Origin of the sequence: Halioxenophilus sp. WMMB6 (genome assembly GCF_033283405.1) — a bacterium.
Classification (GTDB): domain Bacteria; phylum Pseudomonadota; class Gammaproteobacteria; order Pseudomonadales; family Cellvibrionaceae; genus Halioxenophilus.
Genome location: NZ_JAWMQR010000001.1, coordinates 1,211,100 through 1,326,442, shown reverse-complemented (window position 1 = coordinate 1,326,442; position 115,343 = coordinate 1,211,100). Strand labels below are relative to the sequence as shown.

The following is a 115,343-nucleotide window of genomic DNA, read 5'->3' as shown; positions in this document are numbered from 1 at the left end:
CTATTGGAGGAGGGGCGTGAGGACGCGGCCGGAGAGTTAGCGCCGCTGCTGGCGGTGCCGGGGGTGGCGGGTAGCTGGCAGGCTGGCGCCGTTGCTACCGCTTTTTCCACCGCGCCCACCAGTCAAACCATCAGCCTGCTGTTTTTGGATGCAGACCCGGTGGCGGTGGCCGAACGTCTGCAACCGGTGCTGGCTGAGCGCTGGCGCGGGGGCGATGTGACGGCGCAACTGGCCGCGCCATTTTATACCCTGGTGCCTTATGAGTGGCACCTGCACCTGCCCTAGCGAAGCGCCGGCGGCTGGGAGCCGCCGGTGTTGGCGAGTGAGAATCCGCTAAAGCTGTTACTCTTTTTTCATCGGCATATCATCGCGCTTCATTTGCGCGTCATGCTGATGCATCTGTTCCATCATCATGTCCATCATGCCCATGTTGTCGTGCATCATGCCCATACGCTGATTCATCATCTCCTGCATCTGCTCGGTGGTCATCATACCCGGGCCCTCAGCATTGCCGGCATCCATGTGCATCATCTGCATCGCTTTCTGCATCTGGTTCAGGTGCTCCTGCATGAGCTGTTGTCGTTTTTTAGGATCCTTCTCCTGTTGAATCTGATTCATGGTGGTACGCATGGTCTGCATCTGTTCGTGCATTGCGTTCATCTGTTCGTGGTCCATCATGTTCATCATCATGCCGCCGCCTTTCGCATGCATGGGCATTCGTTCGCTGGCTTGTGAATTGTTCCCCGGGCCTTTGTTGGGCATGGTGTTGGGGCCGTTGCCGGCCAAGGCCACGGTCGCCAGGAACGGGGAGATAACCAATAGGGGAAGGAGTTTTTTCATGGGAATACCCTCAACAGAGTGTTGTTGGCCACCTGCTCACGCCTGAGGCACAGGCAGGCGACAACCGGTGAGCGACGCGCTGCGCCGCGATTCTGCCAGTGGCAATGCATCCTCGATTTGCCGTTTGGCATAAAGTTAACCAATGCCCAACGGCAGTGGCGTCAATTTTATTGGCCCGGGTCGATTCAAGTGGCCATTTGCCGGGCTCTGTAACCTACTGCGCGCGCAGCAGACATTTGTCTGACCAGCGCGCTTAATCAGCTGTTCTTACTGTCGACGTGCTGCTTGAAATTATTAAGAATATTTTGCCAACCTTGTTTCTGTTGCTGAGCAGAATTTTCATCCTCTGCGTCAAAGGTTTCGACCACCCTAACGCCATTGGCTGTTGCCGTGAACGCAACCGTCACCACTCGGTTATCGGCCAGTTCGAAGCGAAGGCATTGGTTGGGCGTAATGTGAGTAAAGGTGCCTTCAAAATCGAAACCCATGGAGCCATCCTTCGCTTCCATCCGGTAAATGAATTTTCCCCCCACCTGGAGATCTATCTCGGCTCTCGGGCAGCACCACTCAGCAAGGGCAAAATTCCAATTGACGATCTCTTCCGGCGTTACCCATGCCTGCCAAACCGCGGCCAATGGTGCGTTTATCTCCGATGCGATTGAAATTTCCATTTTCGCTCCGCTATTGCTGGGGTTTGGCCACTAACAGACCATTTTGTGCCACGATAAATCCCACACAGGTGCTTTTGATCAATAAACCAGGCGATGGTGGCCCAGCCTCAGGCCGGCGGCGCCATGGCCTCGTTCTGCATGTAAACGGCAATACTGGTGATCTGGCCGCGCTCGTTGAAGCGGTACAGGGAGAGCGAATAGAAGGGGAAAACTGTGTCGCCCTGGGTGATCATCTCCTCGCACTGCATATAGACCACCCCGGGCGCTTCGGTAATGCTTTTCACCACCGGTAGCCAGCCCTCGGAGTGGTTCACCCAATCGGTAAGCATGGCGCTGTAACCGGCCCAGTCGAGGCGGTCGTGGAAGGGGCCGATGCGCTCGAAGCCGTCAGTGGCGCAGAGTTCGGCCAGAGGTTGCCAATCGGCCAGGGTCACCGCACCGGTGGTTTTACCCTGCTCGACCAGCGCCTGCATGATGCGCGTGAGTTGTTGTACGGTTTCGGTCAGGCGCCCGGCGCCAATCACGGTGGGCTCACTGCTCATCGCTGTTGCACTCCTGTTATTCATTATTATGGTTGTCGCTAGCGGGTTATTAAGCGTTAGGCCCGACAGCTTAAAAGCTTAGCCCCGCCATCTCAATGGGCGTGGGTTTGTCCTGATCAACATCAAGCCCCAATCTGTCAGCTTGCACATACTAGAGCCCCTGCTAATTCTCACACCCCTGGCGCCACCGGCGGCCTGCAACGAGCCACGACTATGCACGATATCTCGATTTTGGCGATTATCTGGGCCAGTGTTTTTGCCGCTTCGTTTCTCGCCCACCGCACCCGTTTAACACCGGTGCTCTGGTATCTCTTCTGCGGTGCGGTGCTGGTTAATATTGGTGTGCTGCCCACGGAGATGCCGGTTTTTATCGAGGATTTCTCGGAGCTCGGCATTATCATCATTATGTTTGCTCTGGGCTTTGAGGAGGATGCCGATAACTTCCTGGGCAGCATCAAACGCAGCTGGGGTATTGCCCTGTTTGGTGCGGTGGCGCCGTTTCTGGTGGCTTACGTCACCACGCTGATGCTCTGGAACTCGCACAATATGGCGCTGCTCTGTGGCCTGGCGATGACCGCCACAGCGGTGTCGCTGACCATGGTGTCGCTCAAATCCGAGGGGTTGAATCACACCCCCGCGGCCACCGGCATTATGACTTCGGCGGTGCTGGATGATATCGGCTCCCTGGCGCTGGTGGCGATACTGGTGCCCATCGCCGCCGGCGAAGCGGTGGCCAGCCCCTTAGGGATACTGCTGATAATCGGCAAGGCGCTGCTCTTTTTTGTGCTGGTGACCATTATCGGTGGCTGGCTGTTTCCCGCGCGGGTGGGCTTTCTCTCCCGCATTCCCATCATTGGCAACTTTGGCCTGCGCCAGCTGCTCGCCATGGGGCGCGGGGAGTACACGGTGCTGGCGCTGTTGTTGATTGCGGTACTGGTAGGGCTGCTTGCCCACCAGTTTGGTTTCCACCCGGCCATTGGTGCCTACATGGCGGGGTTGATCATCAAGCAGGAGTATTTCGACTACCACAAGGATCGTGAAATCGACTTCTACAAACAGTCGCGGGCGATTATCGACAACGTCGCCTTCTCCTGGATTGGGCCGGTCTTTTTTGTTGCCCTGGGTACCGAGCTGGTGTTTGATAAAGCGATTTTTATCGCCGTGGTGCCGGCGGCGCTGCTGCTGTTTGTGGGCTTGTTTATCGGCCAGGTGCTCTCCGCCACCCTGGCGGCGCGCTACACCGGCGACTTTGATTGGCCGGCCAGCTGGATGATCGGCTTTGGCATGTTGGGGCGGGCGGAGCTCGCCTTTGTGGTGATGGATATCGCTTACGTGCAGTTGCAGATTATGTCGACCGAGGCCTTCTACGCCCTGATGCTCACCACCTTTCTACTGAACTGCTCGGTGCCACTGACTATCCGCTGGTGGAAGGGGCGTTTTAGCGGGGCCGGCGTCGTTGCTGGTTAGCGAGTCCATCTCCTGCGCGCGAAAATACTCCTCGGCGTAGCTGTCCAGGTGGATGCAGTCCATGGCTTCGCGCAGGGCCTGCAGATTCTGCTCCTGCTGGCTGGTGCGCGACAGGTAGAGGCTCATGCTGCCGATGCCCCGGCGGAAACTGGCGCGAAAGCGGGCTGGGTCGAGCCCCATGGATTGGATGGCCAGGGGCACGGAGAAGGGTGAGCCGGTCATGGCATCGAGCCGATCGCGAATCATCAGCGCCAACCCCTGATTGGTGGTATTGACCTCCACCCCCTCAATATTGTGTTCGCGGTAGAAGGTAAAAGCCGACTCCCAGCCGCGCAGAAAGCCCACCCGTTTGCCAGCCAGGTCGTCGAGTGAGGTTACCGGTGGCGCATCGGCGCGGGTGACAATCAATATCTCTAAATTAACCAACTTGGCGACGGCATCGACGTTGTGGTAGCTCTGGTCGTCCATCAGCACGGCGCTGTCGATGGAGCCATTTTGCAGGCTGTGCACAATGCGGGAGTAGGGCATTAACACACTTTTGTAGGTGAGGCCGGTCTTCTCCCGCAGGTGGTTGAGCAGGCCGGGCAGCAGGCCGGCGATCTCGCCATCGGCCGAGAGGTAGCCCCAGGGGTAGACATCCGGTATGGCAAATTGGGGTTGCGGCAGATCCGCAAAGGAGAGCGTCTGGGCGCAGCTCTCCTGCTCTGGAGCCGAACTGCCATAGGCGGCCACGGCGGGTAGCAGCAGTAACACAAGCGCGAAAAAGGACTTCATAGCATCGAACTGTTGTTATTTATAAGAATTATCGCTCTGTTCGCATGGGGCGAATCAGCCGCAGCCCGTTAGTAAAAATGGCATCCGCCTGGGATGCAAACTGTAACTATAGGCAGTATAGCGGCGCAAATACTCTCTTCGCTGCCGCTGGCTGCCGGTTAGTAGAGGTTGGTCACGCTTCCCGCCAGGTCAACAGAGTCACTACCGCCAGTAGCAGAAAACCGATGGGGTTAAGGCCGGGCAGCAGATGCAGCAGGGTTAATCTCATTAGCTGCCAGGGGTCACCCTCTACGGTCGCGCGAAAGGCGAAGGTGAGCAGCAGGCCGAATATTACGCAAAAGAGCAGGTTGATGAGCAGTGGGATAAAACCAAGCTCTGGACCGACGATGACGGCAAAAATGATGCCCCAGGCCAGGTAGTAGGCGAGATCGACAACGGCCAAGGCTACCAACAAAATTTTGCTGGTCACGTTGAGGGTGGCGAAACTTCTTTCGATGACGGGGCTGGCGTCGTCCAGCGCCCCTTCCGGTGGTGTGTAGATACTCAACGGTTACTCCTCAGTGTTGGGGTGTTCGGTAGTCTCGGCGGCGGGTTCGATCAGCCCCGCTTGCCGCGCCGCCTGTTCTGCGTACTTTAACTTGGCCTGGGCGCGGGCGTGGCGGCGAAACAGCTTCTGTTGCAGTTCGGTGAGCCGCTCGATGCTTTTAGCCAGTTTCTCCTGCTCGCTGGACGGAGGCGGCTCTGCGCTCACCCATTCGGCTTCGTTGTCTGTGTCAGCTTCTGCTTTGTCCTCGGCAGGCATTGCCAGCCTGGCCAGTGCCGCCCGCTGGTCGGCCAGCTTCTCTTCGGTTTCGGCCAGCTCCCGGGCGGTCATATCGACAAAGCGCTTGTGATCTTCGTAAGTGTCGAGCAGCAGGGCCAGCTCGCCGGCGCGCCCCTCTTCCGGGTCGGCGTAGAGTTTAAACTCGCCGGCGGTACAGACCCAGGCGGTGAGTGGCAGCTGGCCGGCCAGCGTGGTGATATCGGCGGCAAAAGGCGAGACCGGCCGCTGCTTTTGGATCTTAAAGGGCATGAACACCAGGGCTGCGCTTTGCGAAAGCGCCACCACCTGTTGCTCGCTGGCGGCGGTCACCACCATGGGTTCGGCCGCAATGCGGGCTTCATCGAGCAGAGCCGCCAACTGCGCCGCCACCGGCTCGCGCTCCGTCTCACTGGCAACGCCCAACAGGCGAATGGTGGCGTGCTCCCAGCGCTCCACCCGGGTCACCAGGTAGGCGAGCAGCAGCTCCAGGCGGCTGCTGTCATCCCCCCACCACCAGACATCAATGGTCTGGCCGCGGCCGTTAGCGGCCGGGGGTCTGCTTGTGCCCGGGCTCTGGCTGAGCAGCACTATGTTGCAGCCGAGGTGCATGGCGGTATGCAGGTCGAGCGCCGTCAGGGTGGGGTGGTCTGGCTCGGCCGGCGTTACCGGTGGCCAGTCGAGCAGCAGGGTATTGGCGGTCAGCGGCCCGATGCCAAACGCCTGCACAATCGAGGCGATGCTATTGCTCCCCTCCGGGGTAAACACCAGCCGGTGAAAGATCTCCTGCTCCTGGCAGGCCAAAGCCTCGACAAAGGGCTCCTCGATCGCTTCGTGGGGCAGGCTGGGGTGAAAACTGCTGCGGCTGTGGGTGAGCTGAATGGCGGTGGCAAAGCCGCTGTTTTCGATAATCCAGCCGGCAAACTGCAACAGCCAGGGTGGTGGCCGGGTGCTGGAAGGGAAGATCAGCAGGTTGGGGCGCCAGTCGCGCGGGTGGGGCTCCGAGTCCTCGGCGGCAAACAGGTGCTCGCGCAGCTGCTGCAGGTGGTAGGAGCGGCGGCCGTCGGCCCAGCGGGCAAGGTGGGCGGTGTGCTTCAGATATTGGTGCACCGCCAGCAGCAGGCTGATGGCCAGGACGCCGGCGACCCAATCGATAGCGAGCATGGCCCCCAGGCAGGCGAGGCCACCGGCCAGGCTCAGCCAGCGGTTAAAGTAGCGAAAGCCGGGCCGGAAGGAGGGGCTGCCGGCGGACGATTCAAAGTAGGTGGCGAAGTTGATCAGACCGTAGGAGACCAGAAAACACATGGAGACCACCGGCGCGATCAGGTCGAGTTGGCCGGCGGCGATTGTTAACAGGGCGATGGTCGCCGACAACAACACCCCCGCCCGCGGGTTGCCACTTTTGCGGGTGGTGCGGGCAAAGGGCTGCAGCAAGCGGAACAGTCGGTCGCTGGCCAGGGATTGCAAAATTCTGGGCGCCCCCAGAAACGAGGCCATGGCCGAGGAGAGGGTGGCGGCAAAGACCCCGGCGACAATCAACTCACCAGAGAGGGCGATGCTCTGCATGGCGTTGTGGTCGCTGGCCAGCAGTCGGCTGGGGGCGGCACCGGCAAAGGCGAGGGCGGCCAGAAAATAGATCACAATCGAGACCGCCACCGCCAGAAAGGTGCCCAATGGCAGGCTGCGCTGGGCATCCTTCAACTCGCCAGACATCGACACCCCCTGGGTAAAGCCGGTAACCGCCGGGAAGAAGAGGGCAAACATCAGCCAAAAGCTGAACCCCTCGCCGGGCAGACGCCAGTTTTCGGCCAGAGTCTCCGCCCGCCAGTGGCTGACGCTGCCGATAAAAAAGGCGAGCAGGGCGAGGCTGAGTATGGCCATCACCCCATACTGGAAACGGGTGGCCCAATCGGTGCCAAGCCAGGCAAAAACAGACAGCACCAGCAGCGCGATGGCGGCGATTGCCTGCGGATCCAACCAGGCATGCTGGGGGATAAAACCGGCCGCCACTTCGCCGAAGCCAAGGCAGTAGAAGGCGATGGAGACCGACTGCGCCAGAAACATGACAATGCCAATGGCACCGCCCCAGGCCGGCCCCAGGGTGCGCGAAATCAGATAGTAGTCGCCGCCGCGTTTGACCTTTAGATTGGTGGCGATGGCGGAGAGGGAGATGGAGGTTAACACCGAGATGGTGTTGGCCAACAGCAGGATCAGCAGCGCCACCGGCAGGCCGGATTCGCCCACCACAAAACCCAGCCGCAAAAAGAGAATCAGGCCGATAATGGTCAGCACACTGGGGGTAAACACCCCGGCAAAGGTGCCAAGCCTGCCCGCCGTCTCGCCGTTGCCGTTCATGGTTGTTTCACTGTCCTTTGCCAAGTGTTCGCTTCAGCCGTCGCGCTGTTCATTAAAAAGCTTGACGATTAGCCATTGGCTCAGACCGTCGGTCACCGTGTAGCGACAGCGCCTTTCGCTACTGCTTTTGCCGTACACGCGGCGGCTCAGCCGTTGAGGAAGGTATGGGTATCCTTGTGCTTATCGATGTCGAGTGACTGCGCAACAACTGCTTTCACACTCATCTTGGTCGACGCCAGTCCGTGCCCGGGGCGTAGTTTATTGCCGTTGGCGCATGTTATGCGCAAAAGGTGTGAGCTGATAGAGCTGCCCGGGTCGCTTTGGATAATTTTTATCACAACAGCGGTTTGTCGTTATAGTCGTGATATAGGACGGGTTTGGTTGTCACGCCGGTGAGACCTTGATAGCAAGAGGTGGCGCGCGAGACCTTGTTCAAGGGACTTTGATGATGAGGCTTTGATGATGAGGCTTTGATAATAAAAGTTCTGCTGAACGGCATCGCCGACTCGGCTACACTGCCGGTTTTTTGTGGCACTCTGCGCTGCTCAACGATTGGTGAAACCCTGTGGATCAACTCTGGCTCTTCTTTACGGTAACACTCTTTTTATCGGCCAGCCCCGGCCCGTTAATGCTCGGCTGTATGGCCGATGGCGCCCGCTTTGGCTACGGCGCCACGCTCTTTACCATGGCCGGTGCCAGCCTCGGCAACCTACTGCTGATGCTGCTCTCGGCCATTGGCTTGGGGCTGTTGGTGGCCGAGGCGGCCTGGGTCTTTAACGCCATTAAATGGCTCGGTGCCGGTTATCTGATCTACCTAGGGGTGCGCCTCTTTATCGCCCCGGTGGGCGAGCAGCAGGCGGCCGTCGCCCGCGACCTGCCCGGCCACCATCTGCTGTTAAAAGGCTTTTTAATTGCCGTGACCAACCCTAAGGGGCTGATCTTTTTCGGCGCGCTCTTTCCCCAATTTATTAATGTCGAGCAGCCGGTGGTGCCGCAGTTTGCGTTGATGACCCTGATCTTTCTGGTGTTGGATTTTATCTGGATGTCGATCTATGCCCTGGCCGGCAAACAGATTATGCGCTGGCTCTCGTCACCGGTGCACCAGCGCTGGTTTAATCGCGCCTCGGGCAGCCTGTTGATGGGTGCCGGCGGCGCCCTGTCGCTGGCCAAGTTGTAGGCCGCGCTCCCGCCCGATAAAAAGCGCAGCCAAGGCTGCGTTATTTGGTTTGGCGGCTCGCCCAATTTAATTTGGCAGCCACTGGTAGTAGTTATCGAACGCCTCCCGGTGCGTCTCAATAAAACCGTGGGCCAGATAAAAGTGGTTGGCGCGGCTGCCTGTTAACGCCCCCAGGCGGATGGCTTTGCCGGCGCTACGCGCTTGTGCTTTCACGAATTCGAGCAGCCGGCTGCCCAGTTGTTGGGCTTGAAAATCCGGGTGCACATAAAGATGGTCCAGATAGAAATGGTCGCCCTTATCCAGCACCACCAGGAATGCGGCCAGGCGATGGTCGATCAGCAGCTTGCGGGTATTGGCCGGATTAAAACTGGCCAGAAAGCGCTGCCGCGCCCGGCTGGGCTCGAAGCGGCCAACGGCCTCCAGGCTGTCGCGCATGGCCAGCAGCCTAAGCTCGGCCAGGTCATTGGCATCGGCGCGGGTGGTGGCGGTGAGTTGCAGAGTCATAGGCGTTTAAAAACTTGGCAGGGTTTATTCGTTAACCGCTGAATTGGCAACTGGGGATAAAACAGACCAGCGCCATCGCCAGGCGATAATAGCGGCAGGCGAGTAAGCCAAACAGCGCCGCGCCCAGTATTGCCCAGGGCAGGGTCTGCCAGGCCAGGGCGGCGAGGGAGTCGAAATGGAGGGGGTAGGCAAAGAGCCGCCCGAGCAGGCCGGCGATAAAACCGAGTACGCCATAGATAAGCGTGGCGAGGATTTTGTCGAGGGTATCACCGGTACGGACGCTAAGCGGCTCGGCCGGCTCCGGGGCGGGTGGTTGCTCGTTGGCCCTGCTCATGGTGGCTGCTCCTTAGCGCTTTGTCCTTTGTGCTTGTGTTGCGCCTTCGCTGGGCGCTCTATTGAGCCTGATAATTTCTGATTTGGCGAGTCTGTTTGTGGCCGTTTGCCAGCGCTGCGGATGGCGGGGTATGGGCTTTGGTGCTCGCTGAACCGGGCTGGCTTCGCCAATGGCTGTGTACAGTAGCTCGGCACCTGTGCATAGATGCCCGGCGGCCGAGCTTTTTGCAAGCCGCGCCGGGCAATTATCCCCATGGTTGGGGTTCGGAGCGAGGAGGTTGGAGTTCCGAGCACCAACACCTGTCGTGAAATTCTACGGTGGCCCTGCTCCGAGCGCCGAGTTTGGAGCTTTTTGCTCGGTTGCTGCAGCTCGGAGCGCCAAGGTTGACGCCCGCCGCACAGAACTCCTCCCGTTATGCACCGGTGGCCTCACTCTGTACACCGATGGGCTCCTGCTATGCACCGAGTTGCGGGCTATTTGCTCGGAGATTCTCCCTTATAGCGCCAATCATTCTGCTGTTTGTTCCGAGTTTGGCGCAATTTGGGCCAGGTTTCTCCCTATTTGCAAGGACTCTCGCCTGTTGGGTTTAGTCCAGTTGAGCGCGGATGTTGGTGCCGATTGTTGCTCCTGGCTTTGTGGGGTGCCGGCTGTCGTTTAACTCGGTGGCGTGATGCTACGGCTTTGGTTGGTTTGATAGCCAATGAGGGGCGGAAAATAAAGCAGCATGTTGCTCTCTGATTCGCCTTGCAGGTGGTGGAATAATTGAGCTTTTGTTTGTCGATTGCCATTGAGGTATTTGCAGGGAGTAACCCAGCAAGCTGTTTGCCCATTCGGGCATGGTCTCCGCTTCGCTCTGGCTCGCCCTGCCTGCTCACCCGAAGGGTGAGCCAGCTGCGCCAGCAGGTATAACCGGTAATCGACTAATCCCAAGCGAGTGGGACCCCGCACCCCCGATGGCAATCGACCCAACCCACGCGGGAGTACCACCACCGCAGTAAACCGCAAACCAGCGCAGAGCCCACACCCCAACCACCGACAAAAGAATCTAGATCGGCGACCCCGGCGGTACCACCACCTTCCCAGGAATCATCCCGGCGCTGGGCGCCGCCAAAAACCGCTTGATCTCGGCGGCCAGCATCTGCGCCTGATCGCCTCGCTTGAGCTGCTTCTGCAGGCGGGTCAGCTCGGCCAGGGTGGCGGCTTTGGCGCTGTCGCTGGCGGCGGGGTCGACGGCCAGGCGCTGCAGTTCGCGCAGGGTGACCCAGGCCACCGCCAGGGTGATCTGATCGCTGCCGCTGTCGGCGCCGTTGGCCGGCAGCACCAGGCCGAGTCCGATCTCGTGCAGGGCCTCGAACAATCCCAGCTGGTTGCTGTTGAGCTGGGTCTGTTGCAGCAGCCGTTCAGCCCGGCGGCTGTCGAGCAGCATGCCCACCACCAGCTGCGCGGCGGCGCGGGCCGGGGCGGCGCTATCAAAGGCGTTGGCGGTGAGGTGCTGGAACGCCTCGCGGGTGCGGCTGTAGCCGTAGGCGGGCGGGTGCAGCAGTGGCAGCAGCTCACTGCGCAGGGTCAGTTCGCTTGGCCTAAGCGACGCAATCAATGCCGCCAGCGCCGCCTTCTGCTGGGCCACCGGCACCTGGCGCACCGCTGTCTGCTCGGCGTCGTGCAGGGCGTAGTCGTAGTCGACGCCGCCAATCAACTTGGCCACCGCTTCGGCCTGGTAGCGGTGCAACAGGTAGAGCGGCACCAGGGTCAGCTCCAGGTCGCCCATGGCCTGGCCCGGGCGCAGGGCGTTGTCGGAGAAGTGTGCCAGCGCCGCGCGGCGCACCTGCATCAGGTTGTCAAACTCGGCCAGCACATCCGGGCCGTTGTCCCACAGGTGGGCGCCGGCGTGGGCGGTGGCCGGGCCGCGTACGTCCGGGTCGGAGATAAAGCGCAGGCCTTGGGCGTCGGCCTTATTGATGATGGCGGCCAGGGCCTCGGCTTCATCGGTGCCGCTGGCAAAGTCGCTGTAGCCGTAGGCGATGGCGAGCTTATCCCAGGCGCCGATACCTGTGGCGTAGGCGTTGGCCAGGCTTACCTGGCCGCTGCTGTCCAGGCTCAGCTTGGGGTGCGGGTAGTCCATCACCGAGGCGTCGTTGTTGGCGCTGGCAAAGAAGTTGTGGGCAAGCCCCAGGGTGTGACCCACTTCGTGGGCGGAGAGTTGGCGCAGGCGGGCGAGGGCCATGGCCTGCACCGCTTGGCCTTGGTCGCCGTCGGCGCCAAAGGGGCTGGTGAGCGCCTCGGCGATGAGCATATCCTGGCGTACGCGCAACGAGCCGAGGCTGACGTGGCCTTTAAGAATCTCGCCGCTGCGCGGGTCGACGATGCTGCTGCCGTAGCTCCAGCCGCGGGTGGAGCGGTGCACCCACTGGATGGTGTTGTAGCGCAGGTCGAGGGGGTCGGCATCCGCTGGCAGCACCTTCACCTGGAAGGCGTTTTTATAGCCGGCGGCGGCGAAGGCCTGGTTCCACCAGCTGGCGCCTTCCACCAGGGCGCTGCGAATCGGCTCCGGCGCGCCGGCATCGACGTAGTAGACGATGGGCGCCACCGGTTCACTGACGGCGGCGCTGGGCTCTTTTTTCTGCAGGCGATGGCGCACCAGCAGCCGCTGTTCGATGGCTTGGTCTAGGGCCACGGCGTAGTCGCGATAGGCCACCGAGAAGTAGCCCGCCTGGGGGTGGTAGGCGCGCGCGGCCAGGGGTTCTTCCGGCAGGGCGACAAAGTGGTGGCGGGTTTTGACGGTGACGTGGGTGGGGTCGGGCACCACCGACTCCAGCTCGCTGCCGGGCTGCTCGCCCACGTAGGTGAGCCAGGCCTCGGCCAGGCTGTTGCGCTCGAAGCTCTTCAGGGTGGTTGGGTCGGGGCTGGAGAGGCTGGCGTTCAGGCTGAAGCGGCCCTCGTTCACCGACTGCAGGCGCGCACTGATCTGGTAGGCGTCGCTCACCAGCAGCGGTGTAATGTCGACGATCACACCGCGGTTGCGTTCGCCTTCAACGGTAAAGCTTGCCAGCACACTCTGGGCAAAGGCCTGCTCCACGGCGCGCTGCTCGGCGGGGTTGCGGGTGTTGGCGCGATACTCCAGATTGCGGGCGATCATCAGCACCTTGGGGCCGGCGCGCAGAAAGTAGACCACCCGCTCGGTGCCCAGCTGACCGCGGTCGAGGCCGATATCGTTGGAGCCGATGCCGTTGGGCAGGGTCACCAGGTAGAGAAAATCCTTATCGAAGTTGTCTACCTCCATCAGTACCCGGCCCTTGTCGGCGTCCCACCAGAGGTCGAACAGGCCGGGGTAGTGGGGCATCTTATCGAGGCCGGCCACCGCTTTGGCGGCGGCCAGGCCTGGCAGCAGCAGGCTAAAACAGATCAGAAAAGCAAAAACGGGGCGCATGGGCTGGTCTCTGGTTGCGGTCAGTGATGGTGGAGAGTTTACGGTAAGACGAACCAGGGCGTCTGTTCGGTAATAGTTGCGGTACGCTTGGAATTGTTTACCAAGCAATCCGGGCAGGGTTTTATTGGTGCCGGGCAAAGCGTTGTCCACGGCACGGTAATGGCCATCTAATGGGTGGATAATGGCGCCGCTGTTCACGGCCAGGGTCCACTTGGGTATCAGCCGGGTGAAGCGTTTCACTCGGGTTAATCACAACAGGAGATCACCATGAGTCATATCGGTAGCTGCCACTGCGGCAAAATCAGTTTTGAGGTCGATGGCGATTTTGAATCGGTTATGGAGTGCAACTGCTCCCACTGCAGTCGCAAGGGGTATCTGCTCTGGTTTGTACCGCGCTCGGCCCTACACGAACGGATTGAGGGGGATGTGCTGTCGACCTATACCTTTAATAAACACGAGATCAAACACCACTTCTGTGCCAATTGCGGCTGTGCCCCGTTTGGTTTTGGCAGCCACGGTGGCCAAGAGATGGCGGCCATCAATGTCCGTTGCCTGGAGGATGTGGACCTGACCACCATCCCCCGCCAGGCGGTGGATGGCCGATCCCTGTAAGCCGTTACCGGCCGCCGGGCCTGATAGTACGGCGGCCACTTATTAAATATTTTTCACCCCTGTTCGTTCACTTTTATCTGTTCACTACTCTCTGTTTACTTTTAAGGTTGCTGGATGATGACCACTCTCTTTTCGATCTCCCGCTGGGCGCTGTTGGGCCTGGTATTCACACTGGCCGCTCTGACCGGCTGCGCTAACCTGCCACAAAATTTGGAACAACCCAAAGTCCATTTAAGTTCGGTCGCCTTGGGTACCCCCAAGGGCTTTAGCCAAACCCTCGATATCGAGCTGCTTATCACCAACCCCAACAGCGTGGCGTTGCCGGTAACCGGCATGAACTACCACCTCACCCTCAACGGCGAAAAACTGATGACCGGGGTGAGTAACCAGATTCCGGTGCTGGAGGCCTACTCCGAGACACCGGTGCAGGTGACCGCCACACTGGATCTCTTCTCGGTGGGTAAGTTTATAAAAGCCTTGATGCAGACTCAGTCGGCCATCGACTACGAGCTGGGTGGCAAGCTCGACCTGACCAGCTTCCGTCTGCCGCTTAATTTCAGTGAGGCAGGCAAGATCGACCTCGGCCAATAACTCCGTGCTTATTTATCTGCCCCTGTCCGGTTAAACCGTAGCAGGCGTTACCACAAAAAAGGCCGCCATTATTGGCGGCCGTCAGCAGCGTGATTGCCAGTGCCCGATTACAACAGGCGATGGACGATCGGGCAGTTGATAATTATGCCGGTGGAGCCGTAGGCACTGCCGCCGGGGCCGGTGATAAAGCCCCGCTCGGCCATCCCCAAAATGGCGAACTCTTCGGTCATGCGTGAGCGGTAACCCAAATCGACCGCCGCTTGCGTCCATTCACCCAGGTTCAAATCCCAGAGCGGGCTGTAGTCGGTGGCGATGGTGGGAATGCCGCCCAGCACATTGAGCGGGCCACCCTCGCCGCGAATGGCGCTGTTAAAGCCCTGGCGCTGGGGGTTGACCTCGTCGAAGTCGTTGGTGGGGCCGTTGGTAAAACCAAAAATGCGCTCGACCCCGCTGAACAGCGAGTCATCCCGGCCCACCGGAATCGCAGCCAGCGCCGGGGTGTAGATGGCCCCCTCCAGGCTGGCGGCAATTTCGGCGGAGGCATCGGTGGAGATATACAACACCGGCCGGCCAAAGCTGAAGCCGTTGGTGAGTGCCAGGGTTACGCTGCCAGGTTCCCCCGCCGCCCCCGGACAGATGGCAACCACCTTGTCGTGCAACAGCGCGCGGGCGCTGGCCTCCTCCTCGGCGGAGATACCGTCGCAGTAGGGCGCCAGCTGCTCGGCGCTGGTGTTGAACGAGACCATGGGCGCGTTGTAGATGTGGCCACCGGCGTTGCTGATCTGCACCAGGGGCGAGTAGAGGCCATCGTCACTATCGCCGGCGGAGCCGACTGCGCCCGGGGCGAAGGTGAGGCTGGCCAGCAGATTGTTGGTGCCGCTGCTGTCGCTGGAGCCGGGCGATACCACCCGCTCGGGAGTAAAGTCCACGGCGCCACTGGCAAACACCAGCAGGCCATCGGCGTCGTAGTAACCACGGCGCACCGTCTGCGAGAGCATGCCATCGGGCAGATCGGTAAAGCGCAGCTTGGCGCTGAAGTTCAGGCCCAGGGCGGCGGCGTTCTCCTTGTCGGAGGTATCGGTCACCACGTACCAGAGGCTGGCGCCATCGTTAGTGCCACCGCTTTCCAGGCGGCCTTCATACAACGGCAGGGTGATGGTGGTGTTGGGGCTGGCTGCCAGATCCAGGTTGCCTGCCTTTAACAGCTGATAGGGGCCGATCAGATTGGGATTGACCGACGACGGCGCCGGACCAAAGTAGGTGACCGGCACATCGGCACCCACCGAGGGTGGCGCGGTGGCAAAGTCGCTGCCGGCGGTGGGTATGTTCAACGGTGTGCCACTGGCCACACCAGTGAGGGCGTTGCTGTTGGCCAGGGTGGCGACAGCGATATCCTCGGCGGTGCGGCCACCGGCCAAGGGGGCGAGGCCCGCCGCTTCGGCGGCGCTGCCATCGTAGCCGGAGCCGGTGTCCATCATGACCGGTGCATCCATGCCATCCGCGCCGTCGACGCCATCGCGGCCATCTTTACCGTCACAGGCGGTGACCAGCACCCCAAGCAGGGCCATGCTCACGGTTTTTGTGGTTATGATTTTCATAGTGGTTTCCTTAATTCAGTAAATGCCGGCGTTAGAGGAAGCGGTGCACGATCGGGCAGTTGACGATAAAGCCACTGGAGCCGTAGGTGCCGCCGCCGGGGGCGGTAATAAAGCCGCGTTGCACCAGCCCCAGAATCTGGAACTCTTCGGTGAGGCGCGAACGGTAGTTCCGGTCAATGGCCAGTTGCGTCCACTCGCCCACGTTCAGATCCCATAGGGGGCTGTAGTCGGTGGCGATGGTGGGAATGCCGCCCAGCACATTGAGTGGTGAGCCTTCGCCCAGCACCGCGCTGCCTAAACCCTGGCGCTGGGGGTTGACCTGGTCGGCGGCGACATTGCTCGGGCCATTAACAAAAGTGAACAGCCGCTCGACGGCGCTGAACAGAGAGTCGTCGTTGCCAACATTGATGTCGCGCAGGCCAGGCGCAAAGGTGGCACCCTCCAGGGCGGCCGGCAGTGGGTCGTTGGCGTCGGTGGAGAGGTAGAGCACCGGCCGGGCAAAGCTGAAGCCTGAGGTTAACGACAGGGTGACGGTACCCTCGGCGGGACAGATGCTGACCACCTTGTCGTGCACCAGGCTGTAGTCGACATCGCCCTCACAAAAGTCGAGTGCGTCTGCCTCCACGCCAAAGGCGACGATAGGGGCGTTGTAGATATGGCCACCGGCGTCGAGGATTTTTACCAGCGGCGAGTAGAGCTCATCGCCCACCGAACCCGGCTGAAATTCCGCCGGCGGAAAGGGGGCGGCCGAGGGGTTATCGGCATTGCCGGCCACCACCACCCGCTCGGGGGAGAAGTCGACCGAACCCGCCATAAAGCGCAGGGTGCCATCCTGTTCGGTGACGGCGCTGCGCACGGCGCGGTCGTTATCGGCGTAGGAGAGTTTACTGGCGTGATTCAAACCCAGCGCTTTGGCCGCTTCCGGGTCGGTGGTGTCGGTGACTATGTACCAGACCGCCTCGCCGGTTTCAAAGAGTTCGCCGCGGTAGAGTGGCAGGGTAATGGTGCCGGCCTCGTCATCCAACTGGCCGGCGGTTAACAGCTGCAGGTCGCCAATCAGTTCCGGCGCCACGGTGGAGGGCGGCGGGCCAAAATAGGTAACGGGAATGTCGGTGCCGATGGAAGCCGGCGCCGGCTGGATATCATCATCGGCGATGACAATGGTGCTGGCGCCCAGGCAGAACAATGCGCAGGCGAGCACCCCTTTGGAAACGTGTGACATGGTTTTTCTCCGGGTTAATGGGAGCCCTGACAGTAACCCGAAGAAAATGGCCAAGACCTCACAGGGCGTTAACGTGTTGCTAACGTTCGAGTAACAAAAATGTTGCGAGATTATCACCGGGCCGGGGGATGATTTTTTGCGCAGACCACTACTATGAAGAGAGCAGTGACTATCTCGACCCAGGTGTGAAGATGGTCAATGGCAAAGATAATAGCCGCCAAAAGGTGGTAGACTGCGCCTCCTTTGTCGCTGCGGATTAATGAGTGTTGTATGACTAAAGCGCCTCTCTGGACACGCGATTTTATTATTGTCTCCCTGCTCAATTTTTTATTGGTGTTGGTGTTTTATCTGCTGGTGGTGGTGATGGGGCTCTATGCCACGCAAGTCCTGCACGCCACGCCCAGTCAAGCCGGCTTGGCGGTGGGTATGTTTGTGGTGGGAATATTGGCCGGGCGCCTGATTGTTGGCCAATACATCGATCGCATCGGCCGCAAGCGCAGTATGCTGCTGGGGCTCTTCTTCTCGATCATTGGCTGCCTCGGTTACTTTATTGAGGGCGGTATTCTGTTCCTCATTATCAACCGCTTTATCCACGGCTTGGCGGTGGGCTTTGCCGCCACCGCCGCCAGCACGGCGGTGGCCCATATTATTCCAATCTCACGCAAGGGCGAGGGTATCGGCTTCTACAGCATGAGCACCTCGCTATCCACGGCCATTGGCCCCTTTATTGGATTAATGATGACCCAGCAGGTGGGTTTTAAACCGGTGCTGGCCTTGTGTGCTCTGGTGAGTGTGACGAGTTTGGTGGTGGGCTGGCTGCTGCGGGTGCCAGAGGCGGAGGAGCTGCCGGAGGCGGCGCCGCGTCAGTTCAGTATTAAACGGCTGCTGCACCCGACGGTGGTGCCCCTGTGCAGCCTGATGTTTGTACTCGGCGCCTGCTACTCCGGCGTGCTCTCCTACCTCAACGCCTTTGCCGTGGAGCGACAACTGGTGCAGGCGGCCAGTTTCTTTTTTATTGTCTACGCGGTAACCATTTTGCTTTCCCGGCCGATTACCGGGCGCCTGCTCGATGCCCGTGGTGCCAACTTAATTATGTATCCGGCTCTCGTGTTAATGGCGCTCGGCTTCCTGGTGTTGGCCAAGGCTCAGGTGGGCTGGGCACTGCTTGTGGCCGGCGCCCTGATTGGCCTTGGCTTTGGTAATATTCAATCCTGTATCCAGGCGCAGGCCTTGAAAATGGTGGCGCCCAACCAGATGGGGTTGGCCACCGCCACCTTTTTTATTCTGATGGATGCCGGCCTTGGCTTTGGCCCCTATCTGTTGGGTTTTGTGATCCCCTGGACGGGCTACGCCGGCCTCTATCTGGCGATTGCCGCGCTTACGTTTTTAACGATAGGGGTCTACTACGCTGTGCATGGCCGGCGGCCAATACCGGTCGTGGGGAATTAATTGCCGGTCGCGGGGAATTAGTTGCCGGTCGTGGGGAATTAATCGCCGGTCGTGGGGAATTAGTCGCTGACGGAGGCAAGACTGCCCGCCTTTAGCCACCGCTTGCCCCGGCTGTTTTGGATGGAGTGGTCAGGTTGTCGCTGGCCACATCAATCGGTTTAAAACTGACTGAAATAGTCACTTTCCTCCAGCACCGGGTCTTCGGTGCTAGTCTGCATCTCTAACAGTTTTTCCGCCAGCTGCTGGCGCACCTCGGCGTAGTCTGGATCATCAATCAGGTTATTAAGATTGGCTGGGTCCTCGACGATATCGTACAGCTCTTCGGCGGGTCGCTTTTCGGTATTCAGGGAAAAGTAGGGCTCAATGGGCTGGCCATTTTGATCGCGCAACAACCAGGGGTAGGCCTCGGTAAAATTGGGTGGGTCGCCGTTGGGCCAGCGGTCAATAAAGTAGTTGCGCACATAGAGATACCGCTCACTGTGTACCGCCCGCCGCGGGTAGGTGGCGTTGTTCGCGCGGGCACTGGGGCCGTGGCGCTCGTAAGCCGAGTAGGCGACACGATTGGCATCGGGTTCGGCTTGGCTGGGTGCAGTTAGCAGTGCCAGCAGACTACTGCCCACCAGCCCCTCTGGTGGTGTGACTTGGGCCGCTGCGTAGAGGGTGGCGGTGATGTCGACCAGGCTGACCACCTCGTCGATGCGCTGCTGCTGGCTTGAGTAGTCTGCTGGCAGACGGATGATCAGCGGCACGTGGACACCGTACTCATAATTTTGTGGCTTGGCACCACTGAACGGCATGCCGTTATCCGAGGTGAACACCACCAGAGTGTTGCTCTCCAGCCCGTAATCTTTTAACAACTGCAGGATTTTGCCCAGGTCGTTATCGAACCACTCAATCTCCTGCAGGTAGGCGGAGAATTCCCGGCGCACGGCTGGTGTGTCGGGCAGTGTTGGTGGTAGAAAATCCTGTGGTGCGATACCCGCAAACCGGCTGCTGTCGCCAGGTCCATAGGGGCGGTGGGGCTCTGTGGAGCCGACCCAAAAGGAGAAGGGTTGGTTGGCCGGGCGGCTGTCGAGAAACTGTCTGAAATTGGCGGCCAGATCACGGGCGTCTATCCCCTCGGGTACCGAGCTATATTGCAGCTGATTGAATTCTCTGCCCGCGGGGTTATTGTTGCGTGCCGGTTTGTAGGCGCCCGGGCCCCACCCTTTACCGGTGAAACCGACGTAATAACCCGCTGCGGCCAGATTATCCTGATAGGAGTTAAACCCTGCCGGCCATGCACCTTCCAAGAGCGCTGCGGATTCTGTCTGCCATACATGTTTACCGAGCAGAATGGCGGCCCGCGATGGGGTGCAGGAGGGGGCGCTGACATAGGCTTTGCTAAAGTAGGTTCCCGCTTCGGCCAGCTGTTCGATATTGGGGGTGTTAATGTAGGGGTAGTCGAGGGAGGTGTGCTGCCAGGATTGATCGTCGGTGACGATAAACAGAATATTGGCTTGAGCTGGTGGTTGTACAACCGGATTATCGGAAGATGAGTCGGGTTTGTCGCTGCCACAGGCGCTTACGACCAGGGCCAGTCCGATCAGAAATATCGCACGCATTTATTGATTGTATCCCTACAAAATAGCCAGTTTGCAAACGGGCGATAGCACAAGAGTGGCGTCGTCTATGCCCGGTAGCTTGAACCGGGCGGCGGCAATTATAGGCGGAAAAATTCTGCGCCTGCCAGTCAATTTTTCAGACTGGCAGTGGCTGTGGTTTGTGGCAATAAAGCGAACAGTTATTGCCCAGGCATGGCGGCTTTGGTGGCCACAGTTGAGTCGCTCGGCCGATTGGCTATTATTAATGCGACCGGCGCAAACTCGACAGTGGCGCAAAGGTGATGTCAACCGATTTGATTGCGAGGCTGTCTAAAAATTTAATTGATAAACACGAGGATGAAAACGTGGACGATTACAAACCTTGGGGTATGGTGACAAACACCTTTTTAATGCTGATGCATTTAAGCCAGCTGGCCGGCTTTGTGGTGCCGGGTGCCGGTTTGGTGCTGCCGATTGTGATGTGGGCCACCAATAAGGATCAGTCACCGGAAGTGGATCGCCACGGCAAAAATATTTTGAACTGGATGATCAGCCTGACTATCTACTCCATCGTCTCCTGTATTTTAATTATTATCTTTGTCGGTTTCCTGGCGCTGTTGGCGCTGATGATTCTGGATCTGATCTTTGTCATTCTGGCCGCGGTGAAGGCCAACGAGGGTGAGCTCTGGCCCTATCCGCTCAGTATTAAATTTTTTAAGGTGGAGTAAACCGTTGTTGACGCTTCCCGAAATAAAAAACCACCGCTAAGCGGTGGTTTTTTTTGCCTTAACCTGGGCTGGATTAGGGTTAGCCTTTGTCGATGGCAACGTTACCCAACATCATATCGCCGGTGGGCTGGTCGATCATATTGTGCGGGAAGCAGCGCTCAATGGTGCTCACCTCGGCCAGTTGCTTGAGTTGCTCGCTGCTGAATTCGATGGCCAGTGCGCCCAGGTTGTCCTGCAGTTGGGCGAAGGTGCGGGCACCGATAATGGGGGAGGTGACCGCCGGGTTTTGTAAGGTCCAGGCGAGTGCCACCTGAGCCGGAGTCGCGCCTAACTGTTGCGCGATAGCGACCACCACCTCGGCAATGGCCAGGCTCTTTTCGGTAAGCCGGCCGGTGGCCAGGTTAATGGTTTTACGGTCGCCCATATTGGGCTTGGCCTGGGGAATAAGATCATCTCGGCTGTATTTGCCGGAGAGCACACCGCCGGCCAACGGCGACCAGGGCAGTACACCCAGGCCCATCGCCTGCGCCATGGGCATAAACTCCCGCTCCACCGTGCGCTCGGTGAGGTTGTAGGGTACCTGCAGGGCAATCAGTGGTGCCCAGCCGCGCAGTTCGGCCATGGCCTGCAGGCGCGACACCTGCCAGGCGGGAGTATCGGAAATACCGACGTACAAAATTTTGCCGGCGCGCACCAGGTCATCGAAGGCGCGCAGTATCTCCTCTACCGGGGTGAGGTTGTCCCACAGGTGCAGGTAGAGCAGGTCGATATAGTCACTGTTTAATCGCTTCAGGCTCGCCTCCACCGCCTGCACCATATTTTTGCGGTGATTGCCCGAGGCGTTGGCCTTGCCCGGGTTCATGGTCAGGCTGTATTTGGTAGCCACCACCATCTCCTCGCGCACCCCCTGCACCAGGCGGCCGACCATCCGTTCCGACTCCCCCTGGGCGTAGAAATTGGCGGTGTCGATAAAGTTGCCACCGAGCTCGGTGTAGTGGCTGAACATCTTTTCTGCTTCGCTGAAGTCGGTGCCCCAGCCGGGCATGCCAAAGGTCATGGTGCCAAGCGACAGCGGCGAGACGCGCAGTCCGGAGCGGCCAAGTAGCCGATAGTGATTAAGTGCTGGGGCCATGGGAATCCCTCGTGATACGTGCTGGATGGGCGGCTTGGTGGTGGGCCATTATTGCCCAATAGGGTTTAAAGCGCAGCGTGTGGTTTGGCTGGGTGGGTGGTTTAGGCGCCGGCCGATGGGGTTCGGCCGGCGCTGATACTACGCTGGCTAATTAACGGCCCAAGGCTTCGGCGCAGACAAATTTGGTTGACGACCAGCCGCCATCAAGCGCGATGGTTTGGCCGTTGATGTAACTCCCCTCCGGTGAGGCGAGGAAGTAGATCAGGTTGGCCACGTCGTCGGCGGTACCTTCGCGATCAAAGGGGGTGATCTCGTGGTTGGTGCGTTGGAAGTAGTCGCTCTCCCAATAGGCGTCGGTCATTTCGGTTTTAATCACACCCGGCGCCACCAGGTTGGTGCGAATACCTTGCGGGCCGTAGTCGCAGGCGAGGCTGCGGGTCATGCCCACCAGGCCGGCTTTGACCGTGGAGTAGGCGCCGCCGGCCATGCCGCTGGTGATACCAAACACCGAGCCGATATTAATAATGGCCGCACCTTTACCCATCACGTTGAGGGCTTCGCGGGCGAAGCGGAAGGGGGCCTTGAGGCTGATGTCGATCACTTCATTGAGGGTGTCGTCGTCGGTATCTTTCACGGGCGCCCACTTGCCGGCACCGGCGTTATTCACCAGGCAGTCGAGGCGGCCAAAATTGTTGATGGCGGCCTCCACGGCGCGTTTGGGAATATCGGCTTCACGCACGTCACCCGCCACCACCACCACCTGGGCTTTCTCAGCCAGCTGCGCGGCCAGCTCTTGCAGGCGCTCTTTGCGGCGGGCAACGGCGACAATATTAAAGCCGCCCTCGGCAAAGCGACGGGCGGTGGTTTCGCCAATACCGGAGCTGGCACCAGTGATAATTACAACGGGTTTTTCTGAAGAGCCTGTCATTGTTTCCTCTCATCCACGCAGGTGGGCGGCAGTCGCCGGCAGGAGAGCCGCCGCTAAGTTTATTGTTCATTTATTTATCTGCGGCACACGTGGCCGGGAGTGAATCTGGCCACAGCCGCTGGCCAGGTAGCCAAGCCGACTCACTAATGGCGTGATCATACACCTTATCCAAATTTGAATCGGGCCGCCGGCGAGGGCGAAGAGGAGCGACTGCTGGTACAGGTATTTCGCTGATCCGATTCAGACAATTTTGGCGACGGCTGATGTGCATTTAGCGGCTCTTTTTTGGGGATGCCTCACACGCCCGGCAGGCACCTTCCCGGTGAGGGCGAAGTTCACAGTTTTATTAGATTGATCTGTTGTAGATTGCGCGCGGTGGTGCGGAGGTGGTTGGCCGGCAACCCGCCACTAGCTTCGAAGTGATTAATTTGCCAGCCTGTTGGCCTGGAAAGTCTGACAGTTTATTACTCCTGCTATTCATGAGTAATTTTGCGTCGGCTTTTGGGCCTGGTTCGATGGTTGATAGGAGAAGACCTTCGAAAATCAGGCGTCTGTTGACTGTCTCTTTTCGCTATTGTGGCTTTATTTAAAACCCGGATTTGCATTTTTTAAGCGCTATCGGGCGATGGCAAAAGTCTTTGGTCGGTCATGTTTTCGGCGTCTCACGCAGTTGCACGGAGCGGTAATTTTCTGCATTGGATTGACCGACTATTTTTTCGTTTGCGCCACTCATTGGAAATGCAATTGGTTGGCACTCCTGCAGAAAAATACCCGGTGGTAGTTGTGGGGTTTAATGTTTTTGTTGCCGGGTTACAGCAGGAATTGGTCAGCTTTATTTTTCTGCTATTGCCGCTGTTTGTGTAAATACCTTAACTAAACAAAAAATTTAAAAACGAAAGGTACTACATGAAAAATATAAATCGTCGTAATTTTATCAAGGGAAGTGCTTATTTGGGGGCGGCTTCGGCCGCGGCCGGCAGTGTTGCCGCCAATGCCACCATGGGTTCGCTGGTGCCCACCTACTTTAGTTACCGCAAATGCGCCGTAATTGGCTCCGGTTTTGGTGGTTCGGTGGCGGCTCTGCGTTTGGGGCTGGCCGGTAAGAGCACGGCGCTAATTGAGCGTGGAAAGTATTGGCAGTACCAGGGCGAAGATACCTTTCCCGTGGTGGCCGATGCCGCGCTCAACGGCGATGGCCGCACCACCTGGCTGGGCGATGTTGATGGCGCCACGGGCAACTACCCGGTTTCTCGTTATACCGGTTTGCTGGAGCGCATTAACGGCGACACCACTCATTCGGTGGTGGGTGCCGGTTTGGGCGGTGGCTCCCTGGTTTATGGTGGTGTCCTGCTGCAACCGCGCCGGGATCTGTTTGAGCAGGTGTTCCCGTTTATCAACTACGACCAGATGGACAGCCAGTACTACCCACGGGTGTTGTCGTTGGTGAGTGGCGGTACCATTCCGGAAGATATCCTCAACACCAACCAATACAGCGCCATTAAAACCTTTATCGATAACGCCACCGCCGCTGGTTTGACGGTGACCCGTTCGCACGTCGGTTTTAACTGGAATGTGATTCGCAAAGAGGTGACCGGTGAGATCAACCCGTTTGCCTCGGTGGGTGAATACGTTTACGGCTGTAACAGCAATGCCAAAAACACCCTCGATAAAAACTACATCAACCAGGCCGCCGCCACCGGCAAAGTATCGATTTTCACCCTGCACAATGTGACCACGGTTAAACAGACCTGGGGTGACAGTTACGAAGTGCACTGTGAGGTGCTCAATGAATTGGGCGATCTGCTCTATCGCCATGTGATCTACTGCCAATACCTGTTTATGGCGGCGGGCGCGGTCAATACTCCCAAGCTGCTTTTGAAAGCCAAGGCGTTGGGTGATCTGACCGGCCTTAATGATCAGGTTGGTCAAAATTGGGGTGGCAATGGCGATGAGCTGATGGGCCGGCTGATCTACAACCCGGCGGTTAACCCCATTCAGGGTGGGCCCCCGTGTGTGGCGGCGCACGATACTAATAACCCAATCAAAACCGTGGGCTTTATGCATTCGCCTTCGTCAGGTGGCGCCCAGGGGCTACCTGACGGGGTGCGCCTGCAGCTGCACATGGCGATGAGTGTGCCCGACGCTTTGGGCAGTGTCAGTTACAACCCGGCCACCAACGCGGCGTTTGTCTCCTATCCGGAAGCTGCCAATCAGCTGGACCGCCAGGCGCACTACATCAGTTTGGCAAAAATGCAGCATCTCGATAACGGTGTTATTCCGGGCTCGGCGATTGGTTCCTCCTCTGCCATTTGGCACCCACTGGGTGGCGCGGTGATGGGGGCGGCCACCAGCGAGCTGGGCGAGGTCTATGGCCAGAGCAATCTGTTTGTGGTGGATGGCAGCCTGATGCCGGGCTCAACCGCCGCCGCCAATCCCTCGCTCACCATTGCCGCCAATGCGGAGCGTATTATGGAGTCGCTTATTCCACAGCTGTATTAAAAAGCTGCTGCTGATTAGCCTAGGGAAGGGCTAATCGGCATTTCCTGCAGTGCTGCGTAAACTGTCGATAAGCTTACGTGTTCAGTCGGGAAATATCCTCTTGCGGGGCTTTAACATGCGCACACAGATTAGGCGCCGTCCACCAGCCACAGCCAATTACAACAACAAGTGTGTGCTGGGCAGAAGAGGATCAGATACATGTCTTTTGAGCTCAATAGAAAACTGGCCGCCCCGCGCGCGCCACTGCCAACCTCCGCCAGCGTCGACACCGTCACCGCCAGCATTATTCGCGGGGCACTTGAAACCATCTGCTTTGAGGCGGCCACCCACCTGGGCCGGGCGGCTTCATCCCCCATCATCAACCAATCCAACGAACGCAACTGTAGCGTGATTGATGCCCATGGCCGCCTGGCGGTGGGCTCCATTGGTACGCCGCACCTTACCTTCGTGACCCAGCTCACCGTGCGCTACGGACTGATGAACTTTGAAGAGTACGACTGGGGCCCGGGTGATGTCTTCCTGGGTAACGACCCGGACCACGGCGGCGGTCACCTGCCGGATTACAACGTCTACGCCCCCGTCTTCGATGACAACGGCGAGCTGATTCTGGTGCAGGCGCTGCAGGCGCACCAAGGCGACACCGGTGGTAAAGACCCAGGTGGTTTTACCCTGGAGGCGACCGATATCTTCACCGAAGGTTTGGCTATTCCCTGTTTGAAGCTGGTTCACCGCGGTGAAAAACGGCGCGATGTGATCAAGCTGGTGGAGCGCAACAACCGCTTCGCCACCTTTGCCGGCGACCTGGCGGCCATGATCAGTGGTGTGCAGAAGGCGGTAAAAGCCTATGAAGATCTGATTCGCAAGTGGGGCGCCGACAAGGTGAAGTCGGCGGTCAACTACATGATCGACCACTCCGAAGCCCGTTTCCGGGAAGAGGTGAGTGCTTGGCCGGACGGCACCTACGAGGCCGATGTGTGGGTGGATGCCGATACCCAGGGCACACCGGATGTAAAAGTACACGTCGCCTGTAAGGTCGATGGTGACAAGCTCAGCGTTGACCTCACCGGTACCGACGACCGCCAGGAGCTGGTCGGTGTGTGGAACACCTTCGGCAACAGCCGTGGCTACATCATGACCCAGCTGGTGGCGATGGTAGACCCCACCATTCCCAAAAACGAAGGGCTGTTCAACGCCGTGGAGATGATCATCCCGGAAGGTTGTATCGCCCACCCGCCACCGAACAAACCTGCTGCCCTGGGCTCCTTCCACCCCGCTTGTGAGATCACCGAGGCGGTGTGTGTGGCGCTGTCGGAGGTGGTGCCCGGTCGCGCCCAGCCCCAGGTCTACAAGATTGGTATGCCCAACGCGGTGATCGGTTTTTACGACAACGGCATGATGTGGATGGACCAGGGGGTGGACACCCGCTCGATGGACTCCTCCGCCGTGCAGGGCATCGATGGCTGGGGTTCCTGCCCGTCGGCACTGGGTAACCTGCTGCTGTCAGAGGCGGAAGACGCCGAGGTGCGCTTCCCGGTGATTAATATGAGCCGGGAGATGGTCACCGACGGCGGTGGCGCCGGCCAGTGGCGCGGTGCCCCGGGCAGCCTCAATGTGAAAAAGGTGTTGGAGCCAACCTCGGCCATGGCCTGGATGGTCTCTGCCAAGCACCCGTTGCGCGGTATGTGTGGTGGCGACGACGCCATCCCCTACAGCAACCACTTTGAGGTGGGCACCGAGAATGAATACAAAATTGAGCTGACCGCCCAGGCCATGCTGCCCAAGGGTGCGGTCATCGCTTATCAACACGGCGGCGGCGCCGGCTTCGGTGCGGCTCTCAAACGTGACCCAGAGTCGGTAAAGGAGGATGTGCTCGACGAGTACGTCAGCCTGCAAGCCGCCCGTGAAAAATATGGCGTGGTGCTCACCGGTAGCCTTGAGGAGTACGACCTGGAGGTGGATGTCGATGCCACCGCCGCATTGCGCCAAGAGATGAGCGCCGCCCAAGGAGCAAGATCATGAGTTATCGCGTAGGTATCGATATCGGCGGTACGTTTACTGACTTCGCCATGCTCAAGGGCGACGAAGTGATACTGCACAAAAATTTAAGTACTCCGGAAGATCGCTCTTTGGGGGTGATGCACGGCCTGGAAGTATTGGCCAAAAAAGAGGGGCTGACGCTCTCGGATTTCCTCGGCCAATGCGATGCCATCGTGCACGGCACCACCATCGCCGACAACACTCTGATTGAGATGAACGGCGCAGTGACCGGCCTGATCACCACCGAGGGTTTTCGCGATGAGGTGGAGTACCGACGTGGTTTTAAAGAGGACATTTGGGATGTGCGCCTGACGCCGCCGCAACAGATTACTCCCCGCCGTCGTCGCCTGACGGTGCCCGAGCGCATCCTGGCCGACGGCAGCATTTACAAAGAGCTCGATGAGAACGCTGTCCGCGATGCTTGTCGCCGGCTGACAAAACAGAATGTCGAGTCGGTGGCTATTTCGCTGCTGTTCTCGTTTGTGAATGCCGAGCATGAACAGCGGGTGGCGGCCATTGTGCGCGAGGAGATGCCCGAGGTGAATATTTCGGTATCGCACATGGTGCTGCCGCGCAGCCCGGAGTTTGACCGCACCAGCACCACCGTGGTGAACGCCTACGTGGCGCCGCGGGTCACCTCCTACCTGGAGAAGCTGGTCTCCCGCCTGCAAGAGGGCGGTTACCAAAACCAGCTGATGGTGATGCAGGCCAGCGGCGGGGTGATGACCAAAGAGTATATCGATGGCTCGCCCATCCGCGTACTGGCCTCCGGCCCCGCCGGCGGGGTGATCGGCTCGGCCCACGCCGGTACCGCCAAGGGGGCGCGCAACCTGTTGTGCGTCGATATGGGCGGTACCTCCTACGATATGTCGATGGTGGTTAACGGCCAGGCGCCAGCGGTGGCCGGCTGGAACATTCACCACCGCAACCTGGTCGGTGTGCCCATGGTGCAGGTCGAGACTCTGGGTGCCGGTGGTGGCTCCATTTGCCACGTTAAAGGTGGCGAGATTCAGGTCGGCCCGGCTTCTGCCGGCTCCGAGCCCGGCCCCATCTGTTACGGCCGTGGCGGTACCCAGCCGACTGTGACCGACGCTCTGCTGATGCTGGGGATTCTCTCCGATGAGACCGACTTTGCCGGCGGCAGCTTTTCACTGAGTCGCGCTGGGGTGGAAGAGGCATTCCAGGCCATCGGCGATGAGATGGGATACAGCGCCGAAGAGGCCGCCTTCGACAGCTGGCGGGTGGTTAACGCCAATATGATTCAAGGGGTACGCCGCACCACTGCCGGCAAAGGGGTCGACCCGCAGGATATGGCCATGCTTGCCTACGGCGGTAACGGCCCGGCCTTCGCCGCGGTACACGCCGATGCCTTGGGTATCGACCGGGTATTGGTGCCGAAAGCGTCACCCACCTTCTCGGCTCTGGGTACCCTGGTGGCCAAGCCCACCATCGACGAAGAGCGCTCCTGTATCTGTGGTGTGGAAGCGCCGGACCTGGAGAAACTGAAAGCGCTCTGGCAGGAGCTCGAACTCCGGGCGGTGAAATACTTCCAGGACGCCAAGTTCAGCCGCGATCAGATCACCGCTCACTACCAGCTCAATATGCGCTATCGCGGCCAGAACTGGGCGATCAGCTTCGATATGTTCTCCGCCACCGGCGCGGGGGATCTCTCCTTCGTGTACGAGGGGCTGGGCGACAAGGCACTGGCGGCCTTTAACGAGCGCCACCTGCAGGAGTTTGGCCATATTCGCGATGCCGAGCTGCCGGAGATTATCGGTGTGCGCCTGGTGAGCAGTGTGAACACGCCATCACCGGTGGTGGGCGAGGGCTTTAACGCCAAGAGCGTCGCGGCCAGCCCCTATCGCACCCGTCGTGCCAATCTGGGTGAGGGCTTTAAAGAGACCAATATCTACCGCGGTAGCGATCTGCCACCCGGCAGCGAGGTGATGGGCCCGGCCATTATCGAAGAGACTTTCACCACCATTGTCGTCTACCCACACTGGAAGGCGTTGGTCGATGACGCCGGCGACTACGAGCTGCGCCGGGTGTATCAGGTGAATTGAGCCGTAACCGGCTTAACCAGCGCGGCAGGGAGGCTGCGCTGAATAGTGGTTAGTAAGAAATGCGTGAATAGATTGACCGGTATTAGTCGCTGACGGAGTCGGCACTGGCGCCCAGTACCACACGGCGAAACTGTTTTGGGGTCTGCCCGGTCCAGCGTTTAAAGGCGCGGCCAAAGCTGGACTGCTCGGCATAGCCCAGGTTGGCGGCAACATCGTCCAGGGAGAGCTGCTCCTGTTGCAGGTAGTCCTTGGCGAGTTCGGTGCGCTGGTGCTCCAGAATGTCGGAGAATTTCTGGTCGGCGTCGCTTAGGTGGGACTGCAGCGTGCGTACCGACATACCGAGCTTATCGGCGCAGCGCTCGATGGTGCAGCTGCGTGAAGCGAGGGCGCCGCGCACGTAGTCCTGCACGCGTTCGACAGTGGTTTTGCGGGCGGCGGCTTTTACCTTATCCAGGTAACCGCCCAGCAGTTTGTAGATAAGCCGGTTGGCGCTGGCGACTGGATGGCTGAGGAAATCGGTGTCAAAGGCGATAGCGTCGCCTTCGATATCCTGGCGCAGCGGGCAGCCGAGATAGCGCTCGAGTTCGGCGATATCGCGCTCGCGCACCTCGTTGGAGAGCGAGACATAGAGCGGCCGGAAATCGGGGCCACCGATTTGTTGCAGCAGTTTGAGTTTGAGTACCACGGCCTGGAAGTTGGCCTGGTCATTACGGCCCAGGGTCTGTGGTACATACCAATGCAGCTCGGTGATTTCCGAGCCGATTGCCAGGCGTAACTCGGCGCTGGGCGAGTGCACAACCGGAATAAAATCGATAAATCGGTTGAGTGATTCATGCAGATTGGTGGCGGAGCGGCAGAGGGCGGTAACGCAACCAAATACATCCGGTTCCTGCAGCCGGGCAAGGCGGGCACCAAACAGGGGTTCGTCGAATGCCTTGCTGCAGTACTCGAGTAGGTCGACGAGAGACTTAACAGGAATAAAGTGGTCCGGGTCCCGGGCCAACCAGGGGTCGATATCGAACTTCTCGAGAATGGCTCTGGGTTCGCCGCCAATGCGCTGGATTAAGGTGTTGAAGCCACTGAGGTTGGCACTGCGCATCTGGCCTTCGGCAGGCATAGAGTCCAGGGGGCCGTCCAGGCTGAAAAACGAAGCGGCGCTACTCATTCTGTTATCTCTCTTATGGGCTGGCAGTGGGCATGCGAAGAATCATTGTGAGTGGAGCGCGCGCCGGCTGGCAAGATTGTTTTAGCGAGTGGTCTTTTATACTATTGAACAGTAGTGTTGAATAATAGTGTAGCGACTGTTAAGAGTGACTGTAAAGGTGGTATCCGTAATGAGAGATTTTCAAGAATTAAAAGAAGAAGCGAAACAGTGGATCCGTTACGAGAAAGATAAAGCAACGCGCATCGCCACCATAACCTTTACCCGGCCGGAGGCGCACAACGCCGCCACCACCGGCATGCGCCAGCTCTACGCTGAACTGGTGCACAAGGCCAATATCGATGACGACGTTAAAGTGTTGGTGATTCGCGGCGAGGGTGACAACTTCGGCACCGGTGGCGATCTGCCGGAACAGGCCGATTTCTACAAGGGCGACGGCGAAGATATCTCCCTGCTGCACGAATTTGGCATCAACGACCCAGATGTAAAATACCCACCCCGCGACTCCTTCCGCTTCCTGCACGGCATGACCGATCACTACGCCAAAGCGGCGGCCGGTAACCGGCCCCTGCAGGAGTTTAAAAAGATCAGCATTGTGGAGGCCAAGGGCTACTGCTACGGCTGGCATTTTTATCAATGTGCCGATGCCGATCTTCTGGTCAGTGCCGACGATGCCCTGTTTGGCCACCCCTCATTTCGCTACGTGGGTTGGGGCCCACGCCTGTGGACCTGGATAGAGACCATCGGCCTGCGCAAGTTTTCGGAAATGTTATTCACTGGTCGCCCCTTCACCGCTGAAGAGATGGATAAGTGCAATTTCATCAACAGTGTGGTTGAGCGCGAGCAGCTGGAGCAGGAGACCAAAAAGTACGCCGAGGCCTGCGCCCGCACCCGGCCCATGGATGTGGTACAGGTACAGAAAACCTTTATGGAGATGTACAAGCAGTACAACGGCGAGTACATGGGCAGCCTGCTCACCGGTTTTGTCGAAGGCATGTTGCCGATGATGAAAAACGATCGTGCTTCTGATGTGGCGTTTGGTGAAGAGACCTTCAATAAGGGCTTGAACAATGTGGTTAAGGATATCGATATGCAGTACCCACCGGAGTGGCGCCTGCAGCGTTCCAACCGTAAAAAACCATAACCACACAGCAAAACCGCGTTAACACAGGAGCCCGACGGGTGTCTGCACTAACCAATATCAAAGTACTGGAGATCGCCACCACCGTCAGTGCCGAATACTGCGGCAAGCTGTTGGCGGATTTCGGTGCGGAAGTCATTAAATGCGAAGCGCCCGACGGTGGCAGCCCCACCCGGTCACTGCCACCGTTTGCCGCGGGCGAAAGCGGCCTGTTTGCCTATCTGAATACCAACAAACATTCGATCGGTGTGGCGCTCGATGCAGATGCCGGCCGCGCAATTTTAGTATCACTGCTGGCCAAGGTGGATGTGCTGGTGTGCGATCAAGCGGCCGCCTGGTTTGAGGCTTTGGCGTTAACGCCCGAGCAGATGCTGGCCGCCAACCCCAAACTCTCGGTGTGTGTGATTACCCCCATGGGCTTTGAGCAGTCCAATGAGTATGCCCAGTTGGAGGATCTCAATGTGTTGCACGCCAGCGGTTGGGGTTACCACACGCCCAGTGCCGCCGACCCTGCCAAACCACCCTTGAAAGGGCCGGGGCCGCATCTGGTCAGTTACGAATCCGGCCTGGATGCCGCGCTCTGTATTACGGCGGCGCTGTTCGAACGGGAAGCGAGCGGCTTGGGGCGTTTTATCGATATCTCCAAACAGGCGGTGATGGCTTCGCGCACCGACTATGTTCTGGGGCAGATGATCGCCGGCGATATGAATGTTAGTAATGATCGCCGCGCCTACGACCTGGCCGGTCCGGCCGATATCTACCCCTGTGCCGATGGTTTTATCTATATCTGGATGTCCGCCCCCACACACTGGCAGGCATTGGCCACCATGCTCGGTGCGCCGGCCTGGATGGCCGATTTCCCTGAGAATTGGCTGGAGCGTGAATGTACGCCCGAGCGGGTGGCTGTCTGCCGACAGCATATTGGTGAATGGTTGCTGAGCCAGAAGAAAGAGTCCGTGGCGGAGACCGCGCAAAAGCTGGGTTTGATAGTGGTGCCGGTGAACAACACCGGCGATCTGCTGCACTGCCCTCAGTATCAATTCAGGGAATATTTTAAAACGGTCGACCACCCACACTTGGGTGCCGTGAGCTACCCCACTGTGCCCTATAAAATGAGCCTTACCCCGGCGGCGTTGAACACGCCGGCACCGGCGCTGGGCCAGGATAATTCACGCTATCTGGCACAAGTGGAGGCAGAGGCATGAGCATGAAAATGCGCGGTGGACCCTTGGCCGGTGTGCGTGTGGTCGAATTAACCAAGGTGTGGGCCGGCCCCTACACCGGTAAGCAGCTGGCCTTTCTCGGCGCTGAGGTGATGCGCGTTGAGAGCTTGGGTTCTCTGGATGTCACCCGTTTTTACGGTGTCGACGACATCAACAAGGCACCCGGTTTTCGCGCGGTAAACCCGCAAAAAATGAGCGTGCAAATCGACTCCAAAACCGAACGCGGTGTAGAGCTGTTGATCGACCTGATTAAAGCGGCCGATATTTTTATCGAGAATTTACGCCCCGGTGCGGTTGACCGTATGGGCATTGGCTACGAACAGATCAAAGCCATCAATCCCAATATTATCTATGTCTCCATGGGTATGTACGGCGCCGAAGGACCACTGGCCTATCAGACCGGTTACGCCCCCTGTTTTGCCGCACTCAGCGGTTTGAGCGCCATGGTTGGCTACGAAGGGGAGGCGCCCACGGGTATGAATATTCGCTACGCCGACTCCACCTTCGGTACCGCCGCCGCCTTTGCCGCCAGTGTGGCGCTGCTGCATCGTCGGCGCACAGGCCAAGGCCAATTTATCGACGTCTCCGCGGTAGAGGCCATGACCAGCATGATTGGCGATACGGTAATGGACTACACCCTCAACCAACGGGTGGGCGTTTGTGATGGCAATAAACACCCGGGCATGGCACCGCATGGGGTCTACCCCTGTCGCGATGACGAGTGGGTCAGTATTGCCGTGGCCAGCGATGAAAAATGGCAGGCGTTTGTGGCCGCTACCGGCTTAACCGCCCTGGCCAACAACGCTGAACTGGCCACCCTGGCCGGGCGCAAAGCCCAGGAAGAGGCACTCAACAGTGCCATCGCCGACTGGTCACAGAGCCAAAGCGCCGAAGAGATAGTCGGCTGCCTGATGGCGGCCGGTATTGGCGTACACAAAAGTTTGAGTTCATTGGATTTGATTGCCGATGCCAATCTGTGGGGTCGGGGGTTTTATCAGGAGGTTGAGGATGCCGAGGGTAATGCCCGCTCTATTCTTGGCCCGGCCTGGAAAATGACTCGCCCGGCGGCGGTGGTGGACGATGCGCCAGCACTGGGGCAGCACAATCAATATGTATTGGGTGAAATCCTGGGGTTATCAGAGGCGGAACAAGCGCAACTGGTGGCCGATGGTGTTATCCGATAAACCGTGGTGGTAGTGGGGAAGCACCGAAACTTATGCACAGCAAAACGCTGTGCCTTGTATGCAGATAGCTGGTAACAACAATAACAAACTGGTAGCTGTAAATCGGAGGTAAGAAGTGGCTGAGACATTATTTGCTTTTGATAAAAATAATTATCAGACCTGCCAAGAGCGTTATCGCGGCGATAACAATCAGGAGTATTACTTAGGTGACTACTCCATTGAAGCGGGTTCGGTAATTGATGTGCGCGCGGACAAAAAATCGGTGGGTGCCTGTTCGGTCATCAACCTATACTCGAGAACGCGCCTGAACTTTAAGCGCTCCTGGTATCACATTCGCCAGGATGCCACCGATGTGATTGTGCTCTGGTTTGTTAAACGTGGCAGCCTGCGCATTACCCACGCCAACGGCGCCAGTGTTGCCGACGCCGGCGATTTCGCCATTACCCGCTCCATGACACCCTTTTCAATTGAGTGTCTGCCCAACGAGGAGCCTGCCCATGAGGTGCTGCATGTGCTGGTGCCGGCGCACCTGTTCCGCACCTACATTCCCAACGATGTGGTATCCGGGTTTACGGCGCAGGCCAGTGGCAAACTGTTTACCATTGTTGAGCAGCTGCTCGGCGAAATATTGGTGGATGGTGGCGAGCTCTCCAGCAACGCCCAGCAGGTACTGCTCAACAGCGCATTAGCGGTTTTATCGGATGCTCTTAAAGGCAGTGAAAACCTCACCCGCGAGCGGCAGAGCATCGCCGATCAGCGTTTGGAAGAGGTGCTGCGCTATATCGAGATTCACCTCTCCGATACCAAATTGAGTACCGCGATGGTGGCCGATGCCTGTGGCATTTCACCGCGTTATCTCTCCTCGCTGTTAAAGCAGAAGGGCACCTCCTTCTCGGAACACATTTGGGATCAACGCCTGAAAATTGCCAGTCGTTGGCTGGCCTCCACCAAGCCCAATGAGATATCCATTGCCGAGGTGGCATTTCGTGTGGGCTTTAAAAGCCCGGCCCATTTCAGCCGCATGTTTAAACGGGTCTACAACAAAGGGCCGCGGGAATATCGTGCCGAGTGCCTGGAGACCATCACCGACCAGCATCCAAAACTGTTTGCCGGTAATGGCGCCAGCACTTTGCAATAGAATTTGAATACAGCATCACAGCCCAGCGCAATTTTCCCTGGGCTTGTTTTAATTTAAGTAGGAGGAAATGGTGAGCCAAGAGCTATCTGGAAAAGTGGCAGTAATAACCGGTGGCGCCAGTGGTATCGGCCGGGCGACCGTTGAGCTCTTTGTGGAAGAGGGAGCCAAAGTAGTATTCGCCGATGTTAACGACGATGCGGGTAAGTCGCTGGAGGCTACACTCGGCGGCAACGCCATTTATAAACACACCGATGTGTCCAAACCGGAAGAGCTGCAGGCGTTGGTCGATTGTGCCATCACCACGTTTGGTGGCCTGCATATTATGTTTAACAACGCCGGTATTTCCGGTGCTCAGTACGATCGCTTTCTGGATGATCCCTTCGACGACTTTGACAAGGTGGTGGGTATTAACTGGTTGGGAGTGATTAAAGGCAGCCAGTTTGCCGGCCGCCATATGGCCAAAAATGGTGGCGGTGTCATTCTCAATAATGCCTCTATCGCCGGTGTCTTGCCGGGCCACGCCTTGATGACTTATCGCTCGACCAAGGCAGCTGTTATTTTGGCCAGTAAATCGATGGCCATCGACCTGGCCGAATACGGCATTCGGGTGAACTGCCTGATCCCCGGCCATATACGCACACCGCTCAATGCCTACACCGAACCCGGTATGAGCGAAGCGCAGAGCCAAAAAGTGCGTGATGCATTGGCGCCGGTGTGGGACTCCAACCAACCGCTAAAACGTCACGGTGCGCCGCGCGATGTGGCCCAGGCTGCGCTCTTTTTATGCAGTGACCGCGCCGCTCAAATTACCGGTATCACAATGCCGATAGATGGTGGTATTACCGCCGGCGACCCGGTCAATCACCTGCGCGAAATTTGGGATGCCCGGGCACAGGCGCTGGCCGAATTTTCCTAACCGCGTGTGAGTCAAATTTAACGAGCGAAATTTAAGCAAAGGGGTTTAAGACGAGGGTTTAAAGGAGAGAGCTGAAGGAGAGATTTGTAAGGAGAGCGAGCATTACCTAGCGCCGGCCTAAGCCGTGCAAACAATAAAAAACAATAACAATTGGCCACGCTACACGCCTGTGGTGTGGCCCTTTAGGAGGTAAACATGGCTGAGACTACACAGAAAAAAATAACAATGGTTGTCAGACCTTTGGTGTTGGCAGTAGCTGCGGCGGGTTTCACTACCGCGGGCTACGCGCAAAGCAGTGACAACGAACGGGCAAGCGTTATGGAGGAGGTGGTTGTCACCGCTCGCCGCCGTGATGAGAGTTTATCAAAAGTCCCCATTGCAGTTACAGCAATGAACGATGAGGCCTTGGATGCTCGGCAAGTATTAACTGACTCCGATCTTCAGTTTGCCGTTCCAGGTTTAACCATTCGACAAACGCAGGGCAATAATTCATTAACCTATTCTATCCGCGGTCAATCTGCCGATACTTTCAGTGGTTCCCCCTCAGCGGTTGTAGCTTACATGAACGAAGTGCCGTTAACCGTTAGTGGCGCATCGACTTTTTACGATTTGGAATCTGTTCAGGTTTTAAAAGGACCACAGGGAACGCTGTTTGGTCGCAATACCACCGGGGGCGCGGTGTTGTACACCTCGGCTAAGCCAACTAACGAATTAGAAGGCGAGCTCACTATTCGCGGTGGCAATTTTGATATGACCGAAGTGCAAGGTGTTATTAATACACCGATTGTCGATGATACGGTGCTGTTTCGCTTGGCCTTTAACAGCCTAGAGAAAGATGGCTACATTGATAACATTACCACCGGTGCCACCCACGGGGATGTTAGCCGTGACAGTGTGCGCATGTCGTTAACTGTGCGCCCAAGTGATAGCTTTGAAAATACCTCGGTTTACGCCTACTCCCGCATTGAAGGCACTAATACCGGCGCTACCTATGTGTATAGCGTATACAGTTTTGGTGATACCAATAACGGTTTCAATTTGAATGGGTTCTCCTCGTTTTTATTTCCCGATTTAGTCGCTTATGCTGATGAGCAGAAATCGTTAGGGCTCTATAAAACATCTCATCCCTTTGGGGCCGAGCACGTAGGCGAAGATCAGGTATTTACCAATACCACCACGGTTGATATCAGTGAAAATCTGCAGCTCAAAAATATTTTGGGTTACACCAAAGGTGATACCGACTCAGAGCAACCAGCGCTTGGTGCACCATGGGTCTCCTTTGCTACACGCAATGTTGTTACTGGTAAGGTGGGTAACGAATTTGAGCTGGAGTCTTTCTCTAATGAGTTGCAACTAAGTGGCGAAGCGGCGGAGGGTAAATTAAATTACATCGTTGGCTTTTATTACCAGGATAGTGATAGCGAAACTCTGTGGCCACAAACTTATTTCCTGGATACTGCCTTTTTCCAGGTGGCAACCAGCCATTTTGGTATCTCAACCGAGACCGCCGCGCTTTATTCGCAAGGTACTTATAGTCTCACCGATAGCGTGAAATTAACGGCTGGCTATCGTTACACAGAGGAAGATGTCTCTATTGAGCAGCTTCCCGGGGCCGACTTTTATAATTTTCCCGGCTTTTCCAATAATCAGGATGAGACCTTTACCGGTGATTCCTGGGAACTTGGTATTGAGTATGACGTGAGTGATAGCTTGTTCGCCTACGCAAAGGCTCGTGCCAGTTTCCGCAGTGGTGGCTTCAACGGTTCTGCACCACCGTTTAATGCTAACGCTACCGGTGGCGGTAATAAATTTGATGAGGAAACCGTTCAAGATTTTGAGATTGGTGTGAAGTACGAGGGCGAGTTGCTGGATCTGCCAACGCGTATGAGTTTGGCGGTTTATCAGCAGACGGTAGACGATGTGCAGCGCATTGAGTTTCCCGACCCGGATCCTTACCCCAACGGATTGGATTTAGCCTCAATTGCTGTAACCGCCAATGTTCCTGAGATGGAAGTCAAAGGTTTTGAGCTGGAGATGTCGATGTTGTTGTCGGAGTCTTTGGAGATGGGTCTGATGGCTGCCATTACCGATGCGGAATTTACCGATGGTGATACCACTCTCTTTGGTGTGGATTACAGTTACAGCCCAGTGGCAAATACTCCCGAAACGACTTGGTCAGTATGGGCTAAATGGTCGCTGCCTATCTCAAGCGAAATGGGTGAGTTGGATCTCTTTGCTGAATACTATTCGCAAGATGATATGTATTTCTCTAATACCGCAGATTCTATTGCTCCGGATACCGAGCTTCCCAGTTATGAACTGGTCAATGCTCGTTTCAACTGGAGCCATATTATGGGCAGTGATTTTTCCGGTGCGTTGTTTGGTAAAAACCTAACCGATGAGGAGTATTTTGTTGGTGGCATGGCTCTCGGTGCTTCTCTCGGCCACAACGCCGCCGCGGTGGGCGAGCCACGTACCTACGGTGTGGAGCTCTCCTATCAGTTTTAAGTAGTAGCCCTGCGGCCGTTTCGGTCGCAGGGTTTTTTGTTTAAAGCATGGGCCGGAATCGGCTGAATTAAGAGGTTAATCAATGAGCACAGTGACAGTAACTTTTGTGCAACAAAATGGCGAAGAGAAAACCTTCAGCGATTGCAGCGTAGGTGAGTCGTTGATGAATATCGGTCGCGACAACGAAGTGGAGGGCATTCTTGGTGACTGCGGTGGCAGCTGTTCCTGCGGAACCTGTCATGTTTATGTCGCCGACGAGTGGCAGGCCGCCGTGGGTGCTGCGGACGAAATCGAAGAGATGACTATCGAAGGGGTGGCGCCAGAGACCATGCAGCCCAGCAGTCGTCTCGGCTGCCAGATTATTCTGACCGAAGCGATGGATGGCCTGAAAGTGACCGTGGCCCCGGCGGAAGAGTAAGCCCGCCAATTTATTGAGACCGATGATTCGGCGGCTGCTTGGGCAATTAACCCCTACGCCCTGGACAACGCCAGATAGGAAGCGACACGCGGAGAAAACACATGAGTACTACAGAAATCTATGACCTGGTCGTCGTCGGCTCCGGCTCGGCGGGTGGCATGGCAGCCCTGCGGGCGGCCGATCTTGGTCTTTCGGTGTTGATCATTGAAAAGGCCCATAAATACGGTGGTACCTCCGCCACCTCCGGCGGTGTGATGTGGCTGCCCAACCATCAGCTGGTGCCCAGTGACGACAGCCGGGAACAGACCATGGAGTACCTCAGTCACCTGTTGCGCAGCGAGATCCAAAAAGATCGGCTGGATGCCTTTGTCGATGCCGCCCCGGCCATGGCCGGCTACATGAAAAAGGTCGGCATTCCGGTGATGCCCTCCGCCTGGCCGGACTACTTCGCCGGCACTCCGGGTTCCCGTGCCGACCGCTCGGTGATTGTTGATACCTTCGATGGCCGCGAGCTGGGCGATCAATTCCTGTTAATGCGCGAGCAGTACTCCCGCTTTAAACCCTTTAAGCGCTACGCCATGGACGTGATGGAGTTCTTCTCGCTCTCCACCTTCGCCCCGGGTTATGTCAAAACCTTCCTGAAGATGGCCTGGCGCTACTGGACCGATTTCAGCACCCGTATGTTGGGCGGTCGCGATCGCCGCTTTACCATGGGCGGCGCACTGATGGGCCACCTCTTCAAGCAGGTGTTTGATCGCGGTGTGGAGGTGCGTTTGGAGACCAAACTGGATGAGCTGATTCTCACCGATGGTGAGGTGACCGGGGTCAAGGTGAGCAACTTCGGCCGCCAGTATGAGATTCATGCCCGCCACGGGGTGGTACTCTCGGCCGGTGGTTTCGAATGGAACCAGGAGCTGCGCGATCGCTATCTGAAGGTGCCGGGCTTAACCCGCTACAGCAGCTCACCGGAAGATGCCAACCGCGGCGAGGCGATTATCGCAGGGCTCGATATCGGCGCCGAGGTGGAGCATGCCGAGGCCTGCTGGTGGATTCCCACCATGCACTGGCCCATGCCCAAGGCCTCCAACTTTGATGAGATTCACCAGGCGGCGTTTGACGTTGGCCGGCCGCACAGCGTTTGTGTGAACCGCAATGGCGACCGTTTCGTGGATGAGGCCTGCAGCTACGACGAGTTCGGCGAGGCGATGGTCAAAAACCAGCTCGAGACCGGCGCCAACTGCCCCTGCTGGCTGGTGTTCGATGCCAACTTCCGGGAGAAATTTACCGCCGGTGGCTTCCTGCCCAAAATTCTGATGCCGGACTGGTCGGTACCGAAAGATTACTGGGATCACTACGTCTTTAAGGCGGAGAGCATTGAGCTGTTGGCCGCCAAAATTCATGTGCCGACCGATAAGCTCAAGTCGGTGGTGGCTAATATGAACCAGTACGCCCGCAGCGGTGAGGACCCCGAGTTCGGCCGGGGCAGCAACGACTACGACCGCATGTTTGGCCACTTCAGTGTGACCCCCAACCCCTGCTTGGGCCCCATTAATCGCGCCCCATACTACGCGGTGCCGATCAACATGGGTGACCTGGGCACCAAGGGTGGCTTGAAGGCCGATGCCAAGGGCCGCGTGCTGGACGCCAAGGGCGAACCCATTGCCAACCTCTACGCCGCCGGCAACAACTCCGGCAGCCCGTTCGGCAACCTCTACCCGGGTGCCGGCGGTACCATTGGCCCGGCCATGGTGTTTGGTTATGTCGCGGCTAACGACATCGCGGCGCGAGCTGGTAAACTGCCGGCGGAAGAAACCAAAGAAGCAATGGAAACCGCCTAGATTATGACCACTACTATCCCCACCTACGAAACGCTGTTACTCACTCGCAGCGGCCGTGTTCTGACCATCACCATGAACCGGCCGGAGCTGCTCAATGCCGTTAACCTGAAGTTGCACGAGGAGCTGGCCGAGGTGTTCACCTTTGCCGCCGCCGATGTCGAGTGTGATGTGGTGGTGTTTACCGGTGCCGGCCGGGCCTTCTCCGCCGGTGGGGATCTGGAGCATATCCAGCGCAACGCCAACAACGCCGATCTGTTCGATGAAGAGGTGCGCCTGGCCAAGCGCATCGTCTTCTCCATGCTCGATCTCGACAAGCCGTTGGTGTGCCGATTGAATGGTCACGCGGTGGGCCTGGGCGCCACCCTGGCACTTTTTTGCGACATTATCATCGCCTCAGAGAAGGCCAAAATTGGCGACCCGCACGTGGCCGTGGGGCTGGTGGCGGGCGATGGCGGCGCTATCATCTGGCCGCAGTTGATCGGCTTGTGCCGCGCCAAAGAGTATCTGCTGACCGGTGAACTGCTCACCGCCAGTAAGGCGGCGGAGATTGGCCTGATCAACCACTGTGTCGCCCCCGAGGCACTGGATACCACCGTCGATGCCCTCTGTGAGCGACTGCTGGCGGGCTCCAGAAATGCCGTACGCTGGACCAAAATCCTGCTTAACCAGGAGCTCAAGCGCGTCACCCACAGCCTGCTTGATACCGGCTTGGCCTACGAGGCGGTGAGTATGCGTCAGGCCGACCACCGCAACGCGGTGCAAGCCATGCTCGATAAATCCAAATAGATAAAGTTGCTTGGCCAGTGGTGCGTTACCCGGGCGGTAGCGCACACCGGCCAGGTTCATTCAGAAGCGCCGCCAACAACCGTCACCAAACCGGTGACAACACCTAAACATAAGAGTTAAAGGCCGAGAGCCAGCCTATGCCACACTACAAAATGGTGGTATTGAGCAACCCCTTTCCCGGACGGGAAGCGGAGTGCGATGAGTGGTACCGCCACCAGCATCTGCAGGATGTGGTCGCGTTGCCGGGTTTTATCGCCGCCCAACGCTTCCACCTGCAACACCCAATCCAAGAGCCCAACCCCTACCGCTTTATGGCCATCTACGACATTGAGTCCGACGATATCCGCCAAACCCTCGGCGGTTTGGTAACGGCGGCGGAGCAGGGCACCCTGGTGGTCTCCGATGCGCTCGATACCGAAAACGCCTACGCCGTAGTCTATGAAGCCAGCGGCGAGCCAGTGCTGACGCTCACCGCCAAAAAGTGCCAGCCCCAAAAATCATCGCCCTGATTAAGCCTCAAAAACCTCGAATAAATAATAAGGAGTGGCAATGGCCAGACGAGTCAGTGAAATAGCCGAAGAGATGGCGGACCGGGAGGCGATACGCGACACCTTAATGCGCTATTGCCGCGGCACCGACCGCTGCGACGAAACACTGTTGCGCAGCGCCTACTGGCCGGATAGCCACGATGATCATCTGGAGTTCTCCGGCGATATCGAGCAGTTCATCGCCTACTCCAAACCCATTCTGCAGGCCATGCGCTACTCCATGCACATGCTGGCTAATTGCCTGATCTGCATTGCGGGCGACCAGGCCGATGTGGAGAGCTACTTCCAGGGTTACCACTCCATACCCGATGAGCAGGGCCACCGTCGCGACGCCTTTGCCGCCGGCCGCTATCTCGATACCTTCGAGAAGCGCAACGACGAATGGCGTATCTTAAAACGGTTTGTGATGGTCGATTGGTTTCGGGAGTTGCCCGACAGCGCCGATTGGCAGGCGGGCCCGTTTGGCATGGGCGACAAGGTCAAGCGGGGCGATCTGCAGCCGGACGACTTCAGCTATCACCTTCTCAGCCGGTTGCGTTAGTTAACGCAGAGTAACTGCATCCAACCTGCTCTGGCGCTATTCCCGGGCGCGGTTGCTTCGCGGGCTGATCCAGGCCAGTGAGCGTTGCAGCCTCCGCTTTAATGACCCCAAGCCATGGCTGTCGCTAAAGCTTGCGGCATAGGCGGCGGGCATTCGCCTGGCCGGCTCGGTTCGCTCAACAATGGCAAAGCTGCCAACCTCTTTGTCGGCCACTTGCCCATGGTGGGTTCCCTCAGCCAGGTCGGCGAGTGACCGCGCGTAGCCCATCATCAACTCGGCACCGGCAACGATCAGCGACCCGTTTTGCTCTGCCGTTGGCGCGTCGTTGGCGGCCACCCCGTTTGCCGTACTGCCCCACAGACCGGGTGAGCCCCGGTCGTTCTGCCCGGCCATGACAAAAAACCGCTTGTTGGCCCTGCCTGCCCACTGCGCATAACGGTTGCTTGCCTCCGGCTCAAGGCCGCCACCAGCCAAGGTAAGGTAGCGCAGCGAGGGGAGGGGGTGCTCGCGGAATTGGTGTGCTTCCAGCTGTTCGATATCGTCTGCGGCGCAGGTCAGTGAGGTTATGCCCGCCTGCTGGATAAATTTGATAGCCGCATCACCGGCCAGCGGCTCACTACCGAGGTGAACGGTGGCGCCACTCGCCAGATGACTATTGAGCACCGTTAAACCGTAACAACTGTGCAGTGGCAGGGTGAGCAGGGTTTTGTCGCCGCCGCCTATCTGCAGGTGCTTGCCGATGGCCGCGCTATTGGCGGCTAGATGTTGGTAGGAGAAGCGGGCGTAACGGTCACTGTCGCCAGCTTGGTTAACCACCAGCGCCAGGTCGGGGTGTAGCGATGCGACCTCTGCCTCTTTGTTGGCGTTCAGCTGCCAAACATGGCTCTCGCTGCGATCGCAAATCCACTGGGGCTGAAACTGTTGGCGAATGGCGCTGCTCTGTGCGCCGTTGTGACGGGGGCATAGGATGGCGGTGTGGCCGCCGTAGAGGGCGCCGTAGAGGGCAACAACCGTTTCCAGGGAGTTGTCGGCGGCGATCATCACCAGCGATTTGGTGCTACCCATCGATTCGGCAACGCCGGCGATGCGCTGGTGCAGCTCGGCATAGGTTAACGTGCGGTCATCATCGACGAGAGCCACAGTGCTCCCGAAGGACGAAAGAGATCGCCAAAACATGAGTTCGCTCCCTGAGTCTTGCAGTGGTGGCATTTCCGTGAACACCGTCACATATTTAATCCTAATTCAAAATGGCGCGCAATTACGCATCTTACCCAACTATCCGTGATAAGAACCGGTTATCAATTGAGAAACCCTGGGTGATTACTTTGTGAACGGGTGGGGAAGTGGCTAAGCGGTTCAGGGAGCCGTGCACGGGGATAGCGACCAGCGCAGAAGCGAGCGTTGGCTCCAGCTGGATTGTGGACGGCTTGGCCAGGGCCATTATTTCTGTTGATTTTTTATGCGGTTAAGGCAGAATCTGCGGCCCCTGGGTCCTTGATTGCACTGTATGCGGTTCATCTCTTTCAACCTGTTTCGAACACTCGGCCTGCCCGACGTCAGCTATATCAAACCGGAAGAGTATCAAAAACATCCGCACCGCTTTCAGGGCCAAATTGATGAGGCCGACTGGCTGCTTTTTCCCGAATATTGGCAGCTCAATGGCCTGGAGTACGGCTCTTCAGCCCGTATCTTTCCAAGCCCCGCCAGTTATCGTATCGGCCACGACAAGATCGAAATCACCCGCGCCTGCCAGCTGCTGGTGCCCAACAATCTACCTACCACCTGGATTACCAAAAACAGCCCGGAAGAGGCGGAGCGCCTGTGGCAGCTGCTGGATACCCCGTTTGTTGCCAAGGAGGCTAAATCGAGCCAGGGGGTGGGTGTCTGGCTGATCGAAAACCGCCAGGATTGGCAGCACTACCTCACGCAGGTGGATCGCCTCTATGTGCAGGAGTATCTGCCCATCGACCGGGATCTGCGCATTGTGGTGGTGGGGGAAGAGGTGATTGCCGCCTATTGGCGCCTGCAATCGGATCGCAGCTTCCACACCAACGTCTCCCGCGGTGGCGAAGTGAGTTACGACGCAGTGCCGGCGGTGGCTATTGAGTTTGTGCTCTCGCTGGCCAAGCGCCTGGGGGTTAACCACGCCGGCTTTGATGTCGCCATGGTGGGCGATCACCCCTACCTGCTGGAGTTCAACCGGCTGTTTGGCAACCAGGGTATCCCCGGTGGTGGCAAGGCCATTACCGAAGCCATTCTGCGTTACCTGAGCCAGCAGGGCGACGACGACAAGCCTAACAGTCCCAACAGTCCCAACAACCCCAACCGCCCACGGCGGCTGCCGATCGCGGTTTAGGCCGTTCTTCCAGGGGCGACCTTTGCGCGCCCAATTGCGACTGCATATCCCGCTTCCGACAGGGCTCCGCCCAGCCTGGCCTGCCGCGTGGTTATTGTCTTATTCCGGCCGTCCAGCTCCGCCATGCGGCCCGCTTTGGCTTACCGGGCACTGTGATTTGACTACCCACTTCCTTTACCCTGCCTCTGGTTGCGGGGGAGGGGCTGCAGTGCTAATCTTCGCCGATTAATTTAGTGTCAATCATGTGACACTAATATTGGGCAGGCTGCCATCCTTAAGCCAGCACAGAGCTAACTCGGCATCGCGCCAACACCAACAATAACGAGCTGCACTAGAAGGAGCAGAGCTTATGCAAATGACCGGCGAACAGTTGATCGCGGCCCCCTGTCAACGGGTTTGGGAGGCGCTCAACGATCCCGAAATCCTTCGAGCCAGTATCCCCGGCTGCCAAAGCTTGGCGAAAGAGGCAGACGACCGCTTCACCGCCACCGTCGAGGTGAAGGTGGGCCCCATCGGCGCCCGCTTCAAAGGTACGGTCACGCTTACCGATCTCAACCCGCCCCACAGCTATACTCTCAACCTGGAGGGCAACGGCGGTATTGCCGGCTCCGCCAAGGGTGCCGCCAAGGTGCGCCTGGAGGAGAGTGGCAGCGGCACCAAAGTCATTTACGAGGTCGATGCCCAGGTGGGTGGGCGTATGGCCCAGTTGGGCGGGCCATTGATTGACGCCACCGCCAAACAGTTGGCCGGTAAGTTCTTTGCCCGTTTCGGCGAGGTGGTAACCGGCGTTGCCCCGGCGGCCGCCGCCATACCCGGTGCACCGGTTGCCGCCGCGCCAGCGGTTGCCCGGCCGGCCGCCACGGGTGGTAATGTCTGGATGGGTATCGCCCTGGGGCTGTTATTGCTTCTGGTGGCGCTGGTCTCCTTTGAATATGGTCGCCATACGGCGGCACCGACCGTGGTCCTCGATGGCAAACTGCTGCAGCAACTTGGCGAGCTGTTGGAGGAGCACAACTCGGCGGGGGATCAACCATGAAGCCGGCACCCTTTGACTACTACGCGCCCACCACGGTCGCCGAGGCCTGCGCACTGTTAGCGGAAGCCGGTGGCGGGGCGACGCTACTGGCCGGCGGCCAGACCTTAATGCCGCTGTTGAACCTGCGCATGAGCCAGCCTTTTATTCTGGTCGATATCAACCACATCGAAGCCCTGCACGGTATCAAACAGCAGGACGATGCCATACACATTGGTCCGGCCACCCGTCAGCATCAGGTGATTGAGAGCCCGTTGCTGCAGGCCGAACTGCCGGTGATTACCCAGGCGGTACGCCATGTGGGCCATCACCAGACCCGCAATCGCGGCACCGTTGGTGGCTCCATCGCCCTGGGTGAACCAGCCGCTGAACTACCCGCCACCGCCGTGGCACTGGGCGCCACTCTCACCGTGCAGTCGGTGCGCGGCAGCCGCAGGTTAACCGCCCAGGAGTTCTACCTGGGGCCCTACATGAATGCCCTTGAGCCCGACGAACTGGTCATCGATATCGCCTTTCCCAAGTGGCCCACAGGCCATATCACCCTGTTTGAGGAGTTGGCTCAGCGCCCGGGTGATTTCGCCCTGGCCGGTGTTGTCGGTGCTTTGGCTCTGGACAACGGGGTGATCAGCCGCGCCGGTATTGCCTGGTTTGCCATGGGGCCCACACCACTGCGCGCCACTACCGTCGAGTCGATGTTACTGGGCAAAGTGCCCACCGAAGTGGATGTAGCGGCGGTGGTGGCGGCTGCCATTGCCGAAACGGCCCCCTTCGATGACCAACAGACCAGCGCCGAGTATCGGCGGGTGGTGGGTGCCAAATTATTGCAACGCACGCTAACCGAGGCGTTGGCCCGCGAGGAGGTCGCATGAGCTCACATAAAATTGAGGTGACCATCAACGGTCGCCACTACAGCGCCGAGGTCGAGGCGCGCACTTCTCTCTCCGATTTTCTGCGCGACGATGCCGGTTACACCGGCGTGCACTTGGGCTGCGAGCATGGTGTCTGTGGTGCCTGTACGGTGACCGTGGATGGCCGCGCGGTGCGCAGCTGTCTGATGCTGGCGGTGCAGGCCGATGGCAGCACCATTGTTACCGCTGAGGGGCTGGCTGCCGCCGATGGTACTCTGCACCCGGTGCAGCAGGTGATGGCCGAGGAGTTCGCCCTGCAGTGTGGCTTCTGCACCCCTGGGGTGGTGATGACCCTGGCTTCGCTCACCGAAGGTGAGCAACAGCGGAGTTGTGCTGAGTTGGTGGGCGCGCTCTCCGGCCATATCTGCCGCTGTACCGGCTACCAGGGCATTCGCCGTACCGCCGAGCGACTGGCCGGTGAACAGGAGCCAAACCACGAGGGAGAGCAGCCATGAATGCACCCGGCAAGTTTCCGCAAACGGGCACCGGCCGTTACATTGGCGAACGGGTGGCGCGCAAGGAGGATCCACGTCTGCTGACCGGCCATGGCCAGTTTGTTGATGACATCACCGTGCCCGGCATGCTGCACGTGGCTTTTGCCCGCAGCCCCATCGCTCGCGGCGATATTTTGGCCATCAACTGCGACAGCGCCCGCGAGGTGCCCGGTGTACACGCCATCTATACGCAGGCAGATATCGCCGACTACGGCGTCGATATGATCTCCTTCTTCCTGGCGCCGCCAACGGTGAAAACCACCCCTCTGGCCGATGGCCGGGTGGCCTATGTCGGTGAGCCGGTGGCGCTGGTAATCGCCAACAGTCGTGCCGTGGCCGAGGATGCCGCCTCGCTGATTGAGGTCAGCTACGACGAACAGACACCGGTGGTGACCATTGCCGATGCCCGCGTTGGACCCCTGGTACACCCGGAGGTCGACAGCAACATCTCCGCTGAGATGGGCGAAGAGGAGATCGACGAAGATCTGGCCGAGGTGTTGGCCGCCGCGCCCCACTGCATCAGCCACAAGGTGGTGCACCAGCGTATCTCCCAGTCTCCCATGGAGACCCGCGGTGTGGTGGTGAATGCCACCGGCCCCGGCGAGCTGACGCTTTACATCACCTGCCAGAGCCCCCACCTGGTAGCGCGCTGGGTCTCTATGGCCTTTAAGCTGCCCGAGACCGCCGTACGGGTGATCGCCAAGGATGTCGGCGGTGGCTTTGGCCTGAAAAACCACCCCTGGAAGGAGGAGGTGGCGGTAATTCTGGCCGCGCTTAAATTTGGCCGGCCACTGAAGTGGATAGAGGACCGCTACGAGAACCTGGTTGGTGCCAATCAGGCCCGGGAACAGGAGATGGTGCTGCAACTGGCCATGGACGAAGAGGGCAGGCTGTTGGCCTCCCACGGTGACTACAGCTGCAACAACGGCGCCTTCCCCCAGTTGAGCGAGTGCAATATTGCCGTTCATATGTTTGTTTGGGCGGCCTACAAGATGCCCATGTACGGGTTTTTAACCCGCGGCTGGTACAGCAATACGGTCGGTTACGCCGCCTATCGCGGCCCTTGGGCCATGGAGTCGCTGGTGCGCGAAACCGCTCTGGATGTGGCCGCCCGCAAAGCCGGGCTCGACCCCATCGAAGTGCGTCGTAAAAACCTGGTGCGCCTGGCCGATCAGCCCACCGAATCCTGTATGCAGATTCCCCTGGAGGACATCACCCCAGCCGAGTGCCTGGAGAAGCTGCTACTCAAGTTTGATGTTGCTGAGTTCCGCCAACAGCAGGCGGCCGCTCGCGCTGAGGGCCGTTACCTGGGGTTGGGAATCGCCACCTACATCGAACCCACCGGCTCCGCCGGCGCCATCGCCACCATGACCGGCGAGCTGGCCCAGGTGCGCATCGAGCCCACCGGCCAGGTGACGGCCACCATGAGCACCCACTCACAGGGCCACGGCACCGCCACCACCATGGCGCAGATCTTTGCCGACCGCCTGGGGGTAGCCTACGAGCAGGTGACTGTGTTTGAAGGCGACAGCTCCCGAGGTGGCTTTTCTCCCGGTGCCGCCGGTAGCCGCCAGGGGGTGATTGCCGGTGGTGCCGCCATGCAGGCGGCGGACCTGCTGGCCGCCAAGGTGCGGCTTGTGGCCGGCCACCTGCTGGAGGCCGAACCGGACAAGGTGCGTATCGACCAGGGCATTATCACTGTTGAGGGCGAGCCCGACAAAAGCCGAACACTGGCCGAGATCGCCAATATCGCCTACGGCGAGCCGGACCGCTTGCCACCCGGGTTGGAGTCGGGCCTGGAGGCGCAATACCGCTATCAACCGCCACCCATGACCTTTGCCAGCGCCGCCAACGCCTGTGTGGTGGAGGTGGATGCCGACACCGGCTTTGTCAAGATTCTGCGTTGGATCTCCGCCGAGGATTGCGGCAACGCCATCAACCCGGCCATTGTTGAAGGCCAGGTGGCCGGTGGCTTGGCTCAGGCCATTGGTATGGTGCTGCTGGAGAAGGTGAGCTTCGATGAGCGCGGCAATCCGCTCACCGCCACCTACAAGGATTACCACCTGCCGGCCATCAGTGATATTCCCCAATTTGAGTTTGTGCACGCCAATACCCCCTCACAATCGGTGGGCGGCATGCGCGGCTGTGGCGAGGGTGGTGCCATTATTGGTGCGCCTACTCTGGTAAACGCCATTGCCGATGCGCTCTCGCCTTTTGGCGAGATTGCCGTGGATCTGCCGCTGACGTCGGTAAAAGTGTTGAGCCATATCGAAGGCCGGGATCTCTCCGCCAAGAGCACTCCGCCGCCAATGGCGGCCGAACCTATCGCTACCCCAGAGCCTCCAGCAGAGCCGAGTATCGCTGAAGCCAGTGCCGCCCCGGCGCCGGTGGGCGAGGTGGCTATCGACGGCAACTGGAAAATGGTGTTGGCCACCCCAGTTGGCCCGCAGGGGATGGTGGGCCATTTCGACACCAATGGCAGCGACTTAAGCGGTACGCTGTCGAGCCCGGAAGGGGAGATGGCGTTCACCGGCGTGGTGGAGGGCAATAATCTGAAGTTTGATCTGAAGGTGCAAAAGCCGATGAAGATCACCCTCAAATACAATCTGTTTATTGAGGGTGACCGCATTCACGGCAAAGTGAAGATGGGGATTTTTGGCTCCGCCAAATTGACCGGCGAGCGGCAGTAATCACTGCCGCCCACCGGTGCCGATTGGCTTGGGGCTAATCCTCAAAAATACCGGTGGCGAAGCCGTTTAGGCTCTCGACATTGTTCTGTTGCCAATACTCCTCAATGCCCGCCTGGCCCTTTTTCTCGGCCCAGTCACTGAGGGTTTGCCGCTCGCCGGTGAACTCATAAAAGGGCACAGCATAACCGCAGGAGGTGAGTACCAGTTCGATATCCATAACAAAAAATTGGCGGGCACCGGCGCTGTTATCAAAATTTGCCAACAGAGCTGGCCACTCAGCGTCGCGGGGGTGCACCGCCCGAGCCTGGCCATAGAGGCGCAGAATCAGCGGTTTTTTATCGAACGAACAGAACATAATGGTCATGCGGTTAGTGTCGAGCAGGTGGGCGGCGGTCTCGTTGCCACTGCCGGTGAGGTTTAACCACACCACCTGGGTGGGGCTTAACACACGCAGGCTGTCCATCCCCTTGGGTGAAACATTCACATAACCCTCCTTGGCGGCGGTGCCGACAAAAAAGAGATGCTGCTTACCAATAAAATTGATCAAGCCTTCTGATAACTGCTCAAATTTTTCTGCCATGGTGTTTGCGTCCTTGGGTGGTTGTCGCGTTTACCGGTATTTCTGGGTTAAAGCCTAGCGACTTAACTGTGTAGCCCCTGTTGCTTACGGCAATGACTAACCCACGTTAGTCACCAATATTGGTAGCCGGTTTCCGCACAGGGATTCATTTATTGTGATTGATTCGTCAGCCTTGCCAGCGTCCGTCTGGGCCTTAGTGGAGCCAGTAGCGCCGAAATCAAGCAGCTGGGTTACAGACGTTAACCTTAGTGGTTATTAGCAGGCCATTAGCCAACCCTGCTCAACGGCATGCTCAAGATTTACCAGAAACCAACCGTAAATTTCCGGGCTCTCATTTTCAATAAATTGGTGCATTGTTAATACCTGCTGCTTGTGTATGCTGTGGTCCTTCCAGGCACGGCCTTCACTTTTCATGTTATGAATAAATGGCAGTAGCCGGTCGATCACTTTTAACAGCTTGGCCTCTTTGCTGTTGCCGGCTTCCTGCTCTTCCCAGAGCTCGACAATGCTACTAAGCGGGTTGCCGGGGTGCGCGGCTAGCTCTTTGACACTCTCACGCTCTTTAATGTGGGCTTTGTCTCTATCGCTGCTGTAGAGAAAAGTATCGCCTGCGCCGATTTCGCCCAGATCATGCAGCAGTGCCAGTTTAATGAGTTTCTGAACGTCATAACTGTCCGCTAACAACTCTGCGAAAGCCCAGCAGGCCATGGCCAGATGCCAGGAGTGTTCGGCTGAGTTTTCAAGCCTTTCGCCGCCATTGATGTAAGTTCGCCGATTGACAGACTTCAATGCATCGAGCTGAAACAGAAAATCGGATACTTCTGAGATTCTATGAGACAAGTTTTTCCTCCAGCGTCTATGGTTTGACCTGTTCGCGCATTGCCATCGCCAGCGCCGTATTGCCGGCTTCTGACAGCTTATCTGCCACCAGGGTCCTATCTGCCAGCGAACGATTCTGGCTCAGTTTAAATTTGCACTGCCATTCGGTGATTTTAATTTCAATACCAACGATGGCGCGCAACATGGCCGGGTTGTAGTCGGCCTGCCAGGGCTCGGGTAGTGCGCTCTCGTATTGCTGGCTGAGTTTAGCCACCACACGTTGCAGGCGAGCGGCATCGTTAAAGGTTTGGCAGCGGCCGTAGATATGCACGGTTTGGTAGTTCCAGGTGGGTACGCCGGGTGTCGTGTACCAGGTGGGCGAGATATACGCGTGGGGGCCGGAGAGGGTAACCAATACCTCCTGCTCGCTCTCTGCCAACTGTTCGGCCTGTGGGTTTTGAATGGCCAGATGGCCAAGCAGGGTCTGTTGGTCGTCGCTCAACAGAAAGGGCATGGGGGTGGCAAAGGGACGGCCATCCACCTGGCTGATCAGTTCGCCAAAACCGTTGGCGGCAATAAAATCGACAATGGTCTCTTGTTCGCCGATGTGAAAGTGGCTGGGAATATACAAGGGTTTGCTCTCTACAGTTCAGGGGCGGTAGAAGTTTTTAATGCCTGTTACCGTTGGTAGTCGCGCTCCACCCTGGCGATGCGGGTGGTGTAGGCCGAGTACCAGCGCGCTTTGCCCTGGGCTTGTGCCTGCAGGTGTTCCGCCTGCTGGCGCCAGGCACTAATCGACCCCAGGTCGCGCCAGTAGGAGACGGTAATCCCCAGCCCCTCACGGGCACTCTCCACGCCCAGAAAACCCTCCTGTTGCTGGGCCAGCTCAACCATGCGGGCGGCTGTTTCGGCGTAGCCGGTCAGGTCATCGCGGGTGAGCGAGGTAAAAATTACCGCGTAGTAGGGCGGTGTGGGCGTCTGGGCGATGCTCATTGGTTGCTGGTCACTCATGGTATGTCCGATGTTACCTGTTGTCTCGTGGCAGCCGGCTATCTTTTCCGGGCTTTTTTAGTGGGCCAGCCGTTGGCTTTGACGATAGAGCAGATAACTCCCCCAACCGATGGCCAAAATCATCACCAGGCTGCCCAGCGTAAAACTGAAGCGTGCCAGGCTGTGAGCGCTTTCCAGGCGGTTGGTTAGGGTTAACAGGTTACCCCAGTCGTGGGCGCTCTCGCTCATACCGCCAATCAGCGGAATGGCGCGGTAGGGGGCGTCGTTAATGTAGGGCGAGATATCGATAAAATTCTGGCCGCACCACCACAGCATAATGGCGCCAGCAAAGGGATCCCGACGTTGCACCACAAAGGCAAACATCAACCCCAGTGGCAGCAGCACCTGAAACAGGCTGCCACCTAAAATAGCCATAAAACGGCCAAAAAATGCAAACAATAGATGGCCAAATTCATGAAAGGGCAGATTGATGTTGTGCATAAACGAGCCGCCAATATCCGTCCAACTGATACCGTGCATAATGAAAAAGCCACTCCAAATGGTGAAGATCACCAGCAGAAAAATCCGGCCAGTGAAGCGTGCCGGGTCGACTTTATCGGGCGTTGTGAAAAATGCAGAGCGCCAGGAGTGGCCGGCTTCTTCAGGAGTGACATTGCTGTCACCGGGTTGAGGTTGGTCGACTGCGGGTGCGCGCGCCTGCCACTTGTTATAGGCAATGCCACAACCTGGGCAAATTTCCGGGTGTAGGTGGCGGTCACTCGCCTGCCGTTGGTAGTGGCACTTGGGGCACTCTGTAACCATGTGGGTTAACCGCTATTTTGGGGTGGTTTCGCCATCCCAGTAATCACAGTTCGACTCCTGCCGGCCTATAAAACGAAAGCTGTTGAGCCGCCCCAGCGAGCGGCGGCTGGCCACCAGAAATTTACCGGAATCGGGGTACTCGCACACTTCGGTCTCGGAGCGGCTGGAGATGGCCATATATTTGAGGGGTTCGCTGCCGGTGTTAATTAATTGATGGGCATAGTCAGCACCGCCGTGCGGGGCGCCAAGAACATCCCCGGCCTTAACGTCAAAACTCTGCTCGCCAAAGCGATAGCGGCCGCTGCCCGATAAGATAATAAACAGTTCATCTTCCACATGGTGCACGTGAAACGGGCAGGCCGATTTGCCGGGTGGGACCTCGCAGTAGGCGGCGCCCAATTGGCTAAGGCCAAGTCGCTCGCTAAGGCCGGCGTCGGCACAGGCGAAGCGCTCGCCCTCAGCAAAGGGCTCCAAAGGTAGTTCGGCCAGGGTGACTACAGCCGTTACCGCGTCGGTCATCGTACAGCTTCCCAATAAGTGGTTGTGAGACGTGCCGGTTGTGCTATTGGCGCCTTTGATCAGATGATGTTTTTGGCGTTGACCAACTCATCGGTGAGGGCACGCAACTGGGCAGCGATTTTCTGGCAGCGGCTCTTATCCACCGCTTCAAACAGCTTCTCAGAGATGGCATTGGCTTCGGCCTGGTTGGCCTGGTTTAACTCCCGGCCTGTATCGGTGACTACCATCAGCGCGGCACGCTTGTGGTTGGGGTTATGGATAAAGTCAATGTAGCCATGCTCTTTTAAATTGAGCGCGGCCCGTTGCACCGCTTGCCGGGGGTGACCCAACAGGCGGCCGATTTGCGATACGGTCATGGCTTCGCGGCCGTGCACCACCGCGCCTAGTACGGTGGCTTCTACTGTGGTTAGTCCGACGGAGGTACTGGCCGGGGCGTAGAGTTCACGTAGAACTCCCCGAATTTTCACAATGGCCGCCGTTAATTCGAGCATTTCGTTGGTATATTTTCTTTCACTCATATCTCGCAAACAACCTGACTCTCTACTACTGGAATGCCTCCGTGGCTGGTATGGGGCATGGTTGGGCGGCGATGAGGGTACCACGAATGGTGGCGAACTTCCTACCCATAGGCGGCGGGGTGTGGTGTGTAGGCTAATCGGACGGGTTGAGGAGGCCTGTGCGTTGTCCGTTTGATCAACCGCTGGCGCTTGGGCTCAACTCCGGTTTTGCCTGGCCGCCACCTCGGCCGTACAACAACAGAGAAACGACAATACCGACCAGCAATACTACCAGCAGAGAAAAAACCCGCTGATAGCTGCCTTGTGCCTGATAAATATAACTACCCAATGGTTAATCCTCGGCCCTCTGCCTGACGCCATTAACAAAAATATCGACCAGTACCAACCTAACCGCCCCGGTGTGGCCAATATCGCCTTGGCAATCGACTCCAGTTAAAGACCAATCAAGTAGATGGTAAACCTAACCGAACCCCATTGGCTGCAGGTGGCGAGAAAGACAATTTTCCAGCTGTGAAATGGGTAAGGTTTAGCGGCTTCATGGGGCATTATTATCTGCGAGTCTTCAAGTGTGTTGCGCCCAGGAACGTGAACCAATCTAGCGGTACTTTGGGGCAAGCGCTTCTTAAAGTGGCCGATGGGTTTTTAGTGCGGGAGTTGTTGCTTTTCAAAAACCTGAGCCCGGCTCTTGCAGAAAGGCCAGCTCCTCGGCGGTGGATTCCCGGCCCAGAATTCTATTGCGATGCGGGTATCGGCCAAAACGATCGATAATTGCTTTGTGGCGCAACTCAAAGTCGTAATTGTTTTTGGGAGTGTGTTCGCGAAATAGAATTTCTGCCTGTTGGTGAATGAAACGCGACTCGCTGTGCATATAGGGCATTAACAAAAAAGCACGCTCATCGACCTGTAGTTCTGTTAAAGCACCGGCTGTGACTGCCTCCTGGGTGAGTATCAGCGCGCAGTTGTCCTGGGTGAAGGCAGCAGGCGTGTTGCGAAAAATATTGCGCGAGAACTGGTCCAGAACAATGATCTCCGCCAGGCGGCCCCGGGTAGTGGCGCGCCAGCCAAACAGTTCCCCGGCGCTGGCCTGTTGCACCAGCGGCCCAAAACGTTCACTCAGTTGTTTATCCAATTCTGGATCCACGGTCCACCACTGTTTGGGGGTGAGTGTGGTAAACCAGAAATCAAGGATCTCTGTGTAGGTTTGCATAACGTTCTCTACAGAGCGATGGATGTTAGAGTGCGGTTATAAACCACTTTATAAATCGTTTTATTAAATTTCTGGCAAAAACTACAGCAGTGCAATGGCAACTTCGCGCATAAAGGATGGCAGTACGATCATCATCAGCAATACCAATGTGATCCAAACTCCTCGCCAGCCACGGGTGTGGAACAGGTAGTAGGGTGCGTACAGTGGCCAAAAGGTGGAGGGCGCCAAGCCAAAGTTAAGCGGCCGGTGATAATGGCGGTCGCGAGCATCGAGATAGAACCAGTGCCAGATTATTAAGAACACCAGCGACCCCCATACCCCTTCAAATGCCCAACCTGCCTGCGGCAGCAGGGTGATTTTAATCAGCTCGAAAATGGCGGCCGCGATGGTGGCATAGAGTAGAAATTGTTTTAGCGTCCTGCTGGTAACCATAGCCCTGTAACTTTTATACACCCGAAAGTAGAGCGTTTTTAGCATGGAATGGTTAATTGCTGCAAATGGTCAGCGGTTTTGATTTGGGCGGCTAAATAGTGGTTGGGTAATGGCTATGGGCGGTTGGTGGCGGAGTGAAAGTGTGCGACCTTATTTCGGGCTATGTGTTTATTGGCGGTAAAACTTTTACGGGTTAAGGCAACTTGATTATTGCAGCGGCTTAGTAGCCCGTAGCGCTTAATATTTTATTGATAATAAAAAGTCAGTTGAACCGCTGACTCATTAGTTGACTCGTCCATGGGTAGAGGGGTGCTAAGTTACTGAATTATCACCAAAGCCAAATAATGTGCCGCCACTGATTGTGGTTGGCTGAATAAACCGTTAGCCAGCTTGACGGTTGTTAAACAATTGCCAACAGCGCATCGCGGGCTTGGGTGATTTGTACAAACTGTTCGTGGTCGCCGCCCTGGTCCGGGTGGGCCTTTTGTGCCAGACGACGGAAGGCGGCTTTAATCTGCTTGGCTTTCAACTCGCCTTCGGCGGGCAGATTAAGCAGCTTGCGGTGGCGGCCCTCGTTGGCCTTGTGCGACCAGTTGGTGCTCTGCTGCCCGCGCCGCTGGTTGAACTTGGCTTGTCGCTCATTCAACCGCTCCTGGGCTTCGCGACGCAATTTGTAGGATTCCCGACGCAGCTCCACCTGGTCGTTATGCCAACGCTCGGCAGACATCACCATGCAGTCGGCGAAGTGGATACGGCCACTATTGATCAGCTCATCCAGGTCGAACGGGCCCACCATATCGTAGGGCTCCTCCAGCCAGGCGCGGCGGCCGTTGGGGCCCTCTTCCACTTCACCCAGGGTAGAGCGTACCAAAACACCCAGGGAGGGGTTCCAGATCAGCCACTGTTCGTTCTCCGCAAACTGTGGGTTGTTGTGCATATTCGCTCTCTGTCACTAGGTTAGCCAATGCCCGTTTTCGGTATGGTTCGGCAAGATATATACCAAGCGTACTGGGCGCTGGCTTCCCCCTGGGCTCATTGCCAGGGGGAAGGGTAGAGGGTGATGAGGGCAGAGTGTGAAGGCCGGAGAGGTTAACGGCTAGGGTTGGCCTTGCCTTTGCGGCTATCTTTCACCAGGTAGGATTTTCCCTGGCCCCGTTTCAGCTCAAACAGGTCGATGGCCTTAAACAGGCTGCTCAGATTTTTAAAGCCGTAGTTGCGGCAGTCGAAGGAGGTGCGGTTGGAGATGTTGGAGCCCACTGCACCGAGATCGGCCCAGCCGTCGTCGTCTTCGGTGGCCTCAATGGCTTGGCGTAGCAGGGCGATCAACTTGGTATCGGATTTGATATTTTTCGGTTTGCTAACGCTCTTCTCCTCTACCGAATCGGCCTGATCCAGAAACAGAAATTTGGAACAGGCGTTAACGAAGGGCATGGGCGCTTTGCGCTCGCCAAAGCCCAGCACTACCTTACCCTCGGCCAGGGCCCGGGTAACCATGGGGGTGAAGTCGCAATCGGAAGAGACAAAACACATTACATCGATATCCTTGGTGTACATCACATCCATGGCATCAATCACCAACGCGATATCCGAGGCGTTCTTACCTTTGGTTAAGTCGTACTGCTGCACCGGTTGGATGGCATATTCATGGAGCAGCTCCTCCCACGGCCGCAGGGTGGGCGACTTCCAGTTGCCATAGGCCTTGCGGATGGTCACCACGCCGTATTTCGCCACCTCACTGAGTACATCTTCAAACTTGCTGGCCGGTGCGTTATCGGCGTCGATAAAGAGGGCGATTTTTTGTCTGTTCTCGTTCATGGCTTTCTCAGTGATATCTTGATTATTGCCAGCGGGATGTGGCTGACAAGGTGGTTATTCGCGTGCAGATTAGGGTAGTGTAACCACGCTGGCCAGCCTAAGCCTGCTGCTCGGGTGGCGCCGCTTCGTACAGGGTTACACCGCTGGGTAGCCTCTCCCAGCTGGCCTTGGAGCCGATGTAGAGGTGATAACCTATTTCCAGTTCCGGGTCGTTGTTCAGGCAGCCGAGGGTAATGCCGTGCACCTCGCCGTTGTGGGTTCCGCACAGGGTAGAGCCGCAACGGCTGCAGAATTGCCAGCCAAAACCGGGCTGGGATTCAAAGACGGTGAGCAGCGCCTCGCCGCGCAGCCATTGGAATTCACTGCTATTCACCAATGCGTAGCTGGAGGCCTGAGCACTAAACGCCTTGCGGCAGCGGGAACAGTGGCAGGAGCGGGCATCGTAAGCACGGCCGTTGATCTGGTACTGGATACTGCCACAAAAACATTCACCGGTGAGTGTCATGCTTACCTCTGGGTTTAACGGTTATCGGTTTGGCTAAGCACAGTTAGCTTTGTGCCGCCTTTTAAGTTTGTGGTACTGGAAGGTACCGACTATACCCATGCTATAGAACCAGACAAACACCAGACTCAAAGGTATGCCGCTGGCCGTGCTCAACTCGACCCACATGATTATTTTGTTCAGCACAAAAAAGAGCAGCATTAAAATCGCGCAGGTGCGGCTCCTTTTATAGATGCCGAAGGCAAAAATCACAATCAGCCCCACATCGACAAAGGCAAATGCATTCAGTCCCATAATATCGGTGCCCGCCAGGGCAACCAGGGTAAATACGGTGGTTATTGCTGCAGAGATAAGACCGGCAACCCAGGCATTCTTAATCTTCTTAAGTACTTCGTTGGGTACCTGGAAGTTATCGTCGAGCTCAACATCAGCTTTGGGGGCGGAGTAGATTTCGTTATCCATATCGATTGAGCATCTTTGTGGTGCTGACTGGGGGTGGTTGTAATGGGGCTACTTGAGGTTAACGTTTAGCTGGACTGGGACCTTAACAAAAATGGCGGCGCTTTATTATTGCGGGCAATCAAAGAGTTGCGATTACCCACAATTATCGCCGCTGCATTACGCTTTAAGCTGGAGCTGAGTTGACGGGATTGGTGGTCGTGTAATGGCTACACCGCCACAATGGCCGGTATCGATAGCAAGATAATGTAGAGCCACAACAGTGTGCCACCTACCAGGGCGGAGGTTTTACCACCGCTAAAACTTACCGTCTCCAGAGCGATAATCTCATCAATGGGGATGCTCACATCCTTGCCCAGCACCTGGTTATCCTCAATCGCGGTGACCACAAAGGTGTGGCGCTCGCCATCGGCAGTAACCGCTTTGATTTTGTCACCTGGCTTGATGAGGTCGTCTGCGACTATCTTCTCCTGCAGTTGTTCGGGGGTTAACTCAACCGGCTTAAGGGAGGTGCAACCACAGTTGAGCAGTAACAGAAATGCGAGCACTAAGTATTTCATTATTCTTCACCCCAAACTGGAGAGTTGCAGCCAATAGTTGCTGCAAATCTAACACCGTGAAACGTTATTATTGATAGGGCTTACCGTACCGCTGAACAAAGCCTGTTGCCAAAGATATTTGCTGAATTGATGCAGGCCGGGTTATTCATCTAGGCTATATATCGCGCCACGGACATTTTGCAGTATAGGTTCAATTGGACAGGCCAGGCACCTGTTTTTTTGAAGCAGGTGCCTGGCTAGTTGGGGTTGTGGAAGAGGGTGCTATAGCAGATTTTTACTGTAGATATCGGAGTGTAAAACCTCCATAAAGGTTTCAGGTTTGGCCAGTGCCTTAAAACCAAACTGAACGTAGAGGCCGTGGGCATCCCGGGTGGCCAGCAACAGGCGGCGCAGCCCCTGCAGTTGTGGGTGAGCCATAATCACCTGCAGCAACCATTTGCTTAACCCTTTACCGCGGTGCTCCTCCAAAATAAAAACATCGGCCATATAGGCAAAGGTGGCCCGGTCGGTAATCATACGGGCAAAGCCTACCTGCTCACCGGAATGTAGGAATACACCAAAGCTGAGGGAGTTGGCAATGGCCACCGCCAGGGTCTCTTGCCCAATGCCCTTGGCCCAATAGGAGCGTGATATATAACTGTGGATTAGCGATAGATCCATCGCCTCTGGGCTGCTGCTGATTGTATAGCCGTCGATCAATGTCAAATTCCTTTTGCGCTATTACATAGCCTTTTTTTGTAAGCCCTAGCTCATCCATGGTGCTTGGCCTCTACCGGGTGCCGAGCTACCAATATGCTTTGCCGATCTTAAAGTTAAGGGCCAGGCGGCGAAGCCAGGAGCGGGTTTAATCAGCCATTGGCGGTTGCGTTAAAGCGTGACTCCGCTTCTGCAAAGAGCTGCTTTACCCGCTCCATATTCCAGGAACGTTCGGTAAGCGTTTCGTGCTCCCACTCGCTTCTGGGGCTATGCGGTTGAAAAAAATCACCGCCGTAAACGTGTATTGCCCTGGTCATTTTCCCAATTGGGTTGAGAACCGAGTGAATAATGGGTTCACCCAGCACGACTACCTCTCCTGCCCCTAAGGACTTGGCGCCAATGGCTTCGATACTGGTTTTCGTTCTTCCCCAAAAGAGATTGTCCTCCCGGCCGGAGTAGATACCGACTACGGAAAACATCTGATGATTATGGGGCATCAGGCTCATGCAGGGGGCCCAGGCAAAATCGATAATGGTTAAATCGTCTGACCGGTAGAGCGTGGAGAGCCCTGCATGGGCGGGTTCACCCAAGGCGGAGATGAGGCTTGCTCTATCCGAAACGGCCTCTGCAACCACCGCCTGCACCGCCAACTTCCCCTCTGCTACAGCTTCTATACAGTTTTGGATGAATCGATCTTTGTCGAACATAGCTTAATTCTCCTAACCGTTGAGCGAAGTGAACGTTAATGGCAGATACTAAGCCTCTGCCCCTGGGTCTGGCTAGCGTTTATTGTGGAGCTGCCAGCGGCATAGCGGCTTAAGACGTGCATGTTCGTACGGTTGTTTTCAGGGACGGTGGTGGTTAGGGACTATGCCACCCGTATTTACCCAGCGCCAATAATAGCAAGTTCGATACCGGGCAATCTTTCTAGAAAGAATGTGCTCCAGAAGTGTATGTCGTCCTCTAAGTAGTAGTGGAACCATGGGTCCAGGTTGCTGTTGTAGGGCTTATCGCTGGGTTCTTTGCCTAGCGCGACAATCCGCTCGCCATCTGCCTCGGTGACCACTTGCAGTTGCTGCTTAAAACCGATGGTGGTTTTAATGACTTCATTATTTTTGTGCCGCATTACTTCCAATTCGCTATCGGACAGATAAGTGGGTAGTCGGCCTCTTTGTAAGAGCGAGCCTCCGGCTATCTCATCCGAATTGGAAAGTTGAAACTCGATTGTGAAGCTTGAGCCCCAGTTATCCTCCCAGCCCCATTTGTCACACTGAAACCAGAACAGAAAGAACTTATCGTTCATCGGTTTGCAGCCTCCGGCCATTGCGCCCTTGGTTTTTATGTAACCGAAGTTGGTTAGCTGGCCGCTAATATTGTGCTTGACGATTTTATGGAATAGCTTTGAGTTGATCTTCATAGGAAGTATTGATCCCATGTCTGCCTTGGGATGGGTTTGTCTAATGGTGAATTGAGATAATAAATTTTTTTGCTGAAAACCAAGCGGTTATTTATCCAAGTTTGTACCTAAACAGAGTTAGCTTTCGGAAATTGCTATTCACACGGAATTTCAAAATCCACATGGTAATGCTCATCGTGACGGACCCAGCTGCGTTTTTTGGAAAACACAATATTGTTGCGTAGGTAGTCGCCGTATTGGGTTTTAAATAGATAGGGTTGCAACTCAGGGGCAAAGATTACCCGCCACAGATCATAACCTCGTTGCTTGGACGCCTTATGCAGGACGACAATATGCGCAGCCATCGCCTCAAAGTCTATGGTGAAATTTTTATAATGGCCGCTGTTGTTGAACTCAATGTTATAGCCAAATTTGTTAAATGGGTTGGTGGGCAGTTGAACCGATTTTCCATTGCTATCCAATACCGGAACCATAAAATCCACCGACAGACCATTGCGATGGGTTTTATGGGGTTTGAACTGCCCACCATCTTTAAAGCCGGCCTCTGCGTATTTGTACACCTTTAAGGGATGGCTGGTTTCCAACTCTTTATAGGCCGCCAGAATAATCTCACGGACCTGTGAATGCACGTAGGAGCGGCCAGCCAGCCGGGCGACGCCGCTATACCCCTCAAAATTGTTGCCAGAGGCTGGAAGTTTTGCACCATTTTGCAGCCGACCATCGGCCGTGGTGCCATAACAGATACTCTCCTCGGCCATTCCCGTACAGGCAACTAGAGCCAAGTAACTGGTCAATAAGAGTTTACGGAGAGTGATTAGTGAAGCAGTTGATATAGGCATGGGTTTGAGATGGTAGCAGGGCTGGGGGCTGGGTAAAGGCCTATTTTATTCACGTAAGACTAACGTAACCAACACGATACCGCTTATGTGCAGGTCACAAAAACAGATTGAACCGTTAATTACGGATGCGACGTAAGTGAATCTTAAGTCTCTCTTAATGATTGGTGGTTAGCCTCGTGCACAATGTAGCTGTGCGTAATGTAAGTGGTGCAGGAACGATCTATGTGCTGCTGGCCTTTTTCAAAGAGCACTCTTGTTTTTGGAATGTTCATTTTTATCGGTGCTTGTTCCGGCGTAATAATCTGGAAAAGTCCATGGCCCAAATGCTTTATGCCGAGGGCTAAGTATTCGCTAATGCTGATAAAGCGGCTTATAGAGGAATTTGCGTTTGTACCATCAGCGGCCAATATCAATCAAGGCTATTGTAACTCTGTTCCTTTTACTTCTGGCGTTAAGTGCCTTGTCTCACCAATTGCGATTTGATGAGTGGTTAGAGGCGAAGATATACACAATGGAGGGGGGCGGTGGTAGCTACTTCCCCTGGCGCGATAACTTCTGGCTTTATGATGTGATGCACCAGAAAGGCCGATCGCTGGTAAAGAAGCTCTTCTTTTTGAATCTTCTGCTCCTGTTGTTAAGCCTCTTTGTTAAAAGGTTGGCAAGGTATAAGTCGATATTTCTGTTTATCCTGCTGAGTACGCTCTTTTCCACATCGATTATCAGCTTCTTAAAACATCACACCACCATTCCCTGCCCGGAATCGCTGATTGAGTTTGGCGGCACTCGACATTGGATCAATATTTGGCAGGTGTTTGAGCAGGATCTGCCCATTGGCAAATGTTACCCAGCCGGCCACGCATCCAGCGGTTATGCTTGGCTCTGTTTGGCGTTTCTATTTCCACCGGGCAGCCGGAAGTTTTATCTATCCCTACTGCCAGGAGCCTTACTTGGCCTATCGTTTGGTATCGCCCAGCAATTTCGCGGTGCCCATTTTATCTCCCATGATCTATTGACCATTGCGATCTGCTGGCTAATATCCGGTGCCTTCTATCACCTGCTGCGCAATATCCCTGGTTGGTATAGAGCAGTGAAATACCACCTGTGCGAGGGGGGCAGTGGCCAGATGGAGCCCACTGGTGAGTTGCTGGAGTAGTAACGGGTTTACTTGGTAATTTCGTCAAGAATAAATCAAGGGTAGGGCATGAGTGTTCTGGGTTCGCTGGGCTCTGTCTTGCAAAAATAATGGCGTTGGCTTCTTTGCCAAACCGCCGCTCCTCCTCAGTTTGTTGCTCCAACCTGCCGGCCCCGAGCTTATTTTTAGCCACCGGCACAGTCTTGTAGTACAGAGCTGAACACCAATCATATATTGCAGTTCTAATTGTTCGACGCGATATATTCTTCTGCGGCATTAATTTTTGACTGCATTGTGATAAACATTTTCATGCAGTCGTCATTCGGGATAAATCTTTCTATCCATGGATTTTTTGAGTCGCGAGTTACACTAGCTATCCTCATCTGGTCGATGCGTTCGCGAGACAGCGGCCGGGTGTTGTCAAATTCACCTAGGCCCATTGCTCTTCGTTCATCGCTCATTTTCTTATATATTTCCCTAGCTTCTATTTCTACTTGGTGGACAATGTCGTCGTCTATCTCTATGTCAACTTTGTTTACAAAGTAATCTATCATGGAAAACGCTGTATAATCCCCACGGCGAAAGGCGACTTCATAATAAGCTAGAAACTTGATAAGTTCTTCAGTGGCGATATTATTGTTTCCGGCTTCAAACGCGACCTTGGATCGATTGATGTGGTGTATGGCTTTCCAGTTTATGGCGGCAGTGCTGCCCAACGCTGATGCGCTTTTATAGTAGCTATCTACTAAGGAATCATAGTCTTTTTTATGATTTATAAAGTCTCCTGGACCTAATCGGCTGAATAATATGGAATACGCGATTACGTCTCCTTGTTCAGCTAATTTATCCAAAGTTGAGGTGTCGTAACTGGAATATGCAATTTTAATGGAGTCGTCAGCGTATCCTCGTGATAAGGCCCACTCGCTAGTTTCCATTATTCCTTGATTCGCGCTATCCGAGTTAAGTTGTGAAAGTAAACACCAGTGATCTGTTTCATAATCTAACCCTTTTGGAATTGATGCTTTATAATCTTCTAGCTCCTCTAGAGGATTGCTTGCCAGGGATGAAGCTATTGGTTTGTCTCTTTTCTTGTTGTTTATCTGATGGGTTATATCTTCATTAAAAGATGTAACTGAGGCAGGGTTAGAGGCGGTTATCTTCTCTACTCGGCTTTGATCTATGATGACGTAGGATGATACAAGGATGATTACAATTGAAAATGAAGCGATATACTGTGTCTTCCTCTTCATGACTTCTCCTGTTCAGTTTAATGCTATTTCAAAAATATTCGAGTTACAGTATTAAAGAGATGGGCCGTAGGATCTATGAATGTTAGTGAACACAGTGTGAAAGCTCTTCTGAAAAATTAGCTTCGCAAATCTCTAAATTAACCAGGGTATATTGCCTGATTTCAAATCTGCAACTTTCCAAAATGGTCTGACCACTACCGCCTGCCCGAATTGTTAAGTTTGCTACGCCCAGTGTTATACCAATTTCCACCTGGGCATCCAGAGGTATATTAGTGCAATTGCTGGAATCTCGTGCTGCGGTTAATAATACATCAGCTCTGCATGTGTGGTATTCAGATTGAGCCTTTAGGTCACAAACTCTTTCTTTAGCATCTGCGTAGTCGATATCTGTTTGGTCTATCGTGATGTGGCTGGCTTGATCTATTAAATTGGTGGCTTGATCCAAAAGATTCCAGTATGACTCCCAGTAATCGCTATTATTTGCTTCTACAATAACTTCTTCAATAGTCGCTCTGGCGATGTTGGTGCCTATTATAAGTGGAGATATTAAGAATCATATATATGTGCATTTAATATTTTTTTTAATGTTGTTGGGAAAATTAATTAGCATTATTCAACCTCCATTTGCATTATGTTTTGTCTAGCGTCTAGCGTCTAGCGTCTAGCGTCTAGCGTCTAGCGTCTAGCGTCTAGCGTCTGGCGTCTAGCGTCTAGCGTCTAGCGTCTGGCGCGAGAAAAGGAGTTTTTCTTGTTATGTGTTCATCTGTGGGATGATCAATTTAGTTGTTTTTCCTCCTGTGTGTGCAGAGTTTAGTTTGTTTAAAAAATATTTGTAAATGAATTGTGTGTTGTTGGATAAGGTGTCAAATATAAAAAATAGTTAATATCTAGTGTTTTTGTATTAGGTTGCGTTTTCTTTTGGTCGTTAAAATCCATATCTATGGTTGTTGTGTGAACATTTTGTTTGGTTGATTGTTTATGCTTATTTTTAATTGGTTTAACGGATTCAAAGAATTCAATCTGTTATTTTGGTGTCTGAATAAATTGTTCTCTCTGCAATAAAAGTGGTGGCGTGTGAGTGTGGTGGGCTGGTCGCTACCTGTTGGTAGAGTGACTGATGGGGTCTGGTTGTTTCTTATCGATGAGTCGGACGCCTCAGAGTGGATTCAGCGAATACTTAATTTTCTGCAATAATGCATACTCTGTCATGGCCAAAAATGCGATCGTCACGCCTGCTTACGGCTCTTCTTTTGCAAGATCTTACGTGGCTGCCCTTTAGTCATAAAACTCGATTTTTGTTCGAGTTGGTGCTAACTCCGCAATCCGAGTAGCATTAGGATTAGAATTCCCGTGTTCCTTATCCGTCAGAATATCTTTCCATGCACGAGTGTGAACAGTAACGGTAAGTTATATGTTCTCCTTAGGTACTCTGCTGCCCTTATACAGCTTCAAAAGCAGAGTCGCACTCATCAGGTTTCAATTGACACTGTCTTCATGCCCGGCTTCGGCGGTATAGAGCGTTATTATGAAATGTATATTCGTGGATAATTTAGTATACGATACGGAGGCAATTAAACAGTAATTGGCTGCAACTGTATCCGGATTAAAGACTTTTGGTCCGGCTAGGGAGGGCGTTACCAGGACGCACAGCGAAACGACGAAATTTGAGAAACGGATTGAGGTGACTCTCCAGTTTATGTGTGCGCAATAGTCAAGGTCGCTAAATTGGGGGGAGTGTTATCTACCGCTCTTGACGGACTTTTACCGGAGCTGCCCTTTGGTGTCACCCCGTAATTTCGCGACGCTCAATGGGTTCCTAATGATTTACTTGCCATTACCGTCTTAGCAGTGTTGATTGTTTGACAAACTGGGGTCCTGATGGCCGATGTTCACGTTTGGATGGTCAAGGCAGAGAATATGTGCACAGCTGTGCTGTAGGTGTATGCAGAGGGGGTATTGTTGCTTTGAGGTCTTGGATATTTTTGCTGTGGCTGTATTGCTTTTTTAGCGTGTCGCCGAGGAATTGACTATATCGGCCGCTATTCATGTAGAGAGGTGTAACCCGGCAAGCTACTTGTCTATTTGGACGTGGTTTCAGTTTCGTTAGGGCTGGTCTTGCAGCAATTGGTGGAATGTTTAAGCGGCATTTTATTGATTGCCATACATGGTGGTTGGGCGGGACAGTGCAACCTCCCGTGGAAACCACAAAGATAAAAGTTAGTTGAAGAAACTAAAACCCAAACAATCACCAACGCAACACCAAAAATAGCCAGGGTTTACGCAGTGCCCGCCTCTCACAGCGATGCAATCTCTTGCATCTGCTCCGCACTCAACGTCCAATCCCCAGCGTTTAAATTTTGCTGCAGTTGCTCGAGCTTAGTGGATCCGGCAATAACACTGCACACCACGGGTTGAGCCAATAACCAGGAAACCGCCAGTTCCAACAACGTGTGGTTGTGGTCCTGGGCGTAGTCGCTCAGCTTTTGTACGTAGGCGAGTTTTTCCGGAGTGAGGTATTTGTCGCCGGTATTCCATAGGTTGTTGGCCAGCCGGCTGCCGGCGGGGGCATCACTTTGGCTTGTGTATTTGCCGGTAAGCAGGCCGTTGGCCAGCGGTGAGTAGGGCATCAGCCCCATGCCGTATTTTTCCAGAGGGGGGATCAGCTTGTGTTGCGCGGCGGTGCTGACCATGGAGTATTCGTCCTGGGTGACAACAAATTCGTGCAGGCCGGCCTGGCGGGCGAGGAGTTTGGCCTCCACCACCTGCCAGGCGGGCAGGTTGCAGCAACCGATGTAGCGCACCTTGCCGGCGCTGATCAGGTCGTCCAGTACGCGCAGGGTCTCTTCAATGCTGGTGGAGAGATCCGGCCAGTGCAGCAGGTAGACGTCGATGTAGTCGGTTTGCAGGCGGCTCAGGCTCGACTCCACATCGTTTAAGATGGCGCTGCGCGAGCAGTTGCGGCCGTAGTCGGGCTGCATGCCGAATTTGGTGACGATGCTCACCTGTGAGCGGCGGCTGCCCAATGCGGCCCCCAAAATCTTTTCTGACGCGCCAAACTCGGTGCCGTAGACCGGTGCGGTATCAAATAGGGTAACGCCGGCGTCGAGGGCGCAGTCGACCAGCTGCTGGGACAGCTGGGCATCGATGGTAAGGCCGAAGTTGTTGCAGCCCATGCCGATGCTGGAGACTCTTAAGCCGGAATTGCCGAGGGTGCGTGTGTGCATAGCGTGCTCCGAGTGCGATCTGTTTCTGGTTGTTATGAGTTGGCTCAACGCCTGCTGCCGCAAGCTTGGGCGGGCGGTTTCGGTGCGGGGGGAGGGGGTCCGCTAAGGGCAATCGAAGTTGCCCTTAGCGGGTGCGTTGCTTCGAGTGTGAGTTTACTCGGCAACAAAAGTCGGCAGACGACCACTGATGATGTCGCTGGCCTCTTGCACAATGCGCTTGATCAGCTCATCACAGGTAGGAATGTCGTTGATCAAACCCTGTACCTGGCCGGCCCATACCAAGCCCGCTTCCGGGTTACCGGTTTCCAGGGCGGTACGGCCATCGGCACCTTTGACCAGGTGCGCGACGTCGGCAAAGGTGGCGTCCGGGTTTTTCAGAATGTTGACCACTTCATCGGAGCGCGGGGTTTTGGCGACGCGGCCGGTGTTGCGCAGTGAGCGGAAGATGAGGTTGGTGTCGCGCTCATCATGCTCAACCAGCAGCTGTTTGATCTTGTCGTGGATGGGGGCTTCGACGGTGGCGCAGAAGCGGGTACCCATGTTGATACCTTCGGCGCCCAGAGCCAGGGCGGCCACCAGGCCACGGCCATCGCCAAAACCGCCGGAGGCGATCATTGGGATTTTTACCTTGTTGGCAGCGGCAGGGATCAGAATCAGGCCGGGGATATCGTCTTCACCGGGGTGACCGGCACACTCGAAGCCATCAATGGAGATAGCATCGGCGCCCATTTTCTCGGCCGAGAGGGCGTGGCGCACGGCGGTACACTTGTGAATGACGGTCACGCCGTGTTTTTTGAAATCTTCAACGTGTTCGCCGGGGTTGTGACCGGCGGTTTCCACCACTTTGATGCCCATCTCGATAATGGCTTTGCGGTATTCGGCGTAGGGCGGTGGGTTCACCGAAGGCAGAATGGTGAGGTTCACTCCAAAGGGCTTGTCGGTCATGGTACGACAGCGCTCGATCTCTTTGCGCAGGTCGTCGGGAGTCGGTTGGGTGAGGGCGGTAAGAATACCAAGGCCGCCGGCGTTGGAGACGGCGGCGGCCAGTTCGGCGCGGCCAACCCACATCATGCCCCCTTGGACGATGGGGTATTCAATGCCGACTAATTCAGAAAAACGCGTCTTAAGTTTCATAGAGTATCTCTGCTCCTGTTACGAGACTCCAGCAGTCACAAGCGAGGTGTACATGCCAGACTGTTTGGCGGGCTTATGACAATTCCCGTACTTTTACTAACTCCGGTTTTGTTGTGGTATTGGCGCCGTTGAAGGCGGCCAATAACGTTTTTAGCTGCTCTTGGTAGTGGTGCACGGCAGCTTCTTTTACCGGTCCGTATCCTGCAATCTCTTGTGCGGCGTGAGCCACTTCGATAGCAGCGTTGAGGTTCTCTGCGTTCAATTTGGGGGTAATGGATTCGATCAGTGCCCGATATTCGCTGATCAGGCGCCGTTCCATTTTCCGCTCGGCAGTATACCCGAAGATATCCAGGGGTGTACCGCGCAATGCTTTCAGCCTGGCCAGCCACTTAAAGCCGGTTAGCATCCAGGCACCGTATTGGCGCTTCCTGGGGCGGCCTTGGGAGTCGCGTCCAGGGAGCCAGGTTGGCGCGAGATTAAAGCCTATTTTGAAGTCGCCGGCAAATTGTTGGCGCAGCTGCTCAATAAATTTCGGCTCGCTATAGAGGCGGGCGACCTCGTATTCATCCTTGTAGGCCATCAGTCGGGCGAGGGTCAATGCCACCTGCCGTACATACTTATCACTGCCGGGAATAGCCAGGGCATCGACCTGCTGGCGCAGGGTGCTGATGCTGTCGCGGTAGCTTTTGGCGTACGCCTCGTCTTGGTAGCTGGTGAGCTGTTTGATGCGGCTGGCGAGTACATCGTCGATGGTTGCCAGTGGTGCCTCCACCGCCTTATTGCCCAGTTCTGCCGCCAGGGCACTGGGGTTGTGGGCGGCCAGACGACCCAGGGCGAGGGTGCGCAGATTGCTCTTCACGAAGGTGCCGTTCAGGCGGATGGCCTCTTCTATGGCGTTGACCGAGATCGGCAGCAGCCCCTTCTGCAGTGCGTAACCCAGCATCAGTACGTTGGTACCGATGCTGTCGCCGGTGAGGTCGGTGGCCAGGCCGCTGGCGTGCAGCTCAAACACCGGCCCGCCGTCGAGGGCCTCGAGGATGGCGCTGCGCAGGCGCGCTTCGCCCAGGTCGAAAAACTTGTTGGACTGAAACTCGCCGGTGGGGGCGACATCGGTATTGAGCACGGCGGCGGTGTGGCCCGGTTTGACGGTTTTCAACACCGGTGCACCGGAGCCGACGATCATGTCGCAGGCGAGCATCAGGTCGCTCATGCCCTCGCTCAGGCGCGAGGTGTAGATTCCCTTGGGCGTGGGGCCGATGCGGATATGGCTGGTGACGGCCCCGCCTTTCTGGGCCATGCCGGTCATATCCAGAATGGTGGCGCCCAGGCCGTCGAGGTGGGCGGCCATGCCCAGCAGTGCGCCGATGGTGAGCACACCGGTGCCGCCAATGCCGCCCACCAGAATGTTGTAGCCGGTGTCGCTCATCGCCGCTTTGGCCGGAGCGGGCAGGGCGGCAATGAGGTGGTCGAGGCGCTCGGGGTTGCCGCTCGATTGCACGGCGATTTTGGCGCCGGTGACGCTGACAAACGACGGACAGAAGCCCTTCAGGCAGCTGTAATCTTTGTTGCAGGTGGACTGGTCGATCTTGCGCTTGCGGCCAAATTCGGTCTCCAGGGGCTGGATGCTGATGCAGTTCGACTGTACCGAGCAGTCGCCACAGCCTTCGCACACCTCGGGGTTGATAAACAGGCGCTGGTCCGGGTCGCTCATCAGGCCGCGCTTGCGCCGGCGCCGTTTTTCGGTGGCACAGGTCTGCTCGTAGACGATGCCAGTCACGCCCGGGATCTCGCGCAGCTGGCGCTGGATCTCGTCGAGCTGATCGCGGTGGTGCAGGCTGCTGTTGGCCGGCAGTTTGATGTGCCGGTATTTGCTGAGGTCGTCGGTGATCAGTTTCACCGGCCGCACCCCCTCGGAGAGCAGCTGGTTGACCATATCCACCGGCGTAATGGCTTGCTCCACCGGCTGGCCACCGGTCATGGCCACGGCGTCGTTGTAGAGCACCTTGTAGGTGATGTTGGCCTTGGCGGCCACCGCAGCGCGAATAGCCAGCACGCCGGAGTGGGAGTAGGTGCCGTCGCCCATGTTCTGGAACATGTGCGGGGTTTCGACAAACTGGCTGACACCGGCCCAGCCGGAGCCCTCGTGGCCCATGGGCAGAAACTGCATGGTGTTGCGGTCCATTACCACCGCAACCAGGCCGTGGCAGCCGATGCCGCCCATGGCGCGACTACCTTCGGGAATATTGGTGCTGGTGTTGTGCGGGCAGCCGGAGCAGAAAAAGGCCGGCCGGATGACATCGCCACCCACCTTCAGGGCGTGGTTTTCATAGTCGCTAAAGCGCTGGAAGTTGGCGCTCACGGTTTCGTCGCTAACACCCAGTTGGCTGAGCAGGTTGTAGATAGCGTGGCGTACCCGCGGCACACTCAGCTCGCCAATGGCGGGCAGCAGCGCTTGATTGTTGAGGTCAAACTTGCCGGCCAGTGCGGGGCGTTGGCCCTCGGCCAGGGCGTAGAGGTGACGGGCGATCTGATCTTCCATCACCGGTCGCTTCTCCTCCACTACCAAGAGTGCCCTACAGCCTTCGGCGAAGCGCTTCAGCCCCTGGTCGTCCATGGGCCAGATCAGTCCCGGCTTGTAGAGACGGATGCCAAGCCGGGCACAGCTGGCTTCATCCAGCCCCAGGTCGGCCAGGGCCTGGCGCACATCCAAGTAGACCTTGCCGGCGGCGACTATGCCGAGCGTGCGCTGTTCGCTGTCAATCACCACCCGGTCGACGCCGTTGGCGCGGGCAAAGGCGGTGGCGGCAGGCAGGCGGTAGTTGACCAGCCACTCCTCCTCCACCAGTGGCGGCAGGTTCTCGCGCAGGTTGAGCCCCTCGGCGGGGATCACCACATCGCTGGGGATGGTGTAAGGGCGCAAGGGGTCGGGAAGCTCGACACAGGCGGAGAGATCGAGGGTGTCGGTGATGGTCTTCAACCCCACATAGCAGCCGGAGAAGCGCGACATCTGCCAGCCCAGCAGGCCAAATTCGATAATTTCACCGATGGTGGCGGGGTAGAGGATGGGGGTCATGGCCGCCATCAAGGTGTGTTCCGACTGGTGGGCGCTGTCGGAGGATTTACCGCCGTGGTCGTCACCGGCCACCACCAGGAAGCCGCCGTGGGCGGCGGCGCCTTCAAAGTTACCCAGTTTGATCGATTCACAGGCGCGGTCGACGCCAATGCCCTTGCCGTACCATAGGCCAAACACCCCGTCGAGGTTGCTCTGGCCGAACCACTTCAGCTCCTGGGTGCCGCGAATAGAGCTGACCGCCAGCTCCTCGTTGAGGCCTGGGCGGAATTTGATCTGATGCTCGTCGAGCAGGGCCTGGGCGTCCCACAGGGCGGAGTCGTACACGCCCAGCGGCGAGCCGCGATAGCCGGAGATAAACCCGGCAGTCTTTAGGCCATCGGCGGCATCGCGCCGGGCCTGATCCAGGGGCAGGCGCACCAGTGCCTGGTTGGAGGTCATAAAGACCTGGCCGCTGGTTTGGGTGTACTTGTCGTCGAGGGTAACTTTGGCGTCTGTCATACTGCTTCGAGGGTTCTGAATGGTCCGGCGGGATGCCGGCCAGAAGCCACAGAGTGGCAGCTTACTGGCCGGTGAACAAGGGTGGGGCTACTTGCTGTAGCGGGGCAGTGCGTCGAGGGGGAAGTCGCAGTTGATCGTCTCCTGAATCTCGATGACATTGCCTTCCGGGTCGCGGCCGTAGATGGATTTCACATGGCCGACGTTAATGGGCTCGGGCTCCGGGAAGGTCATGCCGAGGCCCTGCAGGCGGACAAACTCCTCCTCGATGTTGGTGACATCGACACAGAAGTGGGTGTAGCCCTTGTCGTAGGGGTTTTTCGGCTCAGTTGATTCCGGTGCTGGCGCGGTGTACTCAAACAGCTCCATGTAGCAGGTGCCGGCGCGCAGCATGCAGCCGCGGGCGGCGGAGCCCTTCACCGCCACAATGCGGTCGATAAACTCGTCGTTGGCCCAGCTAAAGCCTTCGCCCACCAGCTCAAAGCCGAAGGCGGCACGGTAAAACTCAATCATCCGGTCCATGTCGTTCACATGAATACCGATGTGATGTATGCCGTTAATCATGATTATTATCCTCCATTGGGTGGGCACACGGTCGCTCAGGACAAGCGCTTGCTATCAACTTGGGGCTTGCCCAATCCCGGCTACAGGCCGTTGATTTTGATAGAAAAAGCAAAACTGTCTGAGTCACTTTGGAGCTTGCAGTAAGGCCATAGGCCAGCCTGCCTGAGCTTCAATGTTGCTTAGTTTATAGGTTGCCCTTCCCGCCCTTAAAGGGGCCGGCCCAGCTAGGCAAGTTGCAGTGCATACGCAGTCATTTTGACGCCGCAGGGCCGCTGGCATAATGGCCCCGTTATTATTGCGTGAATAGTGCGCGTTCCGGGGCTCGCAGGTTGGCTTGTTGATCGGGGCCCAAGAATAACAAGTGCACTGCTGTCAACAGCGTTTGGAGGAAACTCATGAGTGACCAGGTTTTAGAAAAAACTTCCCAAAAAGGCGGTGAAGCCCGCTGCCCCGGTGAACCCACCACCCAAGAAATTATTGCCAACGACAAGGTTAAGGCGCCCGGTTGGGTCTGTTCCGAAAACTATGAATTCATGGGCGATGAAGATATCTCCAGCGACCGTTACATCCGCGCGGACTACGCCCAAAAAGAGTACGACAATCTCTGGGCGCGCACCTGGCAGTTCGCCTGTCGCGAAGAGCATATCCCGGAAGTGGGCGACTACTACGTGTACGACCTGGGCCGCTACTCGTTCATCGTCACCCGTGTCGCGGACGATAAAATCCAGGCCTACTACAACGCCTGTCTGCACCGCGGCACCAAGCTGCGCCCCTCCAATTCGGAAGGTTACGCCGAAGAGTTCAAGTGCCCGTTCCACGGCTGGAGCTGGAACATCGATGGCTCCAACAAGGATGTGATCTGTGAGTGGGACTTCCCACACGTTGAGAAAGAGAAGTTTGGCCTGCCTCAGGTACGGGTCGAGACCCTGGCCGGGTTTGTGTTCATCAACATGGACGCCAACGCCCCCAGTCTGGAAGAGTACATGGGCCCTGAATTCATGGCTCACATCAACTCCTGGGGCCTGGAGAACCGTTACATCGCTCTGCATGTCACCAAGATGATTCCGGCCAACTGGAAGCTCAACATGGAGGCCTTTATGGAGGCCTACCACGTGATTGAGACCCATCCTCAGGTGGCGGTCTCCAACGGCGATGCCAACTCCCAGTACGACACCTACGGCGAGCATGTTAACCGCTTCATCTCCACTTTGGGTGTGATCAGCCCGCACCTGCGCGGCCAGTACACCGAGCAGGATATTCTCGACCAGTTCACCGTGGGTGACTCTTCGGTTCTGGCCGGTGCCGACCGCAAGCTGGCCGAGGGTGAAACCGCTCGTCAGCGCATGGCCGATATGCTGCGCTCCATGTTCTCGGCGGCGGCGGATGCCGATCTCTCGGGTGTTTCCGACTCCGAAATTCTGGACTGCTTCTCCTACACCCTGTTCCCGAACACCTTCCTGTTCCCAGGTATCTCGCTGCCGATGGTCTACCGCTTCCGGCCGCACCCCACCGACCACCGTCAGTCGCTGTATGAGGTCTTCTTCCTGCGCCCGGTACCACAAACCGGCCCGCGTCCGGATCCGGCTTCGCCTATTCACCTGGAGCCACATCAGTCGTTCAAAGAGGCGGAAGGGATGGACCCGGGCTTCGGCGATATTCTCGATCAGGACACCGAAAACCTGCTGTTGCAACAACAGGGGCTCGAAGCCAGCGCCAAACCTGGCATCACCCTGGGCAACTACCAGGAGATCCGTATTCGTCACTTCGAGTACGCCGTTGACAAGTACGTCGCCGGCAAATAAGCCACTCCAGGGGCTCCGGCCCCTGTCATTTCAGGCCCGGCGCCCGGTTAATGATGGCTGGCCGCTGGGTTTCTTCGTTGGTCACCCGTCGGATAGGTTAGTAATCAACACTGTTGCCGTATATAATCCCTGATCGTAAACGGGATGGCTGCCGTGTGGTTACCGAAAACCTTGGCTATGGCGACGGGTTTCTCCTACAACGCCTGTTGTAACGCTATCGTTGAATGAATTAAGAGGTAACGACCTTGGCAAGTGAATTTACACGTTTTTGTGCACTGTCTGATCTGCCGCTGGGGGGCAAGAAACCCGGCAAGGTGGAGGGCAAGATCGTACTGGTGGTGCACACCAAAGATGCCCGTCTGTTTGCGGTTTCGGGTATGTGCTCCCACCAGGCCAAGCCGATTTTGGCCGGTAAGGTGCGCAACTGCACCATTACCTGCCCAACCCACGGCGCACGCTTTAATCTGGAGACCGGCGAGCCTCTCGACCTGCCGGCCACATCCCCCATTGAGACCTACGAGGTGCGGGTGGTGGATGACTGGGTTGAGGTGAGCACCAGCCCGCGGGCCGAGTGAATCGACCCGAATTAACCCAAATGGGTAGTGCTGCGTAGCTGCACAGTGCGTGGCTGGACAATGCGGGTTTCGTTATTTACTGGTGTGGTTCTAACAAAGTAGAAGGTTGGTTGATGACTGCAATCGAAAATACAGAGGCGCTGCGCAGCCAAGTGCGCGCCTGGCTGGAAGCCAATGTTCCAGCGGGATGGCGGGAGGCGATGACCGGGGTCGATCAGGACTCGTTCGTTGCGGCTCAGCGCGAGTGGTTCACAAAATTGTCGGAGGCGGGTTTTGCCACCCCCCACTGGCCGGAAGGTTGGCCCGGCGGCGGCCGTACCCTGGCCGAACAGAAGGTAATTTACGAAGAGGTGGCCCGCGCCGATGCGCCGCGCCTGATTCTCTATTTCGTCGCGCTCTACCACGCCGCCTGTACGCTGTTGGAGTGCGGCACCCAGGCGCAGCAAGACAAGTACCTGCCCGGTATTCTTAAGGGCGAGATCTGGTGTCAGGGTTTCTCCGAGCCCAACGCCGGTTCCGACCTCGCCTCCCTCAAAACCAAAGCGGTGTTAAAGGGCGACAAGTACGTCATCAACGGCCAGAAAACCTGGTCGACCATGGCCCAGTACGCCGACCGTTGTCTGTTGCTCTGCCGCACTGACAACTCTGGCCCACCTCAGGCTGGTCTTACCTACCTGCTGCTGGATATGAAATCCCCGGGTGTGTCGGTGGTACCTATTGATCAGATCACCGGCGACGATGAGTTTGCCGAGATCTTCTTCGATGATGTTGAGGTCTCCATTGAGGACCGCATCGGTGAAGAGGGGCAGGGCTGGGCTGTGGCCCAGGCGACACTCGCCTCTGAGCGCGGCCTGACCCTGGTGGAACTGAGCCAGCGCATGCGCTACTCGCTCACTATGCTGGCTCAAACCATGCAGGCCCGCGGCCTCACCGACGACCCGGTGGTACGCCGGGAGTTGGGTGGTGTTATCGCCCGCGTCGATGGTGCCTGTGCCCTGGCCGACCAATACCTGCTCAAGCGCATCACCCACGAAGAGGTGGTCGGCGATGCCTCGCTGGTGAAGCTCTACTACGCCAAGGCGCTGCGCGAGTTTACCCGTCTGGGCCGCCGCATTGCCGGCCTGGAGGGGCAGTTTGACCCGGCCGTGATGCGTGGCGCCACCCAGGAAACTGGCATGTGGACCCTCGACTTCATGAACTCTTACAACTGGTCGATTGCTGGCGGTAGTAACGAGATTCAGCGCAATATCATCTCTGAGCGCATGCTGCAGATGCCGCGTGAGCCTAAGAGCTGGAAACTGGGGTAGGGAGCAAGCATGAACGAATTTTTAAAAGAGCTGCAAGACAGCGCCCGGCAGGTGATGACCGACGCCGGCACCCCAGCCAAAGAGGAGAGCACCTGGCCACTGGTGGTGGAGCTCGGCTGGTTGCTAACTGCGGTGCCGGAAGAGCAGGATGGCCTGGGGTTGGGGCTGGAGGGGTTGTGCACGCTGCATTCAGAGCTCGGCCGCAACCTGGCCGAGGTGCCTTACCTGCCCGCCACCTTGTCTATCGATGCCCTCTGTTACAGCCAGTTGGCCGATAAAGCCGACTGGGTGGGCCGTTTCACCATGGGTGAGCTGGCCACCACCTCTTTGGTAGATCCAAATCTGACGGCCACCAAAGCTGGAGACAGCTGGCGCTTCGACGGATCTCTATCGGCGGTACAGTCCGCCGATAACGCCAGCCACTTGCTGGTCTGGTCGAGCGATGGCCAGTGTGTGGCTCTGGTGGCGATGGCCGCCGACGGTGTAGAGGCGACTGCGCGCAGCACCTGGGACACCACCCGCCGGCTGTTTGATGTCACCTTAACGGGTGCTACCGCCGAAGCGGTGCTGGCCGAGGGCGAAGCTGCTCAGGCGCTGGTGGCACGTATTACCAATGGCCGTGACTTTGGCCTGGCGGCCGATGCCCTAGGTGGTGCCGAGGCGCTTCTGGCTTTGACCATCGAGCACCTGCAAACCCGGGTGCAGTTTGGCCGGCCGCTGGCGCTGTTTCAGGCCTTGAAACACCGCTGCGCCGATCTTAAAACCGAAATTGCCGCGGCTACCGCGCTGTTGAACGATACACTCACGGCCGTAGCCGACGATTTGGGCAGCCGTGATGCGGTTTATCGAGGCAAGAAGGTGAAGTATCTCGCCGCCAGCACCTACGCCATGGTGGTGGAGGACTCCCTGCAACTGCACGGCGGTATTGGTATGGCTTCGGAGTATCCGTGTCACCTCTACCTGAAACGCAGTATGCTGAGCGACCATTTGGGTACGGGTAGCGGCGAATACCAAACCGAAATTGCCGATACGTTTTTAGCGAATCTTGCCGGTTGAGGCGAGTGAGCCAGTGAGGTAGGGCGGTTCATTAGGGCCGCCAATGAGTCCGCCGTCATTCCAATGGCCTGGGTCTAAACGCAGCAGTTTTATGCAATAGGCGCAGGGTGAATGCACGGATTGTATAAAGGGTCGCAGCAAGTGAGGAGACTGTCGCGTAACCGATGAATTACTATTTTGGCACTATAGAGCCAGGCGTTGACGCTGTAGTAAGCATCGGGACAGGTAACTCACTGCGGGTCTGTTCATCTTTAACCAACTCAAATAAAAGAAGGTGCTTATGTTCTCAGCAGTCTTGATCAACAAGGACGATTCCGGCCAAACCGTAGAGGTGGCACAGGTCGACGAAGCGCAACTCCCCGAGGGTGATGTCACCATTCAAGTCGCGTACTCCACCATGAACTACAAAGATGGCCTGGCCATCACCGGCAGTTCACCTGTGGTTCGTAAATTCCCCATGGTGCCCGGTATCGACCTGGTTGGAACCGTGCTTGAGAGCAGCCATGCCGATTGGAAAGCGGGTGACACCGTGGTACTGAACGGTTGGGGTGTGGGCGAAACCCATTGGGGTGGCCTGGCCCAGAAAGCCCGCTTGAACGGTGACTACCTGGTACCGCTGGTTGATGCCTTTACTCCACGCCAGGCAATGGCCATCGGCACCGCCGGTTACACCGCCGCACTGTGTGTCGATGCCCTGGTAAACCATGGTGTAACTCCAGACCAGGGTGAAGTACTGGTAACCGGTGCCACTGGTGGTGTGGGTTCCGTCGCCGTAGCGCTGCTGGCTAAAGCCGGCTTTACCGTGGTTGCTGCAACCGGTAAGGCTTCTGAGGAGGAGTACCTGAAGAAATTGGGTGCCTCGGCCATTATCGACCGCAACGAGCTGAGCGAAAAAGGCAAGCCGCTGCAGAAAGAGCGTTGGGCCGCTGTGGTTGACTCCGTGGGTAGCTTCACTCTGGTGAACGCCTGTGCGCAAACCAAATACCGCGGTGCGGTTGCCGCCTGTGGTTTGGCTCAAGGTGCTGATTTCAGTGCCACTGTTATGCCCTTCATTCTGCGCGGTGTTGCGCTGTTGGGTGTCGACAGTGTTATGGCTCCCAAAGCGCCACGTCTGGCGGCTTGGCAGCGTTTGGCGAAAGATCTGGACCCAGCTCTGTTGGAAGTGATCGGCGGTACCGAAATCGGTCTGTCGGAAACCATTCCAGCGGCAGCCGATTTGTTGGCCGGCAAAATTCGCGGTCGTATTGTTGTCGATGTAAACAAATAACGCCTGCGCGTTATTGCCTCTTCCAGCCGGTGCCACCTTGGCACCGGTTGTCAGACAACTCCGGTGTTAGTCACCAACGATCTCGATACCGGAGTCCTGCCTCAAGTTTCGCCCTTGGTTGCTTCGCACAGATGGCCTAACAGCTGATCGCGCTCTTGCCACAGTTGTGGTAACGGCCGGCGTGGCTGTTGCCCCGGCTGAAAAAGTTACTGCATAACAATTGATAAAAATTGCCAATCCGGGACCACCTGGAAGGCGTAATTCGATCCGATAGGAGCCGTATAAAAACCATGGCGACAACTACATCTGCTACCGACAATCTCTCTTTGGTACACGCTATGCCACTGGCCGAAGAGCCCGGCATGGGGGCGTTGACCATCCCCGGTTATCTGCTGGAGATCACCGAACGCTTCCGCAACAACGAAGCGGTAGTGATGCACAAGGGCGACAGCGTTGAGCGCTGGAGTTATCAGGATCTCTACGACCACTCCCTGGCCGTGGCCAAGGCGCTGATCGCCTGTGGCGTGGGCAAAGATACCCGGGTGGGCATGCTGATGACCAACCGCTCGGAATTTTTGAGTGTGATGTTTGGTACCGCCCTGGCCGGCGGTGTGTTTGTACCGTTGAGCACCTTCTCCACGCCGGAGGAGATGGAGCATCTGCTGAGTGTCTCTGGGGTGTCGATTTTGATCTTCGAAGATCGGGTGTTGAAGAAAGATTTCACATCGATCATCGCCAACATAGAACCTGCTATTAAAAGCGCCTCGGCCGGTGCCATTGAATCGGCCAAGTTTCCCTTCCTTACTCGGTTGGTGAGCATGGCGGGTGTTACCGCTGTGGCACCCCATGAGCTGGACCCGGCCACTGTTCCCGCTATTGAGGATTGGCAGGCGTTTCTCGCTTGTGGCAGCGATGTGCCCACCGAGGTGGTCGAGGCGCGCGCCAAGCTGGTGGGCCCGGCCGATACCGGCGGGCTCTTTTTCTCCTCCGGTACCACCAGCTTGCCCAAGGGTATACTGCACCGCCAGCGTGCCTTTGCCATTCAGTTCTGGCGCTGGCCACGGCTGTGGGGGCTTACCGGCCTGCCGCGCTGCTGGACGGGCAACGGCTTTTTCTGGTCGGGCCCGGTGACTATTCTGGTGGGCACGGCGTTTTCTACCGGCGGTGCGCTGATCATGCAGCCGCTGTTCGACTCCGCCGAGGCGCTGCGTTTGATCAAAGAGGAGCGGGTCACCCTGATGAATGGTCGGCCCCACCAGTGGGCGCGTATGCAGTCAGAGCCGAGTTGGGCCGAGGCCGACTTCAGCTCTCTGCAACAGATCACCAAGGGCGAGATTATTCTCGAACACCCCACTACCAATACCAGCTGGGATATGCCCAACGCCTTTGGCACCACCGAGACCATGGCGATTCTCTCCTCCTTTGTGGCGGGTGACCCGGCCAACAGTAACCGGGCCAACTTTGGCAAGACACTGCCGGGTAACACCATCAAGGTGATTGACCCGCAGACCGGCGAGCTGGTGGCCATGGGGGAACGCGGCGAGGTGTGCATCAAGGGGCCGACCCTGATGCAGGGTTACCTGGGTAAAACGCCGGAGCAGTGTTTCGACGAGGATGGCTTCTACCGCACCGGTGATGGTGGCTACATCGACGCCGAAGGCCATCTCTTTTGGGAGGGGCGGCTGAACGACATTATCAAAACCGGTGGCGCCAACGTCTCACCTCAGGAGGTGGATACCGCCGTCGCTAAGATTAATGGCGTTAAGCGCACCCAAACCGTGGGCGTGCCGCACGACACCCTGAGCGAGATGGTGGTCGCCTGCATTGTGCCTATTGATGGGGTGACTCTGTCGGAAGATGAGGTCATCGGTTACCTGAAGGAGCGCCTGGCCAGCTACAAGGTGCCGCGCAAGGTGCTCTTCTTTACCGAGGAGGAGTACCCGCTCACCGGTAACGAGAAGGTGAAAGCCGGCGATGTGCGCAAGCTCGCCTGTGAGCGCTTGGGTGTGGGCGAGAAGGTGAGCGTTTAATTCCTCCCGCCTACCGGCCTGCCTCTTGGGGCCGCCTGTAATGGGGCAGCTAATTTAAGGACGATCAGTTTGAGCTGACCTCGGTCGGCTCGCTGGTTTGGCCCGGCTGTTAGCGCCGCTTTTTGCCTCTTTGCCCCCGTTTTGCGGACAATCGTGTACACTGTGCCGCCGCCAATCCTGGCAAACCACTGGCCGCCCGGATTGCCCAACGCTTGCCCGCGTAAGCTCCCTGCAGATTAAAAAAGCCACTTGAAAAACCGTTTAAGTGGTTGAAGGTTCGTTATGTGTTCGTCCAAAAGTGAGTCCGCCACGGGTGCCAACCTGACTCTGGTGCTGGCCATCCTCGCCATCGCCATCGGCTATATGCTCAACCCGGTGAACGGTTCTCTGGTCGTAACCGCCTATCCCACCATGGCCGACTACTTCCAGGTGCCCTATGCGCACATGTCGACCATGATCATGCTGTTTATGGCGGCCACGGCGGCGGCGCAGCCGCTCTCCGGTGGATTGGGCGATATTTTCGGGCGCAAGAACGTATTTCTACTGGGGGTATTGGGGTTTATGGTGGCCAGTGTCTTTGCCGGACTGGCTGGCAGCTTTGTGATGCTGGTCTTCTGGCGCATGGCGCAGGCGGTCTTTTCCGGGTTGATTCTGGCCAATGGCGTGGCGCTGGTGGCGCTGGTGGCGCCGCGGGAGAGGGCTGGCTCCTACCTGGGGGTGCTCAACTCAGCCATGACTGGTGCGGCGGCCCTGGGCTTTCCCGCCGGTGGCATGATCCTGCACGCCTTTGACTGGCACATGCTGTTTTGGATCAACATCCCCTTTGGCCTGGCGTCGCTGCTGCTGGGGATTTTCTACCTGCCGGGAGACAAGAGCGGCACCGCCAAATTTACCAGTTTGAGTTTTATTGGCCTGCCGCTGGTGCCCTTGGCCTTTGTGCTGCAGGCGATTATTCGCCGGGAATCGACGCTTCCCTACCTGGTGCTGCTGTTCTTGGCGGTGGCCATTTGGCTCTACAGCTTTCTGCGCTCCAACTCCTCACGTGCACAGTTGGCAACCATTAATAACCGGCAGTTTAACCTGAGCTGTATCGCCACCTTTTTTACCGCCATTGTTCAGTTCGGCATTATTTTTACGATGCCTGCCTGGATTCTGGTGAGTCTGGGTATCGGCACCGGCCTGCTTGGGGTCTATTTCATGATCTCGTCGGTGTGCATGTTGGTGATCAGCCCGATTGTCGGCCGCTACCTGGATAACCACGACGCCCGTTGGGTGAAGCTACTCGCCCTGACGGTAATGCTGGCCGAATTACTGATTTTACTGCTGGCGCTCAACACCCTTTCACTGGCGGTGGCGATGGTCTTTCACGGGCTGGCCTTGGCGATTATCTATCTGTTGGCTCAGCGCAGTGCCTTTTTGGTGGCGCCCAGCCAGTCCCAGGCACTGGCGATGGGGCTGTTCAGCAGCTTTCGCGCCTTTGGCAGTCTGCTGGGTAATGCCCTGGCGGCGGTGATTCTGGCGCAGTACGCCGAGGTGACTGCCGAGGCCGGGCGGGAGGTGATGTTCTACATTGCCGTGCTCTGTTTCTGGCCTATTGCCCTGGCGCTGGTGCTGCTCACCTCCAATAAGGCGGAGGCCAAGCCGTAAGGGGGGGTTAGGAGACTGCGATTGCCTGCAGGCGGCTTAGGAAGCCTTGGCTCTGCCACAGGTAGAGAAAGTTGCTCAGCATCTGCAGCTGGGTGCGGGCGGTTTCGTTGCCGGCAATGGCGGGGTGGAAGCGGTCGCAATCGGCGTTCAGCTCGGGTACCACTTTTTCAATCAGCGCCGGGGCGTCCATCAGCCAGCCCAGGCCGAGAATGGCGACGGTAAAAAAGCAGTCGCTCTTCAATACTTCCAGCTCTAGCGTAGGCCCGCCAGCAGCGGCCAGCTCTTCGATATAGAGGTTGAGCAGGCTGGTGAGCTGCGCTCGCCAGAGGCTGGTTTCAGCGGCACTTAACGCCCCCCAAATGGCTGAGCCGATATTCATCTGGCTGACATTACCCCAATCCATCAAACCGCACTGCAGCTCGCCGGTAGTATCGGGCCAGAACCAGGCGTTATCGATATTGGCATTCCAGTGCTGCAGGGCGATGTAGTCGCGGTGGCGATGCAGGTGCTCAACAATATTTGGCTGGGCCGTTAAGAAAACGCCGAGCTCGGTTTGCAGCTGGGCTAAAAATTCGGGCGCAACCAGCTCGGCGGCGAACAACTTAGGGAAACGCTGGTGGAAGGAAGCCAGGCGCTCCACCCGCCGTTGCAGTTGTTCCCGGTTGTAGCGAATAGGCTGGTTGATGGCCTGCCGGGAGCAGTCCAAGGGGAAGTACCGCTCCACCGCCGCCGCCAGCTTGCCCGATTTTTGGCTGCCGGCCAGGCGAGCCTGGCTTTTGATAATGGCCTGATAGTGGGACAGGGGTTGGTCGATTTGGTAATCCAGGCACTTCTCATAAAGTGGCTCGACGCCCTCCTTGCCAAATGTCATCTGCTGCGTGATTAAAATGCCGGTGCCGGACTCAGCGTGGTAGTCGGCGTAGTAGCAGGTGGGGGTGGCGATAGTAAAGTTGGGGTTCTGTGACAGCAGCCCCAGGCGTACCTCGGCAGCCAGCTGGTCGCGCAAGCGGTCACGAATGGGGTTGGTGAAATCCCGGGAAAATTTCACAAATAGCCGGTTGTGCAGGCTTGCCTCGGGCTTGGCGTATCGCACAGTCAAAAAGAGCTTCTGCCCGGTGCTGCCGCCGGGGCAGGGGCGTACCTCCTCTACCGCAACTACTTGGTTATCGGCAGCCAAGGCGCCGGTGGCCTGAAAAGCTCGGGTTAGAAACTCCGGGCCGCCCGCGCACAGTGCCTGTTCATGGGCGGGTAGTGCCAAACCCAACAGGTCGCCCACGACCCAATCGCCACTGCTCATCGTTTTTCTATTCTCCATTGGCTTTGACGCGTATCAACTGTTGTTGAACAGCATTGTTGCATAGTTATCGCACGCACAATAAGCATAAACCCTATTGCCCCAGCTGTGCGCAAGCCTCTGTACCCCTTGAAGCAACTCTGGGGGGCAGGCTTGCCGGTATTACAGAGCGGGCCTTTGAAGGAGACGAGCAATGACAGGCAAAGCAAACAGTGAATGGCGTGAAGAGTGGAAAACGCTGGACGGTGGCTTGCGCACCGGCCGCTACACCGACCCGGACTTTACCCGCCTGGAGTACGAGAAGCTGTGGGGCGAAGTGTGGCAATTTGCCTGTCGGGTGGATGAGGTGCCGAACGTCGGCGACTACACCACCTACGATATCGGTGAACAGTCGGCAATGATTGTGCGGGTGGATGAGAATACCATTCAAGCCTTTAACAACGCCTGTCCGCACCGTGGCACCACGCTCTCCGATGGTTCCGGCAGCTTCGAGCGCAACCGCATCATGTGCCCATTCCACGGTTGGAAGTGGGATCTGGACGGCAGCTGTAACTATGTGCTGGAGCGCCAGGAGTTCAACAAAGGTCAGCTGCAGCTGAGCGACGTTAATCTGCGCCAGGTACACACTCAGGTCTACGCTGGCTTTGTGTTTGTCAGCTTCTCCGACAACCCCCAGGACTTTAACGAATTTATCGCACCGGTGCGCGGCCATATCGATGCCCTGCGCATTGGTGATATGCACCACCGTTGGTGGCGCCGGGTGGAGGGGCCCTGTAACTGGAAGGTGGCCCAGGAGGCCTTTTTCGAGGCGTTCCACGTACCGACCACTCATCCGCAACTGGATGAGCCCGGTCGTAAAACCATTTACGAAGACATGCCGGAGACTACTTTCCAACATTGGGACGTGAGTTACGAAGGTTTGGAAGGCGGCCATGGACGTTTCTTTGCAGCTTCGAAGGTGATTTCGGACACTAAATCCAAACCTACCGCCGAGACACTGGAGAGCATGATCGAACACATGGAGCATTTGATTGACGAACTCGACACCATGGTGTTGCCGGAAGATGTTGAGGTGGCCAAATCTTTGCGTGGCCTGCAGGTGGCTGAAGGCTCCTCCTGGGGCGCGGAGTTTATTAAGGCGGTTTATGCTCAGGCGACGGCACAAGGGCGTCCGATGCCGGATCTGACGCCGGATATCGCTGCTCAGTGGGGTGGAGAGGTGTTTGTCTTCCCCAACCTGTTGATTCTGCCGAATATGGGCAACAGTATGATCTACCGCATTCGGCCGCTGGGCGACAGCCCGGACCAGTGTATTTTTGAGATCTTCTCGGTGAAGACTCTACCCGCCGATGAGGAGCCAGCCCGCGCCGAGTGCACGCTGGTGACCGACGCCAACGACCCGGAGCAGTTGCTCTTAATTCCGCGTCAGGACTTTGGTAATGTGCCCCGTATCCAGAAGGGGTTGCACACCAAAGGGTTGAAGCAGGTCTGGCTGGCGGGTCATCAGGAGGTGATTATCCAGAATATGCACCAGTGGCTGGACCGCTATCTGGGTGCACCTGGGGCTTTCGAAGCCTAGCTGTAGTGCAGAGCCCTGCTAAAACAACAAACCCGCCATTGGCGGGTTTGTTGTTTTTGTATTTGTGATAGCCGGATAGCTAAAGCTTTACTCTTCTGCGGGTTCATCACCCAGGGGTTTGTTATCGTCAGCAACCGCCTGCTCCACCAGTTTGGCCAGCCAGGCGATGGCACTGGTGGCCTTGTTGTTATCCAGGCCCCAAGCCTGCACCAGACGTTCGTAGGTGGCCGGGTTCCAGAGCAGGTCGAGCACGGCGGCGACAGCGGCCTGATTCTCTTTGCTCCATTGCGGTATCTCGCTTTGAACGGTGCGCTCCAGACTGTTGCGACGCTGTTGATCGATAGAGATAAATTTAGGGTCCTCCACCGCCCCGGTACGGGCCGAGAAGGAGGCGAGGCTGGCGAACATCTTAGCGATGTTATCGACAAAGTTGGCGAAGCTGATGTTGTCGAGGTCGACACCGGACTCCTGAATCGTTTTGTTGATGACGGCATCGCGCAACAGCCCTTCGTTGGCGAAGTAGCGATAGACTGTGCGCTCACTGATGCCGGCCCGCTCGCCGACGGCTTTAAAGGTGAGGTTGCGCCAATCCCAACTGGGAAACTCGCGCACCAGCTCGACGCCAGCGTCGATGATTCGCTGTTGGGTCTCCAGGGTTTGTTTGCGGCGGACGGGACTGTTGTAACTGCGGCGTTTTTTATCGTCGGAGGGCTCTGTCATGCTGGTGGATTATGTTCTCGTTAGTGGGCGATCATTGCCCGGCATCATACCACCGATTGCCATTGATCGCCTGAGTTGTCATACGCCAGCCGTCCCTCCGAGAGGGCCAAGCCCCTACTTGGGCAGCTTGTAGGCCACCACGGAGTCCCCCAAGGTGGAGGCGTACATGCTGTGACCACCGGCGGGAATGACAACGTACTGCTCACCATTGACCGCGTAGGTAACCGGCACTGCGGTACCAGCCGCGGGCAGGTCGGCCTCCCAGAGGATCTCGCCGCTGCTCATATCAAAAGCGCGGAAGGTGTCGTCCAGAGTGTAACCGATAAAGGCTACACCGCCGGCTGTTATCAGAGCGCCACCGGCACCAGGAGTGCCCAGATACCAGGAGAAGGGTACGTGTGCCATCTTCTCGATACTGCCTAAAGGTACCTCCCAGATAATCTTTTTCGCCACCAGATCAACGGCGGTGAGGGCTGCCCAGGGTGGCTCAGAACAGGGGGCGCCGAGGGGAGAGAGCAGTGGCGCAACCTTGGGCAGAAAATAGGCACCCTGCACATCAAACGACATCTCGCCCACGGTTTCGATGGCCTGTTCACTGGCCATGGCCACCTTATCCCGGCGCATTAATGTGGTGACTGTGGGCACCCGATTGGAGGCGACAACCATCACATGGCTGTTGGGGTCGTAGGCGCCGCCACCCCAGTTGGGGCCACCGCCCATGGCGGGGAAGAATATAGTCCCCTTTTCGCTAGGCGGGGTGTAGATGGGGCCGTAGTTAAGTGATTCGATCTTACGTTTACAGAGCCACTTGTCGACAAAGGTGAACCCCCAAGCGTCGTCCGGGGAGAAGCTCTGGGGTGTGAGCACCGGCATATCAACTGGAATTGGCTGGGTGGTGGAGAGTTGCTCACCCTCGGTGATAACGTCCTGAGGTACGGGCACCTCCTCGATGGGGATCAGAGGTTCACCGGTGGCCCGGTTGAAGATATAGATCAACCCCATTTTTGTGTTCTGGACCACCGCCGGCACCATCTCACCGTTGACCGGGTAATCGATCAGTATCGGTTGCGAGGGGGTGTCGTAGTCGAACACATTGTGGTGTACGAATTGGAAGTACCAAGCCACCTCGCCAGTTGAACCTTTTAAGGCGACTAGGGATGAGGAGTAGAGGTTATCACCGCCGCGATCACCGCCGTAAAAGTCGCTGGAGGGGCTGGTGGTGGGCAGATAGACCAGGTCCAGTTGTTCATCCACCGCCATGGAGGCCCAGACGTTACCACCGCCGAAGCCTTGGGCGGTGCCTTTCTCCCAGGTTTTGCCAGCCGGGTCGGCCGGGTCGCGTGGCAGCGGGTCGAATTGCCAGAGTGGCTTGCCAGTGCGGGCATCGTAGGCCAGCACCCGGCCGCTGGGGGCATCTACCCGCTGGTTATCGGCCACCGAGGAGCCGACCACAACCACATCGTTAACGATTGCCGGGCGGGAGAGGGCGGAGACCTCCTCTGGAAAAAGGACCGGCTCTGACGTGGGCATTATCACCTGGCCGTTATCGCCGAAGCTGGCGCAGGCTTTTCCGGTTTTGGCATCAATGGCAAACAGGCGGTAATCGGCGGTACCAAGGAAAATGCGTGATTGGCAAACATCGCCAGGCTGGGCTTGGTCATCCACCCAGTGGGAGATACCCCGGCATTTTTTGATGCGCGTGGCTTTATCTTCCGGGTCGAATAACCAGCGCTGCTCGCCGGTGGCTGGGTCGAGTGCGAACAGTTTGCGCGAGGTTGAGCAGACCACCAGGTTACCGTCGATCATGGCGGGTTGATCCTGGAAGGAGAGCAGAGTGTTGTTGCTGCTGGTTGGGATCTCCTCGCCGGTATGAAACTCCCAGGCAGGCTGCAGGCTACTGACGTTATCGCGATTAATATCGGTGAGTGATGAGTATTTGATGTCGCGCTGGTACTGCTCGGTGCTACTGGCCGGTAGGCTGATTACCGAGGTGAGCAGCAGGCAGAGCATGCTCAGTGTTTGGTAGCGAGCTTTTTGGTCTGAAACGCTTGGGTAATACATCGTTAGCCTTCTTGATTTTATGTTGTGGGCTGGGTGAGCCGCTGGCTCGTAGCCGTTCGCTGCGCGTGCAGAGTGATTGACGGTGTGGATGATCCACGCCGTCTCATAAAGTGATGGGCTGATTCTACGGGCGAGTTTGGTACCGCGTCAATTGGCGTCCTATGTGTGACACCAATTGACGGGCTGCGACTTGTGGTTGGTTCTGTAGTGAGATGTCGATCAGGTAGCGTTCGGCAGGAGCACCAGTGGGCGTTTAACCCAGGGCCTCTTCATCGGAGACCACCGGCCGGGCTTCGCGAGTGGCGCGCATCCATTTTTCCGGGTCGTCCGGGCTCATGATTTCAATGTAATCGTCGTGCACGGCCATAATCTCGGCTACAAACGGAAAGTCGCCCAGTGACGGAACACGGTAACTGATCAGGTCGCCGACTTTAAATGTTTCTGGTTCAAAATTAAATTGGTAAGGACAATTACCATCACCCATGCCTTGCATTATTGTCTCCCCCTAACTGTTCGTTTTAGTGATTATTCGTACACGATTTTGCTAATTATTTCAGCGTGTTAACTGTTTATCATCGGCCCCTCGCAAAGGTGATGCGGGGGTGACCTAACTATACATTTAGTCAACACTGTCGTACAATACCGAACAATCTTAACAATAAACAACGCCGCGTAGCAGTGTCACCTATCGATCTTAGGAGAGTCAAATGGCCGAAGCCTTTATCATCGATGCAGTAAGAACTCCCCGTGCAACCAGTAAACCCGATAAAGGCGCCTACATCGGCGTGCACCCACAGCATTTGGCGGCTACCGTTATGCGGGCGCTGCACGAGCGTAACGGCTTCGACACCAAGCATGTAGACGATGTGATCTGGGGCACCAGTGCCCAGAAAGGCACTCAGGCGGGCGACATGGGCCGTATGGCCGCACTGGATGCCGGCTACGACCCGGTGGTCAGTGGCGTTACCTTGGATCGCTTCTGCGGCAGTGGTTTAACGGCCGTCAACTTCGCTGCCGGCCAGTTGATGTCGGGTATGGAAGATCTGATTGTCGCCGGTGGTACCGAAATGATGTCGGTGGTGACCGAAGTGGGCATGAAAGAGCGGGAAGCGGGCCTGGGCGGTAATGGTTTGTTGGGTACCGGTAACCTCAGCCTATTGAAGAAGTACCCACAATCCAACCAGGGTCTGGCCGCCGATACCATCGCCACCATGCAGGGCATCACTCGTGAAGATCTTGATGCCTTTGGCGTGGAAAGCCAGCGTCGAGCGGCGATAGCCATTGAAAATGGCTACTTCAACAAATCTCTAATCCCTGTTTACGACCAAGAAGGGGTGTTACTGCTCGATAAGGAGCAGTATCCTCGCCCCGGCACCACCCTGGATGATCTGGCCAAATTGACGCCTAGCTTTCTCAAATTGGCCGATATGCCCCTGGATAAGCATGGCACCACCTTCCGTAAGCTGATCAATCTTGTCTACCCCGACGTCGACATTCAGTGCTACCACCATGCGGGTACCTCCTCTGGTGTGGTGGATGGCGCCGCCGCACTGCTGCTGGCGTCTGGCGGCTATGTGGCTCGCCACGGTCTGAAACCCCGGGCCAAGGTGATTGCCATGGCCAATATGGGTGACTGTCCGACCCTGATGCTCAATGCACCAGTACCGGCGGCCCAAAAAGTGCTGGCCAAAGCGGGGTTGACCAAAGACGACATTGATCTGTGGGAGGTGAACGAAGCCTTCGCGGTTGTGGTTGAGAAGTTTATCCGCGACTTGGATATCGACCGCGATAAGATCAATGTCAATGGTGGCGCTATTGCCTTGGGGCACCCCATTGGGGCTACCGGTGCTGTGTTGATCGGCACAGTACTGGATGAATTAGAGCGCCGCGGCCTGAAACGTGGATTGATTACGATGTGTGCCGCAGGTGGTATGGCCCCAGCGATAATTATCGAACGAGTATAATTTCGCGTAATCAGCCTCCGATCAACCGTAAGAACCATCTTCGCCTCGTTTCTTGAGGCGGAGGGGGCTTCTGTGGACGAAGTGGTAAGCATCGCCTGTAAAAATGGTTTAGGAGAACCTGATGACAGAGTCTGTCTCTGAACACAGCTCAGCTAATAAAAGAAGAAGAAATCCTGAACAGACCCGAGAGTCTATCCTGCTGGTAGCGGGAAAGCTCATGGCAAAAGATGGGCCTGAGGGGCTCAGTGTCTCAAAAGTGGCGCAGTTGGCTGGAGTCAATCGCGGCACCGCTTATCACCATTTCAAAACCCGTGAACAGCTGGTGCAAGAGACTATGTCCTGGGTGAGTGGCAAGCTCACCAAGGGCATCTTTGGCTCGCCAGAAGATCCCATCAAGCTGGATCCTCATGAGGCCACCGAAAAACTGGCCAGGTTTGCTATGGAATACCCCGATTTCGCCCGGGTATGGCTGTTTGAAATCATGACGTCAAAGGAGCCGGGCAAAGACCCCTTCTGGAGCCGTTTCCTGAAAAATCTGGAGTACTATATTGGTGCCGGACTTGCCAAGCCAGATATAGACCGCGAAGTTTATGCTGTGATTATGCTGGTGGGTACGGTGATGTGGCCGGTCTGGGCGCGGGCAAAGACCAGCGATAAAAAAGAGCTGGAACAGTTGACCCAACGCTTTATTAAAGAGGTGATGCGCCTAAGCCTGCACGGCTCTTTGATCCCTGAGAAATTTTCTAACCTAGACGAAGCCTCCGAGTATTTAAAGGAAGTGAAATGAGCGATAAATCGATACCTATGTTGCCTTGGCCTGAGGAAGATTTTTCCGTTTACGGCCCCGTAGAAGCCAAGCCACTCGGCAAAATCCAGGCCTTTGTCGGTCGCGCAATGCACCGCAACTGGAGCATGATTCCCCACGTCACCCATAATGACGAGGTGGATATCACCGCCTTTGAAGAGCGTCGCAAGGCGTGGAACAGCGCCAATCCAGACAAAAAGCGAACCCTGCTGCCGGCGTTGATCAAGGGCACTGTAGCCCTGCTGCAAGAGTTTCCGCAGTTTAATATCTCCCTCTCCGCCGACGGCTCCAAATACTTCCAGAAGGGTTACTACCACGTCGGTATCGCGGTGGATGTACCCAGTGGCCTGTTGGTCCCTGTGCTTAAAGATTGTGACCAGAAGAGCGAAGATGAGCTTGCCGCCGAGCTGGTCGCCATCTCTGAGAAAGCCAAAACCAAAGGTCTGTCGATGGCCGAGATGTCGGGTGGCTGCTTTACCCTGTCGTCCCTGGGCCACATTGGCGGCACCAGCTTTTCGCCAATCATCAATGCACCCGAGGTGGGTATTTTGGGTATTACTAAGGCACGCAGCCTGTTTGTACCCGATGCCGATGGTCAGCCGGTAGCCAAATTGTTCCTGCCGCTCTCGCTCAGCTATGATCACCGTGTTATCAACGGTGCTGACGCCGCCCGCTTCTGTAAAGCCATGGGCGACTTCCTCGCCGCTTACGAATTCAAGTAAGCCTATACCTGCCGGGGCCAGTATTGGCTCCGGTGGAGACCATTGGCTGGGGTGCCAAACCGGCCAATTTTCGTTAAATTCCCTGATTGCCGATCCTTAAGTAGCGCAGCCGTCACCGCGATAGCGTAGGTGATTCCAGTTGTGCGTCGCGATAATAACGGCAGCTGCCAGCACACGCTGAAATCCACTCTCATGCCCATTAGCCTATCCTGGGTAGGCCCTGCAATTACCTGCAGGGGGCCGCGAGGCTGTTTTGAACAAAGCGAAAACCTTCTGTCGCAACTGCGGCGCCCTCTGTTCCATGGAAGTGACCGTCGACGATGGGCGCCTCATTGCCGTGGCCGCCGATGGCACCGCCTCGCCCTACGGCGGCTATATGTGCATTAAAGGCCAGTCGGCAATCCGTTTTCACAACGGCGCGGAGGAGCGCTTGCAGCATAGTTTGAAACGCAATGGGTCCGGGGCGTTGACCGCCATCGTTGCCGAACAGGCGTTGACCGAAATCGCCGCGCAGTTGCAGCAGTTGATAACCCAATATGGGCCGCGCAGTATTGCGGTTTATCACGGTACCGGCGCCTACCGCAGTGTGCTGGGGGCACAGCTGGAGAAGTCGTTTCTGTCGGCGATGCGCTCCCCCAATCTCTTCTCCACCATGACCATTGATCAGTCCGCCAAGTGGGTCACCTCGGCCCGGATGGGGATTATGGCCAGTGGTAAGCCAGCCTTTGCCGATGTCGACCTGGCCGTGATTGTGGGGAATAACCCCGTCGTCTCGCACCAAACCTACCCGTTTGGCCCGGGCGAGAGTGGCGCCCCTGGGCGCAGTTTTGCCGAAGCCAAAAAACGCGGCACCCGCATTGTGGTGATCGACCCACGGGCAACGGAAACCGCCCGCTACGCCGACCTGTTTATTCAGCCGAAACCCGGCCAGGATGCGGTTATTTTTGCAGCTGTAGCCCACCTGCTATTGAAAAACAGTGGCTATAACCACGCCTTTTGCCACCGCTTCGTTACGCAGTTGGAGGCGTTAACCGAAGCCGTCGCCCCCTTTACGCCGGCGCTGGCGGCCGCCCGCGCCGATATCCCGGTTGCGCAAATCGAACGGTTGGCCGAGTGGCTGGCAGAGGCACAACGCCCCTTTGTGGGCAGTGGCAGTGGCCCGTCGATGTCGGCCCGCTCCAACCTCAACGATCATATGATCGAGGTGGTGAACGCTCTGGTGGGGGGCTATCGCCAGGCTGGGGACCGGGTGCGCAACCCAGGTACGCTCAATCCACGCCGCTTCTTTGAAACTGTGGTGCCGGCGTCCCGCTCGTGGGAGAGGGGGGATTTCTGTCATTCGCAACCGGTAGGCAAGTTGTTTGGTGAATTTCCTTCGGCGTTGCTACCCCAGGAGATCACCACCCCCGGTGCCAATAAAATACGGGCGCTGATCTGCTTTGGCGGCAATCCCGCCATGGGGCTGGGCGACCCGGCGGTGGCAATACCGGCATTGCAAGAGCTGGATCTGTTGGTCTGCCTGGATGCACGCTTGAATGAGACCGGCAAGCTGGCCGATTACGTAGTTGCCACCAGTCAGCCGTTTGAGCGTCACGACATCACCATTCCTGGCGACAGCCTCTTTCCGGAAGCCTTTGCACAGTACACGCCCCCGATGGTGCTGAAGCCCGCCGGGGTTATTCACGATTGGGAGTTCTTCTGGGCGGTGGCGGCAAAGATGGGGCTGCCGCTCACCCTCAAATATTGGACCTACGGCGCTGACTTTGAGGCTATCGCCGATGGCTTGTCACTGCCGGTGGAGAGCCGGCCGGAGGAGGAGGCGATGCTGCGCTTTCTCTGCCAGCGCAGCCGAGTCTCGTTCGATGAACTAAAAGCCAACCCCTCGGGCGTGCGGCCACAACTGGAGCCCCAGAGGGTGCAGCCGGCGGCGAGTGACAACGGTGCCCGCCTGCAGCTCTGCCCGCCCGATGTAGCTACGGAGTTGGCCGAGCTTGCCCAGGAGCAACCCGATACCCGCTTTGGTTATCAGCTCACCTGCCGGCGAATATTAGAGGCGATGAACAGTGCCTATCGCGAGGCTGAACTGACACGCAAGCGCTACCCGCTGAACTGGGCTTACATGAACCCCGGCGATATGGCACGGGAAGGGTTGGCAGAGGGCGACTCGGTGCAAATCCGCTCGGCCTACGGTGCAATAGTAGCTGTGGTTAAAGGCGAGAAACGGCTGCGTAGCGGGGTGATCTCCATGAGCCATATGTTTGGCTCTCTCACAGCCAGTCGGGATCCTGTTGCCGAGGGCGGCAGCTTTACCGGCCACCTCACCTCACTCACCGATGCCCTGGAGCCGATCAACTTTATGCCACTCTTTTCCGGTATTCCTGTTAACGTGGCTGCGCTTGGAAGTAGTGATCAATAAATTCGGTGACCAGTTTGGCGGCCGGAGAGAGTTGGTAGCCCTGGCGAGTAATGCGCAGAATATTAACTTGTTCGGGGGCGGTGGTGCCGGGCAGTGCGACCAACTCTCCGTGGCTTAACTCCGCGGCCACCAACTGCGGCGAGGTGATCCAGATAGCGTTGGTGTGGCGCACAGTGTTACGTAGAATATCGTAGTTATCGCACACGAACATGCCATTGGGGTAGCGGGAGAAGAAACGGGAGAGCTCGACACCGCTCAGAATCGGATATTGATTGAGCAGGTGGGTCTCAAAGTTGCCCCCTTGCAGCAACGGGTGGTCGGCTTTCACCACCCGGGCTAACGACAGGCTGCCGACTGTACTTACCGATTGATCCTCATTGAGCTGCAGCTGCTGTTCACCGCAGTAGAAAAATTCCACCTCATCAGCTTGCAGTGCCTGCAGTAAGGCGGTGGCCGACTTAACCGAGGCCGAGAGCTTCAGTTGTGGGTGGCTGTTGAGAAATTGGATACTGAGCTCCGGTAGCAGTAGGCTGGCGAGCAGTGGGCCGAGGCCAAAAGCGAGATTGCCAGCCAGCCCCTGGCTATAGAGCCCCAGATTATGACTGAAGCGGCCGGCCCGCTTGAGTACCGCTTCGGCTTCCGCCACCGCCATACTGCCCAGTGGGGTGAGAGTGACACCGTTGCGCCCCCGTTCGAACAGGCGCACGCCAAACTGCGCTTCCAGTGAGGCGATGCTACGACTCAAAGCCGGCTGCGTAATATGCAGCTCTTCGGCGGCATGCGAGATAGAACCGAGCTTGGCGACGGTTACCAGGTGTTTTAGTCGTTTGAGATCTACATCCATAAGTCGTACGCATGGTTAGGCTACTTAATAAGCATTAAAAATTATAGCCAGATTCAGGCATAGTGCCTACCTTTACGCTTCTATACAGAACGGTTAGACAATAATTATTGGAGCCACTCTTGAAACGAATTCTTGTAGGTGCAGCGGCACTTTCCGCTATCAGCGTTTGCTTTTTAAATATCCCCAGGCTGTTTGCCGCCGAGACCGAAATTGATCGTACGGTACTGCCACTGGCTGAGGCCCAGTACCAGGGCACCCTGGCCGTGACCGAAGATGATTCCACCGCCCAATATCCAAGCCCCGTGGGCGCCCCTGCGGGTGCGCCCAATATTCTGTTGGTGATGACCGACGATGTTGGTTTTGCCTCCTCCAGCACCTTTGGCGGTATGGTACCCACACCCAATCTGGATCGTCTGGCTCAGAATGGTCTGCGCTACAACCAATTCCACACCACCGGTATCTGTTCGCCCACCCGGGCGGCACTGCTGACCGGTCGCAACCATCATGAGGTGGGTACCGCAGCGGTGGTGGAGCTGACCTCACCCTATCCCGGTTACACCGGTCATATCCCCGCCAGCGCAGCCACAGTGGCCCGTATTCTGCGCGATAACGGCTACAACACCGCCATGTTTGGTAAGGATCACAATGTTCCCGCCGGTGAGCGGTCGCCCTCAGGCCCGTTTGATCAGTGGCCAACCGGGAGAGGTTTTGAGTACTTCTATGGTTTTATTAACGGTGATACCGATCAGTTCCAGCCGGCTTTATATGAGGGTACCTCAGCGGTGGATGGCAGCAATCGGCCAGCGGGTTACCTGTTGGATGAGGATCTGGCTGACCACCTGATTCGCTGGGTGCACAACCAGAAGGCCAGTGCCCCGGACAAACCTTTCTTTGCCTACCTGGCCACCGGCTCTGCCCACGCGCCGCACCAGGCTCCCAAGGAGTGGATTGCCAAGTTTAAAGGCCGCTTTGATGATGGCTGGGATAAGGAGCGGGAGAAGATTCTGGCTAGGCAGAAGGCACTGGGCATTGTACCGGCCGATACCGAGCTCTCTCAGCGACCCGATGTGATACCCGCCTGGAGTAGCCTCTCAGATACCGAAAAGAAGGTCTATGCTCGCTTTATGGAGGTCTATGCCGCCATGCTTGCCTACCAGGATGACCAGTTCGGCCGCATTATGGCAGAGCTGGAGCGTATGGGGCTGAAAGAGAACACCCTGGTGGTATTTATTGAGGGTGACAATGGCTCCAGTGGTGAAGGCGGCCCGGAGGGCTCACTCAACGAGATGGCTCACCTCTCGTCGCCGAGAGAGCTACATGAGGATGTCGATTGGATAGCGGAGCACCTCGACCTGCTGGGCGGGCCAAACACCTATGAGGGGTACCCGGTGGGCTGGACCTACGCCACCAATACCCCGTTCCCCTGGTTTAAAACCCACGCATCCCACCTGGGTGGTGTGCGCAATGGTTTGGTGATCTCCTGGCCGACCCACCTGCAGGAGACTGGTGGTGTGCGCCCGCAATACCACCATGTGATCGATATCATGCCGACGCTGTTGGAGGCCGCGGGTGTACCCGAGCCGAAGACGGTGGATGGTGTAAAACAGAAGCCGGTCGATGGTACCAGTATGCTCTACACCTTTGCTGATGCCGATGGCGCCTCGAACCGAGCTACCCAGTACTACGAGGTGCTTGGCAATCGGGCGATCTACCACGACGGTTGGTTGGCCAACACCACGCCACGCAACATGCCCTGGAATATCGCCAAGGAGCGCGGCGGCAGTGATGTGACCACCTACCCTTGGGAACTCTATAATTTGAATGCCGATTTCAGCCAAAGCCGCGATGTAGCAGCGGAGTACCCTGAGAAGCTGGCCGAGATGCAGCAAATGTTTGATCAGGAGGCGCGCAAGCATCAGGTCTATCCCATTCAGGATAGCGGCGGCCAGGCCCGTGCCCAACGGATGATTCGCGCAGCGGGTAATCATCGCACCGAGTATGAGCTGTGGGGGCCGGATATCTCTCTGCAGATGATGTCGGCGCCACCCATCTACGCTATGCCGTTTACCCTTACCGCCGATATTGTAGTCCCGGAGGAGGGGGGAAGTGGCGTGATTGTGGCTGTGGGCAGCTATTTCAGCGGTTGGAGTTTCTATTTGGAAGAGGGGCGCCCGGTAGCCTATGCCTCTGTTTCGCCCCTTGATCAGCCGGGTAACCACTCCAAGGTGGCGGCTACACAGCCGCTAACGCCGGGCGAACACACGCTGCAATACCAATTTACTCATGAGGGTGACGAGGGTGGTGAAGTTACCATTCTGGTCGATGGTGAAGCGGTGGCCGTAGGTGCCGTTGCCAAGCGCCCGTATATTATTGCCGGCAACGGTGAAACCCTGGACACCGGCCGAGACACCAACGTACCGGTATCGACCGATTACAGCAATGGCGGGGAATTTAACGGCGAGATCGATAAGATCACCGTGAAAATCAATATCAGTTTGATGTTTATGATGAAGCAGGCGGTGCAAACACTGATGGAGTAGTAGCGTCTGTTTGAGGTTGTTGTGGGCCAACAACCTCAAGTTTGGTAACTTCTGAACAACAAAAAAGGCCGCAATTTCCATTGCGGCCTTTTTTGTTGGCACTGGGCCATTTGTAACGACGTTTTTCAGTCCGGCCTTTAGGCGGTAAACCACTCCCGTACTACACGTCGTAGCAACTTGCCCATTTCGTTGTAGGGCAGTTCGTCAACAATGCGTATCTTCTCCGGTACCCGGGAGGAGCGCAGGCGATCCTTGATCATGATCTTAAGCTCATCTTCGCTCGGAGCGGGTTGGTCGGGCTTAACGACCACGGCAATGGCTACCGCTTCGCCCCACTCGACTGAGGGTGCGCCAACGGCGACCGAATCGGCAATGGCGGGGTGAGTCGCCAGTACGTCCTCAATCTCACCGGGAGAGATATTCTCGCCACCGCGGACAATGACATCGTCGGCACGGCCGGCCAGGAACAGATAACCTTCGTCATCCAGGTAGCCGGCATCGCGGGTGGGGAACCAACCGTCGGCATCGAGTGCGCTCTTCTCGCGGTATTCACCGGAAACCTGCTCGCCGCGAACGTAGATTTCGCCACGCTCGCCAGCAGGCAGTACATTGCCCTCGTCGTCGCGAATTTCCAACTCCACGGTGGGCAGTGGTTTACCCACAGAACCCAGGCGGGCGCGGACTTTGGGATCATCGGATTGATGGGCGGTACGGTGATCTTCCGGGGTCAACAGCGCGATGGTGGAGCTGGTCTCGGTTAAACCGTAAGCGTTGGTGAAGTTACAGTTCGGGAAGAGATCCAGCGCCTGGGCAATCAACTCTGGTGGCATGCGACCGCCACCATAGGCGATGGCCTGCACGCTGGGCAGGGTTGAGTTACCGGTTTCGGCCATGCGGGCGATGATGCGCGCCAGCATGGTTGGCACCAGGAAGGCGTTGGTAACTTGCTCCTCTTCCGCCAGTTTCAGCCAGCTGTCCGGGTCAAAGGCGGGCAGCATAACGATGCGACGCATGGCATAGATGGAGCTCAAGAGCGCTGAAATACCAGCAATGTGGTAGGGCGGTACACACACCAGCTGTGCATCTTCCTCGGCGGCAGCCATAAACTCCACTGTGCCCAGAATGTAGCCGAGCAGGTTGGAGTGACGCAGCAGGGCGGCTTTGGGGGCAGCGGTGGTGCCACTGGTAAAGATTTGGGCGGCAATGCCTTCACCTTCACGCTCTTCATCGGAAGCGCCCTCAGCGGCCGCTTCCGCAGCGGCAACAAAGGCATCGCGGGAGGCACAGGTGTGGCCTTCGCTTAAGCGGTTGACCCGATCGACGTCACCGATCACATAGGCAGGTTTGACTCGGTCGAGCAGTGCGCCCAGATCGGCATCAGCCAAGCGATAGTTGAGAGGTACGTAAGGAATTCCGGCGATCGCCGCTCCAAACAGAGCGATGGGTGCCGCTTCGCTGCTCTCGTCCAAGAGCGCAACGTGGGCACAGCCGCTTTTCACAAAGAGTTCTGCGGCGCCTTTGGCGGCGTTGTAGAGCGCGCTGTAGGTCCAGCGGCGCCCATCGCACACCAAGCCGACCCGGTCAGGACCGGCATCGGCCGCCATCTGTAATAGCAGGATAATATTCATAGGGCGGTTTCTGGCGCTTAGTCAGAGGAGGGCAGTGGTTTAGCGTCTTTGAGTTGCAGCGGAGTTCCGTCAATAGACAGTGATCCTTCACCGGCTTTTACACATAAAAGTTCCACGGTGCCTGCTTCATCCACGTAGCGTTTGCCCATGCTGGTACCACCAGCAAAGTTGGCGTCGACAGCACCTTTTTCCGCCGGTGCTGCTTCGGCCATTGGTGCGCCGCCGCACTCAACTACGAGGCCGCTACCACGGATAACCATTACTTCAGTATTGCAAACAGCGCTTTTAAGTTTCATTCCTGGTTTCATAGTTATTCACGTCACCTTCAATTAATACAAAAAACAATTAGGCGATGGCGCCTTTTCCTTTTAATTCTTCGATTTTTTCCCACTCGATGCCGAGCTCCATCAACACCAGTTCGGTGTGTTCGGAGGCGACCGGGGCGCGGGAGGTAACCACGGGTTCGTGGTTGAACTGCACTGGGCCTCGCACCAGTTTGATTGGCTCGCCGCCGTCTGCGGCTTCCACTTCAAACAGCATGTCGTTGGCCAATGCCTGCTCGTCAGAGGCGATATCCAGCAGGCTTTGTACCGGCGCCCACTGGCCGGAGTAGGTTTTCAGGTGCTCGCGCCAGTATTTGAACTCTTTCTCGGCAAAGGCCTGTACGATGATTTCGCTGGCGGCTTCCCAGTTTTTCATGAGTGCTTCGGGTGTGGAGAAACGCTCGTCCTCGCCACACTCAGGGCGGCCGATGTGCTGGAAGAAATTCTTGATGTGCGGCCCGGGGGTGAGGGTACACATGTTGATAACGCCGCCGTCAGAGGCGTAGTAGTTACCCATCAGTGGGTTACCGGGGTTGGCACCGGATTGAGGCATTCGGTTGGCCATTACCGTACCGGATTCAATACCCATATCAATGGAGGTACCGGCTGCCCACCAGGCGGTGCTCAGCAGGGAGACATCCAGCTCTACAGCTTCGCCGGTACGCTCGCGGTGGAAGAGGGCGGCGGCGATACCACCAGCGATGTTCATGCCGCCAATGGAGTCGCCAAAGGCGGGGATACCCTGAGAGATGGGGCCGCCCAGCTCTTTCGGTGACATGGCGTCGGCAATGCCACTGCGGTTCCAGAAGGCGGTGCCGTCAAAGCCTCCGACATCGCGCTCAGGACCTTTATCGCCAAAGGCGCTGCCGCGGGCGTAGATGATGTTGGGGTTCACCTTACGGATATGCTCGATATCAAAGCCCATTTTCTGGCGCTGATTGGGTAGGTAGTTGGTGAGGAATACATCGGCGGTTTTGGCCAGTTCGTAGATGACTTCCATACCTTCAGGTTTGGAGATGTCGACACCGACGCTGCGCTTTCCGCGGTTGGGGTGCTCGACGAAGGGACTGCGGTTGGGGTTGGTATCAATGCCGCCCAATTTAACAAAACCGCGCTGGGTATCACCGCGCACTGGGTGTTCAATTTTAATAACGTCAGCCCCCCAGTCTGCCAATACCGCCCCAGCAGCGGGAACAAAAGTAAACTGCGCTACTTCCAGGATTCGAACGCCTTTCATTACCTGCGTCATTATTATCTCCTCACATTCTCGACCTGCGGCATTATACTATTCAACAGCATTGTTGTATATGTCCTGCTTTTACGGTATAAGTTTTTTCCATTCAAAACAGGGTTCAATTCGGACCCAAAACCAGCCGATAAAATAGCTGCAAAATCAATGTCTTGGGTGTTCACAAAACAACCACGCATTAGATGCGGCTTAATAAAAGTACGCGGGAGAGTAGCACATGAAAATAGATTCCTCACTGGCAGCCGTTGTCACCGGGGGCGCCTCTGGTTTGGGTTTTGCCACCGTTAAAGCGTTGCGGGCAGCGGGTGTGAAGGTCGCCATTTTTGACCTGAATGAGGAGACCGGAGAGCAGGCCGCAGCCGAGACAGGTTCCATCTTTTGCCAGGTGGATGTGCTGTCTGATGAGAGCGTTGATGCGGCCTTCGCCAAGGCCCGTGCTGCCAATGGCCAGGAGCGGGTTCTGGTCTGTTGTGCCGGGGGTGGCAATGCAGTTGTCACCGCCCGCCGCGATAAGGAAACCGGCGAGATCAAAACCTTTCCCGCGGATAAATTTGAGTGGGTTATCAAGCTCAATACCGTTGGTACCTTCCGCTGCATCACCCGTGCGGCCGAAGGCATGATGGGGCTTGAGCCCATCAATGGTGAGCGCGGTGTGTTGATTAACACCTCTTCGGCCGCTGCCGTGGAGGGGCAGATGGGGCAGGCGGCCTATTCGGCTGCGAAGGCGGCCATCAATGGTATGACCCTGACTATCGCCCGCGACCTGTCGCGTGAAGGCATCCGCTGTAACACCATTCAGCCGGGTATTTTCGATACCCCAGCCATGGCCCGGGCCACCCCGGAGATGAAAGCTGCGCTGGGTAAAATGGTCCCCTTCCCACCGCGCTTAGGCGATGCCGATGAGTTTGGCAGCATGGTCCTGGAGCTGGTGCGCAATGGTTATGTGAATGGTGAAATCATCCGCTTGGATGGCGCCATTCGTATGCAGCCCCGTTAATTGTTGAGCAGAAATTACCCTCAGAACTTTGCCGCTGGTGGGCCGATAACTCATCGGTGGCAAGCCCCGAATTTCACCTCCCCATTACCTTTTTTCTATTCAGCAGCAGGCAAATCTCTATTCTTTCCGGGATTACTGTAATCGGGTGAAATAGCTGAAATTCCGGGTTTCCGACGCAAAAAAAGGGCCGATACCGGCCCTTTTTTAATGCTTGTACGGTCGAATTTTGGCTAGCCAAGTGTGCTTTGAGTATTGGTTAACTCCGTTTTCAGCCACATGGTTTCGCTCAGATTGTTACCGCCAGACTCTTTCAGCAGTTGTTGCAACACCTGCGCCTTGACGGTGAGCAGCTGGGGATTAGTGGGCTCGGCATCCAGCGCCACCTCAAGCAGATGCATCGCCTCCACGGCATTGCCCGCCGCCAGCTTGCTGGCAGCCCGCTCGGCCAATTGCTCGCAGCCACCGGCCAGTTCGACCAGGTCAGCGGCGACACTGCTGCGTGGCACGGCGTACATGCTAGAGGTGTAGTCCAAATGGAACCAACCGGCGTGCTCCTCCCAAATGGTGCGTACCGCCCAGGATACCTTGCCGTGGAACTCGCCCAGTTTAAGGTTCTCCGGCAGCTGGATCTCCCGCATCAATGTGTAGACATCTTTGCCGGCATTCATGCCATCGAGCGTGGCTTCAAAGATGTAAGAGACGGCGTCGTACATGGTGTCGAGGCTCTGACGAATCTCGTTGGTACAGCAGATGGGCTCGCCGTGACCGGTAATCAGCAGGTCGGCACCCAGCTTGCGCACCTTGTCCAAGCACTCCAGCCATAATTTGGCAGAGCGGGGCTTATCGCCGCGCATGGTGCAGAGGTTGGGCATCGACATAAACACCGGGCCAAACAGGTTGCCGGTGAACACCACCCGCTCCTTTGGCAGCCAAACCACTGCGGCATCCAGTGATTCCCCACCTGGCGTGTGGATCACCTCAAAGCGGCGCCCACCCAGTTCAAACTGGTAGTGATCATCGAAGGTGATATCCGGCTCGAACACAGGAATGGGCAGATCCCGACCTTTAACTGTGCCCGACCAGAGCTTGGCAGAGCGGCCCTTCAGGAAGGGCATCAGCCGTTCGAAGAACTTGTAAGTCTCCAAAAAGCGCTGCTGGGCGACCACCTGGGTGCCGGCTTCACGCAGGGCGGGCACGCCACCGTAGTGGTCGGCGTGGGCCTGGGTTAGCAGAATGTACTTCAGCGGCCCGCTGCGTACCGGCGCGAACAGTTTTTTGTTGCGCTCGGTACTGGCCATAAAGCCGGTGTTGATCAACACGTCACCGTCGCTGGTGTTGACCAGGTAGGCGTTGGAGATGTCCTTCGTCATGTGGATGTAATCGGTGATTTTTACCGCTTCGGTCTGACCCTCTCCGGCCTGAACCAGAGAGGCCAAATGCGGCTTTTTATTGTCGTCGCTCACGCCGCTACTCCTCGTCGATATTGATCATAACCTTGCAGGACTCCGGCGTGGCCGCGATCTTGAGGCCATCCAAAACCTGGGAAAGTGGCAGGCGGTGGCTGATCATGCTGGCGATCTTATCCTGCAGGCGGGGCATGGCGGCGATGACGTCGGGCATCTCTGTGGGGTAGCCCATGGCGGTGGTGATGGTCATCTCGCTGGTCAGCATGCGCCCAGCAGGAAACTCGATCGGCTTCATGTGGGCGGCGGTAATCACCATGCGCGAGTGGTATTTGGCGATAGCTACCACCTCGCTGAGGATATTGGGGGCGCCAGCGGCATCAATAAAGGCATCGGTACCGACGCCGACGCGGCCATAGGATGGCACCTCGCCATGTAGTTTCGCCAACTCGGCGCGCAGGTCGATTTGGGTTGGATCCAGGGCCGCCTGGGCACCCAGAGCCAGGGCTCGCTCCCGGCGCTCGGCGGCCAGGTCGAGAGCGACCACATCAATGCCGCGATCCACCAGCCAGAGCACCATGCCCAATCCGATAGGGCCACAGCCAAAAACCACTGCTTTGTCACCGGCTTTTAATTCGGCCCGGTTAACCCCGTGCATGGCCACGGCCAGTGGTTCGCACATGGCGGCGATCTCATAGGGGATCCCTGCCGGGATCGGCAGAATCGACATGCCCAGTCTGGCTTCGCGCACCAGCAGCTCTTCGGTAAAGGCGCCTTCCGGGCCGCCACTGCCGATATTGCTCGGGGTCTGCATTGGGTTGACGATTACCCGGTCGCCGACATTGATGCCGTCGACGGCACTGCCGACTTCCATTATTTCCCCAGAGCCTTCATGGCCGAGCGCGGTAATGGTGCCGGGGGTGGGAATGCCGCCGATTTTAATGTAGGTGAGGTCACTGCCGCAGATGCCGCAGTTCTTCATTTTTACGATGACATCGTTGGGGCCGGCCTCGGGACGCTGGTAGTCATCCAGGCGGGCGTCGCCGGAGCCGTGAATTTTAAGTAGGTGCATTCTGTCTCCTCCGGCTTAAAAAGCGTAAGAGGGGTAGACCAGACTGCCGCCATCAATGACGATGGTGTCGCCAGTGTGGAAGGAGGAGGCGTCGCTGCAGAGGTAGGCGCCAATGCCTTCGAAGTCCTCTGGTTTACCAACCCGGTGAATCGGGGTTTTGTTGGCGAAATGGGCGTCGACCTGGGCAATGCGTTCGGCCATCTCTTTCGGCATATCACCATCGGTGCCAATGCCGGTTTTGATGTAACCTGGGGCGATGCTGTTACAGCGGATCTCGTACTTGCCAAGCTCGGCGGCCATACCGCGCACCACTGCACCCATGCCACCTTTGGAGGCTGCGTAGTTGTTGATGCCGGCAATACCGTGGAACATCGACAGGCTGCCGCAGTAGACCAGAGAGCCACCTGGCTCACCGGCTTCGGCGCGCTTGACCATCTGCTTGGCCCCTTCACGCAGGGTGAAAAAGGCACCGTGCAGGTTGACGTTGAGCAGATCGTGCCACTCTTCGGCATCCAGAGTGAGCACGGAGCGGGAACGCGAGGCGCGACCGGAGTTGGCAAACACGCAATCAACACGGCCGAAATCGGCGATCAGCTGTTCGTAACCGGCGACTATCGCCTGTTCTGATGAGACGTCTACCTGATAGGTAATCACTTTCGCGGCGCCGGCGGCTTCCAGGTCCGCTTTTGCAGCCAGGTTCTTCTCAGCATTGCGAGCCCAGATGGCGATGGAGCCGCCCTGTTTAGCGATGCCGCGGGCAAAGCCCAAGCCGATACCGCTGTTGCCACCGGTAATTAGGGCAACTTTTCCAGATAGATCAAATAAAGATGAAGTCATTGAGTCCTCCTGTATCGCCGCCGATCGATAGCGGCTTTATTCTTATGTGACTTGGAGCGTAGTGTCGGTTACTGGGCTGTGGCTAACAACCGACAACGGTGTCGACGTTGGGACGCAATACCTAGGCTTGGACACGCTAACTGTGGGTATAACGGTTCTCGACCGGTGCGGTTTGGGAGTATACTGCCTTCCGTCCCAACCAAGCTGAAATAATAATTAGGAGCCATGGTTTAATGCGACAGAGTATTCATGCTGACATGAGTGTCGATGCGGAAGTTAACTTGCCAATAGCAACGGCGCGACTCGCCCGTTTCAATATGGCCGCTCCAATCGACCGCACTATGCAGGTACAAAACTCCTACTGGCTGGATTTTTGTTTGACCCCACGCCCGCTCAATGCCCGCGCCAGGTACCGTGATCACTGGGGGCCAGATCGCTTCAAGCCACTTGGTAACGTATTTATTCTGCCGGCTGGCGAAGCCTTGCACACCCGCAGCGATGGCTGTTCCAGCCAATCCTCTCTGTTATGCCTTATCAACCCGGAAAAGATGCAGCAGTGGTTCGATGGCGAACTGTCCTGGACTGATCAGCGTCTGGAGGCCAGTCTTGATATCACAGAGGCGTCGGTCCGCGGTCTGTTGTTGCGTTTGGCTGAAGAGTTACGCCACCCCGGCTTCGCTTCGGAAGCATTAGTAGAGCTGTTGATTGGCCAGTTGGCCATTGAGTTAAGCCGTTACTGCATCAATGTTAATGAGCGTCCCCGCGCTGGCGGTTTGGCAGCCTGGCGCTTGCGGCTCATTGATGAACGTCTGCGTGAGGTGCGCGAGGCACCAACCCTGGCCGAGTTGGCGGATCTGTGTGGTCTCTCGGTACGCCAACTGACCCGCGGTTTCCGCGCCAGCCGGGAGTGCTCCATTGGTGACTATGTAGCCAATAATCGTATCGATCAGGCCCGGCAGATGCTCGCCACCGACATCAGCATCAAGGCCATCGCCTATACCCTGGGTTTCTCATCACCCTCCAGTTTTTGCTATGCCTTCCGTCGGGCTGCCGGTGAGACTCCGGGCATCTACCGTCAGCGTCTGCACCGCTCCGGGCATTAAGTAATACAGGGGCTCTGCAGCCCACTTCTTAATGCGTCTACCTTCAGACATTGTGTCTGCCACTCGTAACCCTTTTCGGTTGCGGGTGGTCTTTGATGCACGCCATCATTCATCTTTTGCCACCGGATAGGTGGGTAATGGATTCTCATGCCCTCCGCAGTGGCCAAACATTACAGTAATAAATAGCGAGAAGAAGAGAGGTTTCGGGAATGACAACACTCAATGCCGATGAGTTAATCGCCAAAGCACAGGCTGCGACTGGCCTGGAGAAGTTTGACAGTGACAGTTTTCGTGAAGGCTTGGATATTCTGCTGGGCGACTACAACGCCAGCGGTGCCGCCGCCGGTGAGCGGGTGCAGCGTTCATTGATGTTGGCACTGGTCAATCGTCTGAAAAGCACCGACTACCTGAATAAGAATCCCGAGCTGCTGCAACGCCCCATTGAGAAGCCAGTGTTTGTCTTTGGTGTACCCCGTACCGGTACCACACTGCTGAGTAACCTGTTGGCCAAAGACCCAGCACGTCGTTCACCGCTGACTTGGGAAATTGATGAGCCTGTACCACCGGCTACCAGCGACACACTGCTCAGCGACCCTCGCGCCCTGGCTCGCCTGGAGATGGAAAAGAAAATGTTGGCGGCGATGCCGGAGATGGGCAAGTACTACCGCAGCTCTGCTATCTACCCCAATGAAGACGTTTACATCATGGCGCACGACTTCAAAACCTTGATGTGGGAGTCTACGGGCAAGTGTCCAAATTACCGTGACTGGTTGCTTTCAACCGACATGACCAGCGCCTACGAATACCACAAACGCTACCTGCAGCTGCTGCAACACCATGCGCCCGGTGTTTGGAATCTGAAAATGCCATCCCACTCTCTGTGGCTGGAAACACTGATGAAGGTCTATCCGGATGCGCGTCTGGTCTGGACCCACCGTGACCCACTGACCGCGGTCGGCTCTTTCTGCGGCATTATCTCCCTGGGTCACCGCTCCGTGGGTGAGGTGGACAGCGACTACATTGGTAAGAATTGCCTCTATCAGGCACAGCTGCATGCCGATCGTATTATGGATTTCCGCGACAAGCATGGTGAGGATCGCGTGATTGATGTGCACTATACCGACCTGATGACCAACCCCATTGAGGCGATGCGCAAACTGTATACGGCCTTGGGCGATGAGTTTACGCCGGAAGCGGAAGCGGGCATGCAGAGCTGGCTGGATGACAACCCGCAAGATAAGTTTGGCCGCCATGAATACAAGCTGGCCCAGTATGGCTTGAGTGTAGAGACGGTAAAACCGGCTTTCGAGCGTTACCTAAGCCGTTACGAGGTTGCTTCGGAAGGCCTCTAATCGGCTGCCTGCAGCTATTCCAAAAGACCGCCTTTTCAGGCGGTCTTTTTTTACCTGGTCTGAACGACACAAGCTGACCGACAATTTTCGCGTTGGCGATTTCCCGCTTGCATTTCAAATTACAGTCAGTACCCTGAAATCAAATTTGCTGTTCCACCCTTAACAACAATAAAAAATAGAACACCATCATGCCTCCTCAGACTGATTCCTCCGTGAATATCACAAACCTCTTTAATCTTAATGGCCGATTGGCCCTGGTGACTGGCGCTGCCAGTGGTATCGGCTTTGCCATAGCCGATGCTCTGGCGCAGGCAGGTGCCCGCGTCGTATTGCTGGATATCAACGCCGAGCTGCTGGCCGAGCGCACGGCGGAGCTGAAGGAGAGCGGTCTGTCGGTGGCAAGCCAGGCGCTGGATTTAAGTTCAGAGGCGTCTATCGTTGCAGCTTGCGCAGCGGTTATCGCCAACCACGGCAAGCCGTGGATTTTGGTGAATAACGCCGGGCTTCAGGATCGCCAGAGCTTTTTGGAGAGTAGCAGCGAGGAGTGGGACCGAATGATCTCGGTCAATGCCCGCGGGCCCTATCTGTTAACGCGCGAATTGGCGCGGGCGATGGTTGCCGCCGGCGACGGCGGCCGCATCGTCAATATCGCCTCGGCGGCGCTGCGCGGCAGTATCGTCCATGGCCTGGTGGCCTACACCAGCTCCAAAAGTGCACTGCTTGGCCTCTCCCAGGCCACGGCCTTCGAACTGGCAGAGCAGTGCATAACTGTCAACACCGTGTTGCCGGGTGGCGTTGCCACGCCGGGAGCGATTGCCGCCACAGGCCCGGTGCCGGATGGTCCGGCCCGGCGAACTGTACCCTTGGGGCGTTGCCAGGAGAGCGATATCGCTGCGGCGGTGCTCTATTTTGCCTCTCCGGCTGCCGCCAGAGTGACCAATCAGGTGTTGACGGTCGATGGTGGCTTTTCAGTTACCTGAAACGATTACTGCTATTGGCTTAAGGCACGGCACTGCCAAGTGGGCAGCAAGTTGATACCATTAAGCACTTTCGGTCTGTCTTTTCATGAATGGAGTACTCTCGGTGACTGCCAGTAATAAGCCGGAGATTGTTGAGCCAGGGGATCTATCTGGCTGGGAGTTGCGCACCATAAAGCGCACCCAACCCCAGGTTAAGGATGAGTTCCTGGCGCTGAGCCGGGCAATCGTACACGCCGCCTATGACCTGCTCGAAGAGAAGGGGTTGGAAGGGCTCACCATCCGTGCGGTACTGACCAAAACCGGCCTGGCCAGGCGCGCTTTCTACGAACACTTTGCCGGCAAGGATGACCTGGTGTTGGCGGTGTTTGAATACACCATCCAACTGGCTGCCACGCTGTATAGCAAGCAGCTGCAGGGAATCGATAATCCACTCGAGCGTTTGCAGTGGTTGGTGGTCAGTATCGTATTGGGGCGCGGTAGTCTCGAGTCGGGCTACCAGGAGAGCGTAAGTCGGCGGGGGGCGGCCATGAGCCGCGAGCAGATACGCCTGGCTGAATCCCGTCCGGAAGAGCTGAAGGCGGCGTTATCGCCGCTGGTGTCACTGCTGGAAGATCAGGTACGCGCGGCACAAACCGTTGGCCTGGTGCGCTCGTCCGACCCCACGCGCATGGCCAACATGGTCTACAACCTGGTGGCCACCACGGTCCACACGGAATTAACTGCAGAAATCACCCGCCCCAATCGCGTGCCTCGTATGCAGCTTGCGGAGGAGCTGTGGGAGTTCTGCCGCCGGGCTATCGCTACCTGAGCCTAGCCAACTAGCCCACAGCGCCCAATTAAAATAATAAAGGATATGTAATTATGAGTTTCGACACCACCCAAGCCTGGTTTGACCTGTGCACCGCCAAAGCCCGCTACTGCCGTTACCTCGACAGCAAAGATTGGCAGGCGCTGGCAGACCTGATGACCGAAGACTTCTCCCTGGATGTCTCTGGTGCGTCCGACCTGCCTGTGATTGAGGGGCGCGAGGCGGCGCTCGCTCAGGTGCGTTCTTCCATTGAGCATGCAGTGACCGCCCACCAGGTGCACAACCCGGAGATCACCTTTGAGGGTGACTCGGCGCGGGTAATCTGGGCGATGCAGGATCGCGTCCTGTGGGGCCCGGAGCGGCTGTCAATCTCCGGTTTTGGACACTATCACGAGCACTGGCTGTTGTTTAACGGCCAGTGGAAACTCAAGTCCCAGCGGTTGACCCGACTGCACGTTGATGTTCTGCCGGCGGCTGGTCAGTAGCGGCAAATCCGCGTGACGGCAGGGTCAATGGTGAGTGCAGCAGCAGTCATTTTGCTGGCCAAAGCTCACCTCTATGATGAGGCCGGACACCTATAATCCCGGTTCTAACCGAAGGACACTCACCGTGAATACAACACTAATAACAAACGCCAATATCTTTGATGGCACAGGGCAGGGGCCCTTTGCCGGCGATCTGCTGATCGAAGGTAACGTCATCAAATCGATTACCCCCGCTGGCCAGTTGGCTGACACCAAGGCCGATATCACTATTGATGCCGCCGGTAAATTTCTGATGCCGGGTATGACCGAGGGCCACGCCCACCTCTCCTTCGATGCCTTCACCTGTACCGAAGATCTGATTTCACCGTCACCGGAAGCGCACGCCTACCTGACCGCGCGCGTTGCCAAAAACCTGCTCGACCACGGCTTTACCAGTGCCTATGGCGCCTCGGAAGCGAAATTGCGCTTAGGCATTGCCGTGCGCGATGAGATTAACGCCGGTCGTCTGCCGGGGCCACGTGTGCGCGCCGGCTCGCTGGAGATTACTGTGACCGGCGGTATGGGTGACGAGAGCCGGTTACACAACCCGCGCCCGGCGGAGTCACCTTCAATTGTGGTGGATGGCCCGGAAGAGATGCGCAAATGGGTACGCATCTGCTGCCGCGAAGGCTGCGACAACATCAAACTGGATGCCTCGGGCGACCCCTTCTATCCCAACACCCCGGCCCACTCCACACCGATGAGCCTGGAAGAGATGCAGATGGCGGTAAAAACCGCCCACGCCTTTGGCAAAATGGTCAACGTGCACGCCCGCTCCATTGAGTCGATTCAGAACTGTGTCATTGCCGGTGTCGATATGATCTACCACGCCGAGATCACCGACGAAAAAACCCTCGATATGCTGGAAGAGGCCAAGGATCGTATTTTTGTCGGGCCCACCATCGGCCTGTTCCACACCATGTTGCACGAAGGCGAGCCGCACGGCTTGCCGCGGGTAGTGAGTGAGGCCATGGGGATTCCGCAAATGATTGAGTCCTCGGTGCAGACTCATACCGAACTGCGCAAGCGCGGTGTGCGCCATGTGATTGGTGGCGACTACGGCTTTACCTGGAACATGCAAGGTACCCAGGCGCGTGATCTGCAGTACTTTGTTGATTACTACGATTACAGCCCCGCCGAGGCGCTGGTGTGTGCCACCAAAAATGGCGGCTTGGCCATGCGTGCCCAGGGTGACCTGGGTACTCTGCAGGCCGGCATGTTGGCGGATATGGTGCTGGTGGACGGCGACCCACTGCAGGATCTGGGTATCCTGACTGACAAAGCCAAGCTGGTGATGGTAATGAAAGATGGCACCATTCACAGTATGGCTCCTGCTTTGAGCGCTTAAGCCTCCCGCAGCACTATCAACCACCCTACTCAGTTCTCACTGAGGAGGGTGGGTTTCTCCTAGCTCTCCGGAAACTCCTCTGTATCAATATTGGTGCGCATCATATCGGCGTAACGATGGCCCTGTACTGTATGCTGGTTAATCAGCTGGTCCAGCTGTTGTAAAACCGTGTCATCTGGTTGCCACTGCCAGCGTTCGATATTACCCGCCAGGTGTGCCGGGCTGCTGGTGCCTGGAATGGCCACGACATGCTCGCCCTGGGCCAACACCCAGGCCAGTGCCAGCTGTGCCGGGGTGACCCCCTGGCTGTGGGCAATGGCGACAAACTGGTCTATTAAGCCGCGATTATGCGGCCAGTTGTCCGGCTGGAAGCGGGGCATGTTGCTGCGAAAATCATCGGCCGGTAGGGCCTCCGGCGCTGGTACCGCGTCGGCGAGAACACCACGGCCCAAAGGCGAAAAGGCGACAAAGGTGGTACCCAGCTCACGGGCTGCGGCCAGCACGCCCAGCTCAGGATTGCGCGTCCAGAGGGAGTACTCATTTTGCACGGCGGTGATGGGGTGAACCTTGGCGGCCCGGCGCAGAGTGGTGGCCGAGACCTCCGATAACCCTATACCACCGATCTTGCCCTCTTTGATCAGCTCAGCCAGGGCGCCGATGGACTGCTCGATGGGGGTGTTGTAGTCGTGGCGGTGTAGATAGTAGAGATCGATAAAATCGGTCTGCAGGCAGCGCAGCGACTCTTCACACGCGCGTTTTAGCGTGGTGGGGCTGCAGTCGACCCGGCGACTGTTGCCATCGGCAATAATGCCGGCCTTGGATGCCAGATAGAAACGCTTACGGAGAGACTTCAGTGTTTTGCCAATGCGTGTTTCGCTGAGACCGTCACCATAGAGCCGGGCCGTGTCGAGGTGATCGTAGCCGAGCGCTAGGGCTTGTTCCAGCAGCGCGGCCGCTTCCGCCTCTGATGGCTGATGGCCATAGGCCCAGGAGAGTGACATACAGCCCAAACCAATGGGGCAGACAGTCTGTTTTCCGAATGTTCTTGCGGTGAAAGTCATGGCGATTCCCATTGTTGTTGCTAACTGCGGCCGTGGCGTTGGTCAGGAAAATATTACTCGCTCAGGTTTTGTTTTAGCGGTCATTCATGGGAAAATCTCTGGCTGCCAACAGGGTGCGAGTTGATGCGGGCAGGATGCAAACAGCCGCTAAGGTTCGGTTTGAATTGTGCCGTGAAAGGCTCTCGTTGTGCTTGACCCAAGCGGCAGTTAGCCATGACTACAGCCCATAACAGCGGCCATTATAGAGCTTATCACCGGCTGCTTGGCTCCTACTTTGGGAGGGTGCCGAATGGGTTTGGCAATGGTGTACGCAGCGAATTAATCTTAAGTTTGGCTGCAGAATTAATAACTAAAAAGATAAAGATAAGGGTTTACGATGATAAAGCGCTTTGAGAATCGGAAAGTGGTGATTACCGGGGCCGGGGGTGGACTGGGTCGCACCGCTGCTGTGAGTTTTGCCGGCGAAGGTGCCACATTGATTCTGTTGGATATTAACGCCGCCGGCTTGACGGAGACCGCGGCGATGGTGCGCGAAATGGGCGCGGAGTGTTCAACCCACGCTTTCGATATTGCCGATGAATACGCGGTGCGCAGTTTCGGCCAGGAGATTTGCGTTGTGCATCCGGCCATTGATGTACTGTTCAATAATGCCGGTATCGCCTACGGCGAAATTAATTTGCCAGTCAATAAAGTCAGCAAGGAAAAGTGGCTGCACTACTTTTCGGTTAACACCATTGCGCCGCTACTGTTAGCAGAAGCGTTGCGCCCCGCCTTGGCCGAAGCCAAGGGGGTGATTATCAATCAATCGTCAATGGCTTCCTACGCGCCCGCCACGCCTTATGGCGTAACCAAGGCTGCTCTCAATTCTCTCACCTACGGTATGGCCAATGTGTTTGCCGAGTCCGGCATTCGTGTCAATGCCATCGCGCCGGGTTTGATGGAGACCCCGGCCAATAGGGAGGCACTGCCTGCAGAGACGCATGAGCGTATCCGTGGCATGCAGTTGCTCGACCTGCACGGCAACGCCGATGATATTGCCAAACTCGCGCTGTTTTTAGCCTCGGACGACGGCCGTTTTATCAATTGCGAAATTGTCCACTGTGATGCCGGCAACCGCCTGCGCGGTTGGCGCGGTTAGCCAGGCATAGCGCAAGGGGTTCTGGATGAACAGCGACAACCACTACCGCAGCGTCCACTGGAATGGCGCAGACTTCTGTATAGCGGCCAAGGCCGGAGTGCAGGCGGTGGTGTTTGTGCATGGCTTCGGGGAAGATCTGCACACCTGGGATGCAATTTGGCCGTTGCTTAAGCCTGAATTGGCTGCGGTGCGTTACGACCTGCGCGGTTTTGGCCGCAGCGAATATTCTGATCCGCAACCGTTTAATCATGTCGATGATCTCTTCGCTATTTTGGATGAGCTGGCCATTGATCGCTGTGCGTTGGTGGGCTTGTCGATGGGTGGAGGCATTGCCTTGCGGGCGGCGCTGAATGCACCCGAACGCATTCAAAAACTGGTGCTGCTCAGCCCGGCGATCACCGCCTGGGATTGGTCCAGTCAGTGGCGCGACCTATGGCGGGCCGTGGCGGCCAAGGCCAAGGCCGGCGCCATGGCCGACGCAAAAGCGCTGTGGTGGCAACACCCGTTGTTTGATTCGGTTCGCAACCTGCCGGTTGCCCGCGAGGTGCGCGCCGGTATAGAGCGCTACTCGGGGCGGGAGTGGATTAAAGATTATCAACTACCCGCGCTGCCGGATTTAGATCGTTTGCCCACCTTGCAGGTACCTACCTTGCTGTTGACCGGGGGCCAGGATATGGCCGATTTCCAGTTAATGGCCGAGCTGATGACCGCCTGTGCAAGCAAAATTACCCGCAAAGATTTTCCAGAGTTGGGGCATCTTTTGCATCTGGAAAACCCACCATTAATTGCCAGTGAAATTAATCAGTTTCTGGTTGAGTGATCATTGGCCCATAAAAATAAGTTCCCATTTTTAAATTAAACAAGAGAGATCATCGTGTCAGTAAAAACAGTTGTTATTACCGGGGCTAACTCGGGAATCGGTTATCAGGCCACTCAACATTTCGCACAGTTGGGTTGGCGTGTGGTTATGGCCTGCCGCAGTTTGGATAAAGCAGAGAAGGCATTGGCGGAGATTAAAACCGCAGTGCCAGAAGGGAACATTACCATTCTGAAACTGGATGTTTCCGATTTGGAGTCGGTGTGCTCTTTTGTTGAGGCATTTAAAGCAGAAATTGGGCAATTGGATATATTAATTAACAACGCCGGTATCGTGGCAATTCCACTGACTCGCAATGCCGCCGGCCACGAGCAACAGGTGGCTACCAACTACCTGGGAGCATTTGCTTTAACCGGCCAGTTACTGCCGCTCTTTAACAGTGACGGAGAGTGTCGCATCGTTAACGTGTGCAGCCTGGCACACCGCTTTGGCAAATTGGTGGTTGAAAATCTCAATTGGGAAGAGAGTGAGTACAACGAGTGGAAAGGTTATGCCAATAGTAAAGTGGCCATGATGAGCCATACCCTGGAGTTGAACCGTCGGCTGCAGGCGGCGGGTAGCAATATCATCGCCGTGGGTGCCCATCCGGGTTTTGCCAACACCAATATTCATCAAAATAGCCCCTCTTTGTCGAAAGAGCGTAAGGGTTTAAGCAAGTGGTTCCACAGCAAAATGGAGCGGTTGATTCCCACGGCTGCGGATGCGGCGCGGCCGATTATATTGGCGGCTGAAGGTGTGGATGTGGCTGGTG

104 protein-coding genes (2 of these 104 cut by a window edge) are annotated in these 115,343 nt (G+C 57.0%); 51 read left to right on the top strand and 53 right to left on the bottom strand.

Going from position 1 to position 115,343, the window contains the following annotated elements; all coding sequences use genetic code 11:
• Positions 1–285: the end of a hypothetical protein gene (locus SBL51_RS05685; protein WP_317929898.1), read on the top strand. The gene continues 477 nt to the left of window position 1, outside the view; 285 of the gene's 762 nt are visible here — the last part of the coding sequence; the start codon falls outside the window, past its left edge; it ends in the stop codon at positions 283–285.
• A gap of 57 nt (positions 286–342) precedes the next feature.
• Here the strand turns inward: SBL51_RS05685 and SBL51_RS05680 are convergent, their stop codons facing one another.
• The 3 genes from SBL51_RS05680 to SBL51_RS05670 all read right to left on the bottom strand — a co-directional run bounded on the left by SBL51_RS05680 (position 343) and on the right by SBL51_RS05670 (position 2,053).
• Entirely contained in the window at positions 343–840 is a 498-nt protein-coding gene (locus SBL51_RS05680) for a hypothetical protein (protein ID WP_317929896.1), read from the bottom strand.
• Between the two features lie 257 nt (positions 841–1,097).
• Positions 1,098–1,511 carry an SRPBCC family protein gene (locus SBL51_RS05675; RefSeq protein ID WP_317929894.1) on the bottom strand — a complete coding sequence of 138 codons (414 nt, stop codon included), beginning with the start codon at positions 1,509–1,511 and terminating at the stop codon, positions 1,098–1,100.
• A gap of 107 nt (positions 1,512–1,618) precedes the next feature.
• Positions 1,619–2,053, bottom strand: coding sequence for a hypothetical protein (locus SBL51_RS05670; protein WP_317929892.1), 435 nt, complete (start codon positions 2,051–2,053; stop codon positions 1,619–1,621).
• Between the two features lie 213 nt (positions 2,054–2,266).
• Between SBL51_RS05670 and SBL51_RS05665 the strand changes: the two genes are divergently transcribed.
• Positions 2,267–3,520, top strand: coding sequence for a cation:proton antiporter (locus tag SBL51_RS05665; protein ID WP_317929890.1), 1,254 nt, complete (start codon positions 2,267–2,269; stop codon positions 3,518–3,520).
• On the opposite strand, the gene SBL51_RS05660 is transcribed toward SBL51_RS05665, so the two are convergent.
• The 3 genes from SBL51_RS05660 to SBL51_RS05650 all read right to left on the bottom strand — a co-directional run bounded on the left by SBL51_RS05660 (position 3,443) and on the right by SBL51_RS05650 (position 7,472).
• Positions 3,443–4,294, bottom strand: a complete 852-nt coding sequence (locus SBL51_RS05660; protein WP_317929888.1) for a substrate-binding periplasmic protein — start codon at positions 4,292–4,294, stop codon at positions 3,443–3,445. The two genes, SBL51_RS05665 and SBL51_RS05660, sit on opposite strands and share 78 nt — an antisense overlap.
• A gap of 172 nt (positions 4,295–4,466) precedes the next feature.
• Positions 4,467–4,841 (bottom strand): hypothetical protein, encoded by a 375-nt coding sequence (locus SBL51_RS05655; RefSeq protein WP_317929887.1) that lies wholly within the window; start codon positions 4,839–4,841, stop codon positions 4,467–4,469.
• Positions 4,842–4,844: 3 nt separating this feature from the next.
• The gene (locus tag SBL51_RS05650) at positions 4,845–7,472 is read right to left on the bottom strand and encodes an amino acid permease (protein ID WP_317929886.1); all 2,628 of its coding nucleotides are present in this window, start codon (positions 7,470–7,472) and stop codon (positions 4,845–4,847) included.
• A gap of 541 nt (positions 7,473–8,013) precedes the next feature.
• Between SBL51_RS05650 and SBL51_RS05645 the strand changes: the two genes are divergently transcribed.
• Complete coding sequence (locus tag SBL51_RS05645; RefSeq protein WP_317929884.1) at positions 8,014–8,625, top strand: LysE family translocator; 612 nt, start codon at positions 8,014–8,016, stop codon at positions 8,623–8,625.
• Between the two features lie 66 nt (positions 8,626–8,691).
• On the opposite strand, the gene SBL51_RS05640 is transcribed toward SBL51_RS05645, so the two are convergent.
• From SBL51_RS05640 to SBL51_RS05630, 3 genes are all read right to left on the bottom strand, one after another.
• Entirely contained in the window at positions 8,692–9,129 is a 438-nt protein-coding gene (locus tag SBL51_RS05640; protein ID WP_317929883.1) for a GNAT family N-acetyltransferase, read from the bottom strand.
• A gap of 31 nt (positions 9,130–9,160) precedes the next feature.
• Positions 9,161–9,463 carry a hypothetical protein gene (locus SBL51_RS05635; protein WP_317929882.1) on the bottom strand — a complete coding sequence of 101 codons (303 nt, stop codon included), beginning with the start codon at positions 9,461–9,463 and terminating at the stop codon, positions 9,161–9,163.
• 1,045 nt (positions 9,464–10,508) lie between these two features.
• Complete coding sequence (locus tag SBL51_RS05630; RefSeq protein WP_317929881.1) at positions 10,509–13,130, bottom strand: zinc-dependent metalloprotease; 2,622 nt, start codon at positions 13,128–13,130, stop codon at positions 10,509–10,511.
• 27 nt (positions 13,131–13,157) lie between these two features.
• Here SBL51_RS05630 and SBL51_RS05625 point away from each other — a divergent pair, with 27 nt between their 5' ends.
• Together SBL51_RS05625 and SBL51_RS05620 are read left to right on the top strand one after the other, a co-directional pair.
• Positions 13,158–13,502 carry a GFA family protein gene (locus SBL51_RS05625; protein WP_317929879.1) on the top strand — a complete coding sequence of 115 codons (345 nt, stop codon included), beginning with the start codon at positions 13,158–13,160 and terminating at the stop codon, positions 13,500–13,502.
• Between the two features lie 114 nt (positions 13,503–13,616).
• On the top strand, positions 13,617–14,093 hold the full coding sequence (locus SBL51_RS05620) for an LEA type 2 family protein (RefSeq protein WP_317929877.1): 477 nt from the start codon (positions 13,617–13,619) through the stop codon (positions 14,091–14,093).
• A gap of 107 nt (positions 14,094–14,200) precedes the next feature.
• On the opposite strand, the gene SBL51_RS05615 is transcribed toward SBL51_RS05620, so the two are convergent.
• Positions 14,201–15,691: a hypothetical protein gene (locus SBL51_RS05615; protein WP_317929875.1), complete on the bottom strand. Its 1,491-nt coding sequence runs from the start codon at positions 15,689–15,691 to the stop codon at positions 14,201–14,203.
• Positions 15,692–15,722: 31 nt separating this feature from the next.
• Complete coding sequence (locus tag SBL51_RS05610) at positions 15,723–16,913, bottom strand: hypothetical protein (protein ID WP_317929873.1); 1,191 nt, start codon at positions 16,911–16,913, stop codon at positions 15,723–15,725.
• 128 nt (positions 16,914–17,041) lie between these two features.
• On the opposite strand from SBL51_RS05610, the gene SBL51_RS05605 reads away from it, so the two are divergent.
• Positions 17,042–17,173, top strand: coding sequence for a hypothetical protein (locus tag SBL51_RS05605; RefSeq protein WP_317929872.1), 132 nt, complete (start codon positions 17,042–17,044; stop codon positions 17,171–17,173).
• 10 nt (positions 17,174–17,183) lie between these two features.
• The gene (locus SBL51_RS05600) at positions 17,184–18,362 is read left to right on the top strand and encodes an MFS transporter (RefSeq protein WP_317929870.1); all 1,179 of its coding nucleotides are present in this window, start codon (positions 17,184–17,186) and stop codon (positions 18,360–18,362) included.
• A gap of 158 nt (positions 18,363–18,520) precedes the next feature.
• Here the strand turns inward: SBL51_RS05600 and SBL51_RS05595 are convergent, their stop codons facing one another.
• Positions 18,521–19,966, bottom strand: coding sequence for a sulfatase (locus tag SBL51_RS05595; protein ID WP_317929869.1), 1,446 nt, complete (start codon positions 19,964–19,966; stop codon positions 18,521–18,523).
• A gap of 344 nt (positions 19,967–20,310) precedes the next feature.
• Between SBL51_RS05595 and SBL51_RS05590 the strand changes: the two genes are divergently transcribed.
• Positions 20,311–20,673 carry a DUF4870 domain-containing protein gene (locus tag SBL51_RS05590; RefSeq protein ID WP_317929867.1) on the top strand — a complete coding sequence of 121 codons (363 nt, stop codon included), beginning with the start codon at positions 20,311–20,313 and terminating at the stop codon, positions 20,671–20,673.
• Positions 20,674–20,752: 79 nt separating this feature from the next.
• Here SBL51_RS05590 and SBL51_RS05585 read toward each other — a convergent pair whose 3' ends face one another.
• The gene (locus tag SBL51_RS05585) at positions 20,753–21,805 is read right to left on the bottom strand and encodes an aldo/keto reductase (protein WP_317929866.1); all 1,053 of its coding nucleotides are present in this window, start codon (positions 21,803–21,805) and stop codon (positions 20,753–20,755) included.
• 151 nt (positions 21,806–21,956) lie between these two features.
• Positions 21,957–22,733: an SDR family oxidoreductase gene (locus tag SBL51_RS05580; RefSeq protein WP_317929864.1), complete on the bottom strand. Its 777-nt coding sequence runs from the start codon at positions 22,731–22,733 to the stop codon at positions 21,957–21,959.
• Between the two features lie 906 nt (positions 22,734–23,639).
• Between SBL51_RS05580 and SBL51_RS05575 the strand changes: the two genes are divergently transcribed.
• From SBL51_RS05575 to SBL51_RS05565, 3 genes are all read left to right on the top strand, one after another.
• Positions 23,640–25,232 carry a GMC oxidoreductase gene (locus SBL51_RS05575; RefSeq protein WP_317929862.1) on the top strand — a complete coding sequence of 531 codons (1,593 nt, stop codon included), beginning with the start codon at positions 23,640–23,642 and terminating at the stop codon, positions 25,230–25,232.
• 198 nt (positions 25,233–25,430) lie between these two features.
• Positions 25,431–27,251: a hydantoinase B/oxoprolinase family protein gene (locus SBL51_RS05570; RefSeq protein WP_317929859.1), complete on the top strand. Its 1,821-nt coding sequence runs from the start codon at positions 25,431–25,433 to the stop codon at positions 27,249–27,251.
• Positions 27,248–29,332 (top strand): hydantoinase/oxoprolinase family protein, encoded by a 2,085-nt coding sequence (locus tag SBL51_RS05565; RefSeq protein WP_317929857.1) that lies wholly within the window; start codon positions 27,248–27,250, stop codon positions 29,330–29,332. The genes SBL51_RS05570 and SBL51_RS05565 overlap by 4 nt, the downstream gene beginning before the upstream one ends.
• Before the next feature lie 82 nt (positions 29,333–29,414).
• On the opposite strand, the gene SBL51_RS05560 is transcribed toward SBL51_RS05565, so the two are convergent.
• Entirely contained in the window at positions 29,415–30,497 is a 1,083-nt protein-coding gene (locus tag SBL51_RS05560) for a helix-turn-helix transcriptional regulator (RefSeq protein WP_317929855.1), read from the bottom strand.
• 169 nt (positions 30,498–30,666) lie between these two features.
• On the opposite strand from SBL51_RS05560, the gene SBL51_RS05555 reads away from it, so the two are divergent.
• The 11 genes from SBL51_RS05555 to SBL51_RS05505 all read left to right on the top strand — a co-directional run bounded on the left by SBL51_RS05555 (position 30,667) and on the right by SBL51_RS05505 (position 42,735).
• A complete protein-coding gene (locus SBL51_RS05555) occupies positions 30,667–31,638 on the top strand; it encodes an enoyl-CoA hydratase/isomerase family protein (RefSeq protein WP_317929853.1) in 972 nt (323 codons plus the stop codon).
• Positions 31,639–31,676: 38 nt separating this feature from the next.
• Positions 31,677–32,840, top strand: coding sequence for a CaiB/BaiF CoA transferase family protein (locus tag SBL51_RS05550; protein WP_317929851.1), 1,164 nt, complete (start codon positions 31,677–31,679; stop codon positions 32,838–32,840).
• Complete coding sequence (locus SBL51_RS05545; RefSeq protein ID WP_317929849.1) at positions 32,837–34,042, top strand: CaiB/BaiF CoA-transferase family protein; 1,206 nt, start codon at positions 32,837–32,839, stop codon at positions 34,040–34,042. Before SBL51_RS05550 ends, SBL51_RS05545 begins: the two co-directional genes overlap by 4 nt.
• A 115-nt stretch (positions 34,043–34,157) precedes the next feature.
• A complete protein-coding gene (locus SBL51_RS05540; RefSeq protein ID WP_317929847.1) occupies positions 34,158–35,180 on the top strand; it encodes an AraC family transcriptional regulator in 1,023 nt (340 codons plus the stop codon).
• A 94-nt stretch (positions 35,181–35,274) separates the two neighbouring features.
• Entirely contained in the window at positions 35,275–36,096 is an 822-nt protein-coding gene (locus SBL51_RS05535) for a glucose 1-dehydrogenase (RefSeq protein WP_317929845.1), read from the top strand.
• 195 nt (positions 36,097–36,291) lie between these two features.
• The gene (locus SBL51_RS05530) at positions 36,292–38,604 is read left to right on the top strand and encodes a TonB-dependent receptor (RefSeq protein WP_317929844.1); all 2,313 of its coding nucleotides are present in this window, start codon (positions 36,292–36,294) and stop codon (positions 38,602–38,604) included.
• A gap of 82 nt (positions 38,605–38,686) precedes the next feature.
• Entirely contained in the window at positions 38,687–39,022 is a 336-nt protein-coding gene (locus SBL51_RS05525; protein ID WP_317929842.1) for a 2Fe-2S iron-sulfur cluster-binding protein, read from the top strand.
• Positions 39,023–39,123: 101 nt separating this feature from the next.
• The gene (locus tag SBL51_RS05520; RefSeq protein WP_317929839.1) at positions 39,124–40,860 is read left to right on the top strand and encodes an FAD-dependent oxidoreductase; all 1,737 of its coding nucleotides are present in this window, start codon (positions 39,124–39,126) and stop codon (positions 40,858–40,860) included.
• Between the two features lie 3 nt (positions 40,861–40,863).
• Positions 40,864–41,646 carry an enoyl-CoA hydratase/isomerase family protein gene (locus tag SBL51_RS05515; RefSeq protein ID WP_317929838.1) on the top strand — a complete coding sequence of 261 codons (783 nt, stop codon included), beginning with the start codon at positions 40,864–40,866 and terminating at the stop codon, positions 41,644–41,646.
• Positions 41,647–41,783: 137 nt separating this feature from the next.
• Positions 41,784–42,155: a DUF4286 family protein gene (locus SBL51_RS05510; protein WP_317929837.1), complete on the top strand. Its 372-nt coding sequence runs from the start codon at positions 41,784–41,786 to the stop codon at positions 42,153–42,155.
• Between the two features lie 40 nt (positions 42,156–42,195).
• On the top strand, positions 42,196–42,735 hold the full coding sequence (locus tag SBL51_RS05505; protein ID WP_317929835.1) for a nuclear transport factor 2 family protein: 540 nt from the start codon (positions 42,196–42,198) through the stop codon (positions 42,733–42,735).
• 36 nt (positions 42,736–42,771) lie between these two features.
• On the opposite strand, the gene SBL51_RS05500 is transcribed toward SBL51_RS05505, so the two are convergent.
• A complete protein-coding gene (locus tag SBL51_RS05500) occupies positions 42,772–43,911 on the bottom strand; it encodes an AMP-binding protein (RefSeq protein ID WP_411860453.1) in 1,140 nt (379 codons plus the stop codon).
• A 331-nt stretch (positions 43,912–44,242) separates the two neighbouring features.
• Between SBL51_RS05500 and SBL51_RS05495 the strand changes: the two genes are divergently transcribed.
• The 5 genes from SBL51_RS05495 to SBL51_RS05475 all read left to right on the top strand — a co-directional run bounded on the left by SBL51_RS05495 (position 44,243) and on the right by SBL51_RS05475 (position 50,216).
• On the top strand, positions 44,243–45,091 hold the full coding sequence (locus tag SBL51_RS05495) for a hypothetical protein (RefSeq protein WP_317929832.1): 849 nt from the start codon (positions 44,243–44,245) through the stop codon (positions 45,089–45,091).
• Positions 45,092–45,440: 349 nt separating this feature from the next.
• A complete protein-coding gene (locus SBL51_RS05490; RefSeq protein WP_317929831.1) occupies positions 45,441–46,127 on the top strand; it encodes a carbon monoxide dehydrogenase subunit G in 687 nt (228 codons plus the stop codon).
• A complete protein-coding gene (locus tag SBL51_RS05485) occupies positions 46,124–46,993 on the top strand; it encodes an FAD binding domain-containing protein (protein WP_317929830.1) in 870 nt (289 codons plus the stop codon). The genes SBL51_RS05490 and SBL51_RS05485 overlap by 4 nt, the downstream gene beginning before the upstream one ends.
• A complete protein-coding gene (locus SBL51_RS05480) occupies positions 46,990–47,487 on the top strand; it encodes a (2Fe-2S)-binding protein (RefSeq protein WP_317929829.1) in 498 nt (165 codons plus the stop codon). Before SBL51_RS05485 ends, SBL51_RS05480 begins: the two co-directional genes overlap by 4 nt.
• Entirely contained in the window at positions 47,484–50,216 is a 2,733-nt protein-coding gene (locus SBL51_RS05475) for a xanthine dehydrogenase family protein molybdopterin-binding subunit (protein ID WP_317929827.1), read from the top strand. Before SBL51_RS05480 ends, SBL51_RS05475 begins: the two co-directional genes overlap by 4 nt.
• A 34-nt stretch (positions 50,217–50,250) precedes the next feature.
• On the opposite strand, the gene SBL51_RS05470 is transcribed toward SBL51_RS05475, so the two are convergent.
• The 19 genes from SBL51_RS05470 to SBL51_RS05380 form a co-directional block, all read right to left on the bottom strand.
• A complete protein-coding gene (locus SBL51_RS05470; RefSeq protein WP_317929825.1) occupies positions 50,251–50,796 on the bottom strand; it encodes a pyridoxamine 5'-phosphate oxidase family protein in 546 nt (181 codons plus the stop codon).
• Between the two features lie 255 nt (positions 50,797–51,051).
• Positions 51,052–51,636: an HD domain-containing protein gene (locus SBL51_RS05465; RefSeq protein WP_317929823.1), complete on the bottom strand. Its 585-nt coding sequence runs from the start codon at positions 51,634–51,636 to the stop codon at positions 51,052–51,054.
• A gap of 16 nt (positions 51,637–51,652) precedes the next feature.
• The gene (locus SBL51_RS05460; protein WP_317929821.1) at positions 51,653–52,246 is read right to left on the bottom strand and encodes an FMN-binding negative transcriptional regulator; all 594 of its coding nucleotides are present in this window, start codon (positions 52,244–52,246) and stop codon (positions 51,653–51,655) included.
• Between the two features lie 47 nt (positions 52,247–52,293).
• Complete coding sequence (locus SBL51_RS05455) at positions 52,294–52,626, bottom strand: antibiotic biosynthesis monooxygenase family protein (RefSeq protein WP_411860452.1); 333 nt, start codon at positions 52,624–52,626, stop codon at positions 52,294–52,296.
• 57 nt (positions 52,627–52,683) lie between these two features.
• On the bottom strand, positions 52,684–53,427 hold the full coding sequence (locus SBL51_RS05450; RefSeq protein WP_317929820.1) for a hypothetical protein: 744 nt from the start codon (positions 53,425–53,427) through the stop codon (positions 52,684–52,686).
• Positions 53,428–53,439: 12 nt separating this feature from the next.
• A complete protein-coding gene (locus tag SBL51_RS05445) occupies positions 53,440–53,946 on the bottom strand; it encodes a cupin domain-containing protein (protein WP_317929819.1) in 507 nt (168 codons plus the stop codon).
• A 59-nt stretch (positions 53,947–54,005) separates the two neighbouring features.
• Positions 54,006–54,464 carry a MarR family transcriptional regulator gene (locus SBL51_RS05440; RefSeq protein WP_317929817.1) on the bottom strand — a complete coding sequence of 153 codons (459 nt, stop codon included), beginning with the start codon at positions 54,462–54,464 and terminating at the stop codon, positions 54,006–54,008.
• 175 nt (positions 54,465–54,639) lie between these two features.
• Positions 54,640–54,792 carry a hypothetical protein gene (locus SBL51_RS05435; RefSeq protein ID WP_317929815.1) on the bottom strand — a complete coding sequence of 51 codons (153 nt, stop codon included), beginning with the start codon at positions 54,790–54,792 and terminating at the stop codon, positions 54,640–54,642.
• A gap of 336 nt (positions 54,793–55,128) precedes the next feature.
• Positions 55,129–55,671: a DUF924 family protein gene (locus SBL51_RS05430; protein WP_317929814.1), complete on the bottom strand. Its 543-nt coding sequence runs from the start codon at positions 55,669–55,671 to the stop codon at positions 55,129–55,131.
• An 81-nt stretch (positions 55,672–55,752) separates the two neighbouring features.
• The gene (locus SBL51_RS05425) at positions 55,753–56,103 is read right to left on the bottom strand and encodes a hypothetical protein (RefSeq protein WP_317929812.1); all 351 of its coding nucleotides are present in this window, start codon (positions 56,101–56,103) and stop codon (positions 55,753–55,755) included.
• A 400-nt stretch (positions 56,104–56,503) separates the two neighbouring features.
• Positions 56,504–57,040 carry a DnaJ domain-containing protein gene (locus tag SBL51_RS05420; protein WP_317929810.1) on the bottom strand — a complete coding sequence of 179 codons (537 nt, stop codon included), beginning with the start codon at positions 57,038–57,040 and terminating at the stop codon, positions 56,504–56,506.
• A 152-nt stretch (positions 57,041–57,192) separates the two neighbouring features.
• The gene (locus SBL51_RS05415) at positions 57,193–57,918 is read right to left on the bottom strand and encodes an NYN domain-containing protein (RefSeq protein WP_317929809.1); all 726 of its coding nucleotides are present in this window, start codon (positions 57,916–57,918) and stop codon (positions 57,193–57,195) included.
• A gap of 97 nt (positions 57,919–58,015) precedes the next feature.
• Positions 58,016–58,423 carry a GFA family protein gene (locus SBL51_RS05410; RefSeq protein ID WP_317929808.1) on the bottom strand — a complete coding sequence of 136 codons (408 nt, stop codon included), beginning with the start codon at positions 58,421–58,423 and terminating at the stop codon, positions 58,016–58,018.
• 33 nt (positions 58,424–58,456) lie between these two features.
• Entirely contained in the window at positions 58,457–58,882 is a 426-nt protein-coding gene (locus SBL51_RS05405) for a hypothetical protein (RefSeq protein ID WP_317929806.1), read from the bottom strand.
• Positions 58,883–59,088: 206 nt separating this feature from the next.
• Entirely contained in the window at positions 59,089–59,439 is a 351-nt protein-coding gene (locus SBL51_RS05400) for a hypothetical protein (RefSeq protein WP_317929804.1), read from the bottom strand.
• Between the two features lie 261 nt (positions 59,440–59,700).
• Complete coding sequence (locus SBL51_RS05395; RefSeq protein ID WP_317929802.1) at positions 59,701–60,138, bottom strand: GNAT family N-acetyltransferase; 438 nt, start codon at positions 60,136–60,138, stop codon at positions 59,701–59,703.
• Positions 60,139–60,287: 149 nt separating this feature from the next.
• Positions 60,288–60,842, bottom strand: coding sequence for a hypothetical protein (locus SBL51_RS05390; RefSeq protein ID WP_317929800.1), 555 nt, complete (start codon positions 60,840–60,842; stop codon positions 60,288–60,290).
• 176 nt (positions 60,843–61,018) lie between these two features.
• Entirely contained in the window at positions 61,019–61,552 is a 534-nt protein-coding gene (locus SBL51_RS05385; protein WP_317929798.1) for a hypothetical protein, read from the bottom strand.
• Positions 61,553–61,686: 134 nt separating this feature from the next.
• Entirely contained in the window at positions 61,687–62,346 is a 660-nt protein-coding gene (locus SBL51_RS05380; protein WP_317929797.1) for a penicillin-insensitive murein endopeptidase, read from the bottom strand.
• Between the two features lie 505 nt (positions 62,347–62,851).
• Between SBL51_RS05380 and SBL51_RS05375 the strand changes: the two genes are divergently transcribed.
• The gene (locus SBL51_RS05375; protein ID WP_317929796.1) at positions 62,852–63,544 is read left to right on the top strand and encodes a phosphatase PAP2 family protein; all 693 of its coding nucleotides are present in this window, start codon (positions 62,852–62,854) and stop codon (positions 63,542–63,544) included.
• Between the two features lie 221 nt (positions 63,545–63,765).
• Here SBL51_RS05375 and SBL51_RS05370 read toward each other — a convergent pair whose 3' ends face one another.
• From SBL51_RS05370 to SBL51_RS05345, 6 genes are all read right to left on the bottom strand, one after another.
• On the bottom strand, positions 63,766–64,773 hold the full coding sequence (locus SBL51_RS05370) for a hypothetical protein (protein ID WP_317929795.1): 1,008 nt from the start codon (positions 64,771–64,773) through the stop codon (positions 63,766–63,768).
• Positions 64,774–64,855: 82 nt separating this feature from the next.
• Complete coding sequence (locus tag SBL51_RS05365) at positions 64,856–65,218, bottom strand: hypothetical protein (protein ID WP_317929794.1); 363 nt, start codon at positions 65,216–65,218, stop codon at positions 64,856–64,858.
• A gap of 1,849 nt (positions 65,219–67,067) precedes the next feature.
• Positions 67,068–67,997: an aldo/keto reductase gene (locus SBL51_RS05360; protein WP_317929793.1), complete on the bottom strand. Its 930-nt coding sequence runs from the start codon at positions 67,995–67,997 to the stop codon at positions 67,068–67,070.
• 153 nt (positions 67,998–68,150) lie between these two features.
• Positions 68,151–69,131, bottom strand: coding sequence for a nitronate monooxygenase family protein (locus tag SBL51_RS05355; protein ID WP_317929791.1), 981 nt, complete (start codon positions 69,129–69,131; stop codon positions 68,151–68,153).
• Positions 69,132–69,204: 73 nt separating this feature from the next.
• Positions 69,205–72,702, bottom strand: a complete 3,498-nt coding sequence (locus SBL51_RS05350) for an indolepyruvate ferredoxin oxidoreductase family protein (RefSeq protein WP_317929790.1) — start codon at positions 72,700–72,702, stop codon at positions 69,205–69,207.
• An 87-nt stretch (positions 72,703–72,789) separates the two neighbouring features.
• On the bottom strand, positions 72,790–73,263 hold the full coding sequence (locus SBL51_RS05345; protein ID WP_317929788.1) for a VOC family protein: 474 nt from the start codon (positions 73,261–73,263) through the stop codon (positions 72,790–72,792).
• A gap of 395 nt (positions 73,264–73,658) precedes the next feature.
• On the opposite strand from SBL51_RS05345, the gene SBL51_RS05340 reads away from it, so the two are divergent.
• The 7 genes from SBL51_RS05340 to SBL51_RS05310 all read left to right on the top strand — a co-directional run bounded on the left by SBL51_RS05340 (position 73,659) and on the right by SBL51_RS05310 (position 82,947).
• Positions 73,659–75,065, top strand: coding sequence for an aromatic ring-hydroxylating dioxygenase subunit alpha (locus tag SBL51_RS05340; protein WP_317929786.1), 1,407 nt, complete (start codon positions 73,659–73,661; stop codon positions 75,063–75,065).
• 245 nt (positions 75,066–75,310) lie between these two features.
• Positions 75,311–75,640 carry a Rieske (2Fe-2S) protein gene (locus SBL51_RS05335; RefSeq protein WP_317929782.1) on the top strand — a complete coding sequence of 110 codons (330 nt, stop codon included), beginning with the start codon at positions 75,311–75,313 and terminating at the stop codon, positions 75,638–75,640.
• Positions 75,641–75,753: 113 nt separating this feature from the next.
• Positions 75,754–76,947 carry an acyl-CoA dehydrogenase family protein gene (locus SBL51_RS05330; protein WP_317929778.1) on the top strand — a complete coding sequence of 398 codons (1,194 nt, stop codon included), beginning with the start codon at positions 75,754–75,756 and terminating at the stop codon, positions 76,945–76,947.
• 9 nt (positions 76,948–76,956) lie between these two features.
• Entirely contained in the window at positions 76,957–78,003 is a 1,047-nt protein-coding gene (locus SBL51_RS05325; protein ID WP_317929775.1) for an acyl-CoA dehydrogenase family protein, read from the top strand.
• 280 nt (positions 78,004–78,283) lie between these two features.
• On the top strand, positions 78,284–79,270 hold the full coding sequence (locus SBL51_RS05320; RefSeq protein WP_317929761.1) for an MDR family oxidoreductase: 987 nt from the start codon (positions 78,284–78,286) through the stop codon (positions 79,268–79,270).
• A gap of 290 nt (positions 79,271–79,560) precedes the next feature.
• A complete protein-coding gene (locus tag SBL51_RS05315) occupies positions 79,561–81,300 on the top strand; it encodes a class I adenylate-forming enzyme family protein (protein ID WP_317929759.1) in 1,740 nt (579 codons plus the stop codon).
• A 282-nt stretch (positions 81,301–81,582) separates the two neighbouring features.
• Complete coding sequence (locus SBL51_RS05310) at positions 81,583–82,947, top strand: MFS transporter (protein WP_317929758.1); 1,365 nt, start codon at positions 81,583–81,585, stop codon at positions 82,945–82,947.
• A 7-nt stretch (positions 82,948–82,954) separates the two neighbouring features.
• Here the strand turns inward: SBL51_RS05310 and SBL51_RS05305 are convergent, their stop codons facing one another.
• Positions 82,955–84,244: a hypothetical protein gene (locus tag SBL51_RS05305; RefSeq protein ID WP_317929757.1), complete on the bottom strand. Its 1,290-nt coding sequence runs from the start codon at positions 84,242–84,244 to the stop codon at positions 82,955–82,957.
• A gap of 190 nt (positions 84,245–84,434) precedes the next feature.
• Between SBL51_RS05305 and SBL51_RS05300 the strand changes: the two genes are divergently transcribed.
• Positions 84,435–85,820, top strand: coding sequence for an aromatic ring-hydroxylating oxygenase subunit alpha (locus tag SBL51_RS05300; RefSeq protein ID WP_317929756.1), 1,386 nt, complete (start codon positions 84,435–84,437; stop codon positions 85,818–85,820).
• 87 nt (positions 85,821–85,907) lie between these two features.
• Here the strand turns inward: SBL51_RS05300 and SBL51_RS05295 are convergent, their stop codons facing one another.
• The 3 genes from SBL51_RS05295 to SBL51_RS05285 form a co-directional block, all read right to left on the bottom strand.
• Positions 85,908–86,540 carry a TetR/AcrR family transcriptional regulator gene (locus tag SBL51_RS05295; RefSeq protein ID WP_317929754.1) on the bottom strand — a complete coding sequence of 211 codons (633 nt, stop codon included), beginning with the start codon at positions 86,538–86,540 and terminating at the stop codon, positions 85,908–85,910.
• Between the two features lie 114 nt (positions 86,541–86,654).
• Complete coding sequence (locus SBL51_RS05290; RefSeq protein WP_317929752.1) at positions 86,655–88,601, bottom strand: pyrroloquinoline quinone-dependent dehydrogenase; 1,947 nt, start codon at positions 88,599–88,601, stop codon at positions 86,655–86,657.
• Between the two features lie 253 nt (positions 88,602–88,854).
• On the bottom strand, positions 88,855–89,094 hold the full coding sequence (locus SBL51_RS05285) for a hypothetical protein (protein WP_317929750.1): 240 nt from the start codon (positions 89,092–89,094) through the stop codon (positions 88,855–88,857).
• 214 nt (positions 89,095–89,308) lie between these two features.
• Here SBL51_RS05285 and SBL51_RS05280 point away from each other — a divergent pair, with 214 nt between their 5' ends.
• The 4 genes from SBL51_RS05280 to SBL51_RS05265 all read left to right on the top strand — a co-directional run bounded on the left by SBL51_RS05280 (position 89,309) and on the right by SBL51_RS05265 (position 94,508).
• Positions 89,309–90,565 (top strand): acetyl-CoA C-acetyltransferase, encoded by a 1,257-nt coding sequence (locus SBL51_RS05280; protein WP_317929748.1) that lies wholly within the window; start codon positions 89,309–89,311, stop codon positions 90,563–90,565.
• A gap of 121 nt (positions 90,566–90,686) precedes the next feature.
• Positions 90,687–91,352 (top strand): TetR/AcrR family transcriptional regulator, encoded by a 666-nt coding sequence (locus SBL51_RS05275; RefSeq protein WP_317929746.1) that lies wholly within the window; start codon positions 90,687–90,689, stop codon positions 91,350–91,352.
• Positions 91,349–92,092, top strand: a complete 744-nt coding sequence (locus SBL51_RS05270; RefSeq protein WP_317929742.1) for a 2-oxo acid dehydrogenase subunit E2 — start codon at positions 91,349–91,351, stop codon at positions 92,090–92,092. The genes SBL51_RS05275 and SBL51_RS05270 overlap by 4 nt, the downstream gene beginning before the upstream one ends.
• A gap of 253 nt (positions 92,093–92,345) precedes the next feature.
• A complete protein-coding gene (locus tag SBL51_RS05265) occupies positions 92,346–94,508 on the top strand; it encodes a molybdopterin-dependent oxidoreductase (protein ID WP_317929739.1) in 2,163 nt (720 codons plus the stop codon).
• Here the strand turns inward: SBL51_RS05265 and SBL51_RS05260 are convergent.
• Entirely contained in the window at positions 94,474–95,352 is an 879-nt protein-coding gene (locus SBL51_RS05260) for a LysR family transcriptional regulator (RefSeq protein WP_317929738.1), read from the bottom strand. The two genes, SBL51_RS05265 and SBL51_RS05260, sit on opposite strands and share 35 nt — an antisense overlap.
• Positions 95,353–95,471: 119 nt before the next feature.
• On the opposite strand from SBL51_RS05260, the gene SBL51_RS05255 reads away from it, so the two are divergent.
• A complete protein-coding gene (locus SBL51_RS05255) occupies positions 95,472–97,892 on the top strand; it encodes an arylsulfatase (RefSeq protein WP_317929734.1) in 2,421 nt (806 codons plus the stop codon).
• Positions 97,893–98,029: 137 nt separating this feature from the next.
• On the opposite strand, the gene SBL51_RS05250 is transcribed toward SBL51_RS05255, so the two are convergent.
• The 3 genes from SBL51_RS05250 to SBL51_RS05240 are packed head-to-tail and all read right to left on the bottom strand — an operon-like array spanning position 98,030 to position 101,092.
• Positions 98,030–99,520 (bottom strand): class I adenylate-forming enzyme family protein, encoded by a 1,491-nt coding sequence (locus SBL51_RS05250; protein WP_317929729.1) that lies wholly within the window; start codon positions 99,518–99,520, stop codon positions 98,030–98,032.
• Positions 99,521–99,537: 17 nt separating this feature from the next.
• The gene (locus tag SBL51_RS05245; RefSeq protein WP_317929721.1) at positions 99,538–99,816 is read right to left on the bottom strand and encodes a hypothetical protein; all 279 of its coding nucleotides are present in this window, start codon (positions 99,814–99,816) and stop codon (positions 99,538–99,540) included.
• Positions 99,817–99,865: 49 nt separating this feature from the next.
• The gene (locus SBL51_RS05240; protein WP_317929718.1) at positions 99,866–101,092 is read right to left on the bottom strand and encodes a CoA transferase; all 1,227 of its coding nucleotides are present in this window, start codon (positions 101,090–101,092) and stop codon (positions 99,866–99,868) included.
• A gap of 217 nt (positions 101,093–101,309) precedes the next feature.
• Here SBL51_RS05240 and SBL51_RS05235 point away from each other — a divergent pair, with 217 nt between their 5' ends.
• Complete coding sequence (locus SBL51_RS05235; protein ID WP_317929715.1) at positions 101,310–102,089, top strand: SDR family NAD(P)-dependent oxidoreductase; 780 nt, start codon at positions 101,310–101,312, stop codon at positions 102,087–102,089.
• Between the two features lie 230 nt (positions 102,090–102,319).
• Here the strand turns inward: SBL51_RS05235 and SBL51_RS05230 are convergent, their stop codons facing one another.
• Genes SBL51_RS05230 through SBL51_RS05220 form a run of 3 tightly spaced genes read right to left on the bottom strand, consistent with a single transcriptional unit; the run spans position 102,320 to position 105,401 of the window.
• The gene (locus tag SBL51_RS05230) at positions 102,320–103,552 is read right to left on the bottom strand and encodes an MBL fold metallo-hydrolase (protein ID WP_317929711.1); all 1,233 of its coding nucleotides are present in this window, start codon (positions 103,550–103,552) and stop codon (positions 102,320–102,322) included.
• 4 nt (positions 103,553–103,556) lie between these two features.
• On the bottom strand, positions 103,557–104,564 hold the full coding sequence (locus SBL51_RS05225; protein ID WP_317929708.1) for a zinc-dependent alcohol dehydrogenase: 1,008 nt from the start codon (positions 104,562–104,564) through the stop codon (positions 103,557–103,559).
• Positions 104,565–104,579: 15 nt separating this feature from the next.
• Entirely contained in the window at positions 104,580–105,401 is an 822-nt protein-coding gene (locus tag SBL51_RS05220) for an SDR family NAD(P)-dependent oxidoreductase (protein WP_317929705.1), read from the bottom strand.
• A gap of 233 nt (positions 105,402–105,634) precedes the next feature.
• Between SBL51_RS05220 and SBL51_RS05215 the strand changes: the two genes are divergently transcribed.
• The 6 genes from SBL51_RS05215 to SBL51_RS05190 all read left to right on the top strand — a co-directional run bounded on the left by SBL51_RS05215 (position 105,635) and on the right by SBL51_RS05190 (position 111,516).
• Positions 105,635–106,504: a helix-turn-helix transcriptional regulator gene (locus SBL51_RS05215; RefSeq protein ID WP_317929698.1), complete on the top strand. Its 870-nt coding sequence runs from the start codon at positions 105,635–105,637 to the stop codon at positions 106,502–106,504.
• Between the two features lie 209 nt (positions 106,505–106,713).
• On the top strand, positions 106,714–107,856 hold the full coding sequence (locus tag SBL51_RS05210; protein ID WP_317929697.1) for a sulfotransferase: 1,143 nt from the start codon (positions 106,714–106,716) through the stop codon (positions 107,854–107,856).
• A 212-nt stretch (positions 107,857–108,068) separates the two neighbouring features.
• A complete protein-coding gene (locus SBL51_RS05205; RefSeq protein ID WP_317929695.1) occupies positions 108,069–108,836 on the top strand; it encodes an SDR family NAD(P)-dependent oxidoreductase in 768 nt (255 codons plus the stop codon).
• A gap of 103 nt (positions 108,837–108,939) precedes the next feature.
• Complete coding sequence (locus SBL51_RS05200) at positions 108,940–109,644, top strand: helix-turn-helix domain-containing protein (protein WP_317929691.1); 705 nt, start codon at positions 108,940–108,942, stop codon at positions 109,642–109,644.
• Between the two features lie 53 nt (positions 109,645–109,697).
• The gene (locus tag SBL51_RS05195; RefSeq protein WP_317929689.1) at positions 109,698–110,129 is read left to right on the top strand and encodes a nuclear transport factor 2 family protein; all 432 of its coding nucleotides are present in this window, start codon (positions 109,698–109,700) and stop codon (positions 110,127–110,129) included.
• A 124-nt stretch (positions 110,130–110,253) separates the two neighbouring features.
• On the top strand, positions 110,254–111,516 hold the full coding sequence (locus SBL51_RS05190; protein ID WP_317929687.1) for an amidohydrolase family protein: 1,263 nt from the start codon (positions 110,254–110,256) through the stop codon (positions 111,514–111,516).
• Between the two features lie 59 nt (positions 111,517–111,575).
• On the opposite strand, the gene SBL51_RS05185 is transcribed toward SBL51_RS05190, so the two are convergent.
• Positions 111,576–112,577: an aldo/keto reductase gene (locus SBL51_RS05185; RefSeq protein ID WP_317929685.1), complete on the bottom strand. Its 1,002-nt coding sequence runs from the start codon at positions 112,575–112,577 to the stop codon at positions 111,576–111,578.
• A 376-nt stretch (positions 112,578–112,953) separates the two neighbouring features.
• On the opposite strand from SBL51_RS05185, the gene SBL51_RS05180 reads away from it, so the two are divergent.
• The 3 genes in view from SBL51_RS05180 to SBL51_RS05170 are tightly spaced (at most 54 nt apart) and all read left to right on the top strand, a layout consistent with a single transcriptional unit that may run on beyond the window.
• A complete protein-coding gene (locus SBL51_RS05180) occupies positions 112,954–113,715 on the top strand; it encodes an SDR family oxidoreductase (protein ID WP_317929683.1) in 762 nt (253 codons plus the stop codon).
• A gap of 25 nt (positions 113,716–113,740) precedes the next feature.
• A complete protein-coding gene (locus SBL51_RS05175; RefSeq protein ID WP_317929682.1) occupies positions 113,741–114,535 on the top strand; it encodes an alpha/beta hydrolase in 795 nt (264 codons plus the stop codon).
• A gap of 54 nt (positions 114,536–114,589) precedes the next feature.
• Positions 114,590–115,343: the 5' portion of an oxidoreductase gene (locus tag SBL51_RS05170; RefSeq protein ID WP_317929681.1), read on the top strand. Its footprint extends 155 nt past the window's final position; the window shows 754 of its 909 coding nt (coding positions 1–754); the start codon lies at positions 114,590–114,592; its stop codon lies off the right edge, out of view.

Coding starts and splice junctions, on each gene's coding strand:
- SBL51_RS05545 (WP_317929849.1), top strand. CDS start 32,837: ATGAGCATGAAAATGCGCGGTGGACCCTTGGCCGGTGTGCGTGTGGTC.
- SBL51_RS05295 (WP_317929754.1), bottom strand. CDS start 86,540: ATGACAGAGCCCTCCGACGATAAAAAACGCCGCAGTTACAACAGTCCC.
- SBL51_RS05445 (WP_317929819.1), bottom strand. CDS start 53,946: ATGACCGACGCGGTAACGGCTGTAGTCACCCTGGCCGAACTACCTTTG.
- SBL51_RS05390 (WP_317929800.1), bottom strand. CDS start 60,842: ATGTTCGACAAAGATCGATTCATCCAAAACTGTATAGAAGCTGTAGCA.
- SBL51_RS05345 (WP_317929788.1), bottom strand. CDS start 73,263: ATGATTAACGGCATACATCACATCGGTATTCATGTGAACGACATGGAC.
- SBL51_RS05480 (WP_317929829.1), top strand. CDS start 46,990: ATGAGCTCACATAAAATTGAGGTGACCATCAACGGTCGCCACTACAGC.
- SBL51_RS05220 (WP_317929705.1), bottom strand. CDS start 105,401: ATGACTTCATCTTTATTTGATCTATCTGGAAAAGTTGCCCTAATTACC.
- SBL51_RS05250 (WP_317929729.1), bottom strand. CDS start 99,520: ATGAATATTATCCTGCTATTACAGATGGCGGCCGATGCCGGTCCTGAC.
- SBL51_RS05595 (WP_317929869.1), bottom strand. CDS start 19,966: ATGCGTGCGATATTTCTGATCGGACTGGCCCTGGTCGTAAGCGCCTGT.
- SBL51_RS05520 (WP_317929839.1), top strand. CDS start 39,124: ATGAGTACTACAGAAATCTATGACCTGGTCGTCGTCGGCTCCGGCTCG.
- SBL51_RS05245 (WP_317929721.1), bottom strand. CDS start 99,816: ATGAAACTTAAAAGCGCTGTTTGCAATACTGAAGTAATGGTTATCCGT.
- SBL51_RS05455 (WP_411860452.1), bottom strand. CDS start 52,626: ATGAGTGACCAGCAACCAATGAGCATCGCCCAGACGCCCACACCGCCC.
- SBL51_RS05315 (WP_317929759.1), top strand. CDS start 79,561: ATGGCGACAACTACATCTGCTACCGACAATCTCTCTTTGGTACACGCT.
- SBL51_RS05620 (WP_317929877.1), top strand. CDS start 13,617: ATGATGACCACTCTCTTTTCGATCTCCCGCTGGGCGCTGTTGGGCCTG.
- SBL51_RS05330 (WP_317929778.1), top strand. CDS start 75,754: ATGACTGCAATCGAAAATACAGAGGCGCTGCGCAGCCAAGTGCGCGCC.
- SBL51_RS05675 (WP_317929894.1), bottom strand. CDS start 1,511: ATGGAAATTTCAATCGCATCGGAGATAAACGCACCATTGGCCGCGGTT.
- SBL51_RS05405 (WP_317929806.1), bottom strand. CDS start 58,882: ATGGATAACGAAATCTACTCCGCCCCCAAAGCTGATGTTGAGCTCGAC.
- SBL51_RS05525 (WP_317929842.1), top strand. CDS start 38,687: ATGAGCACAGTGACAGTAACTTTTGTGCAACAAAATGGCGAAGAGAAA.
- SBL51_RS05665 (WP_317929890.1), top strand. CDS start 2,267: ATGCACGATATCTCGATTTTGGCGATTATCTGGGCCAGTGTTTTTGCC.
- SBL51_RS05560 (WP_317929855.1), bottom strand. CDS start 30,497: ATGAGTAGCGCCGCTTCGTTTTTCAGCCTGGACGGCCCCCTGGACTCT.
- SBL51_RS05495 (WP_317929832.1), top strand. CDS start 44,243: ATGCGGTTCATCTCTTTCAACCTGTTTCGAACACTCGGCCTGCCCGAC.
- SBL51_RS05425 (WP_317929812.1), bottom strand. CDS start 56,103: ATGGTTACCAGCAGGACGCTAAAACAATTTCTACTCTATGCCACCATC.
- SBL51_RS05615 (WP_317929875.1), bottom strand. CDS start 15,691: ATGAAAATCATAACCACAAAAACCGTGAGCATGGCCCTGCTTGGGGTG.
- SBL51_RS05325 (WP_317929775.1), top strand. CDS start 76,957: ATGAACGAATTTTTAAAAGAGCTGCAAGACAGCGCCCGGCAGGTGATG.
- SBL51_RS05670 (WP_317929892.1), bottom strand. CDS start 2,053: ATGAGCAGTGAGCCCACCGTGATTGGCGCCGGGCGCCTGACCGAAACC.
- SBL51_RS05370 (WP_317929795.1), bottom strand. CDS start 64,773: ATGAAGAGGAAGACACAGTATATCGCTTCATTTTCAATTGTAATCATC.
- SBL51_RS05385 (WP_317929798.1), bottom strand. CDS start 61,552: ATGAAGATCAACTCAAAGCTATTCCATAAAATCGTCAAGCACAATATT.
- SBL51_RS05565 (WP_317929857.1), top strand. CDS start 27,248: ATGAGTTATCGCGTAGGTATCGATATCGGCGGTACGTTTACTGACTTC.
- SBL51_RS05215 (WP_317929698.1), top strand. CDS start 105,635: ATGCGACAGAGTATTCATGCTGACATGAGTGTCGATGCGGAAGTTAAC.
- SBL51_RS05355 (WP_317929791.1), bottom strand. CDS start 69,131: ATGAAACTTAAGACGCGTTTTTCTGAATTAGTCGGCATTGAATACCCC.
- SBL51_RS05270 (WP_317929742.1), top strand. CDS start 91,349: ATGAGCGATAAATCGATACCTATGTTGCCTTGGCCTGAGGAAGATTTT.
- SBL51_RS05320 (WP_317929761.1), top strand. CDS start 78,284: ATGTTCTCAGCAGTCTTGATCAACAAGGACGATTCCGGCCAAACCGTA.
- SBL51_RS05640 (WP_317929883.1), bottom strand. CDS start 9,129: ATGACTCTGCAACTCACCGCCACCACCCGCGCCGATGCCAATGACCTG.
- SBL51_RS05410 (WP_317929808.1), bottom strand. CDS start 58,423: ATGACACTCACCGGTGAATGTTTTTGTGGCAGTATCCAGTACCAGATC.
- SBL51_RS05240 (WP_317929718.1), bottom strand. CDS start 101,092: ATGACGCAGGTAATGAAAGGCGTTCGAATCCTGGAAGTAGCGCAGTTT.
- SBL51_RS05235 (WP_317929715.1), top strand. CDS start 101,310: ATGAAAATAGATTCCTCACTGGCAGCCGTTGTCACCGGGGGCGCCTCT.
- SBL51_RS05280 (WP_317929748.1), top strand. CDS start 89,309: ATGGCCGAAGCCTTTATCATCGATGCAGTAAGAACTCCCCGTGCAACC.
- SBL51_RS05415 (WP_317929809.1), bottom strand. CDS start 57,918: ATGAACGAGAACAGACAAAAAATCGCCCTCTTTATCGACGCCGATAAC.
- SBL51_RS05510 (WP_317929837.1), top strand. CDS start 41,784: ATGCCACACTACAAAATGGTGGTATTGAGCAACCCCTTTCCCGGACGG.
- SBL51_RS05305 (WP_317929757.1), bottom strand. CDS start 84,244: ATGAGCAGTGGCGATTGGGTCGTGGGCGACCTGTTGGGTTTGGCACTA.
- SBL51_RS05180 (WP_317929683.1), top strand. CDS start 112,954: ATGATAAAGCGCTTTGAGAATCGGAAAGTGGTGATTACCGGGGCCGGG.
- SBL51_RS05580 (WP_317929864.1), bottom strand. CDS start 22,733: ATGACAGGCTCTTCAGAAAAACCCGTTGTAATTATCACTGGTGCCAGC.
- SBL51_RS05420 (WP_317929810.1), bottom strand. CDS start 57,040: ATGCACAACAACCCACAGTTTGCGGAGAACGAACAGTGGCTGATCTGG.
- SBL51_RS05605 (WP_317929872.1), top strand. CDS start 17,042: ATGATTTTTTGCGCAGACCACTACTATGAAGAGAGCAGTGACTATCTC.
- SBL51_RS05500 (WP_411860453.1), bottom strand. CDS start 43,911: ATGTTTTGGCGATCTCTTTCGTCCTTCGGGAGCACTGTGGCTCTCGTC.
- SBL51_RS05490 (WP_317929831.1), top strand. CDS start 45,441: ATGCAAATGACCGGCGAACAGTTGATCGCGGCCCCCTGTCAACGGGTT.
- SBL51_RS05285 (WP_317929750.1), bottom strand. CDS start 89,094: ATGCAAGGCATGGGTGATGGTAATTGTCCTTACCAATTTAATTTTGAA.
- SBL51_RS05635 (WP_317929882.1), bottom strand. CDS start 9,463: ATGAGCAGGGCCAACGAGCAACCACCCGCCCCGGAGCCGGCCGAGCCG.
- SBL51_RS05210 (WP_317929697.1), top strand. CDS start 106,714: ATGACAACACTCAATGCCGATGAGTTAATCGCCAAAGCACAGGCTGCG.
- SBL51_RS05530 (WP_317929844.1), top strand. CDS start 36,292: ATGGCTGAGACTACACAGAAAAAAATAACAATGGTTGTCAGACCTTTG.
- SBL51_RS05660 (WP_317929888.1), bottom strand. CDS start 4,294: ATGAAGTCCTTTTTCGCGCTTGTGTTACTGCTGCTACCCGCCGTGGCC.
- SBL51_RS05470 (WP_317929825.1), bottom strand. CDS start 50,796: ATGGCAGAAAAATTTGAGCAGTTATCAGAAGGCTTGATCAATTTTATT.
- SBL51_RS05625 (WP_317929879.1), top strand. CDS start 13,158: ATGAGTCATATCGGTAGCTGCCACTGCGGCAAAATCAGTTTTGAGGTC.
- SBL51_RS05290 (WP_317929752.1), bottom strand. CDS start 88,601: ATGTATTACCCAAGCGTTTCAGACCAAAAAGCTCGCTACCAAACACTG.
- SBL51_RS05195 (WP_317929689.1), top strand. CDS start 109,698: ATGAGTTTCGACACCACCCAAGCCTGGTTTGACCTGTGCACCGCCAAA.
- SBL51_RS05175 (WP_317929682.1), top strand. CDS start 113,741: ATGAACAGCGACAACCACTACCGCAGCGTCCACTGGAATGGCGCAGAC.
- SBL51_RS05680 (WP_317929896.1), bottom strand. CDS start 840: ATGAAAAAACTCCTTCCCCTATTGGTTATCTCCCCGTTCCTGGCGACC.
- SBL51_RS05275 (WP_317929746.1), top strand. CDS start 90,687: ATGACAGAGTCTGTCTCTGAACACAGCTCAGCTAATAAAAGAAGAAGA.
- SBL51_RS05505 (WP_317929835.1), top strand. CDS start 42,196: ATGGCCAGACGAGTCAGTGAAATAGCCGAAGAGATGGCGGACCGGGAG.
- SBL51_RS05310 (WP_317929758.1), top strand. CDS start 81,583: ATGTGTTCGTCCAAAAGTGAGTCCGCCACGGGTGCCAACCTGACTCTG.
- SBL51_RS05570 (WP_317929859.1), top strand. CDS start 25,431: ATGTCTTTTGAGCTCAATAGAAAACTGGCCGCCCCGCGCGCGCCACTG.
- SBL51_RS05575 (WP_317929862.1), top strand. CDS start 23,640: ATGAAAAATATAAATCGTCGTAATTTTATCAAGGGAAGTGCTTATTTG.
- SBL51_RS05610 (WP_317929873.1), bottom strand. CDS start 16,913: ATGTCACACGTTTCCAAAGGGGTGCTCGCCTGCGCATTGTTCTGCCTG.
- SBL51_RS05225 (WP_317929708.1), bottom strand. CDS start 104,564: ATGCACCTACTTAAAATTCACGGCTCCGGCGACGCCCGCCTGGATGAC.
- SBL51_RS05430 (WP_317929814.1), bottom strand. CDS start 55,671: ATGCAAACCTACACAGAGATCCTTGATTTCTGGTTTACCACACTCACC.
- SBL51_RS05485 (WP_317929830.1), top strand. CDS start 46,124: ATGAAGCCGGCACCCTTTGACTACTACGCGCCCACCACGGTCGCCGAG.
- SBL51_RS05360 (WP_317929793.1), bottom strand. CDS start 67,997: ATGCACACACGCACCCTCGGCAATTCCGGCTTAAGAGTCTCCAGCATC.
- SBL51_RS05555 (WP_317929853.1), top strand. CDS start 30,667: ATGAGAGATTTTCAAGAATTAAAAGAAGAAGCGAAACAGTGGATCCGT.
- SBL51_RS05300 (WP_317929756.1), top strand. CDS start 84,435: ATGACAGGCAAAGCAAACAGTGAATGGCGTGAAGAGTGGAAAACGCTG.
- SBL51_RS05185 (WP_317929685.1), bottom strand. CDS start 112,577: ATGACTTTCACCGCAAGAACATTCGGAAAACAGACTGTCTGCCCCATT.
- SBL51_RS05475 (WP_317929827.1), top strand. CDS start 47,484: ATGAATGCACCCGGCAAGTTTCCGCAAACGGGCACCGGCCGTTACATT.
- SBL51_RS05260 (WP_317929738.1), bottom strand. CDS start 95,352: ATGGATGTAGATCTCAAACGACTAAAACACCTGGTAACCGTCGCCAAG.
- SBL51_RS05600 (WP_317929870.1), top strand. CDS start 17,184: ATGACTAAAGCGCCTCTCTGGACACGCGATTTTATTATTGTCTCCCTG.
- SBL51_RS05400 (WP_317929804.1), bottom strand. CDS start 59,439: ATGAAATACTTAGTGCTCGCATTTCTGTTACTGCTCAACTGTGGTTGC.
- SBL51_RS05350 (WP_317929790.1), bottom strand. CDS start 72,702: ATGACAGACGCCAAAGTTACCCTCGACGACAAGTACACCCAAACCAGC.
- SBL51_RS05450 (WP_317929820.1), bottom strand. CDS start 53,427: ATGGTTACAGAGTGCCCCAAGTGCCACTACCAACGGCAGGCGAGTGAC.
- SBL51_RS05440 (WP_317929817.1), bottom strand. CDS start 54,464: ATGAGTGAAAGAAAATATACCAACGAAATGCTCGAATTAACGGCGGCC.
- SBL51_RS05585 (WP_317929866.1), bottom strand. CDS start 21,805: ATGGCCCCAGCACTTAATCACTATCGGCTACTTGGCCGCTCCGGACTG.
- SBL51_RS05515 (WP_317929838.1), top strand. CDS start 40,864: ATGACCACTACTATCCCCACCTACGAAACGCTGTTACTCACTCGCAGC.
- SBL51_RS05340 (WP_317929786.1), top strand. CDS start 73,659: ATGAGTGACCAGGTTTTAGAAAAAACTTCCCAAAAAGGCGGTGAAGCC.